The sequence below is a fragment of the Halotalea alkalilenta genome (assembly GCF_001648175.1).
GTDB classification, from domain to species: domain Bacteria; phylum Pseudomonadota; class Gammaproteobacteria; order Pseudomonadales; family Halomonadaceae; genus Halotalea; species Halotalea alkalilenta_A.
Window position 1 is genome coordinate 3,012,688 of record NZ_CP015243.1, and the last position, 115,343, is coordinate 3,128,030.

The window sequence follows — 115,343 nt, forward strand, 5'->3', positions numbered from 1 at the left end:
CGAGGACCCTTCGACTCGCGGTACTCGCTCAGGGCGCTCGGAGACATCCCGTCTCGAATCACCACCGCAAAGCCACGAGTTGAACCCGCCATCGCCCTCTGTTCGGGCCATCGCTCCCGGCAGCAGGTTCTACCATGGTTGCGGTGTATGCCTGCTACTTCGATCCTCTTCCGGCCTGTCCGGACCGCCTGAGAAACGTTTCATGTCCGATCCCACAGCCGCCAAGCCGGCACCCAACTCCAGCAAAAAATGGCTGGTCATCGGCTTGGTGCTGATGCTTGCACTGCTCGGAGCCGGTGCAGCCGGTTGGTTCTTCCTCTCATCCCAGGCACCCAACGAAGCGCCCAGCGCGGCCCCCGCTCAGCCGCCGACCTTCTATGCGCTTCAGCCGTTCACGGTCAATTTCAACGACGACAGCGGCAGGATGCTCCATCTCGGTCTCAGCCTCGAGCTCGAAGACCCGTCCAGCGCCCAGCATCTGGCCAACTACATGCCAGAGATCCGCAACCGCATCCTGCTGCTGCTTGCCGAGCAGCCCGCGGATCGGCTCGAAACCGCTAACGACAAGCGTCGGCTCGCCGAGGAACTGCGCGCGCTGTTCTCCCAGCCCTTCGATGGTGTCAACGGGTTTCCAGTACGCCAGGTACTGTTCACCGATTTCATCGTGCAGTGATCCATGGCCAACGACCAGCTTTCCCAGGAAGAGATCGATGCGCTGCTCAACGCCGGTGACGACGACGGCGACGAACGTCCGAAAGAGCAGTTCCACAACGGCAAGCGAATCCTGCCCTTCGACCCCGCATCGGCGAAGCGCAGTATCAGAATCAGCCGGCTGCCAGGGCTCGAGCTGATCAACGAGCGTTTCGCTCGCCGCTTTCGCAACTCTCTGTTCGATCTGATCAGGCGCGGATCCGACATCACCGTGATGTCCCAGCGGCTCGAGAAGCACGTCGACTTCGCCCGCAACCTGCCGGTGCCGGCGAACCTCAACGTGATCAGCCTGTCTCCTCTGCACGGCCAGGCGCTGGTGGTCTTTCCACCCGAGTTCGTGCTGCTGGTGGTCGATAGCCTGTTCGGCGGCGACGGTCGCTTTGCGCTGAAGACCGAGGGCCGCGATTTCACCCGCACCGAACAAAGGATCATCAGCCGGCTACTGGGCATCGCGCTGCAGTGCTATGGCGAAGCGTGGGAAGAGATCTACGTGGTCGCGCCGCTCCACCAGCGCTCAGAGACCCAGGCCAAGTTCGCCAGCATCGTCAATATGCCGAGCGAGCTGGTGGTACATACCACCTTCCGCCTCGAAGTCGGCGCTTTCGGCAGCGATTTCCACATCTGCATGCCCTATTCGATGATCGAACCGATCCGGGAACTGCTCAGCGGACCGATGCAGCGCGGAGCACCCGAGCAGGAGCGTGTACGTATCGAGCGCCTCAGCCGCGAGGTCGAGAACTCGAGCGTGGATCTGGTCGCCGAGTTCACCAAGCTCGAACTCTCACTCAGCGAAGTCGCAAGCCTCGAATGCGGCCAGATACTACCTATCGACCTGCCCCAGACCTTGACCGCCAACATCGATGGCGTGGCCGTGATGGAGTGCGAATTCGGTCGCTTGAACGACCGCAAGGCGCTGCGCGTCACCCGCTTGATCGACCATCCGGCACCGACGCTGGATCGCCTCGCGCGCAGCCAGGCCGCGCGCGACGGCGATGCGAAACAGGACCGGACGACGACTGATAAGGAAGCTTGACCATGAGTGATGAGAAGAAGACCTCAGAGCAGGAAGAACTCGATGATATCTGGGGCGAGGCGATGGCCGAGCAGCAGGCTGAGCCGACGGATGACGCCTCCCCGCCGAGTGAGGAGGTTTTCAAACCGCTGCAGGAGAGTACCGCCGAAGGCGATCCACGCGATCTGAGCATGGTGATGGACATCCCAGTGACCCTGTCGGTCGAGCTTGGCCGCACGCGACTGACGATCCGGGAGCTGCTCGATCTCGCCAAGGGCTCGGTGGTCGAGCTCGAAGGCCTCGCCGGCGAGCCGATGGATATCATGATCAACGGTTATCTGGTCGCACAAGGCGAAGTGGTGGTGATCGAGGAGCGCTACGGTATCCGTATCACCGACATCGTCACTCCCTCTGAACGGCTGCAGCGGTTGAAACGCCGCGGATGAGCGAGACCATTTCCATCGCGGCGAACGACAATGGCGCCGCCCATGTCGAACAGCCCGCCGCCGACTATGGGCAGATCGGTGCCGGTGTCGCCGACCCGCTGGTAGGCGCGGGCAAGACCGCTCTCGCACTCGTGGTGGTGATCGCGCTGATCCTCATCGTATGCGCGGCGCTGAAGCGCTTCTCGCCGCAGCGGCCCCGCGGCGGCGGCGCGCTCAAGGTGGTCGCCAGCCAGCCGGTCGGCCAGCGCGAGCGGGTGGTGCTGGTCGAGGTCGATGACACCTGGCTGGTACTGGGGGTCGGTGCCGGCCGGGTGGAAAAGCTCCACAGCCTTCCGGCCAGGCGCGACCCGCAAGACGCTCCCTCCACACCGGGCAGCTTCGCTCGAGTGCTTGCCCATGCTCGTGGCCACAAGGGTGGGCAGGATGGTTGATCGTCATCGCGCGATCGGGGTGTTCGCCACTGCGCTATTCGTCGTGCTGCCGGATATCGCCGCCGCCCAGGCCCTGCCAGGGATAGTCAGCCAGCCCACCGCCGATGGCGGACAAAGCTGGTCGCTGCCGATCCAGACGCTGGTACTGCTCACTTCGCTGACCTTTCTGCCAGCGGCGCTGCTGATGATGACCGCCTTCACCCGGATCGTGATCGTGCTGGGCCTGCTGCGTACCGCACTCGGCACACCGACCACGCCTCCCAACCAGGTGCTGATCGGACTGGCGTTGTTTCTGACCTTCTTCGTCATGTCACCGGTCTTCGAGCAGATCTACGATCGCGCCTACCTGCCGCTGGCCAGCGAAGAGATCACCTTCCAGCAGGCGATCGAGGAAGGCGTGGAGCCGCTCAAGACCTTCATGCTCCACCAGACCCGCGAAACCGATCTGGCAATGTTCGCGCGGATCAGCAACGCGCCGGAACTGGAAAGTCCAGAAAGCGTGCCGCTGCGACTGCTGATGCCCGCCTTTCTCACCAGCGAGCTGAAAAGCGCATTCCAGATCGGCTTCATGATCTTCATTCCATTTTTGATCATCGACCTGGTGGTGGCGAGCGTGCTGATGGCGCTGGGGATGATGATGGTGCCGCCAGTGACCATCTCGCTTCCTTTCAAGCTGATGCTGTTCGTGCTGGTCGACGGCTGGGGCCTGCTGATCGGCTCGCTGGCCCAGAGCTTCTACATATGAGCGCACCAGTGAGCAACCCCCGCGGGCGCCTGGAGGAGAATCGCCAATGACCCCGGAAATGGTGATGAGCCTGGGATTCCAGAGCATGAAAATGACCCTGCTGGTAGCCGCGCCGATGCTGCTCGCGGCGCTCTCCGTCGGCCTCCTGGTCAGCCTGTTTCAGGCCGCGACGCAGATCAATGAGATGACCCTGTCGTTCATTCCCAAGATCCTGGCGGTGATCGGGACGATGATCCTCGCCGGTCCCTGGATACTCGGCCTGCTGGCGGACTATACCCGCGAGCTGTTCCAGCGTATCCCGCTGCTGGTCAGCTGAGCGGCCCGTGGTAGAGGTCACCTCCGCGCAGCTCTATGGCTGGCTGGCGCTCTACTTCTGGCCATTCGTGCGCATCCTCGGGCTGCTTTCCGTAGCACCGGTGTTCGGTGAAAACCAGGTACCGGCGCGCACCAAGGTGGTGCTGGCAGGACTGATCGCACTGCTGCTCGCCCCGATGCTCCCGCCGCCGCCGGCAATACCGCCGGTATCCTGGCCAGGGCTGTGGCTGATCGCCCGCGAGCTGGTCATCGGCATCGCAATGGGGCTTACCATGCGCCTCGCCCTGGCCGCGGTCCAGGCCGCGGGTGAGTACATTGGCCTGCAGATGGGACTTTCCTACGCCTCGTTCTTCTCCCCAGACGCCGGCGGCACCACCACCGTGCTGTCGCGGCTGCTGCATCTGTTCGCCATGCTGCTGCTGCTCGCCTTCGACATCCACCTGATGATGATCCAGGTCCTGGTCGACAGCTTCCAACTGGTACCCATCGGCCCAGGAGGATTGGCCGCCGAGGGCAGCTGGCGACTAGCGAGCTTCGGCACCACCATCTTCGCTACCGGGCTATTGCTCTCGCTGCCCCTGGTGGCAGCGCTTTTGATCATCAACCTGGCAATGGGCATCCTCAACCGCGCATCGCCCCAGTTCTCGGTCTTTTCGGTGGGTTTTCCGATCACGCTACTGGCGGGATTGCTGCTACTGATGGTGATGCTCCCCGAGCTCGGCGGATACTTCTCTCGCCTGTTCAGCGACGCACTGCGCACCATGCAGAGCATCGCCGCGGGATTCGCCGGCGGTTGAGACTTGCCCAGAGGAACCCGGCGTCAGAGACGAAACCGTGGTTCGACTCGAGATATTTCCGAGCGCCCTGAGCGAGTACCGCGAGTCGAAGGGTCCTCGCCGGCTATCCGAGTATCCCGAGTAAGCGAAGCGCATCGAGGGGCACGAACGTACAGATAAGCCCGTTCGTCCCGAGCGGCGTTCCTACACGCCAACACATCGGTTCGACGCAACGAATGGGAACGCCAGTCGAGGGACCCGAAGCTAGCGCCGGGCCCGTGGCTCCACTCAGCCGTTGAGCAGATCGAACATCGACAGCTGCTGACTCTGGGCGATGCTCCTCATCGCGACCTCGAGCGCGAGACTGGTCATGGCCGCCTCGGAGAGCGCCTGGGCGTAGTCGACGTCGCGTAGCCCGCTGATCTCGTCCTGCCGGGAAACGTCGCGGTCGCTGCTGAGTTCGTCGAGCCGTTCGAGCTGGTTGAGGCGGCTGCCGCCCAGTGCGCGGATACCTAGCACGTTGTCGAGTCCCGCATCCAAATCAGCCAGGGCGGTATCCGAGATGACATCGACATCGCCGGCCAGGAGACCATCGGCGACCTCGCGCAGCCACTCGACCAGGTCGGGTCCGTCCTCGCCCGCCGGGGACATCAGCTGATCGCGATTGACCGGACCATCGATGGTCAGGCCATCGTCGATGCGATAGCTGCGCGGCTCGGCGTTGGCGCCGTCGCCCAATGGGTCCGCCGTGCCCTGCTGGCCGGAAAAGAGATAATTACCATCTGCGTCGCGGGTACGCAGCGTGTCCTCGATCCGATCCACCAGCACGGAGAGCTGCTCGCCAAGCCCTGCCACCGTCGCGCTGTCGAGCGTGCCGCTACCGGCCTGGACCAGCAGCGAGCGGGCGGAATGGAGCGTATCGGTGAGATCGGCGAGCGCGCTCTCCTGCAGCATCAGGGCACTGGTAGCAGCCGTGCGGCTAGAGGCGTACTGCTCGCTGCGCACCTGCGCCTGGGTCAGTTCGATCACTCGCGCGGCGCCCTGCGGATCGTCGGACGGACGGTTGATCCGTTGGTTGGTGGCAAGACGCTCCAGCGCGGCGTTATCGCGGGACTGCTGGCTTTGGAGCAGCTCGATGTTGCGCTGGAACATCCCGGCGGTGCTGACTCGCATGTCATATCTCCTAACGAATCGCGAGAATCGTATCGAGCAGGTTGGTGGCGGTCTGAATCACCTGCGCATTGGCCTGGTAGAAGCGCTGGTACTGGGCCAGCCGCACCGCCTCCTCGTTGAGGTCCACGCCGCTGATCGACTGCATCGCACCGCTCAGCTCACTGGTCAGGCTCTGCTGGGTCGAGAGGCGTGCCTCCACGTTGGCCGCCGAGGTGCCGACCCTGGAGACCATGGCGGCATACTGATCACCGAAACGCTCGCTATCCTGCAGATCGGCGATCGCGCGCATCCGGCTGCCATCGAGCACACCGCCCTCTCCGGTGATCAGATCGTCGGCATCGGTGACCTCGAGCGTCAGCCGCCCGACGTCACCTTCCTGCTGCGGGGCCTGATAGCCAAAAAGCGGCGCCGAATAGGCTTCCTCGACGCTGTCGGCGAAGTCCCTCATCAGCCCATCCAATCCGCTGCGCGCTTCAGCCAAAGCGCCCTGGTTGAACTCGTTCAACCCGCCCAGGGTACCTCCCTGGACCCGCTGCCATGCATCTTCAGGAACCGCGACCGTACGCTCGCCGAGCACCAGCGCGGTGCCATCGGCGAGCGAGAGATTGTAGAGGCCGTCCTGCTCGAACACCCGCACCTCTGCAAGCTCGCTGAGGTCGCTGACCAGCTGATCACGCTGGTCGAGCAGTTCGTTGGGTTCGCTGCCGGTCTGGGCACGAACGCGGACGATCTGCTTGTTGAGTTCGGCAAGCCGCGCCGCACCATCCTCAATCTGCCCCTGGGTGGACGCGAGCTGCTTATCGACAGTGGTGGAAATCTCGTCGAGCTGGCTGGCATAGGCGTTGAAACGACTGACCAGCGCCTCGGCGTCGCCGATCAGCGCCTGGCGCGAGGAGCTCGAACTCGGCGCGTCGGCGAGCGAGGCGCTCGCGGAGAAGAAGTCGTTGAGGCTCTGATCGAGCCCGCCGCTGCCATAGAGCGACTCAAGCGTAGCGAGCGAGCTGCTCTGAGCCTGCAGCGAGGCCTGGCGCGACAGCGCCGCGTTCAACTGCTCGCCGATCGCCCGCGAATAGTCACGCCCGATACCGCTGATCGATACTCCCGAACCGCCCCCGAAACCGCTGGAGAGCAGGGCGTTCTGGCGGCTGTAGCCAGGGGCATCGACATTGGCGATGTTGTTGCTCGACGCGTTCAGCTGGGCCTGCGCTGCACGCAGCCCGCTGCTGCCAATGGAGTAGAGGTTGCTCATCGTATCCGGGTCTTCGTCGGTCGCGGCGGTGCACCGCGGGAATGATTGCCTGTTCAAGCTATCGGCCACGCGAGGAGAAGCTTGAGCATCCAATCCCGCATTGGCCTTGGAGATCGGACCAGGTCAGAACAGCGCCGTAGGGTTGCGCGCGAGATCGCCCAGTGCATCGAGCGGTGTCGCTCGGCCGGTCGCGCTGCCGCTCGCCCAGCCGTGCTCGAGCGAAGCCGGCAGCTGACGGAGGATACTGATCAGCTTGTCGGCGTAGTCCGGATCGGTGGCATAGCCGCCGGCCTGCAACTGGCGGGCGCCCTCTTCGCTGCTGGCTCCTTTGATCCCGGCATAGCGCGGGCTCTCGGTTAGAAGCCGCGCGTAATCCTCGAGCGACTGCTCGATCGAGGCGTAGCTGCGAAAACGCTCTTCGCGCTTCACCATGGCGCCGCCTTCGAATTCGTGGGTAGTCGCCAGCGTACTGTCGCCCTGCCAGCCACCCGTGGCTTTGATCCCAAACAGGTTATGGCTGCTCTCGCCGTTTCCGTTGTCGGCCACCGACCGCCCCCAGCCGGTTTCGAGTGCGGCCTGGGCAAGAATCAGCCGCGCCGGAATACCGCTACTCTCGGCCACGCGCAGCGCCGGACCCGCAAGGCGGTCGAGAAACGCCTGGACGTGGGGCGCCACCTCGCCGAGCAATCGATCGAGCCGGTCCTGGATGCCGGCGTCGGTCGCTTGCATCTGCGCGCCCTGCCTGGTGCTGGCGAGCTCGGGAGGAATCCGCCAAGGCACACCGCTCTCGCCCAGCGCGGCCTGGTCGTCGCGGGTAGCGACTGCTTCGCCGCGACGGGCGGAGAGCTGCTCGACCAGCAGATCGGCAAGCCCAATGCCCTTTCCCGCCAGCGCCTGGGCGAACTGCTGATCGCGCATGGAACCAAGCGTATCCAATGCGGGACTCTGGACCAGATCGCCCTTGGGAATCGCCTCGCGCATGCTCTTCAGCATCATGTTGAGAAACAGCGCCTCGAACTGCTGCGCCACCGGACGCAGGCCGGCGCCCTGCTCCGCGCTCTCGGCGCGGCGAATCCTGCTCAAGCCGTTGACGTCGAGGGCGAAGCCCGTGGTCGAATCCAGGCTCATCAGATCACCTCCAGCTCGGCTTGCAGCGACCCCGAGGCCTTGAGCGCCTCGAGAATCGAGATCAGGTCACCAGGTGTGGCACCGAGCAGGTTCAGCGCGTTGACCACATCGAGCAGGTCGGGGCTCGCATTGAGCATCTGCAGCGCACCGCCCTGCTGCTGCATGGTGATGTTGGCATTCGGCACCACCGCGGTCTGGCCGCCGCCGAACGGATTGGGCTGGCTGACGATGGGCTGCGCATCGATCACGATCGAGAGGCTGCCGTGCGCCACCGCGGCGCGGCGCAGCCTGACGTCGGAGTTCATCACCACCGAGCCGGTGCGAGCGTTGATCGTCACTTTGGGCGACGGTGCCGCGGATTCCATCCGGATGTTCTGCACCTGCGAGATGAAGGCGACCCGCGCGGAAGGGTCGGTCGGGGCCTGCAGCATCAGCGTGCGCCCATCGATCGCCGAGGCCACGTTGCGACCGAAATAGCCGTTGATCGCATTCATCGCGGTGGTGGCGGTAGTGAAGTCGGCACGTTTGAGGTCGAGCCCGAGCAGCCCGTCGCTGCCGAGATCCAGCGGCACCCCTCGTTCGATCGTGGCACCGTTCGGGATACGTCCGGCCGAGAGCTGGTTGACGGTGATGCTCGAGCCCGCGGCCTGGGCGCCGGCGCCGCCGATCACCAGATTGCCCTGGGCCAGCGCATAGACCTGGCCGTCCGCGCCCTTGAGCGGGGTCATCAGCAGCGTGCCGCCGCGCAGGCTGCGCGCGGTGCCCACCGATGAGACGGTGACGTCGATCTGCTGGCCGGGGCTCGCGAACGCCGGCAGCTGGGCGGTGACCATCGCCGCGGCGACGTTGCGCAACTGCATGTTGACCCCGGACGGCACGGTGATGCCGAGCTCGGACATCATGTTGTTGAGGGTCTGGGCGGTGAACGGTGTCTGGGTGGTCTGGTCACCGGTGTTGTCGAGACCGACCACCAGCCCATAACCGATGATGGCGTTGTCGCGCACCCCTTGGATGGTGGCGATGTCGCCGATCCGCTCGGCCGCCGCGCTGCCGGGAAGCGCGCTCGCAAGTACTGCGGACAGCGCCAGCACGAAAGGGAAAAACGAGCGAACGAATCGTACGGGCTGTGGCATGGGTCTGCTCAGAACGGTGAGATATTGAGGAAAAAGCGCTGCAGCCAACCCATGCGCTGCGCTTCGTCGATGTAGCCATCGCCGTAGTACTCCAGGCGCGCATCGGCGACCTGGCTCGACTGCACGGTGTTGGCTGAGGTGATGAAGCGCGGGTTGATCACCCCGGAGAAGCGGATGTACTCGGTGCCCTGGTTGATCCCTATCTGCTTTTCGCCACTGACCCTGAAGTTGCCGTTGGGCAGCAGTTCGAGCACCGTGGTGGTGATCGTGCCGGTGAACACGTTGTTAGCGCTCGCCCCGCCGCCGCCGGAGAAGGTGTTGGTCCCGGTGATGTCGGTATCCTGCCCGTTGAGCAGCCCGCCGGTGAGCCGCGGCACGGCGGTGAGCTCGAGCCCCACTGAGCCGGTGCGATTGGCATTGGCCGCCGAGTTCCTGGTCGCGCTGACGTTTTCGTTCAGCACGATGGTGAGAATGTCGCCGACCCCACGCGGGCGGCGGTCCTCGAACAGCGGCCGGGTGTAGTTGGCCTGGTAGATCGAGCCATTGGCGATCGGCATCGGCGCCGGCTGCGGTGGCGAGCTGGTCGGGCCTTGGACCACGTTCTGTCGCGGCACGTAGGCACAGGCCCCGAGCGCGAGCGCCAGCAGCGCGATCGCCAGTCGCCGATGCATCATCCTCACAGCTGGGTCAGCCTCGCGAGCATCTGATCAGACGTGCTCACCGCTCTGGAGTTGATCTCATAGGCGCGCTGGGTCTCGATCATCGCGACCATCTCCTCGACCACGTTGACGTTCGAGGTCTCGACGTAGCTCTGGTAGAGCACGCCCGCGCCGTTGAGCCCCGGCTCGCTGTCGTTGGCCGCGCCCGAGGCTTCGGTCTCGAGATAGAGGTTGTCGCCGATGCTCTGCAATCCGGTCGGGTTGACGAACATCGACAGCTGCAGCTGGCCGACCTGGACGTTGGCGGTGGTTCCCGGCTGGGTCACCGTGACCGCGCCGTCCCTCGCCACGCTGACCGACAGCGCGTTGGGTGGGATCACGATCGCGGGCTGGAGCGGATAGCCGCTGGCGGTCACCATCTGCCCGTTCTGGTCGACCTGAAACGAGCCGTCGCGGGTGTAGCCAAGCGTACCGTCGGGCATCTGCACGGCGAAGAAGCCCTGGCCGTTGATCGCCAGGTCCTTCGAGTTACCGGTCTCCTCGAGGTTGCCCTGGGTATGGATGCGCTCGGTGGCGACGGTGCGCACCCCGGTTCCGAGCTGCAACCCCGATGGCAGGTTGGTCTGGTTGGAGGAGAGCGCGCCGGGCTGGCGCATGTTCTGGTAGAGCAGATCCTGGAACACCGCGCGCGAGCGCTTGAAACCGTTGGTGCCGACGTTGGCCAGGTTGTTGGCGGTCACGTCGAGCTGGGTCTGCTGGGCCTCGAGCCCGGTCTTTGCGATCCACAGGGAGCGAATCATCGAATCAATCCTCGGTCGAGAGCCTGCCCGGCTCAGCCATTGCTGGGCCCGAGCAGGGCGTTGGCACGGTTGGCATTGTCATCAGCGGTGGAGATCGCCTTCATGTTCAGCTCGAAGCGGCGAGCATTGGTGATCATCGCCATCATCGCGTCGACCGCGGAGACGTTGCTCGCCTCGAGCGCGCCGCTGACCAGCCGTACCGTTTCTGAAAGCGGTGCCGCCTGGGGCTCTCCCTGGGCGTTGGCGGCCAGAGCGAAGAGCCCATCCTCACCGCGTGCGAGACTGGCGGGGTCAGGGTCGACCAGCTTGATCCTGCCGACTTCGGCGATGGTCGCGGGCGGATCACCCAGCCCAAGCGCGGAGACGGTGCCGTCGGCTGCGATCTCGACCCTTGAACCAGGAGGGATGACCAGCGGATTGCCGTCCTCGCCATGAACCGGGCGCCCACTGCCCGTGACCAGCATGCCGAAATCGTCGAGCTGCAAGCCGCCGTCGCGGGTGTAGGCCTCGCTGCCATCCTCGCGCCCCACCGCCAGCCAGCCGGCGCCATCGATGGCAATATCGAGGCCGCGCCCAGTGGTCCTGAGTTCGCCTGCCTCGAGCTTCATGCCCGGTGTGGTCATCACCGTCGCCACTCGGGTCGACACGCCCTCCCCGGCTTCATCGCGCACCGGCAAGGCGCGAAACGCCGACAGCTGGGCACGAAAACCGGTGGTCGATACGTTGGCCATGTTGTTGCTGGCCACCGACTGCTGGGCGAGGGACTGCTTGGCGCCCGAAAGCGCGGTGTAGATCATCCGGTCCATCGAAGAGCTCCGTTAACCGCGGGATCAGCGCATGCTGATCAGGGTCTGCATGATCTGGTCCTGGGTTTGGATCGTCTGCGAGTTGGCCTGATAGTTGCGCTGCGCGATGATCATCGACACCAGCTGCTCCGACAGATCGACATTGGAACTCTCCAGGGCGCCGGCCAGGAGGCTGCCGAGCTGGCCACTGCCCACGGCACCGACCAGAGCCTGCCCCGACTCGACGGTTTCGCGCCATGCGTTGTCGCCGGTCGATTCCAGCCCCTGGGGGTTGCGGAAATCAGCCAGTGCGATACGACCGAGGGTCTCGGTCTGGTTGTTCGAATAGCGCCCGATCAGCAGGCCGTCTTCACTGACACTGACCCCGATCAAGTCTCCCGCGGCGTAGCCGTCCTGCTCGATGGAGGTATTGGCGAAGTCACGGGCGTACTGGGTGGTCCCGGTGAGATCGAGGGCGACCGTCATGTCGTTGGCGCCGGTGCCGGGAGCACCGATGTTCAGGGAGAGCGGCATTTCGCTGGTCAGGGCACCCGCGCCGTCGAAGGTCATTTGCTGAGCAAACAAGGCCTCGCCGTCTGCGCTCTCACCCAGCTGGATCTGCTCGCCATTGAGCGAGGCGCTGAGCTGCCAGGCGTTGGCAGGCACGGCGGGGACGGCATCAGCGTCTTCGGCCAGTTTGGTGAAGGTCAGCTGTACGGCATGGGCGTTGCCCAGCGAATCGTAGACCGTCATGCTGCTGGTACTGCTGCTGCCGGCAGCCGTGCTGGCATCGAGGTTGTAGACCGCGCCCGCGGTGGTGGTCGCCTGGGCCGCGCTCGAGGCGTTGTCGACCTGCAGCGCGATCGGGTCGCCGCCGGCGCTATCGCCAGCGTAGCCAGTCAACCGCCCGCCGGTGGCATTGACCAGATAGCCCTGGTTGTCGACGTTGAACTGGCCGTTGCGCGAATAGACGACTTCATTGCCCTGTTCGAGGCGGAAGAAGCCATTGCCGTTGATCGCCAGATCCAGGGTACGGTCGGTCTGCTCGATCGCACCCGAGCCGAAGCTCTGGGTGACGCCGGCGACGCGCGTGCCCATGCCCGCCATCGCTCCGGCGTACATGTCGGCGAACTCTGCGCGCGAGGATTTGAAACCCACCGTCTGCGAGTTGGCGATGTTGTTGCCGATCACATCGAGGCTGACGGATGCGGACTTGAGGCCACTGACGCCTTGTGAAAATGCCATGTGCGGACCGCCTCCCTGGCGGGTTGAGGAAATTGAGACACCGGGACGCCCTCTTTCGGACGAGCCTCCCGGGCGAAGCAAATCAATCAGAGAATCTGGTAGATCTCGTCGAGCGCGGCGTCGCCCGCAGTGCCGAGATCGAGCCTCGATGCACCACTACCGGCGGTGATCACACCGCTGACGTAGGCATAGTTGAGCGCGGTGACGGTCACCGCCTGCCCATCGCTCGACGCGCTGATCACCACCCGATAGCTGCCAGCCTCGGCCACGCCGCCGCTCGCGGTGCTGCCATCCCAGCTGAGCGAATGCACGCCGGTCGGCTGGGCACCCAGGTCGTAGGCCTGCACCTCCTGGCCGGCGGCATCGAGAATCGAGACCCGAACATCGCTCGCGGCGCTGTCGAGGCTGAACCCGAACGGCGTGGTGACCGCTTCGCCGTCCGCCTCGCCGACCACGATCCTGTCGCCCTCGACCAACACTCCACGGCCGATCAGCGAGCTGGCCTGCAGCCGCTGGCTGGCGTCGATCTGACTGGTCACCGAGCTGAGCGTTTGATTGAGTTCCTGGATCCCGCTGACGGTGTTGATCTGCGCCAGCTGCGAGGTGAGATCGGCATTGCTGGTGGGATTCAGCGGGTCCTGGTTCTGCATCTGTGCGATCAGCAGGGTGAGAAACTGCGTAGAGAGCTCCGCCGCAGAGTCGGTGCCGGTCTGGCTACTGCCCGCACTGGCGTTGATGTTGGCGAGGGTGGCGTCACCGATGACCATTCAAGCAGCGCTCCTGAGACGAAGTGAAAGGGTTCGCATTGCCGCTCATCCCTGGCCGAGCGACAGAGTCATGCTGACCAGGCTTCTTTGGGTATTGAGCACCTCGAGATTGGCCTGGTAGGAGCGCGAAGCGGAGATCATGTTGACCATCTCGTCGCTCGGGTCGACGTTGGGCATCTCGATGTAGCCCTCCTCGTCGGCGAGCGGGCTGGAGGGGTCGAACTCACGGCGCAGAGGGCTCTGGTCCTCGATCACCCGTGCCACCCGCACGCCACCGACCGCCGCGCCGGGAGCCGCGTCGAGCTCGAACACCACCTGACGAGCACGATAGGGCCGGCCATCGGGACCAGCGACGCTATCGGCGTTGGCCAGATTGCTGGCGATCGCGTTCATCCGCTGAGACTGGGCGGTCAAGGCGGATCCGGCGATGGAGAAGATCGAAGAAAACGACATCGGAAAGCTCCTGGCGGTCACTCCGCCTGCATGACGGTGTTGAGGCCTCTGATCTTGCTGTTGAGCAGCCCGAGGGTGGACTCTATGTGCTGGCTGTTATCGGCGAAATTGAGCCGTTCGAGATCCATATCGACGGTGTTGCCGTCGAGACTGGGCTGGGCCGGGATCCGATAGGCGAGATCCAGCTCGGCACCGACGCTGGAAGAGGCCGGAATGTGCGCGGACGAGGTGAGTTGGAGCGAAAGGCTCCGCGCTCCCGCCTGGCTCATCGCGCTGTCCAGCGCCTGCTTGAAGTCGAAGTCCCGTGCCTTGTAGTGAGGGGTATCGGCATTGGCGATGTTCGCCGACAGCACTTCCTGGCGACGACTGCGCAAGTCGAGCGCGCCCTGCAGGAAAGAGAAGGATTCATTGAGCCGATCGATCACGTGGTGTTCTCCCCAGCGGATTCGAAACGCAGGGCGCGCAGGTGTCGCAGCGCCCATGGCGACATAGGAGCAGGATAGAGCGCCGCTCGCATCGGCGGTCGACGGAAAAGCCGTTCGTTTCGCGGCTATTTCCTCGTTTGGGGAAACGATCGAGCGCTTAGAATGCTACTCGAAGTGCGCAGCCCCCCGAGCCCAGTTCCAAGAGCCAGCCATGTCGCCACCGCGCTTCATCACTCCTCTTCTTCTTTGCGCCGCGCTAATGCTTTGTCCCGCCATCGCACAGGCGGCGCAGACTCGCGCCGAGTTGGCCGCGGCGCGAACCCTGCTGGAGCAGCGGCTGGCAGCAGTGCCTGGGCGCGTCGAGATCGAGCTCCGCGCCCCGCAGGCGACGCTGCCCGAGTGCCTCGAGCCGGAGGCTTTCATTCCCGGCAACCCCAATCTCATCGGCCAGCTCACCGTCGGCGTACGCTGCGTGTCGCCTAGCGGCGCGACCACCACCCGCTACCTGCGGGCAATGCTGCGACGCTTCGCCCCCTACTGGGTGGCCGACCGCGACATCGACGCCGGAGCTCTGCTGAGCCTGAGTGATCTGGAGCGGCGCGAAGGGGATCTCAGCCAGCTGCCGGGCCGGCTGGTCACCGACCCCGCCCAGCTGATCGGCCAGCAGACGGTACGCCGGATCAATCGTGGTACCGCCTTGTTGGAGGGCATGACCCGCGCGCCCAGCGTGATCCAGCGCAATGACCGGGTCGAGGTGCGCGCCGAGGGAAACGGCTTCACCATCCTCACCGAGGGCGTCGCCCTCGAGGACGCGGCGCTCGAGCAGCGCTTGCGTGTTCGCTTGGCCTCGGGCAGCGTAGTGGGTGTCACCGCAAGCGGTGCCAACAGCGCCACGCTGTCGCGATGACGGGTGGCGCCGGGAACGCTCTTTCGTCCGCGATACTGTCAGGCGAAGCTAAAGTTAACTCCCCAATGGCCGATGAAGCTGTTCGTGTTATGGGGACGAGGCGACGGGCAGCATGTACCGGCACGCCCATTCCAAGACAGCATTCTCAGGAGTAAAGCGCGTGAAAATCGACCCGCGTCAAGGGCTGCGGCCTTCGACGGCACCCACCGAGATCGGTGTGCATCGCCCGCCCACGTCAGCCTCGGATGCCGAGCGCGCCGAAGGCGTCACCGCCCTGCACCATGCGGGCACGGTGCAGGACACAACCCAGGACGTCGACGTCCAGCGGGTCAACGAGCTACGCCAGCTGATCAGCGAGGGGCAGTTCGAGATCGATACCGATCGCATCGCCGACGGCCTGATCACCGACGTGCGCAGCTTCGTTCAAGAGTGACCGCTGAGATGGACAACGACATCGACGCGCTCTCGGCGCTGCTCACTGCGCAGGAGACGGACCTGCGGGCGCTCAATGCACTGCTGGAGGAGGAGCGCGCCGGACTTCCCTCCCTCTCGGCCACCCCGCTCGAGCACTTCGAACGACTACGAGAAGCCAAGGTGCACCAACTGGCCAAGCTCGAACGAAACGAGCAGGCACGACGGGCGCTGCTACGCAGCCAGGGCTATCCGCACGGTGATCGCACCGATACCGACGCCTGCGTGGCACTCTTCGGCCTCGAGCCCCAGTGGCGGCGCCTGCTCGCCGAACTCGAACGCGCGCGCCGCCTTAACGCCCAGCTCGCGGGGCTGGTCGAGGAGCTATCCGACTTCAACGCCCACCGCCTGGCCTGGGCGCAACGCCAGCACGGCGAATCGCTCTACGATGCCCACGGCCGCCGCTCGACGATGCCGCCGCCGAATAGCGGGGAGCCGAATAGATAATCCCGGCCGGCCCGCGCTTGGCTCGAGGCGCCTTCGCGCTCCCGGGCTCGCCGAAGATAGGCGCGGGCTGCGCAGCTAGGAATCGGGGTGATACTCCACCGTCAGCGACAGCTCACCGCTCGCCGCCATGCTCGCCCTCCTCCCTCCCGCCTTTGCGGCCTGCCTCTGCAGCTCGAAGTAAAAACCCGCGCCGGCCGGCAGGCCGGCGAAAGCGACGCTGGCGCCGCTCGACGAGGGTAGCGTGACGCAGCGGCTTCGCTGGCACAGCCTGGCGAGCACTGGAACTTCCCCGTAGTCCACCCGCCAGCGCATGCGAGTGACGCGCCCCTTCGCCCCTTCGCCCAATACCGGGCTGCGCGCGGTGGCGCCAGGTGCTCCGAGCATGGGAGCTGCGAGCTGGGTCGACCAGCTCGCGCCCGCCGCGAACGAGCCCGGAGACAGCGCCATCGACACCGTCGCCAGGAAGATGGCGCCCAGCCACCCGCCGCCCCTACTGGCCACCAACGAATACCTCGACCTTGAGCGTGCGGTCATCGGGAATCTCTGCCTGGGACATCACCACCAGCCGCTCGAGACGTCGCCGCAGGAAACGCGATAGCAGCGGCCGAAGCGGGTGCGCCACCACCATCACCGGCGCCAACCCGCGTCCCTCTTGATGGTCGATCGCCGCCTGGGCCTGCGCGAGCAACACATCGGCAAGCCCCGGCTCGAGGCCACCTCCGTTGTTGAGTGCCTGCCCCAGCAGTTTCTCGAGCCCGAACTCGAGACCTATGACCTCGAGAGTGCTGGAAGCGCCGAACCACTGCTGGGTAATGGCGCGGCCCAGTGCGATTCGCACCAGGGCGTTGAGTTCGAACGGATCGGTGGTAGTGGATGCATGCTCGGCCAGGGTCGCAAGGATGGTGCGCATGTCGCGGATCGGCACCTCCTCGGCGAGCAGCAGTTGGAGGACCCGGTTGATCACGCCGACGCCGAGCGGCTGCGGTACCACTTCATCGACCAGCGGTTTCGCCGACTCTCCCACCCTGTCGAGCAGCTGCTGGGTCTCCTGACGACCCAGCAGTTCGCTGGCATGTCGACCGAGCAGATGGTTGAGATGGGTGGCGATCACCGTGCTGGCATCCACCACGGTGTAGCCAAGCACCTGCGCGCGATCGCGCAGCTCGGCGGAGATCCACACCGCCTCGAGGCCGAAGGCCGGCTCTCGCGTCGGCCGCCCTTCGAGCGAACCGCTGACACCGCCGGGATCGATGGCCAGGAAGCTGCCAGGCCAGGCCTCGCCCGTGCCGATCTCGACCCCGTTCAGCGTGATCCGATAGCCCTGCGGCGCGAGGCCAAGGTCGTCGCGAATATGGACGACCGGGGGAAGAAAGCCCAAGTCCTGGGCGAACTTCTTACGCACACCCTTGATCCGCCCGAGGAGTTCACCGCCCTGGCTCCGATCGACCAGCGGAATCAATCTATAGCCTACCTCGAGACCCAAGGGATCGATCAGCGCGACGTCCTCCCAGCTGGCATCGAGCGTCTGGTCGTCTTCAGGCCGCGCCACGGGCTCTGCCTGCTCAGGCGCCTCGGGGCGGCGCATCAGGTACCAGCCGAGACCACCTAGCATCGCGGTGAAGAAAAGGAACACCAGGTTGGGCATGCCCGGCACCATGCCCAGCAGCCCGAGCACGCCGGCGGAGAGCAGCAGCACCCGCGGATTGGTGAACAGTTGCCCGATCAGCTGGCTGCCGACGTCCTGCTCGGTACGCACACGGGATACCGTCACCCCGGCGGCGGTGGAGATCACCAGCGCGGGGATCTGGGCGACCAGACCGTCGCCGATGGTCAAAAGCGTGTAGGCGTGGGCTGCGTCGGAGACCGACATGCCGTGCTGGCCAACGCCGACGATCAGCCCACCGACGATGTTGACCACCATGATCAGGATGCCGGCGATCGCATCGCCGCGAACGAACTTGCTCGCACCGTCCATCGAACCGAAGAAATCAGCTTCCTGGGTGACCTCCGCGCGCCGAGCGCGAGCGGTCTTTTCATCGATCAAGCCGGCATTGAGGTCAGCGTCGATCGCCATCTGCTTGCCCGGCATCGCATCGAGGATGAAACGCGCGCCGACTTCGGCGATACGTCCCGCCCCCTTGGTGATGACCATGAAGTTGATCAGCACCAGGATGACGAAGACCACCAGGCCGACGGCGAAGTTGCCACCGACGAGAAAGTCGGCGAATGCCTCGATCACCCGCCCCGCGGCATCGCTACCCTCATGGCCGTGCATCAGGATCACCCGGGTGGAAGCGACGTTGAGCGACAGCCTGAGCAAGGTGGTGAACAGCAGTACCGCCGGGAAGGCGGCGAAATCGAGCGGCCGAGTGGTGAACATGGCGACCAGCAGCACCATGATCGACAGCGCGATGTTGAAGGTGAACAGCAAATCCAGCGCGACGGGAGGCAGCGGCAGCACCATCATCGCCAGGATGAGGATGATCAGCACCGGGCCGGCGAGAATCTTGAGCGAAGCGCCGGAGGCGAAGCCGCGTTCTCTGGATAGGGTAGCGAGGGGCTTCATCGGTCAGCGCTTCCTGGCATGGAGGGGTCGGGGTCGACGCTGAGCGCCGGGGGAATGGGCAGGTCGACGGGGGCCGTGGGAGGCGCCTCGCCCTCGCGCGCGGCGAGCGCCAGCCGGTGGACCCAGGCCAGCACCTCGGCCACCGCGGCATAGAGCCCAGCGGGAATTTCACGCTCCAGGTCGCAATGACGATAGAGCGCACGCGCCAGCGGCGGCGCCTCGAGCAGCGGCACTCGATGCTCCCCCGCCACCGCCCGGATCCTGGCCGCGATCTCGTCGGCCCCCTTGGCCACCAGCCGGGGAGCCGCCATGCCCGCTTCGTAGCGCAGCGCCACCGCATAGTGGCTGGGGTTGGTGATCACCACGCTGGCCTTGGGTACCTCGCTCATCATCCGCCGCCCCGCGACCGCCTGCTGCTGCTGGCGAATCCGCGCCTTTAGATGGGGATCGCCCTCGCTTTCCTTATGTTCGCGGCGTATCTCATCGCGGCTCATGCGCAGCTTGCGATGATGGCTGAAGAGCTGATACGGAACGTCGATCAGCACGACGATGATGAACGCGAGCAGGATCAGCACCGAACACATCGCGACCAGCCCCAACGCATCCGCGATCGCCGAGCCGATCGACTGCTGCGCCAACCCGAGCAGCGCCTGGCGTTGATAGCCGATGAACAACCAAGCGACACAGGCGATAAGAACCGTCTTCGCCACCGCCTTGGCGAGCTCGGCGAGCGCCTGGTGGGAGAAGATGCGCTTGAACCCCTTGAGCGGGTTGAGCCGCTTGGGATCGGGAGAGAGCGACTTGGCCGACATCAACCAGCCGCCCAGAGCCAGCGGCGCGATGAGCGCCGCGATCGCCAACGCCCCCAAGACCGGCGCCAGCGCCAATCCGGCCTGGATCAGCAGCCCCCCGACGTGCCGCATGGCAAGGGAAGGGTCGAAGACCAACGCATGGTCGAAGCGCAATCCCTCAGTGACCGCCACCCCCATACGATCGAACATCCACGGGGCGAGAAACCACATCGAAGCGACGCCAGTGACCAGCACCATGAAAGTGGAGAGCTCGCGGGAACGGGCAATCTGGCCATCCTCGCGCGCCTTGTCGAGCCGCCTTGGAGTGGCCTGTTCGGTCTTTTCCTGATCGTTCTCTTCCGCCATCGAATGCTGCCGCTTCGCGCAGCGCCGCGCGCGCCGCCTCTTTTCGATCCTGCGATCATAGAAGCAGCGAGAACGCACGCATTGGCCGAACAAAACACCCAACGATGGGCTATTCGAGCGATAGGGCCTCACACCCACCCGAGCGAGAACGGATAATTCCCACCCCTTCGCCCCGAGGGTGGGCAACGAGCATCGAGGGATCGGACGGCGGCGCCGAGGCCGTGGTTCGAGACGCTCGTTCCTCGCTCCTTTCCATGAACCCCCTCCGAGTTCTCCTCGACAGGGGGATGATCAGGGGGGAGATTGGGCGGTCGTCATATCGTTCTTCCTCAACTTTCAGGCAGAAGCATTTTGAGCTTCAGTCTGGATAGGCGTCACGGAGAACCCGAGCTGCTTGGCGAGTCGACGCATGGAACGTTGTTTGGTTTCCAGCGCCTGTGCCTCGTAGTACTGGAGTCCGTGTTCGACATAGTCCAATCCTTTGACCATGACGCGCCAGAACAGCGCCGCGAGTTTGCGCGCCAGGGCGATATTGGCGATCAATCCACCTCGGCGACCCGCCATCCGACGGTAAAAACCGCCCAGCGCAATGTGTTTGCTGCGGGCGAGGCTGCGGGCCATGACGCAAAACAGGCGCCCAGCACGATTACGCCTGCGCTTGGCCGAGCGTTGGCGCTTACCGCTCTGATGACTCCCGGGGGCCAGCCCGGCCCAAGCGGTGAAGTGTTTCTCGGTCGGCCACTGGGTCAGGTCGGTTCCCACTTCACCTATGAGTTGCAGGACGCTGTAGTCCGTATGGGCGGGAAGCACGGTGAGATCATTGCCTCCACACAGAGCCACCAGCATCGGATGCAGGTCATCGATCTGGGGTGCATTGGCACCGCCTCGCTTGTGCGCCTTGGACGGCGGCGACGTCGGAGGATCGACGTCGATCGAACGGAGCACCGCTTCGATCTGTTGGTCGCAAGCCCTGATCAAACGCTGGTAGTGCTCCCAGCTTTCCAGCGCCTGGCGCAACGCGAACAGATGCTCCTCGGCCCAGGTCCCTTGCAGAGAGGCTTTGATCCGTTCGGCCTTCTGCTGGCGGATCTGCACGTCGCACAAAGCCAGCAGTCGCTCAGGATCGCGTTCACCCTCGAGCATCGACCGGATCACCGCCATGCCGCTGCGGCCCACCAGGTTGCTGATGACATCGTGCAATTTGATGTTCATCCGCTCCAAGGCCTTCTGCAGATGCTGCACATGCCCTGCGGCCAGCGTGATGTGGTCCTGACGCAATCGCAGGTAATCCTGCAAGCGCCGGATCTCGGCTGGGGGCACGAAGCCTGCCCGCAAGAGTCCGTGCGCGTGCAACGTCGCTCCCCACTGGCAATCCTTCATATCCGTCTTGCGACCCGGCAGATTGCGGGTGTGCTTACCGTTGACCATCAGCACCTGTAGCTTCGCGGCTTCCAGCACGCTGTACAGAGGCAGCCAGTAGATCCCCGTGGCCTCCATGGCCACCGACTTCACCTTCTGCGACAACAGCCAGTCACGTAGCTCATGCAGCTGTGCCGTGAACGTGCCGAAGACCTTCGGCTCCCCCCCGGCAATCGACACATACATCTGCTCGCTGCCGACATCCACGAAGGCTGCCAATGGATCCAATACCGGTAAGTGGGCCATCTCATAGCTCCTGGGAACGGGTCGATGGAGAAAGGGTTACCGCAAGCCCGGTCGTGTTCTGGGAAGACAAATCTTTCCAACGGGAAGCCAGGCTCACCATAATGCGCAGCAGCCCACGACCAGAGCCATTCTCACCACCGGGCACCCGGCACCAAAAGACATGCGGCCACGCTGCTTGCGGCAACACAGCCATGCTACTCGGGTTCAAGGTCCATGCGCAGTGCCATCGCGATGGCACAGGAGGCTCACCACGAACGGACTGGGAGGCTCGTTCCTCGCCGGCTATCCGACCATCCCGAGTAAGCGAAGCGAGTCGAAGGACACGAACGGATCAATAAACCCGTTCGTCCCGAGCGGCGTTCCTACACGCCAAGACATCGGTTCAATGCGACAGTTGGGAACGCCAGTCGAGGGATCGAGCAGCGGCGACGAGGCCGTGGTTCGAGACGCTCGTTCCTCGCTCCTCACCACGAACGGACTGGGAGACTCGTTCCTCGCCGGCTATCCGAGCATCCTGAGCGAGCGAAGCGAGTCGAAGGACACGAACGGACTGAGTGGCTCGTCCCTCGCCGGCTATCCGAGCATCCTGAGCGAGCGAAGCGAGTCGAAGGACACGAACGGGCTGGGTGGCTCGTCCCTCGCCGGCTATCCGAGCATCTCCAACAAGAAGCACGACGAGAGACACGAACGATCAGGGTTTCAGAAGCCGAGGCTGTCCAGCAGGTCGTCGACCTGGCTCTGGTTGCTGGCGACGTCGTCCCTACGCGTGGGATTGAGCTGCGGGCCCTCGAGATCTTCTTCCTTCGGGCTCGGCTTGGTGTCACCACTGCGTTCGGGCATGTAGTCGAGCAGCACCTGGATCAGCTCGCTCTCAAGCGTTCGCATGCTCTCCACCATCCGCATGACCATCTGGCCACTGAGATCCTGGAACTCCTGGGCCATGACCACTTCGAGCAGCCGCTGGCTGGTCGCGTCGGTATCCGCTGGCACATTGCCTAGATAGCGGCGGGTGTCGTTGACCAGGTGTTTGGCCTGCTCGCTGTCCAGCGGCGCGTCGAACCACTGCTGCCAGCGCTCGTCGAGCAACTTGGCCTGCCGGCCGAGACGATCCTGCAGCGGCTGGGCGGCTTCGATCGCGTTGAGCGAGCGGTTGGCGGCGTTCTCCATGGCGCTCGAGATGTAGTGGAGCCGATCGCAAACGTCGGGAATCGCTTCGGCGGCATGCTCGACGTGCTGATCAAGCCCGAGCCCCTTGAGACTCTCATGCAGTGAACGCGCAAGCCGCCCGATCCGATCGAGAAGCTCCTCTTCGTCTACGTCACTCTGTTGTTGCGCGCCACGACGCTTGGCGCCCTTGTCAGCCCTAGTGCTCATCGCTTCCTCCTGCACGTATCCCTTCCAGCCGGCTCTACCACACCCGCGTCATTTTTCGAGCTTGGCGAATATCTTGTTGAGCTTTTCCTCGAGCGTGCCCGCGGTGAAAGGCTTCACCACATAGCCGTTGGCTCCCGCCTGCGCCGCGGCGATGATGTTCTCTTTGCGCGCCTCGGCGGTGACCATCAGCACCGGCAGGGAAGCGAGCGCAGGGTCGGCGCGGATCTGCTTGAGCATCTCCAGGCCATCGAGGTTGGGCATGTTCCAGTCCGAAACGACGAAGTCGAAGCCTCCCGCGCGCAGCCGCTCGAGCGCCTGCTGCCCATCTTCGGCCTCTTCGACGTTCTGGTAGCCGAGCTCCTTGAGTAGATTGCGCACGATGCGCCGCATAGTGGGAAAATCATCCACTACCAGGAAGTTGATTTGCTTGTCGGCCATGGGTATCTCCTTACCGCAGCCAGATGGAGGTCGAACCGGTCATCAATGTCGCCGTACCGCCCGCCGGTTCGGGCGCTGGCCTAACCAATCAGTCGAGCACGCCGCGCTCGGGCGGCTCGAGCAAAGCGCCGGCGATCGATCCTATCGGCAGTACGCGGGCGATCGCGCCGCATGCCGCGGCTTCCCGCGGCATGCCGTAGACCACCGAGCTCGCCTCGTCCTGGCCGATCGTCATCGCCCCCTTTCGGCGCAGCGCGAGCATCTCGCGCGCGCCATCGCGCCCCATACCGGTCAAGATCACCGCGCACAGGCTCGGGCCGGCGAAACGCTTGAGCGACTCGAACATCGAGTCGACAGAGGGCCGATGCCGATTCACCGGCTCGCCGTCGTCGAGCGCCAAGTGCCAATGATCTGCGGTGCCGAGCACGCGCAGATGATGGCTGCCCGGCGCGATGTAGACGGTTCCAGCCCGCAGCGGCTCCCCATGCTCCGCTTCCTTGACGTGGAGTCGACATAGCCGGTCGAGCCGCTCGGCGAACGAGTGGGTGAATCCAGCGGGCATGTGCTGGGTGATCACGATCGGCGGCATATCGGCCGGCAGCGGTTCTAGCACTTGCCGGATCGCTTCGGTACCGCCTGTGGAGGCACCAATCGCGATCAGCCGGAAGCCGGCGCCCGCACGTCGCGTCAGCATCGGGCTCGCCTGCCCGCCCACATGCAGACGGCGCGGTTTGGACTGCGCCGCTGCGCGCAGTTTGTCCGCCACCCGTTGGGCGTAGTGCTCCATGCCCTCGCCGCGCGAGCTGCCGGGCTTGGCGACGAAGTCGACCGCGCCCAGCTCGAGTGCCCGAAGCGTGATCTCCGACCCCCGCTGGGTCAGCGTCGAGACCATCACGACCGGCATCGGCCGCAGCCGCATCAAACGCTCGAGGAAGTCGAGCCCGTCCATGTGCGGCATCTCGACGTCGAGCGTGATCACATCCGGCGTATGACGCTTGATCAGGTCCCGCGCGACCAGTGGATCAGGCGCTGTCGCGACCATCTCCATATCCGGTTCGGCATTGACCATATCGGTCAGCAGGCGCCGCATCAGCGCCGAGTCATCCACCGCCAGCACGCGGATTTTCCGCCCGTCTTCCTGCTTCACCCCTTCGCCATTCATGGCGCCTCCCTTCTTGCACCTGGCTCGATTAAACCGGTGACGGTGACCTGATCGATCTTTCCTTCACGTACGCCCAAACGCCGCACCCTCACCCGCCCAGACTCGGTATCGAACAGCACCCTGCGTGCTTGCCGGCCTTCCAGATCGCTCGCGACCAGCCGAAGGCCGTGGGCCGCGACGAATGCCTCCCCGCAGCGGGCGTTCAGCTCGCCCACCCTCAATACCGACTGAGCGACGCCGGTCAATCCTGAAGCGCCTCCGAACAGCTTGGCTTCGAGCCGTTCGGGCCGGGCCCCGGCGCGTACCATCGTCGCGATCAGCACCGCGCAGGAGGTATTGCCATAGCGCATGCCATGCGCACGCTTCACCGCCATCGGTGCATCGCCCGGGAGCAGGAAATGGTTCATCGCCGCCACCTTGGTCACCGGGTCGAACAGGCACAGCGCAACGCATGAGCCCAGTACGGTGCACAACGCCTCGCCAGCGACGCTGACGTAATACTCACCGGGCAGCAGCTTGACCGCGGCCGCGTTGACCAGCGGCTCGTAGTAGCGATGCGTGGCCCGCCATCCCTCGAGCTCGACGCCCTCGATCGCCCCGGAGAGCCGTCTCAAGACGCCACTCGCTGGTAGATCGTGTTGCGGGTCAGGCGCAGCGCCTGGGTCTGGCGGCTGAAATTCTCCGAATGACCGGCGAAGAACAGCCCCCCCGGCACCAGCCGCTGGGCGAACCGCTCGAGCAGCCGGGTCTGCGCTTCGCGATCGAAATAGATCATGATGTTGCGGCAGAAGATCGCATCGAACCCTTCATCGATCCCCCACTGCGGCTCCATCAGATTGAGCCTTCGGTACTCGATCATGCCCAGCAGCTCGGGGCGCGCCTTGGCCCAGCCGGATCGCTCGCCGGTGCCACGCAGGAAGAAGCGCCGCAGCCGCGCCTCGCCCATCGCCTGCGCTGCGGCAAGCGGGTAGACCCCGGCCCTGGCACGCTCCAGCGCCTGGGTATCGATGTCGGTTGCCAGCAGGCGCGAGCGGGAGGCCGATTCGCCGAGCGTCTCGCACAGCGTCATCGCGATCGACAGCGGCTCCTCTCCGGTCGAGCTGGCGCAGCACCAGATCCGCGGCGGGCGACCCAAGCCGCGCACATGGTCGGCCAGCAAGGGAAAGTGGGCCGGCTCGCGAAAGAAGGCGGTCAGATTGGTGGTCAGCGCATTGACGAAGTACTCCCACTCCTCGGCGTCGGCACGCTCGAGCAGCGCCAAGTAACTGTCGAAGCGCGCCAGCCCCAGCGCCCTCAACCGCTTGGCGAGCCGCGAGTAGGCCATCTCGCGCTTGTGCGGGGCCAGGGAGATGCCCGCCCGACGCCTGATGTAGTCACGGATGCGCTCGAAGTCCTCATCGCTCATCACCAGATCCCGGGTCACGGACTCCGTCGCACCCACTCCCCGCGACTGCATGCTCAATGGACCATGTCGGTGGCTGCGACCGCGCCTGTACCCGCGCCAAGGCCGCGGGTAAGACGACGCCCTTTCTGCCTGGCGCCGGCGCGGAAACCGGCGATCGTGGCATCGAGCGCATCGGCCTCGGACTTGAGCTCGCGCCCGGAGATGCCTAGCCTCTCCACCAATGCGACGTTCTGCTGCACCGCACTGTCGACGCTTCGCATCGCATCGCCGACCTGAGTGATACCTTCGCTCTGCTCTTTCGAAACGGAGGAGATCTCGGCAATGATCCGGTTGACCCGCTGGGTCGAATCGACGATCGCGCGCATGGTCTCTCCCGCGGCTGCAGCCTCCTGGCTGCCACCATCGATCTTGGTGCGGGTGTCCTCGACCAGCGAAGCGACACGGCGCGCGGCATCGGCGCTTTTGTTCGCCAGCGCCCGAACCTCGCCGGCCACCACCGCGAAGCCTCGCCCTTGCTCGCCGGCGCGCGCAGCCTCGACCGATGCATTGAGCGCAAGCAGGTTGGTCTGGAAAGCGATCGAGTCGATCATCCCGACGATCTCGCTGATCTGGCGAGAAGACGCACGCACTTCATCCATCGTCGTCACCATCCGCTCGATGTCCCGGCCGCCGCGTTCCACCGTGGTGCTCGCCTGCTCGACCAGGTCATGCGCCTGGCGGGCACGCTCGGCATTCAGCTCTACCGCCTCGGTGAGACGATCGAGACTGGCGCTGGTCTGGCGCATCGATACCAACTCCTCCTGGGTCCGATGCTCCAGCTCGCGACTCCCTGTACTGACAGTCTCGCAGCGCCCGTGCAGGGTCGCCGAGGCGCTATGAACCCCTTCCAACAGGTTGAGCTGGCTCTTGGCCTGGAGCGCCTGGGCGGCGAACAGCCGCCCGAGCTCGTCATCGCCGCGGCTGCCGAACTCGACCAGCAGATCCCCCGCGGCAAGGCGGATGGACATCTCGCGCAGTTGGCGCAACCCGGACAATACCCGCCGCTCCACTCGCCAAATGGCGCAAGCGACCAGCGCGATCGCCGCGCACAGGGCCGCGAAGACGATCCCTGAGGGATGCTCCTGCTGGAAAGCAACGCCCAGCAGCGCCAGCAACAGGAGCATGGCGCCAGCCAAAGGCAGCGTCAGCGATTTGCTCAGGCTGGGCCTGCGCCAGCGCATCAGCCAGCCGAGCACGCCCGGGCGAGCGAAGCCACCATCGCGCACTTTGATGCGCGCGCCGCGCTGGATCGCCGCATAGCCGCGCGCGGCCTGGGATATCTCCTCGATGCTCGGTTTGACGCGAATAGAGGCATAGCCAATGCATCGACCGGCCTCGAACACCGGACTCACATAGGCGCGAACCCAGTAGAAACCGCCGTTCTTGCGCCGATTCTTGACCAGCCCCACCCAGGTACGCCCGGCGCGCAGCGTACGCCAGAAATCGGCGAAAGCGATTCCCGGCATGTCCGGATGGCGAACGATGTTGTGCGGTGCACCGTAGAGCTCATCGATCGAGTAGCCGCTGGCCTCGACGAACGCTTTGTTGGCGTAGACGATGGTGCCGTCCAGGTCGGTTCTGGAGTAGAGGTACTGGCTTTCACCAAGCACGTACTCGCGGCCGTCGGTAGCCTGATGCAGCGCCATGGTCACTCTCCATGATCCTCGGCGCCGCCCCGCTCCATGGCATCGACCAATGCCATTTCGCGGCTGTTCATCAGCCTCTCGATGTCGAGCAGGATCAGCATGCGATCGTCCAGGTCGACCAGGCCTTCGAGATACTCCACCGACATCGCACCGCCGAATTCGGGCGCGGGACGCAGCTGGTCGGGAGAGAGCGAGAGGACGTCCTTGACGTCGTCCACCACCGCGCCGACCACCCGATCGCCGATATTGAGCACGATCACCACCGTGCGGTGATCGTATTCGACGCTCTCGAGCTCGAACTTGATGCGCAAATCGACGATCGGCACGATCACTCCACGCAGGTTGGTAACGCCCTTGATGAAAGGAGGCGTTCCCGCGATCCGGGTGATGTTGTCGTAGCCGCGGATCTCCTGCACGCGAAGGATATCGATCGCGTACTCCTCATCACCGAGCCGGAAGCTCAAGTACTCCTTGCGAGCGGCAGCGGCATCCCTAGCACTGGGCTTGAGCGTCGAGGCGATGTTCATCAGATCTCTACTCCTGAGACGATGGATGGCTGAGAGGAAATGGCTTGGACAGGGGCTGGCGGCGTATCGCCCGGCAACCCTTCATGCTGCAGGGCGGCGAGCATCGGCAGGTCGAGAATCAGCGCGACCGTACCGTCACCGAGAATGGTTGCCGCGGCGACACCGGGTACCCGGCGATAGTGGGTCTCCAGGCTCTTCACCACGACCTGCCGCTGGCCGATCAGACGATCGACCAGCAGCACGTAGCGGGCCCGGTCGGCTTCGACCACCACGCCGATCGCCTTGCCGAGATCGCGCTCGGCCCCGGGGACATGGAACAGTCCGCCGAGTTCGATCAGCGGCAGGTAGTCTCCTCGAATCGGTACTACCCGCCCGCCGCCTGGCAGCCGCTTGAGTGAGTTCGGGTCGAGCTGTATCGACTCGGCGATCGCACTCAGCGGCAGGATGAAGGTCTCATTGCCGACCTCGGTCAACATTCCATCGAGGATCGCAAGCGTCAGCGGCAGTACTATCCGGGTGGTGGTGCCCTGCCCCGGCGTCGAGAAGAGAGATACGCTCCCTCCCATGCCGACGATGTTGCGGCGCACGACATCCATGCCGACTCCGCGGCCGGAGAGATCGGTCACCTCGACGGCGGTGGAGAAACCCGGTGCGAAGATCAGATCCCATACCGCCTCGTCACTCATCGCGGGATTGATCTCGAGCCCGTTCGAGCGCGCCTTGGCGAGGATTCTCTCCCGGTTCAACCCGGCGCCGTCGTCGGCGACCTCAATCACGATGTTGCCAGCCTGATGAGCCGCCGACAGGAGTAGCCTCCCACACTCGGGCTTGCCGTCGGCGAGCCGCTGCTCGGGCAGTTCGACGCCATGATCGAGGCTGTTGCGTACCAGGTGCGTGAGCGGGTCGACGATGCCCTCGATCAAGCCCTTGTCGAGCTCGACATCGTGACCCCGGGTCTCGAGTTCGACCTGCTTGCCCAGCTTGCCGGCCATGTCATGGACCAGACGCGGGAAGCGGTTGAACACTGAATCGATCGGCAGCATGCGCACCGACATCACCGCTTCCTGCAGGTCGCGGACATTGCGCTGCAGCAGACTGGTGCCGCGCATCAAATCCTCGTGGGCCCTGGAGTCGAGCGAGGCCGCGGCCTGCTCGAGCGTCGCCTGGGTAATCACCAGCTCGCCGACTAGGTTGAGGATCTGGTCGATCTTCTCGGTGGAGACCCGCAGGGTAGAACTTTGCTCGCTGCGCCGGGCGGGAGCGGCGGCACGCTCTCGCGGCATCTCCTTGGCAGCGGCGGAGGGGGCGGATGCCTGCGGCGCCTTCTTGATGGACTCGACGGGCTCGACCGGCTCGACGGGCGTAAGGGATATCTGCTCGGGTTCGAGCACGAAGCAGAGCACGCTGGAGATATCGTCGATGCTCGATTGGGTCGCAAGCGTAGCGCTCATCACCCCGTTCTCGACGCTGACCTCGCCAAGCTCGCCGAACAGGCCAAGCTCCTCGCAGATCCCCTCCGCGCTTTCGTCATCCACTCCTTGCAGGCGTACCGCGAGCCGCATCGTGTCGCCGGCATGCTGGGCGGTATCGGTCGGCTGGGCGGAATCTTCCCGTACGGTCTCGGCCGAGCTTCCCTTGGCGGGCATCGTGGCGGCGAGATCGGTGAGCAGGCCAGTGGCGCGTGCCATCGCGCCCTCGTCGGGCGCTTCTCCCCGGCGATGGAAGGCGAGCATTCCAAGCAGCGAATCCCGCACCTCGAGCATCAGGTCGATGCTCGCGGGGCTTAGCGCCAGGCTCCCCTGGCGGACGCCATCGAGCAGATTCTCGAGACCGTGGGTCGTACGCTGCAGGGCGGTGAAGTCGAACGTCGACGCGCCTCCTTTGATCGAGTGCGCCGCGCGAAAGATCGCCGCCACCGTCTCGGGGTCCGGCCGTTCGACGTCAAGGCCGAGAAGCAGCGCCTCCATGTCGTCGAGAAGCTCCTGCGCTTCGTCGAAGAAGGTGTCGTGAAAGGAAGAAAACTCCATGCTGATCACCTGTACAGGATGGTGGACCCCGGATCGATACACGAACCGGGGACGGGATACGCGGGAAACCCCGCCCGGGTCAGCGCAATGGGCGAGGCTGCGCGACCATATCGGAAGCCAATGAAAGAGGTTGCTGCTGATCGAGCTGCAGTTGCTCCGGGGTGAGGCCCTCTCCCCGCTCGATGGTGCGCCGCTCGCCATCGATCGAGGCACGGGCCTGCTCGCTGAGGAGCACGATGCTGATCCGACGATTGATCGGATCGTGGGAGATGGACGAAAGATTCATCGTCGCCGCCATACCGGTCACTCTCAGCAGCTGCGGCTCCGGCAGCCCAACGCGCATCAGCTCCCGCCGCGACGCATTGGCGCGCTCGGTGGACAGCTCCCAGTTACCGTATCCGGCCGGCCCCGACGCATAGGGCAGGTCATCGGTATGCCCGGTCAGCGTGATACCGTGCGGTGCCTCGGCCAGCAGCGGCGCCAGTCCATCGAGCACCCGCCTCATCCGCGGCGTGATCTCCGCGCTGCCGAGCTGGAACATCGGCGACTGCGTACCATCGATGATCTGGATGCGAATGCCCTGGTCGATCACCTCGACCAGCAGCTGCTCACCCAGCGCGGACAGCGCCGGGTCCTGCTGTATCACCGTGGTCAATCGCGCCAAGGCCCGCCGAGTGGCCGGGTCGAGCCGACGAGCGTCGTCGCCGTCCGTCTTCACTCGGCTGACCAGCGCCACCTCCCCGCTGAGATGGATCGGGTCGTCTCCGCCGCCCGGGATGACGCTGGGACTCATCGCACTGCGCTCGCCCCCTGCCAGGGAGGTCGTCAGCGGCGTACGGAAGTACTCGTTGATACCCTCCAGCTGGGCGGCGCTGACGCCGGAGAGCAGCCACATCACCAGAAAGAACGCCATCATCGCGGTCATGAAGTCGGCATAGGCGATCTTCCAGCTGCCATGGCTGCCGTGAGCCTGCTTGCCACGACGAATGATCTTTCGTCGAGGCGCGCTCACAGCCGCTCCTGGCGCGCTGCGCCGCGAACGTCACGCACCTGGCGGTCGAGCTCCTCGAACGAGGGGCGCTCGGAGGAGAAAAGCGCCTTACGGCCGAACTCCACCGAAATCTGCGGCGCGTAACCGCTCAGGTGCGCCAGCATCGTCACCTTGACGCACTGCAGCAGCTTGATCGCCTCGGAGACCTGATGACGCGCACGCGTGGCCAGCGGCGCGACGAAGCCATAGGCGACCAGGATGCCGAGGAAGGTACCGACCATGGCATGGGCAATCAGCGGGCCAAGCTGGTCGGGTTCGAGCCCTTCGGTACCCAGCGCATGGACCACGCCCATCACCGCGGCAACGATACCGAAGGCGGGCATGCCATCGGCCACCATGGCGAGGCTGTTGGCGGGAATCTCGGCCTCGTGTTCGAAAGTCTCGATCTCATGGTCCATCAACGCCTCGATCTCGGCGACATCCATGTTGCCGCTGAGCATCAGGCGCAGGTAGTCGAGGATGAAGTCGAGCACCAGGGGGTCGTCTCTCAATTGGGGGTAGCGCGCGAACAGCTCGCTCTCGCCTGGAGATTCGATATCGGCCTCAAGCGCCATGATCCCCTCCTGCCGAGCCTTGGAGAGAATCTCGTAGAGCAGCGCCATCAACGCCATGCAGGTGGGCTTGTCGTAGCGGGTGCTGCGGCGAAGCTTCGGCAGGGTCGCGAGGGTGGCCTTGATGCCTTTGCCATTGTTGCTGGCGATGAAGGCACCGAAGCCCGCACCGAAGATGATGATGAACTCGACCGGTTGGAACAGGACGCTCAGATGGCCTCCCGCGAGCATGAAGCCGCCGAAGACCGAAACCAGGATGGCGATGAAGCCAAGCAATATGAGCACGAAGGGGTCCACCGCTTACTGATGAGTTCAACCCCCTCTATCGGCAGGTGCGGTGTGATCTTTAGCGTTGCTTTCAAAACCCGCTGGAGTCCTTCGACCCGCTGCGAGCGCCCAGGATGCTCGGATAGCCGGCGAGTCGAACCACGGCCCCGGCGCCGCTGCACGATCCCTCGATGCTCGTTCCTCGCCCTCGGGACGAACGGGCTTATTTGATTCGTTCGTGGTGAGCCTCCTGTGCCATCGCGATGGCACTGCGCATGGACCTTGAACCCGAGTAGCATGGCTGTGTTGCCGCAAGCAGCGTGGCCGCATGTCTTTTGGTGCCGGGTGCCCGGTGGTGAGAATGGCTCTGGTCGTGGGCTGCTGCGCATTATGGTGAGCCTGGCTTCCCGTTGGAAAGATTTGTCTTCCCAGAACACGACCGGGCTTGCGGTAACCCTTTCTCCATCGACCCGTTCCCAGGAGCTATGAGATGGCCCACTTACCGGTATTGGATCCATTGGCAGCCTTCGTGGATGTCGGCAGCGAGCAGATGTATGTGTCGATTGCCGGGGGGGAGCCGAAGGTCTTCGGCACGTTCACGGCACAGCTGCATGAGCTACGTGACTGGCTGTTGTCGCAGAAGGTGAAGTCGGTGGCCATGGAGGCCACGGGGATCTACTGGCTGCCTCTGTACAGCGTGCTGGAAGCCGCGAAGCTACAGGTGCTGATGGTCAACGGTAAGCACACCCGCAATCTGCCGGGTCGCAAGACGGATATGAAGGATTGCCAGTGGGGAGCGACGTTGCACGCGCACGGACTCTTGCGGGCAGGCTTCGTGCCCCCAGCCGAGATCCGGCGCTTGCAGGATTACCTGCGATTGCGTCAGGACCACATCACGCTGGCCGCAGGGCATGTGCAGCATCTGCAGAAGGCCTTGGAGCGGATGAACATCAAATTGCACGATGTCATCAGCAACCTGGTGGGCCGCAGCGGCATGGCGGTGATCCGGTCGATGCTCGAGGGTGAACGCGATCCTGAGCGACTGCTGGCTTTGTGCGACGTGCAGATCCGCCAGCAGAAGGCCGAACGGATCAAAGCCTCTCTGCAAGGGACCTGGGCCGAGGAGCATCTGTTCGCGTTGCGCCAGGCGCTGGAAAGCTGGGAGCACTACCAGCGTTTGATCAGGGCTTGCGACCAACAGATCGAAGCGGTGCTCCGTTCGATCGACGTCGATCCTCCGACGTCGCCGCCGTCCAAGGCGCACAAGCGAGGCGGTGCCAATGCACCCCAGATCGATGACCTGCATCCGATGCTGGTGGCTCTGTGTGGAGGCAATGATCTCACCGTGCTTCCCGCCCATACGGACTACAGCGTCCTGCAACTCATAGGTGAAGTGGGAACCGACCTGACCCAGTGGCCGACCGAGAAACACTTCACCGCTTGGGCCGGGCTGGCCCCCGGGAGTCATCAGAGCGGTAAGCGCCAACGCTCGGCCAAGCGCAGGCGTAATCGTGCTGGGCGCCTGTTTTGCGTCATGGCCCGCAGCCTCGCCCGCAGCAAACACATTGCGCTGGGCGGTTTTTACCGTCGGATGGCGGGTCGCCGAGGTGGATTGATCGCCAATATCGCCCTGGCGCGCAAACTCGCGGCGCTGTTCTGGCGCGTCATGGTCAAAGGATTGGACTATGTCGAACACGGACTCCAGTACTACGAGGCACAGGCGCTGGAAACCAAACAACGTTCCATGCGTCGACTCGCCAAGCAGCTCGGGTTCTCCGTGACGCCTATCCAGACTGAAGCTCAAAATGCTTCTGCCTGAAAGTTGAGGAAGAACGATATGACGACCGCCCAATCTCCCCCCTGATCATCCCCCTGTCGAGGAGAACTCGGAGGGGGTTCATGGAAAGGAGCGAGGGACTAGCGTCTCGAACCAGAACCACGGCCCCGGCGCCAACCTCCAATCCCCCCAATGCTTGCTCCAGCCTGTAATTCGACGAGCGCCCATACGTCTCGGAGCCCGTAGAGGGGCAAGAATGGCGTTTACAAGGATCACGTAAGCTGAGTGAAGAACCGATTCACCTATGTGAGCCGTCTCTCGGTAGAACAAGGGGAAGGAAGAAACGGGTGCAAAGCGGCGTGGCTAGGGCAAGAAGGGACTTTTCGAGGGTGAATGCGAGCTCGGAAAGCTACCTTTTTTAAACTAAAAACACCACTTTTGCTGCTGTTCAACCAATTTGCAAATAAATGTAATGAAAAGTACCATCCAAACGTTCCAAAAAAGCGGCCCATCGTTTCATTCAGGTCACGATCGAGAGTCACAGCGCCGACACGGAGCAGAGCCCCCTCTCGTACTCATGCACACGCCCAGACGCAGGACGACCGATGGATGCTCCTTCGATATGCAATGTGCCGGACAACAACAGCCTTGGTAATAAGCACGATGATCGATGAATCACTGCTGGACGATATACGACAGCTCAATCTCTCGTACCTGATGCTGGTGCAGAGGATGATTCGGGACGACCGGACCCTCGCCATTTTTCGCCTGAAGCTCACCCCGGCGATGGCTGACGCGCTCGTGGCCGCCCCCCTCAGCCAGCTGGCCAAGCTGGCCAACTCCAACCAGCTGCTGTGCCAACTGACGATACAGGACACGGCAAGTTTCAATCGCCTGGTCGAAGAAACTCCCCACGAAGACGTTCAGCGCACGCACACGGCACTGCTCCTGGCAGGCAAGCAGCACGTCGCAGCCCAGCCAGCGCAAGCAGAGATTCACCATGGCTGACCGCAGCCTGCTTGGTGAGATGCGCCAGATCCAGCTCGCGATAGAGCTGATAGAACTAGGCGCCAGACTCCAGGTACTCGAAACGGAGACCAGCTTGAGCCGTGGGCGGTTGATCAAGCTCTACAAGGAAATACATGGGGTCTCCCCGCCCAAAGGCATGCTGCCATTCTCGACCGACTGGTTCGTGACCTGGCTGCCCAACATACATTCGTCGCTGTTCTACAACATCTATGAGTCACTATCGCTGCTCGGCACAGAGACGCGAATGGCCACCATGGTCAAGGCTTACCGGCTCTATCTGGAGCAGGTATCGATGCTCGAAGACAGGGAGCCGGTTCTAGGCTTGACGCGCGCCTGGACGCTCGTGCGCTTCTTCCAGAGCGGGATGATGCAGCTTTCGGTTTGCCGCCGCTGCGGCGGCCGCTTCGTCGCCCATGCCCACAGCATCGATCACGACTACGTATGCGGAATCTGCCAGCCTCCATCGCGCGCGGGAAAGACGCGCAAAGCGGCACAGCGAGCGAAGCGTACCTGACGCCTCGTCACTTCCCACCCGAGCTACTTGCCTCATCCACCATGCCATCCACCATGTAGAGCCAGGCGAGCAATTCGGCGACTGCCCGATACAGCTCCGCCGGAATTCGCTGGTCGACATCCAAGCGCATCAACAGCCCCACCAGTTCCGGAGAACGATGGACGTGGACATCGTGACGCATCGCGAACTCAATGATCTGCTCGGCGACCGATCCATAGCCTTTCGCAACGACATGCGGCACTTCGCCATCGTCATGGCGTAACGCCACCGCGCGCTCGACACGCTCGCTCATAGCCCCGCCTCTCTCGCTTTTACATTGAGCGCTTCCACACTCAGGGCGGACAGCGCGAGCCCTTGGCCGTCTAGTCCAGCCTCGAGCGTCTTCCCACCGTCGGTGAGCGCGACGCACGCCGCTTCGCTCGCGCCGTGCAATTCGATACGCAGCCCGTCCGAATACCTGCCAATGCTAGCCTCCACCCTGCCCAGCGCGGGCAGGTCGACAGTTATCCTGGTCTGCCAGCGCAGGCTCTCCGACGGCTGGCCATCCCCCTCTACATCCTCACCGCTTTCCGGCCCGCTCTCGCCTTCTTCCTCACTGAGGAATATCTCAAGGCTGGCGACGACTCCCGCATGGAGCGGAAACTGCAGCCTGAGCGGCTCCCCTCCAAGCAGCTCCAACTGATGACGAACGATCGGGGCGAGATCATCCTCCACGGCCGAGCCGGACTCAGCGGCCCTCCTCGCCTGGGGCTCATGCGCAAGCCTCGTAAGCGGCCATTTGTCCATGAGCGCCAAGGCCAGATGGCGCTCATAGAAGAGCCCGCTGTCGATCACACCCTCTCGCAACGAGCTGGCTATGGTGCCGGCATCCAACCGCATCGCTGGGAGCGAGCGGGAGCCCTCCAAGCCATCGACCAGTTCAGCTTCAGCCGAAAGTTGAGCAGAAGCGGCGACCGATGCGTGCGTCCGGAAAAACCCAGGCAGCGGCATGACCGATGCTGGCTGCGGAAACTTCCCCAGCACCTGGGCGATGGCGCGCGCCTCTCGACTGAGATTCTCCCTTTCGCCTCTCGATGATTGGTTCCTGTCAGCCGCATCACCGCCGGTATCAGCGCGCGATTCACCCGGCCCAACACCACGGCTCACGCTTTGCGAAGGAGCATTCGATGACGCCAGACTGCCCCCTCCCGGTTCTCCGCGGAGCTGCCCTTGCACCTCGCTCGCCCCACTTACCACCATCGGCCCACGAGGCGGCAACGCGTGCCGCTCCAACTCGCCACGCCGCCCGAGCACGTGATGCAGCAAAGTGTCGATCAGCGGCGAGATGGTGGACATGGCTCACTCCTGAAAGCGCTGGTAGGCGATCCCCGCGCGCTTGGAGGCATCGGTATGTCGCATCAATCCACGCAGTTCTTCCCTGCGCAGTCGCAAGTAATTTCTGATTTCAGCATCGTTGGCGATGATCTTCGCGACCAGCTCCCGGCGCTCGAGACGCACGGCGAACGCTTCCTCGATCGCTATGTCCGCCTCCATCACCGCTTCCAGTTGGATCAGGTACCCCACTCCCTCATCGATCAACTCATCCCAGCATTGCTCCCTCGCCAGACCTAGCATCACATCGGTCCGAGCCAGAAGAGAACGGTATCGCTCGTTGAGATCGAGGCTCACGAGTTGGCGGCTATCGGGCGGCATGGCATTAGGCGCCTGGGGCAATTGCACGCCAAGCTCCGCCTATATCACCGGCAAGCTGCTCGACGTGGCCAAGTAGATCGAGATCGTTACTTGCATTGACCTTGACCAAGCTATGCGACATGTAGGCGTAGAGTCGCTCCAGATCCTCCCCGATCACTCCCTTCTCGACGTCCAAGGCCGCCCTCAGGCCTTCGTCGATGATAGCGATCGCCTTGGACAGCATTGCCCCTTTCATCGCGATGTCACCCTGCTCAATGGCCCAGCGAGCTTGAAGAATGGCCTTGTCCAGGCCATCGAACAGCAAGACGATCAACTGGTGAGGAGACGCGCTCATTACTGCCGTTTCGAGCCCTACCCGGGCATAGGCCTGAGCACCTCTGCGAATTTGCATCATATTCACCCTGTAGGCACTTTCGATCAGAATAGCCGAGCGGGGAAACCGCTCATGCGGCAAGCAACGCGTCCACAAGCCCGCTTCTCGATGATTAATCCTGCGGTTTGTCTGAAAAGCACCTGCGCTCGAAAATACAGAACCAAAAGAGCCTCAATATAGGGTGAGCTCGCCGAACCGCCCTCAGGTGCGAACGGTAAAGAGTTCGTGGAAAGCACCCATGGCACGCAAATGGTCGATCAACCCGCCCGTAGCGAGCACCCGAGGAACCAGAGCAGCCAACAAGCCCGTTCGCGTCCTTCGACTCGCTTCGCTTGCTCAGGATGCTCGGATAGCCGACGAGGAAAGAGCCACCCAGCCCGTTCGTAGTGAGCGCCCGAGGAACGAGGGCAGCCAACAAGCCCGGTCGTGTCCTTCGACTCGCTTCGCTTGCTCAGGATGCTCGGATAGCCAGCGAGGAAGGAGCCACCCAGCCCGTTCGTGGTGAGCGCCCGAGGAACGAGGGCAGTCGAACCACGACTCGTCGCCAACCTCGAACCCCTCCCCCATACCTCTCGACAATCACCCTGCTGCAATTGTCAGTTATTGCTATTGAGTGCATCGAACTGCTGGGTCAGCTGGCTGGAAAGGTTGGTCATCCTCGACATCATCTGGTCGAGCGCGACGAACTGCCTGCGATAGCGCTCCATGGTGGCATCGATGCGCGTAGACATGGTGTCGTATTGCTGCCCCAACCTATCGAGCTGGGCCTCGAGGCCAGTGGTGGCAGTATTGATCAGTCCGCTGCTGCCATCCAGCATGCCCTCGAGCGTACTCGAAAGCCGCCCAATCAGGCCCCCGCTGTCACCGCTGCCCATCAACGTCTGAGACACCGCGTCGATGTCCGCCGATAACGCAGCGCTCAAGACGGCGTCATCGATCTCCAGGCTGCCATCGAGCTTGGTGGTGATTCCCAGGGTCTCCAACGAGCCGAGCTGGGCATCCGCCCCCAGCGCCGAACGTAGCTGCCCCTGGATGGAGCGCAGCGCTGAATTGCCCACCAGCGCGCCGCTGTTGGAGGGGTCTTCCGGATTGGTCCTGCCCAGTGACGCGGCGAGCGACAGATAGTCGTTGTAGGCACCGACGAACTCTTCGACCGCGGCCTTGATCGCGGAAGTATCGCTGGCAATCGTGAAGACTTGGGGCTGCCCATCAGTCACCGATTTAAGGGTAATGTCCACCCCATCGATCACCCCTTGGATCTGGTTGCTACCCTGAATGATCTGGATACCATTCAAAGTGAACTCCGCGTCTTTCGCCGCTACCTCAGCGGTACGATTCTCCACCGCGAACAGCTGGGTAAGATCCTCCGTGGACCCAGCGGCCGGCGTAAAGGCGACGGTGCCTATGGCATTCGCACTGCCGGTCTCCCGCGAGGTCAGTACCAGGCTGTAGCTCTCCTCCCCGCCGACACCGCTACGGCTGTTGACGATCGCCGCCGTAAGGCCCAGGGGGTTACCATCCTCGTCCCGCTGGGCATTGATCGCATCGCGAATCGACTCGAGCGTGGCGTCCTGGAGTTCGATCGACACCAACTGGTCTCCGACCCCCAGGGTGAGACTGCCGCTACCGAGCGTTTCAGTCTTGCTGGACACCGTGGCGGTAGCGATGGAATGAGCTGACGCCAGCTGGGAGACCTGCACTTCATAACGTCCAGCCTGAGCGTCCGAACCGGTAGATATATCGAAGGCCGAATGCTCACCGCTGCTTGCCGTTGCGCTGTAAAGAGAAGCATCGCTCAGCCCGGCCGCCGCCTCCTGGAGCCTTTCCAGCGAGGTGGCCAGGGTGCCGAAAGCCGATATCTTCGTCTGGGTACTGCTTTGCCGAGTGGCAATAGGGGTGAGCTTGCTCTCCTCCGCGGTGCGCAGCTGTGCCAGCAAGCTAGTGAGGTCAAGCCCCGAACCCACGCCCAGTGAGGTTATCGTCGATGCCATGTCGATGTCCCAAGCAAGTCATTGGTGGAATTTTCATTCCCATGACATGGCTATCGGCATGGTGCGATAAAGGTTTAACCCTTTATCACGGATGAATTCGAATCAGGAAATATGGATCAAGCGGAGGCGGGAGCGGTGTCGGCTGGTGGAGCAGAGAAAGCGCACGGCGGCCACTGCTGCGGCCGCCTAGGCACACTATCGGGTGGGTAACGATGCATCTCGGGGGCGGGACTTGGTCTCTGGCGTTTCGGCAACAGCACTTTCCCCATTCTCGGCCAGCTGAGCCGCAAGCAGGTCGTACTCAGCGTCGTTGTCTACCAGCTTGACGCCAGACAAAGGCACGCGACAGGCCAGGGCAGTACGAGCAACATCGGCACGGTGCTCCTCGACGGCTACGGCCTGCAGGCGCTTGCGACTGGGCGAAAAGAGACTCAGGACAACCCAAAGCACCACCGCGCCGAGCAGCCAGTAGAGCAGGTCGAAAGGCAAGCGGGAAAGATAGTCTCCACCGGAAAAGATCAGGGTTGCCACCAACCCCGAGCCCGAAGCGAGCAGGCACCACGTCCAGTTGGGTATACCCAACCAACGATTGGCGCGCACCAACGCTCGCCGATAGTAACGCAGGGAAAAAGCGATGGGGACCGGCCGGGACATCTGAAATCCTTGTTGCATGAAGCGCCAGATACTCGTTGAAGCAGCAATGTGAAAGCGCCCACGACCACGGACCACATTCCACTCACGCTTGTTACTCATACGATAGCTATTTTACCCACTTTCACAACAAGACTTGAACCAAATCATGCAAATCCAAAAAAAATGTCACAAAAACAAATAGTTACACCGCACCAAAATCAATCCGCCCGCCTGTCCCGCGACCACAGGACCCCGACCTCATCCCGCCTCCGCCCCTGAACTGTCTGGCCTTTCACTTCCCATCGGCGCCAAAGGCGCTAGTACAAGAGGATCACCCGCGCTCATTGCCAGGTCTCATTTGAGCAAATCCACCAATGGAAGGAGGGCCAGACCGGGTAGACCAAGCAAAAGAAGTGCGCAGCGGAGGTTACAAGAAGTGAATGAATACCTCGGGAATTTTTCAACGTAGCATGTAATTATCGAGCCACCGATTTCTCTTCACATCGATTTTTTCCCCGGAGATTTCTTTCATAGCGGTTTCTTTTACGGCGTTTTCTTTCACGTTAATGGAGACTGGCTCAACAGCCTTTCCTCTCCGAGCCTTATCGATGGATCTGCACGAAGCCGGATATTTCGGCCATTCTGAACGAGTTGAAGAACCTCTGAGCCCCCCCGCGCGGGCTAAAGCGGCGAACATCGAATTCGACGATTAATCAAAAATTTCTTTGGCAATAAGCATTTAGCCAAAAAAATCAACACCATGCGCCTGCCTGGCGATGGCGCCTGTTTTGTTAGCAACCTGCTTTTCTGGCCAAAACATCACCTCCTGTTTCAAAAACATCTCATAACGTATCATTTCCATATCTTTGCGTGCCATGCTCGATCGCTTTTAGTTACATTTTAATCCTTATGTAAAACACGGAAAACATGTTTAATGACAGTGAAAGATTTATCACACTAATCTCGTCACTGCGGCGATCGCAATCCCCTATCTTTCAGCAAAGTGGGCGGTGACTGACATTTTTTTCATCTAGCATGACGCTCTGCAGCAAGACATCAGCGGTGTATTTAACCCAACAAACGGGGTGGTCGATACCGGGTTACCGGATAAGACGGCACGCACGCCATCCTGACGGAGTAACGATGGCACATTCGGACAACAGAATGACGCAGAACAATACGAAAACCCTGAAGGATAGAAGCCAACGCTATTCATTGCCGGTACAGCGTTTCGAGAAGCTGCAAACCATTCTCAGATGTTCGGCGTTGTCGCCCCAGCTGCGCGATAACATGCCACCGGAAGCCCTTGAGTGGTCGGCTTATGCGCACTATTTCGGCAAGCTGATCACCGGGATGATGGCGCTCAGCCCGATGAGGCTGAACCGTAGCCTGGAGCAGCGATTCAGTGCACCCGATCACGCACTCATCATTATCGTCGTTTCCGGCATGGTGGTGTGTCGCTGCTATGGCAACACGACCAGTCTATTACCCGGCGATGTACTCATCCAAGATCTCTCACAACCCATCGACCTCGATATCATCTTACCTCCTGATAGAGAACAAGCCGAATTCCAGTTCATTTTCATTCCTCGGTCATCGTTGGATTTCAACATAGACATCGGCAGCCTCCACGGCCACTCACTGACGGCCGCGAGTCCGCTCAATCGGCTTCTGCGGCAAAACTTCTCCAGTATGCTGGAGCTGTTCGATGCAATGAATGATGAAGAAATAATGACGATCGGCAAAAGCGGCCTATCCGTTCTTCTCAACATCTTAGGCCTGGTAAGCGGGAAAGAAGTGCTCAACCTGATAGAGAAGGGTTCGACATTGGAGAAGATATGCCTCTACATCGAAGCAAATCTCGCCACCCCGATCAGCATTGATGAACTATGCCGCAAATTTGCCCTCTCCCGCACCAGCCTCTACCGCCTCTTCGAGCCATTAGGCGGCGTCGCGACCCATATCCGCAACAGGCGCCTGGCCATGGCCGCACGTATGTTCAGAACGCCCTCCATGGCGCATTTGACCATTGCCGCGATAGCCCGGCGATGCGGGCTGGAAGTGCATGTACTGCGCCACCATTTCACCACACTGTATGGCACCTCACTGCGCGGGCTGCGCAAGAAGATGCTCGACGGCACCGCCTCCGGCGGCAATGACCAGAGCGAGCTGATGAACTGGATGAGCAGACTATGAAGCTCCCCGACCCGACCTTGCCGACACCCTGATTGGCCAGAGCACCACGGCAGATAGGGCGAGGACCGGCAAGACACCCTCGTTCCTCGCCGTCCCTTGCGAATCATCATCTCGAACGAGCCATCCTTTCATTCCAGACTCAAGCGCGATTGGATGGTGCCACAGAAACGCCACATGATCGAATGACCAGGATCACGCTCAGCACCGCCAGAAACGACGACGCCTCGTCCACTCAAAGAATGGACGAGGCGTCGTTGGATATAGACCTGTGCGAATTAACTCAGAAACAGCCATACCGAGTACACAGCAATATGAACATACAGGCATATCAAAATCGATATTACTTATCCGCGGGATCTCAATAGAGAGCAGACTGCAGCCTTGCATAAGCGCAATGCCGCGAATCGCCATTCCGCAAGCCACTTACTTAGCACGATAACTGTTGAAATAAATATTCATGCCCCTATTAGAATCAACTTAAAAACCTGGTCTTTAGTCATCTATAGTAAATTCATACATCTAATAAAATGAATAGCGTCCCTATGCCCATATCGAATAGGTCAGCCAATGCATTTTTTCTAAATGCTCCAAACGTCCCAGTTAATCCCAAGAGAACAACTTAGATACAAAGAAACTCCCACGTCACGGCGTGCCTAGCACGAATATGATGCCCCTAGCTCAGCGAGCCTAGCGGTAGCGACGTTGATCACGGACTTTGCCGACATACAATTTGTACATTCCGGAGCCGGGGAGACCGACTCATAAAATGAACGAGTAACATACCCCAAAGGAATACTTTACTTCCTGTGGGAGTCCGAAGGCAACATTTCGTGGGCATGCACTATAACCATTTAGTAAATCCTACTCGGTACACAGGACCGTTATCCAAGGAGCGGGCCGATGCCCTAGCCTCCCCTCTACGGCAACGGAGGCACTATACGCTTTCTTGGTAACTTGCTCTGATCGCGTGCGCATTCCTCGGCGACCTTTATCCGTCCCAAACAGATTTTTTCTGCAATAAATGCAGAACAGAGAGATAAAAATATAAGGAAAAATAACTAATTAATCTACTTCTTAGCTACTTAAGTCGATTTGAAATTTCTAAAATCCATTTTTTATTGATAATAAATATAGTGGGGCGACTTTTTCTGCCCCTCTAACAGAGAGGTGGCTAGAATCAAAAAAATTGGCTCCATATTTATCTGCTCTCACGCATTCATCTTCGCAGAAAATATTATAGCCTTCCACAATAGATATCTTATTTTGCCCTTCAAATGTTCTAAGAAAAGAAATTGCAGAATAATTCTGTTGCTCAAATGATGACTTCGAAATTGTACTCGTATCTTTATTTCTAAGCATAATAGACCTAACCATATCCTGAGGAGCTCCAACAATTGCGGATGGATATGGCATTCCAATCACAACATTTTTCCCAGCCGCCGTTAATCGAGAAACAGTCAAGCGAAAATCTTGCTCTAACTCTTCAAAATTATCCTTATAGAAATCAGCGCTCCAGTATGCTTGAAGTATTACATATCTTACAGCAGTATCTGCGATAATAGATTCCAAAATCGTATCGTTGTACACTCCACAATTTGGACGCCGAATATGGCTAAAACCTGCAACCGGAGGGCACGCCGATGATGTCACTTGTTTAAGGGATCGCCCTTCTTGTTTAAGTGCCTCACCCAGCGCGTAGGCTAACTCAACGCCATGGCTATCTCCCCATAGCACCGTATCAGGGCTCACGTTCGCACCAATTACGCATGCGTCATAATAAGAAATTGCCCTGGATCCAGACGAGTGGCATTTTGATCGTAAAGGGCTAAAATCATCAACATTGTTTTCCGCTGCTACGGCCTCAGGAGCAAGTCGGAATGAGGCACCATCAGAATAAACAATTGAGAAACTCACTAATGTCACGAGCACCATAGCCGCTCCTGTCATTGTGAATACTCTTTTAGAATTTTTTCGCCAAATTCTTCCCCTTGTTGTTTTCTCAATATACATCCAGCTTAATATTGCAACCCAAAAAGCAATAGCAACAAGAAATAGTTTTTCCCCGATTGTCCTATCAAACCCAAACGCTAAGCCCGCATATACAAAAATTGGCCAATGCCACATGTAGAGAGAATATGATATTTGGCCGATGAAAACAAATGGCTTTGTTGACAATAACATATAAACCGGACCATTTCTTTGCTCTCCGGATAAAATGATAAGAACTGCTCCCAACACAGGCCAAATTGCATTAAATCCAGGAAAAAGACTACTCTTATCTATTAACAACATTGCTAGAATTATCATCATAAGCCCAGATAATCCTAAAAGCCCACTAATAGTCCGACTTTGAATTTTGGGAACCATTCCCAAAGCGAGCATTGAGCCCGCCATTAATTCCCACGCTCTGAACGGAATCAAATAGAATGAGGCTGATTGAAAGTTATCTGTCAATACTAGCGCAAAAGTAAATGACACGACAAACAAGGATATAACAATTATTTTCGATGCATTTTTTTTGATTGGAAAAATAATGATAACGATAGAGCCAAGGGGAAAAAAATATAAAATTGTTCTTCAACACCTAGAGACCATGTATGCAACAGAGGAATTGTAAATGATGATGCTGAAAAATAATCCTCCGTCCAAAAGAAAAATATGTTTGAAATAAAAAATACTGCTGAAAAAATACTTTTTGCTAGGTCAGAATACTCATCTGGGGTATTCACAACCCAACCAATGATAGTGCAAAATAAAAGGACACTGATCAAGACAGGCAGCAATCTATCAATGCGCTTACGATAAAATTCAGAAATGCTGAATTCTCCTTCTGTGATTTTTCCATATATTATCTTTGTGATCAAATAACCGGATATAACAAAAAAAACATCAACTCCAATAAAGCCACCAGGAAAAAGCATTATCCCAACGTGAAAAAGAACTACCGGAACTACTGCAATAGTTCTAAGCCCATCAATATCAGCGCGATATTTCATGAAGCAAGCCTCTGATAATATTTTTAATAAACACTAGATATATATTTAAACCATAATGGGTTTTATCAGGCGCTTTAGTCTCTAATCAACTAATAGGGCGTTTTCAAAAAACTTATGAAAGTATATTTATCTTATCAACATAGCACCTTCATAAAATTGAAATGATCAAATAAGAATACCAAAAGTTATTAATCAGTAACAGCCTTATGATTGATTTTCATGAATTGAATATAGCTTTTATTTTCAATGAATACAGTTCCCGAATTAACACTATAGTCTCAATTCAAAAATCTTCCAGGTGGACTCTGTTAAGGATGTGGCCATTAAGCCCAATCTATCACGCATGACCTACCTCCTGGCCGACCTGGAGGAAAAGCACAGTGCTCGAGCCCAATCAGGGAGCATTACCGTCGCCCGATGACAGTCTATTCGCCTTAGATTACTTCCCCTTTTTCCCAGGCGAATCTCTTCCGGCAATATAAAGGTCGTGAGATTAGGCTACAATCGAAAGACTAGAATAACCAGTTCAAGCCGAAATGCTTCAAACCTTATTCAAACAGTTACCTGAAAACCGAGGTGAATAATACGCACAAGGGCGAAGGCAAAGCTTATCTGTCTATCCGCCGCTGTCACCCAAACTTCAAAGCTCGTCCTCGCTAAGCTACCAGGCGAACCAGGATAGCGGCCCTTTTGCAGGAAAGCACTTGACCCAACCACTGCGTCACGTCCTCACGGCATCGACTGAAAGCGATGTGCAACTCGACAAACAGATAGCACTGATTATGCAATCCTTAACGCGCTAAGTTATTTATCCTCGGCATCGCATCAAGCTTCAGCTGCCCTAGTCTACGATTCATGAACTGCCAGTTAGAGCAGTGAATGAATCAGACATTATGGGAAAGTATAATAAAGTCCTCCCAAAGATGCCAACCAAAGTAAGCTACCAACCATCTCAAAGTTCTCTAAGGCTACAATAGCAGCGACTCCTTAGAAGTATTGAGAGACAAAAATAGAGTAAGGTGATCTGAAAATTAAATGTTTCACTCAGAAGCTGATACTTGTATCGGGAACAATGTCGTGCAGTGCATCACGAAATAGTGCCTGGACGCGCGCCAACGCTTGCGCGTTCTTGCCCTCGAAGCGCAACACCAGCATTGGTGTGGTATTGGAGGCGCGGCATAGCCCCCAGCCATCAGGATAGTCGACGCGAATCCCATCGATAGCAGTCTTGGTCGCTTCGGCACCGAAATCGACTTCCCGCGCCAAGCGTTCGACGATGGCGAACTTGTTCTCGTCGGTCACTTCGACGTTGATCTCCGCGGTGCCGAGATCCTGTGGGTAGCGAGCAAAGAAGGCATCGGCATCCTGCTGCTGGCCGCTGAGGATCTCGAGCAGCCGTGCGGCGCAGTAAAGACCATCATCGAAGCCGTACCAACGTTCCTTGAAGAAGATATGCCCGCTCATCTCACCGGCAAGCAACGCCCCAGTCTGTTTCATTTTCGCCTTGATCAACGAGTGGCCGGTCGGCGACATTTCTGGTACTCCTCCCGCCCGCTCGATCAGTGCAGGCAGATTGCCGGTGCATTTGACGTCGAAGATGATCCGCGCGCCGGGTTCACGCTCGAGCAGGTCTTCGGAGAAGGCCATCATCAGGCGATCGGGAAAGATCACCTCCCCCTTTGGCGTCACCACGCCAAGGCGATCACCATCGCCATCGAAGGCCAGGCCGATGTCGGCGCCAGTCTCGCGCACCTTGATAATCAGATCCTGCAGGTTCTCGAGCTTGCCGGGATCGGGATGGTGATTGGGGAAGTGACCATCGATCTCATCGAACAGCGGGATGGTCTCCATGCCAAGGCGCGCCACCAACTGCGGGCCAAGCTCCCCGGTCACGCCATTGCCACAATCGACCACAGCCTTGAGCGGACGTCCAATCTCAATACCAGAGAGGATGCGTTCGAGATAGGCCGGACGGACATCGTGCTGGCGGAGCGGGCCGTCGCCGGTGGTGAAATCCTCCGCCTCGATACGCAGATGCAGATCGGTGATCGCCTGATTGGCCAGGGTCTCACCAGCGAGTACGATCTTGAAACCGTTGTAATCGGCAGGGTTGTGGCTACCAGTCACCGCCACGCCTGAGCGGGTACCCTCGAGCGTAGCGGCAGCAAAATACACCACAGGTGTCGGTACCATGCCAACGTCGATCGCCTCAACGCCCGCCGCGCGAATGCCCTCGATCAAGGCGCCAGCCAGCTCAGGCCCGGAGAGCCGACCGTCACGCCCCACCACGATCGACTGCTCACCACGCCGTCGAGCCTCACTGCCGATGGCCTGCCCGAGCAGACGCACACCGTAGGTGGAAAGGTCTCGTCCTACGACACCGCGGATATCGTAGGCGCGAAAGGCGGAAAGCGGGATGGTGGTTCGGGTCATCAATGAAGATCCTGATTACATGGAAAAAACGTACGTGCCTCAAGCTACGGGCTGCAGCGAATCGGCGCGACCGAGCGCATGATAGAGCACTCTCGCCGCCTTGACCGTCGCCAGATCGTCGAGATTGCGACCATTGATCAATACAGGCGAATGGAGCCGCTGTCTGAACTAGCCAAAGCGGGCCGCACAGACTGCTTTCAGTTCGGTGCAGGTCAATAAAAGTATTTACCCCATCAGCACCACAAGGTCGAAGGGCCTGGGGAGCCTGGTAAACAAGACCTGACTGCAGCACTAATTTACACAGTCGGCAGCAGCCCGGCTGACATAGCCGATCTGTCTAGCCGAATGCGCCAGCGCATGCTTGGAGAAGCAGGAGCCGCTACTTATCCCTCTTTAATTTAGCCAAAAAGCAAGAAAATTTCTTTCGTCAAAAAAAACGCTGAACATAGTTACCCATCCAATGGATGATTTTTCAACAGACGGCCAACAAACAATGATGCTCCTTCTAAACTCCAATGATCTCCATCACTCCAATAAAACTCACTGCAGTTTATAAAATCATTATTCATATCCAATTTTATTACATCAACTTGAGATATGTACTCTACGTTCGAGCGCGTAGACATTGAAGCAATTTCCCTATCCAAACGATAGAAGACTTCCTCCAATCCGTTTCTTAAAGAATAATGAAAATTGCAGCCTCGCCTCATGACATAATTAAATCCAATATGTGGTTCTATTCTCGGCCCAATCCAAATAGCACGCGTATAGTTAGAGAGTTCATCCAAATAATCAATAACCTTATTTATATTATCTTGCTCTATGACAAAATTAGAAGCATCTACACTACCAAATTCCGGAATATCAGAAATAATTTGTCTACCTTGACGTCCATCATTGGTTTCTAAAAGATGAAATCCTGCTTGAGTATAAAGAACCTTATCAAAAACACCGGGATTTGTCTTAACAAATTCTAAGAAAGCCCCATACTGGCATTCTTCGCTCGGATCGTGTGCACGACAGCCACCAGAGGTGATACCGACGATAAAGTTTCCTTTATATTCTGAGTACATCCCGTTGAACAAATCAATGCTATGGCTATCTCCAATAATAGCTATACCTGATCCATATTGACGATAGCAATTTAAAATTTTTTCACTACGAGTCTGGTTCAGCACCTTAGCATTAAATTTACATGCTTGATCGTCAATAAAACCACGCTTCAACTTTTCTTCACGAGCTCCTTCGACCAGGTTATAAGTTGCTGCAATATCAGGATTTGCCTCTTGCCATGCACTCAATCTGCCATCAGAAAAATGTCCGTAGGCTCCAGCAGCGACAAAGGCACAAGTGAACAAACCTGTCGCTCTGAATACTGCAGCTCTAGAAGCAAAAATCTTTATTTGCTTTTTACGGAAAGGTTGTTCTATATAACGCCAGCTAAAGTAAGCCAGCGCAATGACCATTGCCGTCAGCGCCAACATGATAAGTTCAGAAGGATGAGTCAAGCTTCGAATACGCGAAAAAGCAAATATGGGTTGATGCCAGAGATAGGCACTGTAGCTAATAAGGCCAACTCCCACCAATACGCGAGTAGAAAGTAATCTACCTACCCATGTGGTAGGTGACGCATAAAGTATAATCAAACAGGCGCCGCTGACGGGCAGCAAAGCATATAAAGAAGGAAATGGTGTCGTCGCATCATAAAGGAAGATAGAAATTAAAATAAAAACAAAACCTAAAGAGGATAAAATGTTATTATTACGCAAAGAGCGGCCATGGCTTAGAAAGGCACAAATAGCTCCTGCTCCAAGCTCCCATGCCCTAGTAGGAAGCAAATAAAAATTTGCATCAGAATGGTTCCTCCACCCCCACTCAGAAAGCATTAAACTCAAACCAGAGAGTATCACAATCACATAAAAAATGGACCTTCGATCAAAACGCCACAACATTATCAATAGCAAAGGAAAGAAAATATAAAATTGTTCTTCGACCGCCAAACTCCATGTATGGAGCAATGGATTTTCTTCTGCATCTGGAGCGAAGTAATCTGCCTTTTGCCAAAAAAGAATGTTAGAGACAAAAAAGCTGACTGCAATAATTGCTTGAGAAAAGTCCTTGAACTGAGAAGGTACCATCCACATCCAAGCAAACGGTATACAACAAATCAGCACGAAAAAAAGTACAGGCAAAATTCTACGAGCACGTCGTTCATAAAATGTTTTTATTGAAAATTTCCCTTGATCCAAATCACTTAAAATAATTGTCGTGATTAAGAATCCGCTGATGACAAAGAACACGTCAACTCCAACATACCCTCCAGAAAAGATATTGAAGCCCGCATGGAAAAATATCACTGGAAGAACAGCAATAGCTCGTAATCCATCAATCTCTCTTCTGTACTTCATAACGTGTTCCTTTCATCCATTGTGAGTCAACAAATTATTTCAATCTAAAGAGGATGATTTATATGTTCTTGGATAAAGCGAAAGGTATAAAATTATTGTGAGCCTTAGTCACAAAGCAGGACATATACGGCAAGTATATAACCAACCATTAACTCCTTGCATCGAATAGAAAATTACTTTTGACTGTTAAGGTGATTAAGATCAACTTAATCATCAATGTATTCAATATGCATTTTTTCCAACAAAACCTTTGAAAAAGGTCAAGAATATAATTTTTATATCCAAGGCAAGAGACCAATTTTCGATATACCAAAGGTCGAACTTGACCCGCATTTGCATTTTCTCCAATGTGTCCGTTTCACCACGAAAGCCGCTGACCTGCGCCCAACCGGTGATGCCTGGCTTAACCTTGTGGCGTTTCATATAGGACTCGACCAACGCCTTGTAATGCTCGTTATGGGCCAAAGCGTGTGGTCTAGGGCCGACGATCGACATTCGCCCCTGGAGCACATTGAAGAACTGAGGCAGTTCATCCAGCGAGGTCTTACGCAGGAAAGCCCCGATCGGAGTGATGCGAGCATCCCCCTTCATCGCCTGAGTCACCTGTCCATCGTGCTCCTCATGCACCCTCATCGACCTGAACTTGTAGACTTTGAAGCGCTTGCCATTAATACCGGTCCGATATTGCTTAAAGATCACAGGCCCAGGAGAGGTAAGCTTGATCGCCAAAGCGATTAGCAAGCAGACCGGGGCAATCAAGATGCAAATGGCCAGGCCGATCCAAAAGTCCTCCAGCCGTTTAGCGATTCGCGCCTTGCCCAGCATCGGACTGGTACTCAGATCAATCGAGTAGAGACCGACAACCTCGCTCACACGATGGTTCAACAGCGGAAGGTCGCTCAGCTCAGGGAAGAAACGTATATCGGCGGTGAGATGTCGCAAGGTGAAGGTGATCTCTTTGATCGTGTCTCCCATATTCAGCGGCATGCAGATCCATACCTCATCCGCCTTGGTCGCTTCGACCCGGCGAGCAAGGTGATCCAACTCACGCTGCATCGGCTCACCTTTCATCCGCTGGTAGCCTGCGATCGAGTAGCCGGCGACCTGCTCACGACGCATATGGCGAGCGGTTGCAAGCAAAACAGGGCCCGGCCCTACAAGAAAGATCTTCCGGCGTACCGAACCGCTGAGCCGATACCTGGCCAGCCACACGCGAGCCACAATCCGCCCAGCCACGGCGAGGAAGAAAGAGATCCAAAGAGTAGAGACGATCCATAGGCGAGAGTATTCGCTGGAGAAATCCAGGAAATACAGCATCGAGGAAATAATTAGGGTTGCCGCTGTCCAGACCAGAAAAAGATTGAAGATCAAATGGCCTAGCCGCTTGGACTGCCAGCGGGCATAGTTTTCACCATAGCTATTGAGGATCAATATCAGCAGGATCATCACCGAGATGGCCAGCGTATAGCGATCACGAACCTCCATCTGCCCGAATCGCAAAGCCCAGGCCAGCCAACCCGCAAAGACCATCACGATGATGTCGTACACCGGTGCTACGACATGCAAGGGGATCCTTTCTATCCATCCGTTGATCAGTCTTGCTCTCATCGCATCCCTCCGAAGCCCTTTCGATCCCCAATTACCCATCTATAGGCGAACAGGGTTATATATTTACTTACCGATATTGCAATTAAATTAGACATTTAATTTATTCAAAATCAAGCGAGGACTTCCGAGTAGACCTTTTCAAGCTCCGACGTCATATGCTCCACGCCCCACGGCTCCAGATCCAATGCCTGGACATTCGCTCTCATCCGCGCATTGAGCTCTTCATCATTCAACAAATCGAGAATCGGCCTTTCCATTTGGGGAATATCATCGATGGGTACGGTAAAACCGGTCAGGCCATTCTTGACGATTACCTCAACACCAGGCAGTGCGGTAACCACAGCTGGAGACCCGCCCAGCGCATATTGGACAACCACTCGGGGCAACCCCTCCCGCTCGGAAGAAAGCACGCACACCCGGGCCGACTTTATCCAACGTTCGACATCATCCCGAAAACCAAGCAGCGCCACCCTACCTTGCAGCCCTAGCTCGACAAGCCGCTGCTCAACTCGCTGCCGATCAATACCTTCCCCAAGTACGGCGAAGCACGCCGATGGTCGCCCCTCGACAATGCGCTTGAAGACATCCAGAAACTCATAGACGCGCTTTCTGGGTTCTAACGCAGCCACCATCAGAACCAGATCGATGTTCTGGTCCGGGACATCAAAATGCTGGAGGACCTCAGCTGCCGACAAAGGCGCTGCGGTACGAAACTTATCGATATCCATACCGCTGGGAATCACCAGGTGCTTTTCTGGTTTGCCCACGTTGGACTCTATTCCCGCGGTCATCATCCCCTGGCTGACGTTGACATATTTGTCGGTAAAGGGCACCAGAGCCCGTTCCGCAACCAGATAGGTGATCTTTTCGACTCGCCCCACGTTGAGGAATGGCAAGATATGCACGCCATGTACGATACCTTTTACCCCGGCGACGCGGGCAGCAACCCTGCCGAGAATTCCGGCCTTGCTGGTATGGGTATGGACGATATCTGGGCGGATTCTACGCAGTAGCCGAACCATTTCCACCGTAGCCTTGATTTCATGAACCGGCGAAATCGCACGGCGCAGGGAGCCCACGCAGAGCTTGTGAATCCGAGGGTCGAGTCTCGCCAGCATTTCTTGGCGTACTTCATCACCATAGATGAGATAAACCTCATGACCATGTTCTGCTTGGGCATTGCAAGAGAGCAAGGTGTTCTCATCCGCACCACCACGAATCAATCGAGTGATGATATGCGCGATTCTCATGTATTTAATTCCTAATATTACAGTGGGTAAGCGAAAAATGTTTCGATCATCTACGATAAAAAGGCTGTCCTGTTATCCAAGTTGCCAGTTCTCTTAACCATCGAACAGTTGGTACATGAGTAATATTTAGAGCGATGATTACTACAAAAATACCTAGTATATAAAAATATACTGATAGATGAAATTTTTCACATACAATTGAATTAAAGACTTTTATCGCAGCCATACTCAGAACCCCTCCTAGGCCTAAGCCAGCCAAAAGTTCCAAGAGTGTGTGAAAAGAAAAATAATACCGCAGCGAACTAATTAACAATGAAATTATTATTGCAATAACAACTGAGACATATTGCCATTTTTTTGATTTTCCTTTCACGCAGATCCAAGCCAATAACGGAAACAGGAAGGCACTGCGAAAAGCATGTCCACTAATTCCCGTAAAATCATATTTAGCACCCATTCCATAAGCATAAAAAAGCAATTTAGAAATAAATACTAAAAATACTCCCATGCCGAAAAAGAATCCCAGCAAGCAGAATTTCAACTCTTTTTCTTTACAACAAAGATATACAACCAAATAGAACAACACCGCGAAGCAAAAAACACTACCTCCCAACTTAGTTAATAGTGTAAATATAATATCCAATTTGACTCCCTTAAAATCAAGCAATGAAAGCAAATCGAAAGTCGCAGTAAATATAAGGTCATGTTTGAATAATCACGCGATTTGAAAACCCCAGCTCACTTTAAGGATTTTCCTAAAAACATAAAACTCAAAACCTTAGATTTACTTATTACAAATATATTCAAAAGTATTGGTACAAATATCCCTAGTAAGAGCCCTACAAGTACATATATCCATAAGGCGTCAACATTAGCGTAAGATACGATTAATCGGCTGAATCCGGTAAAAAAAGTATGGAAAAGATAGATTGTAAATGAATACATCCCTATCCAACACAAAACCATATTCTTAAATCCTATACTTAACAAAAAAGTGCATGATAATATACCCACGAAAAGACTCAATGGACTCTTGCGTGACATGTCTAAATCAAGCAGATCATTCATAGCCAATTGGTTCAATAAGATTGAAATAAAAAATAATATTATAACATAATAGAATCCCTTTCCCCGTATAAATTGCATACATATAGGATATCTTTTAAATCCCATCCCCAATAAAAAAAACGGGAGGAGATAACCTGCACCATATAGTGAGAAAAAAGAATAACTCGCCACACCAGTTAAAAAAATAACAAACGATATGGCCAAGATGAAAGCAAATTTTTTAATATTTTCGAAAAAATTCAATAACTCAAAAATTGTGATCAACAAAAATATTACAATCAGCGATTGTAAAAACCAAAAATGATTTTGAGATCTATAAAGAACCGCAAAAGCTCCCCACCAATCATCCTGAGGATTATTTGCGCCAGGGGCAAAATATTGTATTATCCCGAAAGGGATTCCAACAAAAATGATTGGAAGATATAATCTTCTGAACTTTCCTTTCAAAAAGCTTTTTATTTTTGACGGATCAACTGGTCTCAAAGCATAGACATAACCAGACAGGAAAGTAAAAAGAGGCATCCTGATATAAACTAGTGTATTGTTTATATAACGATAAATAGAATCATCCGGGACCTTTAACCCTCCTCCCGATGGCCCTATTACATGATAAAGTACTAAAAACAAACATGCTAATCCTCGTAATGTTTCTATCGACAGATCTTTTTCATTCCCCCTCACTTTACAACCTCCTCTCGGCATACATATGCCTGGGTAAAACAACTCTATCCATTCTAAGTGTCTGTCTTCTAAAGACTACGATAGATCCAACCAAAATAATAACTGGAGCAAATTTTGATTTGTGCCTAGCCGCAGAGCCCCAGTTAGCGGTACCTAGTGAAAAAATCACCGTCAATAACAATGCAGCTATAGTTATATATTTAAGCCTATCATCGTTCAAAATTATTTTTCTATACTTGAATACCGAAATGAAAAATAGACAGTAAAAAACAACCAACACAAAACCAATAATATCAGCAGGGGTTCTTATATCCCACGGAAAAGGTTTCAATGAAAAATACAACAACCGCTTAGGCAACTGAGTGACAAAAGCACCCATACTAGTAACTTCTACCTGATCACGAGGCATGTACCCTGTTCTTGAATCGCCATCCCTCTTGGCTCCAATACTTTCAAGAGTTTCGACATTTGAGAGGTTTGATAGATCCCCGCCAATTTTCCCTAATCCCCATCCGGAAATCAATAATAGTGGAAGTATCGTTAATACTCCAACTACCGAGATTATAAAAACCGGAGCATTTTTCCCATTTTTTAGGAAAAATTCTTTACTCGATCTAATTGCAACCAAAAGAAGTAGAGCCAGCATAATCATTGCAAATGCGCTATGTATACTGAGCGCAATCAGCAACCCAACAAATGTAATTGCGAGGTGACTCCCTTTTTTATTGTCTAACCATTTTATAAAGTAGTATGTCGATAATGCAAATCCAAAAGCAACATATGGTTCACGCGATGGACCGATAGAATAAACAATATAAGTCGGAAAAAATGCAACAATGCAAACAACATAATTAGCTATTTTTTTATTAAAAATGAGCAAAGCTGATTTATATGCAAATATGGCAACGCATGTATTAAGAAATGCATTTATTAAAAAAACGAATAATAATGCTTCACCCACTAATCGATAATGGACTGATAATATCCATGAGAAAAAAGTTCGTCCTCTAGCTTCTTGTAAATTCTCCCATATGCTATTACTGTTTTCAGCCCAATTCTTTGCAGCATCATTCAACGTTGACCAATCAGCATCAAATGGGAAAAAATTATATACCATTACATTTATTATTATTAGAAAATACTTCAGCCACGCGGAAGAAACTATCGCGTAGAAAGGAACTTTGTCCTTCGGAGCAATTAAAGCAATCGCTATTAAAATGAACGGAATCAGTCCAAGCGCAATATAATTAGCCGGATGATATGGGATCATATTAACTTAACCCACCTGATCAAATGAATTATTGCGTTTAGAAATTAAATTCATTAGTGAATTTAACTTCAGCTAATTGGTACTGATATCACTAAGGTTTCATCTATAGTATAGCGATATTTAAATCAATATTCGTTACAGACTTACTTAGCGTAAACACATTTTACCTTTTTCAGGAGCTGATTTGAAGCAATAATAAAATATATTTCAATGAATAATTCAGAGAACAATTTAGCCTTTTCCTATCCATATAATTCTAAAAATTATAAACTAGCCACGATTGAAACAAACACTATCAAACAACTGACATTTTTTAATGCCTATCCAAATGATTGACTGACTAGTTTTCGATTAGTACTTTTTCCCACTGAGACAAAATAATGTCAGGTGAGAATTTTTGTTCAACACTCTTTCTCGCTTCAACTCCAACTTCTATTAACTTATCTTCTGGCAAATTAATTACATGATACATTTTTTCAGCAATGGCATTTGCAGATGTATTGTCTGTTAAAAATCCATTGAGTCCATCTTGGATTATTTCAGAGTTAACACCTACTGGTGTTGCAATAACAGGAATGGCGGCATCCATAGCCTCAATTAATGCATTTGGCATCCCTTCCCATAAGGATGGAAGTATAAATGCATTTGAGATTTTTAAATATTTTAAAGTATCTCTTGTGAAACCTTCAAAAAAAACACTTTTCTCTAAATTCAATTGGCTGACCAAAGAATCTAACTCCGCTTTATCGCTACCCTCTCCCAATATAAAAAGACGATTTTTTTTCCCTGATTTTTCATTTACCATTTTTAATGCACGAATTAGGTTAGGCAAGTTTTTTTGTTTCTCTAAACGTCCAATGAAACACCAATTAAACGTTTTTGTGTCGTTATCCAAAATAATCTGTTCATTACTTTTATCGATATTCCTAATATACATATTAGGTATGTATATTAATTTGGGCGCTCCCCAAGCAGGATGCATCTTTTTCTCAGACGCTTTAACATTAGTGAGTGTTTTGTTATCCAAGTAGGCAGTATGCCTGAATATGAAGTTTCTGGAATAAGAGCCTAAAGATGAATTTCGATGAGATGTTATTGTTTTTATTTTATTGTACTTACCTAACAGTCTTCCTATGATCGATGCATGATATAAAAAGTTAATTACAACATCTGGATTATTTTTTTTGAAAAAGGTGTTGGTTTTTTTTACTGCATCAAAAAAATTCTTTACCTCTAAACAATAAACATCAACTCGGCTATCCAGTAAATCTAAATATTCATTTCCCGATTTTAATGTGAGCAGAATAACATCATGCCCTTTATTTACTAATCCTGATGCAACATATACCAATTGACGTTCTGCTCCTCCTCTACTCATAGCCCCAATAAAAAAACAGATTTTCATTTTATGCCCCATAATATAATAGCGATAAAAATCAAGTGCGCTTTGATAAATAAGTGATTTTAATCAAAACCTGAAAGATGCATAATACTTCCTTAGGCTTTCTTTCTAGTACCAAAATTACCATTTGTTTTATACAAGAAAATGCACTCCTTTGCACACCGCTTTTTCAACGCGAGTGAATCAAATCACTACACACTCAGTGCTATAGGGATCCTGATGAAAGTTCCTGTTCTGGACTGTAATGAAACCATATCATAAAATAAGCAACTATAGCCTCGTCCACTATAACAAGGAATCCTTGTATCTGCCCTCTCCCATTTCTTTATTATCTCAACAATCTTACAAAACTCTAAATCCACACCCAATAGCAATAGAATTTGCTGATAATGTTTTCGTAACAGTCGTTCCAGCGCCCACTTTGCTACCAGCGCCTAAGATAATATTTCCAATCAAATTTACATTTGCACCTAGTTCGACATTATCACAGATAATGGGGGATTTTTTATTTTTCCCATTATTTCCAATAGTGGTAAACTGCCTCACTTTTACATTTTCTCCAATAACACTGGCTTTATTGATTACTATTCCATGAGGATGATTCATGACAAAACCAGGACCAATTTTTGTACTATGCGGTATCTCTATGCTAAATATAAATTCATTGATTACTTTATTTGCCACAATAAAAATAAATAGCACTGGCTTCAATAAGCTGGATTTTTCATAGCCATTAGCCAGCCTAAATATAAAAATTGCAATTTTTGATTTTAACCCCGGCGCTTTTTTGAATTCCTTCAAGAAATGTTTTTTAAAATTGTACTCGTAATTACAATTATTTAATTTTTCCATTTCCGGATTGCCAGTATCGAGTAGGAAGCATTTTATTTAGTAAAACTAGCAATAACTTTGAAATTGACAAGCTGCTAATTTTCTCATGAGCATCAAAATAAATTGAAAAAGATTCTCTTTTTTTATGCTTTATAGCAGATAATGCAAGCATGAAAATTTCCCTTTCTAGTTTTTTATCCTTAGACAGCATATAGATTGAAAAATATCCATACTGCTTTAATGGATCTGATTTCCCTTTCAATCTCATGTCATGACAAAAACTAGCTAAATTAGAAAGTAGCTTTTGTCGAATCCGTTTTTCAGGAGAGCCACTTACACTATTTTTAGCGTTGGATACACGTTCATATAATATATCATCTATCACCCTAAATTCGCAAAAGTGACTCATTCTACACCACAAGTCTCTATCTTGAGCAAATTCAAAAAATGATCTATACCCACCTGCTTTTAAATAAATATCTTTCCTGAAGCATACGGCTCCATGATTTATTATATTTTGTTTCAACAAAATTTTTTCTGCGTTTCCCGAAAAAGCGCTTCCAGTAATAGTCTTAGCATTGTCATAGCTGTTAATGTTATTTACTCTAGAGGAAACTACCCCTAACTTTTTATCGAAATCTAACAACACTATTTGTTTTGAAAAACGTCCTTCGTATGAAATATCTCCAGCACCATGAATGGCTATATATTCACAGTCTATATTATTTATATGATAGATGAGACTATTTACAAATCCCATGTTTTTTTGATGAATGACTGTAACATTTTTACCGTCTCTATTTTCCCACTGATCCAATGCTTCAGAAGTACCATCAGTAGAACCATCGTCAACTACGACAAAATGCATTTCCGGAGTTAATTGAGAAACAACACTATCGACTGAGTTCTCTACCTCAGCCACTCTATTGTGGAAACAACTTATTATTAACAGCTTAGTTTTCAATAAATATTTCATTGATTATCTTCTCTAAGAATGTTTTTGCCAGGAACACCAACTGCTACAGCCTTAGAGGGAACATCTTTTATAATTACGGCATTAGCTCCAATAATAACATTATCACCGATTTTAATACTACCTAACACCTTAGCACCAGCATAAATAGTAACGTTATCGCCTATCACAGGATAGTTTCCACTGGATTGATCACCAACCTTTCCCCCACCTAAGGTGACTTGCTGGTATATAGTACAGTTTTTTCCAATAATAACTTTTTCACCTATAACAACCCCATTGGGATGGGGTAAAATCAAGCCAGCTCCAATATCAGCTTTGGAGCTAATATAAACACCATATGTTCGTTGTAATTTTTTCAAAATATAAGTTGTCAAAAATTTTGCTCGACTAGAAAAATAACATGCAAGTCTATAGCGAAGAACCACTTTTCTAGATGAACTTCCAATAAAGAAATTTTTAGTGGCCTTTATTATTGCAAAACGTCCAACATTACGACAACCCTCATGTTCCATAAAATACTTCAGTTTATTGAGTTTCATTTTATCACCTTAAAACACAAATATGAAACATATAAATAATGGGCAGTAAGAATGTAAGAATATAGAAATATCATCTGTTCTGAGGATAGTGAATATACATATGAGACTCCAAACACGAACAAAATGAGTAAAACTCGAACTATATTTATACGTAAAAATAGAGCTTGTTTTTCAAAAACATTGAATACATTCACTAACGGGGCCGAAATAAACTGAGCCAACAGATATATAGATAAAATACTTGCAAATACCCCAGCCTGATTCCAGGAATCACCAAATACCCACGAAAATAGTAACGGGCCGAAGAAAAATAATGCGACAAAGGGGGGTATGCTAATCAAAAACATTTTAATAGCAACATCTTTAGCTATTTTTCTTATCATAACGGGCTGTCCTTTACCTAACTTTGCAATCTCTCCATAAAATGCTTGCCCTGTAGTAGTACCAAGCAAGGACATTGGTATTGATAATGTTGAAAGAGCTAGCCCCAGCTGACCCGTAACCGATTCATTAAATATAATACCACTAAACAAAACGGGAGCTTGTACAGAAAATACCAATAAAAATTGCGAGGGTAATCTATATAGCGGAAAATCTATATACCGCCTAAAAACATATTTTATCCGAACAAAGCTAACTCTTTTGATGTTCTTTTTTATATCGCTGCGAAATGCTCTATAGAGGGTAAAGACCCCTCCTGCTTGAGAGAAGAAATGCCCGATCAATAGGCCAGCATTTAAAAATCCTAAAACACCTAGCCCAATCTTTATCAGCGAAGATAATATGGCCTGCCAAATTTGTGTTTGGGCATATACTTTAAAACGCCGGCTTCGATTACAAAAACCTGTTAAGATTTCATACATACCCGCAGCTATAACGGTAATAAGTAACAGCCAAATAAAATCATTTAGACTGCTTAATGAAAGCGCATCTAAAATAATTTTGCCACATAAAAAAAACAAAATGCCTAAAAAAAATACAACTGAAAATAATATTATTATCGAAAGAGCTGCCATATTAACAGCAACATTTTCATTTTTTGGAAGTGGCAAAGCATTCGGAAAACGCATTGTTGCCACAGGGATAACGAGCATTGAGACCGCTACAAATAGCGACAAAACCCCGAACTGGCCAGGAGAATAAATCCTAGTTAGAACCGGCGTCGCGGCAAATACAATTATTTTAGCACTACCAGCGCCAGCAAAAAGTATGAGAATATTTTTAAATAGACGGTTTTTGCTCATTAGCGATATCACTTTACAAGTTTAATTCAGTATGAGCAATTCATCTCTCATTTTCCATTTCCAACTCCATGCAACGCTCATCGTGGGCTGGAATTAATTCACCCTTTGGGGACATATATTTTGCTTCTGCAATCAAATGATATCCTGTTTTATTAAAAACATTTAGACGCACTTCTCGGATGATTTCTAATACATCAATAGCTTTTCCATTTCCAGTATTTACTATGAAATTAGCGTGAAGCGGAGAAACTTGTACATTATTTTTCCTAAAACCCTTATAGCCAATTCCTTCTATGATTTTTCCAGGGGGACCATACTCTTTATACATGGATGGATTACTTACGAAGACAGATCCGCAGTTAGGAAGCCTATGAGGGAACTTTGACTTCCTTTCAGCGAATATTTTCAGCATTTCTTGCCTAATACTACTTCTATCTTTTTTTATCAATTTCAATTTGGCTTTTAATATTATTTCTTCATTACCTTGATAAGAAGACATACGATACGTAAAATTGCACTCAGCATTGCTTCTCTCAATAACAGTACCGTCTCGATCAATCGATTCTACTGTAATTATATGCTCGCCGATACCTTTTCGTTGACTCCCTCCATTCATACAAATAAGTCCACCCAATGTCCCGGGTATGCCGCAAATATGCTCTACTCCAGAAAGTCCTTCATTTGCTAGACGTCTGGCTAAGCTAGGTATCCAGTGACCGCTATCTATCTCTACAGTGTCATCCTGAACACTCAAATTAGAAAATTTACCACTTATCTTGAGAATAGCTGTAGTTATTTTTTTATCCGTAAACAATATATTAGTAGTACCGCCAATAATTACATAATCAATATCGTGTTTTTTTAATATGTTAACTGCGGATACAATTTGTTCTTTGTTATCGGGGGTTATTATAAGCTCAGCAATCCCCCCTATTTTCCATCTACTTATAAAATTTAATCTTACATTTTGTTGGATGGGACAATTTTTTTTTAATTCATCCAAGAACGCTTGGGGGAAGTTCGTCATTATGGAATAACTCAATTAGTGTAGGTTCTATTTAAGAGTGCGATGCTCATTGCCACTCCGCATAACCACCTAACTGGGTAATTTTTTCCACAAAATTGTCGTAGCCTCTAGCCACTTGCCAGGCATCATGAATCACCGTAGTGCCTTCTGCACAGAAACCTGCAAGTGCCGCAGCTACACCAGCTCGTAAATCCAATGCAGTGACATCAGTTCCAACAAGCTTATTTCCTCCACGAATGGTCAGGAGATTATCACTAACATCACAGTCCAACCCCATTTTTTTCAACTCAAAAGCATATCCATATCGACCGGGAAAGCGCAAATCAATGAACTTGGATTCACCTTTCGCAAATGCCGCAAAAGTCGCTAGCAGCGGCTGCATATCAGAGTTTATTCCTGGATAAGGCCCTGTGCTAATTTCAAGCGGATAGCATCGACTATTGCGCACAACCAATGAACTCCTTCCTTTAAACATTTCTACCCCACTTTCGCGTAGAAAAATCAAAGGGACTTCAAGGTGTTCAAAAGGAAAATCCTGAATTTCGATTTCACCTCCGGTGATGGAAGCTCCGATCAACCAAGTAAGAGCTTCCACGTTGTCTGGCATTACTTCATAATTAATGCCACGAAGCTCGCTAACCCCTTTTATTTCTATATGCTCCTGACCAAATACCTTGATTTTTGCTCCCATTAGATTGAGAAAATTAATTAAGTCAATTATTTCAGGTCGAATGTGAGGATTCCAAATCCTAGTAATACCTTTCGCCAAAGTCCCACACAGTATTGCATTCTCTGTGGCGCCCGTAGACCTAATTGGCAGATATATATCATTACCAATAAGACCATTAACCGCTTCTGTGTGAATTACTCCGTCAGAAACTGTTACCGTTGCTCCCAGTTTCTGGAGTAGATCTACATGAAGCTCAAACCCCCTAGTTCCAGTGGAGCCAATTTCACACCCTCCCGGAGCAGGGACGGAACCACGGCCAAATCTGGCAGTAAGAGCTCCAAGAATCAGCAGCGTATTCCTGATCGAACGCCGATTCCAAACCAAATCAGTTTCTAACGTCTTAGATTCCTCAATCGTAATTTCATTATTAGCCGGATCTACATTAACTGTCTTACCCAGCTGAACAAGCATATCCACATGAACTTGCGCATCAAGCAAGGTATATGGATAATTTTTCAGATTAATTTTTTTACTACTCAATAAACTAGCTGCTAATAAACGCAAAACTGAGTTCTTTGCACCACTAACCTTCACTTCTCCAGATAGAACACTTTTTTTCACAATCAGTTTCTGGTGATCAACACTCTTCTTTACTTCTTCCATGATATCCTCATAATTAATTATATTATCGCAATTCATGCGATAGTAAATTTTACATTCAGCTTAGACTTGACAAATGAACGGCGTTACTTCAAATATCAAAAAACCAAACCATCAGATTTTGTTCATGATTGTAAGCAAATTTTCAATTAAACATGATAAAAATCTCTGTACCACTTCACAAACCGGGTAACTCCTTCTTGAACAGGAGTACTAGGTTTATATGCAACAGCTTTTTCGAGAGCAGAGCTATCCGCATAAGTATCTGGAACATCACCCGGTTGTAGCGGCAGAAGCTCTTTATTAGCCTTTTTATCTAGCGCTAATTCGATTGCTTCAATATATTTTATTAATTCAACGGGATTGTTATTGCCTATATTGAAAATGCGAAATGGCGCATTACTACTGTCAGGAGATGGCTGAGCACTATCCCATTTCGTATTGGATGCGGCAATATCATCACTTGCACGAATCACGCCCTCAACGATATCGTCGATATAAGTGAAATCCCGTGTATGTTTACCATGGTTAAATACCGGAATTGAATTTCCATCAATTATATTTTTTGTGAATTTAAATAAAGCCATATCAGGGCGTCCCCATGGACCATAAACTGTAAAAAATCTCAGTCCAGTGGTGGGAAGCTGATAAAGATGGCTATAACTATGCGCCATCAGCTCATTTGCTCTCTTAGTAGCGGCATAAAACTGAAGCGGATGATCCACACCATGCTTTTCGCTAAATGGCATTGTCGTATTTGCACCATATACGCTACTTGTGCTCGCATAGGTCAAATGCGGAACCTGTGCGTGGCGACAACCTTCAAGAATATGGGTAAATCCAATCAAATTGCTTGCTACATATGAATGCGGATTGACTAACGAATAGCGCACACCGGCTTGCGCAGCAAGGTGGATAACTCGATCAAAATGATGCTCTTTAAAGCAGTTTTCTACCGCTTCACGGTCGGCAAGATCGGCACGGATAAACTGATATTCGCTACCAGTCTCTTTTGCGGTTTGCTCGAGAATTTTTAACCTTGCTTCTTTCAATTCCGTATCGTAATAATCGTTTACATTATCAAAACCAATAACACTGTCTCCACGCATTAACAATTTCTTAGCTACGTGAAAGCCGATAAACCCAGCATTCCCGGTCACTAGAATCTTCATTTAAGTCACCTTGAAGTCGGAAATTTGCACAGCGAGTATTGAACAAAGATTAGTTACAGTGACATTGCAGGTTTACGACCCACTGAATAGTACACGAATCCCTTGCTTGTCATCCGATTAGGATCGAACATATTCCGCCCATCGAAGATAATTGATTCGCGGAGCTGTGCTTTAATCAAATCAAAATCAGGTGCGCGGAAACTCTGCCACTCAGTCACGATGATCAAGGCATCGGCACCTTTCAAAGCCGACTCCTTGGTTCCACAGAGCGTGAGGTCATTACGATTACCGTAAATGCGTTGGGTTTCTTCCATTGCTTCTGGATCGTAAGCCTGTACGCTTGCGCCTGCCTGCCAAAGTGCTTCCATCAACACCCGGCTTGGTGCTTCACGCATATCATCGGTGTTAGGCTTGAACGACAATCCCCAAAGAGCAAAAGTCTTACCTTTTAGAGCACCATTGAAATGCTGTTCAACCTTCTTGAACAAGGTAGTTTTCTGAGCATTATTGCGCTCCTCTACCGCCTTCAACAATTTAGCTTCGAAATCAATGCTATCGGCGGTACGAATCAACGCCTGAACATCCTTGGGAAAACAGGAACCACCATAACCTACTCCAGGATAGATAAACTGATAGCCAATACGAGGATCACTGCCGATTCCCTGGCGTACCATCTCGATATCGGCACCCATTAGCTCAGCAAGGTTGGCTATCTCATTCATGAAACTGATCTTGGTCGCCAGCATGCAGTTGGCTGCATACTTAGTAAGTTCAGCACTACGCACATCCATAACAATGATCTTGTCATGGTTACGGTTAAATGGCGCATACAACTCGCGCATCACCTCTTCAGCATCTTTGCTCTGAGTCCCGATAATGATGCGATCTGGTCTCATACAGTCCGCGACCGCATTTCCTTCCTTTAGAAACTCAGGATTCGAAACGACCTCATGCGGGATATCGCTCCTTCCCCGCTGTTCGAGCACCTCTGAAATTTTGGCATAAACCTTGTCGGCGGTACCAACTGGGACAGTAGACTTGTCGACTATAACTTTTTTATCGTCCATATGCTCAGCAATCGTTGCGGCGACAGCAAGCACGTATTTTAAATCTGCAGAACCATCTTCGTCAGGTGGAGTGCCTACAGCAATGAACTGCACCTGCCCATGTTTGACCCCGAGTGCGGCATCTGTTGAAAAGTCAAGCCGTCCAGCATCATAGTTTTCTTTTACAAGAGAATCTAATCCAGGCTCGTAAATTGGCACATGCCCTTGTTTGAGCTTTGATACTTTACTTTCATCAACATCGATACAAAGCACATCATGACCTACTTCAGCCAAAATAGTGCCTTGAACTAAACCAACATAGCCGGTTCCAAAGACAGTTACCTTCATGTCAAACCTCTCTTGTTAACAATTTTAAGCTGGAATAGTAAGTGCATAGCACCGGCGTCGGTGCTATGCAAAGATTTTCAATAGGAGGGATCTGAAATAGTCTATATTTAAAGCATATATAGACTCTATGGACATAGAGTTTTTATTATTTATAGCTGTAATTGTAATAGCCATATCCATAGGAGGTTGCCGCCTTCCTTTCTACTGCGTTCAATATGGCACCCTTGAGGTTCACCCCTCCATTTTCAAGTTTACGACGCATCTGTTCGAGTTCGCGAATCGGATTATAAGCAAATCTCACTACAGTCATTGTAGTTCCCACCTGGCGTCCAACGATAAGCGCATCGGTCACTGCAAGCACAGGGGGCGTATCTATAATGACAAGATCATACTGCTCTTTCACCTCTTTCAGGAATGCAGTGAAACGCGATCCCATTAGCAGCTCTGCCGGGTTAGGCGGAGCGCTGCCTCGAGTGATGACATCCAATTTTTCGTTAGCAGTTTTCTTGATGACTTCGGTTAGCATACTTTGCCCAGAGAGATAATCTGACAGTCCCCCGTGGGCTTTCAACTGCAATGCGTCGTGGATATGTCCTTTACGCATATCAGCATCAATTAATAGGACTTTTTGCTCACCTTGTGCACATATCTCCGCAAGATTGGCAGCAATGAAACTTTTGCCGATCCCTGGACTAGGCCCAGTGATCATCAGCACATTGTCGTCCGATTCGAGCATAGCGAAATGCAGACTGGTGCGTAGTCCTCGAATTGCCTCAATGGAGAGGTCAGAAGGATTATGCAGTGCCAGCAAGCCAGAAAAGGCCGACGGCCCTTTACTGCTACTTTTAACCCTGCGAGTAAGCTTCAGCTGTTCTTCGGAAAGGGGCACTGTTGCATAAACTGGCAAATTGATTGCCTCAATTTGATCGGGGGACTCTATACCACGATTAAAGAAGCTTCGTACTAACACATAGCAAAGCGCAAGCAGAAGGCCAACTATCGTGGAAATAGCGACGATCAAACCTTTTTGCGGTGATATCGGACCAGGCTGACTCACAGCATTATCGATAATGCGAACGTTGCCCACCGTGCTGGCCCGGATGATGTTGGTTTCCTGCACCCGATTGAGCATCTGCACATAGACTTGCTGGTTGACCTCGACATCCCGCTGCAGACGCAGGATCTGCTGCTGGGTCTCAGGCAGCGCGTTGATTTCCCTATTCAGGTTGCCACGCTCCTGCTGCAGCTGTTGCTTCTTTTGCAACAACGCAGCGTAGGTGGGATGGCTCGGCGTAAACCGACGAGAGATATCCGCCTCGGCAAATTCCAGCTGATTAATCTGGGAATCGATATTTACCAGCCGAGTCAGTACGGACTGAGTTTCCATCGGCAAGTCAACGCTATCCTGCTGGATACGGTAGGTATTGAGTTTTTCTTCCGCTGCAGTCAGCTCTTCCCTAACCTGTGGGAGCTGTTCCTGAAGAAACTGAAGACTTTGTTCCGCTTCTGCGCTAGATCGCTGGATATTCTGTTGCAGATAAACCTGGGTAATGGCCTCTAGCGTTCTGCGCCCTCGCTCCCTATCAGGATCCGTGTAAGTCAACGAGAGCACATTTACACTCCTGCCAGCAGGAGCGACGGTAAGGGATGATCTGACACTATTGATTGCCGATAGCTCGGATCTCTTCACCAAATCAAACTCAGCACCCGGAGGAGCTGAATTTTCACTGATCCGCAGGGTGACGGCTCCATCGAGAAATTGTGCGTTTTCTCCAACGATTCCCTCACCCAGGTCTTCTCCGTCGAGGCTGAGGCGGAAACGGCCTTCATCTTCAACGGTGAGGGTAAAGTTTCGCCCTTGATACTGGCTATCGACCTGAAACATAGCGATAGCGACACGCTCGCTCGCCCAAACACTGGAACCACCTTCGGCGAAGAAAGGACGTTCTACATTCATCCGGGCGAGAAAATCTCCTATCACTGGCCAGCGATGGGGGGTGACGACAACATCCAACGCTTCGGCATTGACTGCCTGTCCGAGCACCAAGCGAGACTGGATGATCTGCATCTCGGCATCAGAAGACGGCGTTTGCCCCAGATAGCCGGTCAAATCCTGCAGCGGATTGCTGATCGGGCTTTTGTCCTCGATCTGCACCATCGCATCAGAACTATAAATTGGTGTCGCCAACAACGCATGGGCGACACCGGCGGCGGCGAATACACCAGTGATTCCGGCAATCGTCCACTTGTGATCGACCAATAGGCCAACAAGACGCCCGAGATCGATATCATCGCTCGACGCAGACGGCTGCGGTGATACTACTTGACCTTTAGAATCTTCTGGCATAGTTGTCTCGGTTTTTTTGAATTCAAACGGGGTTACTCAGACCCTTAGCTAAGCGAGGGAGCATCTCCAATATCAGCCAGCCATGGCCTCGACTGAAACTGTCCCTCGCCATTTATCTCGCCTTCATGACCACACTACGTTCTACGACTCAGCGGTTGCGTAGATCGTCCACCTCGTTACCCGTGCGGGTGACTTGGTAGATGGAGGTAACCGAAGGCAGCAACAGACTAATAGTGCGGTTCCAACGACCCAGCGCCGTCGTGGTGACATAGATGATATCGGTGGGCTGCAGCATGAATTGCGCGCCCAGCATCAGCGCTGCGGAGTTTTTGGCGTTCAATTGATACACGGTAGCCAGCTTGTCGCTGCCTTCCGGCGCCTGGCGAATCACGAAAATGCCGGTGGCATTGGCACTTGCTTCATTCATCCCACCACTCTGGGCCAGCGCATCGGTCAGTGAGTATCGGGTTCCACCCATGGGAATTGCTCTTGCACTCCCCACCTCTCCCATAACGTAAACCTTCTGATTGCCCACATCAGGCACGTGGAGTACGTCACCGTTCTGCAGCACTCGGTTCTGGGAAAGATCGCCATTGGCCAGCATATCGTAGAGCGACAAGCGAATATCCTGTCCATCGTGGGTCAGGGTGACTTCGTGCCAATCAGCGTCATCACCTAAGCCGCCCGCTGATGCGATAGCGTCGAGCACGGTCATCGGCACGTTAGTAATCGCTTGGACACCCGATTGATTCACTTGTCCGGTCACGTAGAACTTCTGTGAATTGAAGCCGACGACCCGCACATCGATCTGGGGGGTAGAAATAAAGCTGGCAAGCCGGCCGGATATCTCGGAGCGAATCTCCTGAATCGTGCGCCCCTCCGCCTGGATGGTACCGATATAGGGGTAATAGATGGTGCCATCCGCATGAACGACAGTACCGCGCTCCGCCGCGGACTGGTCCCCTCCGGCGGGGTTGGTCAACTCAGGATGGTCGTAAACCACGACGGAGAGTATATCGCCAGCGCCAATCCTGTATTCATATACCGGCAGCTGTTCGCGCGAGGTCCTGATGCTGCGATCGAAGGCGTCACGGGTAAGCCTAGCCTCCGTCGCCTGTGCTCTCACCAGCCCGAGGGTGATGGGCTCGACGTCGACCAGGTCATCGATCGGGGCACTATCGGTGCTGTAGTCGATATTACCGCCCGGGGCGAAAGCGCAACCGGCGATAGGCGCAATAAAAGCCAGGCAGAAGCACCAGCGAGTGAGCGTTCCAGTCATCAAGTGAAATCCATTCAATGATCCACGTGCGTGATATTCCCTCCCCCGCTCGCGCGCAGAGGGAACCTTTTTGTGCGTGAAAGGGACTATACAAGCGTAGAAGGGACAAAGGTAGGCGAAATCAGGACGCTAGGCCGCCAAAAGCCAGGCACGCTACCGCCCGGGGATTGAGGCGGCATATCCCAAGCCGAGCGAGAAGCAACCCATCACTTTCGCCCATTCTGGCCGGGCAGATGAAGGAAACGAGTGACGGGTGCAGCCCTGAATCGGACCCAGCCATGCTGGCAGCGGACTGGGCCATTGGTCGAGATCGAGTGTACAAGCTCGGTTCAGGGACGCCTAGCGTTGACATGGGGATCTTCTGTTGCGTTCTTGCAACCGAATCAATCCGCTATGGGACGCTTTGCCGACTGCCTTAAGGAAATATTGAACCATTGAAAAAGCGCTAACTACTGTCGATTTGACGCTAACCCCCTCCTCTATAAAGCGCCCCCGGCCCGCTTCTTTAAGGCTTATATTTTGCTTTTTGGCCATGACTTAAGTCGTATCGACTTAATAAAAGTTACAAACTGAGAGATGAGATTGCACATCAATGAGACAGTAGATGAGCTCGCCGGCGCTTGAGTAACAAATGCTCACCAAGTTCCGTCGACAATCTGCATGGTAAGGATTGCGTTCTTGCGCGGGACGAATTTAATATCGGGCCACGAGGGATTTACCTATACTGGCCCAGTGCGTGACCGAAACGTCCCAAGGGTTGGGCCGGTTTGCGTCGCGCATTTAGGTTCCTCCATCACACTCAAGGAGAACGTTGATGATGAAGAAAACCCTCGCCACCTTGGCGATCGCCGGTATGGGCGTCTCCGCAGCTGCGGTGGCCCAGGATCTGCCCCCCGGGGCCGAAGCCGGCACTGCCGCGCCGACCTACTCCACCGCACAGATCATTGGCGGCGCCACGCTCGCCGCGGTCGCGGTCGGCATCGTCGCTGATTCTTCCGGCGGCAGCGGCACTTCTGGCACCACCGGTACCACCGGCACTACTGGCACTACTGGTACCTTTTGATGCCGAAGGATTCGACTTCCTCAATGTCGATGACGGGCCGCCTTCGGGCGGCCTTGTTCTGCGCAGCGGCCACTTGGCTCAGCGGCTGCAGCACCGGCGACACTTCTCCGCTCGGCGCTTCCTTGAGTGCGATCGTCAGCGGCGGCGGCGATGTCGCAACGGATGCCGAACGCATCCCCTATGCTTCGCTTGAGGTCTCCACCGGTGGCAACCAGTCGCTGATGGTGATGGCTTACCGCCGCGGCAGCGATACCTACTGGCAGGCGCGCGACCGGGCCACCGTGGTGCTCCGAGAAGGCCGGCTCGACGCGACCTCAGGCTTCGAGCAGGATCTGCTCGGCGTCAAGGTCGAGGACCAAGAGGCGAGTGCCGAGCTGCCGTGGCAAAACGCCGCCACGACTCCGCAGCGCTACCGCTTGACCGCCCACTGGCAGCAGCAGGACAGCGTGCGCCACTCAGCCGTCGGCGCCGCCACGCTGCAGTGTGACAACGCCACTCAGACCGTGGCGCTCAGCCTCACCACACGTATGCTGCAGCGCTGCATCGAGACGGTGGATTGGGGGCGCGATGGCCGCACTCGCAACGTGTTCTGGCGCGACCCCGGAGACATGCGGATCTGGGCTGCCACCGAGACCCCACGTCCGGGTGGCGAGCGATTCGAATGGCGTATCGCCCGCCCTTGGTGGCCGGCCCAAGTGCCGCCCGTACCCGATCAGGGCAGCTGATCCTCGCTGGATGACTCGACGAGCCTTCAAGACGATGCCACCGACTGCGCCGAGATACTCTCCAACAATGACACGTCTACGCTCATTGCTTTGCACTGCCACCCTGCCGCTGCTGCTCGCCGCAGCGATTGCCCCTTGGCATCAAGCTGTCGCCCAACCAGGCGACGCTACCCCGGCCCCGACGCTGAGGGATGCCTGGCTCGCCGCTGCGCAGCAGCAGGATATCGACTGGGGTTATGCCTTCATCCTGCGCAGCCGCGATAGCGAAAGGATTTCCGCCTCAGCCAACCGCCTGCCCGAAGAGTTGCAGGTGATCGCGACCCAGCGCCTGATACAGGGCAGCCCTGCCGAGAGCCGGGCGATGCTGGCGTGGCGCGAAGCACTGCTCGAAAGCGTTGCCGAGCCTCGGCGCACCCCAGGGCGTGCTGATTTGCCATTGCTGCTCAACCGGCCTCGGCTCAATGTACCGCTCGAAGAAATCGCCCAGTTCGGCTACTGCACCGCACCTGATTGGGTGGAGGTGTGGAGTCTCAAAGGCGTCACTCGCGTTGCCTGGCACCCGGGGATGACGGTAATGAGCGCGCTGAAAGCGCTGGGGAGCGAAGCCTATGCCAGCAGCGATACGGCAAGCCTGGTATCCCCCAGCGGCGACACCGTGCGCCTCGGTATCGCCTCGTGGAATGCACAGAATGCCCCGCTTGCACCTGGCGCGCGCCTGGTGATGGAGATTCAAGCCAACAGCGCATCCGGAGACTGGGTCAATGCCGTACTCCCCTGGTTTCTCGCCAGCCGCCTGCCAGGTGATCAGTGCACTCAATTCGCCCCCAGCGCCCAAATACAGGGAGTGAGCCAGCCGTGAACACCTCTCACTCCGTCCGCGCCACTATGATGTCGCTCCCGCGCCCGGTACGTACGCGCCTGGCCTGGGCGGTGCGTGCCATCCTTGCAAGGCCGCGGCCGCTACTGCCCCCAACAATTGCTGGGGTGATGCTGGCGATGAGCTGTGCCGCCCAAGCCCAGCAGAATCTCCCCAAACAGGATAATCTCGGCAGCTCACAGAGCGACTTCGGCGGCGTCGGCCTGATGCAGACCCCAACCGCCCGCTTCGCCCCGCTGGGTAATGCAGCCTTCACCTATAGCCGCGCCAGCCCCTATCGCCGCTATAACTTCAGCTTTCAACCGTTGAGCTGGATGGAAGCGGGCTTCCGCTATACCGAGTTCGAAAATCGCTCCTACGGCTCTGTCGCCAGAGACCGCAACTATCTCGACCGCGGGTTCGACATCAAGCTCAAGCTGAGCGACGAAAGCCGCTACTGGCCGGCGCTCGCCGTCGGTTCGCGGGATATCGGCGGTACCGGGCTGTTCTCGGCCGAGTATGTGGTCGCGAGCAAGCGCTGGTACGACCTTGATTTCACCCTCGGCATGGGCTGGGGGTATTTAGGCAACAGCGGGGATTTCTCCAGCCCGTTCGGCTGGGCCAGCGACCGCTTTAATAATCGCCCGGGCCGCGAGAGCACCAGCGCGGGCGATTTCAATCTCGACCAGCTGTTCCGCGGCGACGTGGCACTGTTCGGCGGGATCGAGTACCAGACCCCCTGGGACCCATTGGTGCTGCAGCTCGAGTACGAGGGCAACGACTATCAGAACGAGCCCAACCCCAACTCCTCCTTGCCAAACAACAATCAGCCGCGCGATTCGCGGGTGAATATCGGCGCGCGCTATCACGTCAATGAAAATCTGGCGCTGAACGTCGGCTACCAGCGCGGCAATACGCTAATGGCCGGGGTCACACTGAGTGCAAACCTCGGCGGGCTGGCACAGATCAAGTTCGACCCGGAACCGGTCCCGCTCGAGGCTGAGCCACCGGTGACGCACACCGAGGATTGGAGCGAAGTTCGTCGCCAGCTTGCCGCCAATGCGGGGATCAAGGTCTACAGGGTGGTCGAACAGGGCAACACCCTGCTGGTCGAAGGCGAACCGACCACCTACCGCTCGATGCCGGAGGCCGAGGGGCGGGCCAACCGCATCCTGCACAATGCGGCCGGCCGCGATATCACTACTTTTCGCTATCGTTGGTACTCCCAAGGCGTGGCGATTCGCGAGGATGTCCAGCCGCGCCAGGCGTTCGTCGATGCCTTGGCGAGCGAAGACGCCAACATCGGCTATCGCCACTCGATCTACTCGCTGGCGGCAACCAACCGGCCGGCCAAGGGCGAGGTGCTCGACGAGCCGAGCTACCCTCGCTTCAACTACGATATCGGCCCGGGGCTTCAGCAGAACGTCGGCGGCCCGGATGGCTATCTTTACCAGGTCACCGCCAACCTGGCCGCCAGCTACCGTACCGATCGCAACGGCTGGTTCTCCGGCCTGGTCGCCTACAATCTGTTCGATAACTATGACCGTGCAGAGTACACCACCAGAAGCCGCCTGCCGCGGGTGCGCACCTATATCGACCGCTACGTGCAGGGGTCGGACTTCTCGGTGCGCAACCTGCAGTACACCCGCACCGCACAGCTCGGCGACGACTGGTACGCGATGGCCTACGGCGGGCTGCTCGAGACCATGTACTCCGGCGCCGGCGGCGAGCTGATGTATCGGCCGTTCAATACACCGCTGGCCTTCGGCATGGATATCAACTGGGTCAAGCAGCGCGATTTCGACGGTGGCTTCGGTACGCGCGACTACGATGTATGGACGGGCCATATCACCGGCTACTGGGAGACCGGGTTCGAAGACGTGCTGGCCAAGCTCAGCGTCGGCCGCTACCTCGCCGGCGACGTCGGGGCGACGCTTGATCTGTCCCGCCAGTTCGCCTCCGGCGTGCGCCTGGGCGCCTGGGCGACCAGGACCGACGCAGGAGACGACTATGGCGAAGGCAGCTTCGACAAGGGCATCTACGTGACGATTCCGCTCGACGCCTTCTTCGTCAAGTCGAGCCGCAATCAGGTCGGCCTCGCCTGGCAGCCGCTGATCCGCGACGGCGGCGCACGGCTGGGCCGGGCCTACAGTCTTTATGACCTAACCTCGGAGCGTTGGATGGGCAACTACTGGAACCAGACCCCGGACGCACTGAAGCCCTGAACGGCGCCTCTAGGCGCAAGCTCGAAAGACCACCGGTGGCGCGCTTGCGGCGCCGGTGGGCAGTGAATTCTCCAGATCGAGACCAAAGAGAGAGAACGCCGATGATTCGCAAAGCAGTCCTTCCCGTTGCAGGTTTCGGCACCCGCTGCCTGCCCGCCTCCAAGGCGATCCCCAAAGAGATGATCACCATCGTCGACAAGCCGGTGATCCAGTACGTCGTCGAGGAGGCCGTCGCCGCCGGTATCAAGGAGATCGTGCTGGTCACCCACTCCGCCAAGGCCGCGATCGAAAACCACTTCGACAAGCACTTCGAGCTCGAGACCCAGCTCGAGGCCAAGGGCAAGACCGAGCTGCTCGAGGAGCTGCGCAACATCATCCCCGATGACGTCACCATCATCAGCGTCCGTCAGCCCGAACCCCTCGGCCTCGGCCACGCCGTGCTCTGCGCCAAGCCCGTGGTCGGCGACGAGCCCTTCGTGGTGATGCTGCCCGACGTGCTGGTCGACGCCGATGGCTGCACCTTCGCCCACCAGGTGCCCAACGACCTCGGCGGGATGATCGACGCCTTCGATCGCACCCGGCACGCCCAGATCATGGTCGAGAACGTGCCCAGGGAAGTCGCCTACAAGTACGGCATCGTCGCACTCGAAGGCGATGCCCCCGCCCCCGGCGAGAGCGCGATGATCACTGGCATGGTCGAGAAGCCGAAACCCGGCGAGGAGCCCTCGACGCTCGCGGTGATCGGCCGCTACCTGCTGCCCGGCGAGATCTTCGCCCTGCTCGAGCGGACCGCCCCAGGGGCCGGCGGCGAGATCCAGCTGACCGACGCGATCGACCAGCTGCGTGCCCAGGGCGGCGTCGATGCCTACCGGATGGTCGGCGATACCTACGACTGCGGCTTCCAGCTCGGCTATCTCGAGGCGACGCTGTCGTTCGCCAAGCGTCATCCGAAATTCGGCGAAGGCTTCAAGGAGCTCTTGGCCAAGTACGCCGACTGAGCGCTTTGGTACGATGCAAAAAAGCCACTCTTCGGAGTGGCTTTTCATTGCCTGCTGTCTATCGTTCGGTCACTTCCAGCACGTGGGTAATATCTTGCACTTTGCCATCCCAGACATAGCGCAGATGCGGCCCCTGGATGGGAATGCTCAGCGCGGGGGGCCGGAAGAGCGCGGCACACTCCTCTCCGGGCTCGCGCACGCTGGCATAGAGAATTCCCCAAGCACCTTCTGCCCTGAGTCGCGCGGCGAAAGCTTGAGAATGGGCATAGCGGGTGGGATCCGGGTCGTGCAGGTCGGGGTGATTCGCGCGCACATCGTGCAGCGGCTCGATGATGCTGTTGATGTAGCTCCGCTGGGTGACCTCGACGGAGCCTTCATTGGTCGCAGCGAGAAACCGGCCCAGATGGTAGCGTGTCTCCGCAATCGCCGCGTCCAGGCTGCTGGCACAGTAGTAGACGCCATAAGAGCCATCGCTGAACCGCGAGGGGCGTCCGATATGGGTGAAGGCCGCCATGATCGGGCTGGAGCCTGGGCCAGAGATGCGATCTTCCACCGGCACCCGCCCAAGCTCGCCGGCTTGCTCGAGCAGCCGGTCATTGGTCATCGCCTCGATCGCAAAGGCATGCTCGAGCTCCTGCGGATCCAACGTGTCTTCGAAGACGTCGATCGGGGGAAAGGCGCTGCTGACAATGCGATAGGCGTGCTGCCACTCAGGCGTCTTTTTCGCCAGCCTCATCCCCGAACGCCATCAAGGTAGCGGCGGGTATCCGCCAGATCCATGACTCTGCCATTGAGCATGTAGTCAAGCGCTGAGCGACCGTTGAAAGGGGGCGCCGCATTAGCGCTGTGCACCCAGCCATAGGCTCTTTCGGGACTATTGCTGAAGATGATCCGCAGCGCCTTGTGGATACCCATGAGATAGGAGATTCGCTCGAGGGTGTCACGGGGCAGGCGAACCAGCGGCAGCTTCTTGTACTTGTGATAGGTGGTATTGCCGATGCCGCCCAGGAGGACACGCTGCTGCGCTGGCGTGCAGCCCCACTTCTCCATCGTATTGAAGAAGAACTTCAGCGCCACACGCCCTGCCTCGGGGCTGGCGGTATCGGGACGTTCAAGGCGTTCCACGGTTTCCATGCTGGGCCTCTCGCTGCAGCCTGACTACATATGCGAACTATATCATAAAATCCATTCGCATGCGGTCAACGGCATCGAGCATGTAACGAGCGGGCCAAACAGCGGCAACCACAAGGGACTATGGCATCTGCTCACCGGGGAAACAGTCCGCGAACTCCACGGCGAAGAAATTGACCCAGACCAGCATGATCAGCGCGCTGAACAATGAGAGGCCAAGATAGCAGAGCAGGAAGGTCAGCATGGCAGGCACCCGCGCGCGGTCGATCATGGAGATGCCAGCATGCCTGGGGGACGGGATTGTCCCGTCCCCTACTGCACTCAGTGCGTCTTGCCGGAATGAAATGCCCCGATCCTGAAGCGGCATGCGTGATGACATTCGTCAGTCGAAGAGCATATGAGCCCGATCGTCCCGAGCGGCGCCTGTAAGCGTCAAGGTCGAGTACCAGCTCGGCAACGGGGGCGCCAGTCGAGGGATCGAGCGGCGGCGGTGGGGCCGTGGTTCGACTCGGGCCTCCATTACCTTGCGCGAACTAACCCCGGTCAACGAAGGCCCGGCTCACCACGAACGGCTGTAAACGCCGAACCTCGGCGCCCCCACCCGTTCGTCCCGAGCGGCGCCATACGCGCCAAGGTCGAGTATCAGCTCGACAACGGGGGGCGCCAGTCGAGGGATCGAGCGACGGCGTTAAGAAATACAGGGAGAATATCGAGGATTCAATAGTTCCGTTGGCCCTTCGCGTTCTATCAGTAGAGTGGATTCATCTTGCCAATCGAGGAGCGGCATCAGAAGCGCTTTCCGACGATTTCATTCTTGAAGAAAGCAAGAGGGACTACGACACCTATGTTTTTTCCGAGCACGGATTTGAGGTCGTAGATGCGCAAACTCTCCGGTGGAATGGAGATGGGAGCCGTTTCATGTACGTCAACGCACCAAATCCTAATTTTCAGCCAGGCCCGGCGATTCCGTGCATAACATCCATTCTCGCCAGACGAATCGGCTCATAAAACGCTGCACTACGATCTGTGGTTCATCGAGGCCGAACTAGCGGCCTCGATTTCATTAGGCCACGACGGTGATGCCGTGCGCCTGCGCCGGCTGTGCGGGACGCACCACGATTTCGACATGCTGATCGAACGACACCAGCGCCTGCATCAACCGCTCCAACGAAATGTTCTGGAGCTTGTAGCGGCGGACTTGCGACACCTTCGGCTGCGTCATGCCAGTGATCGCCGCCGCTTCGGTCTGGCTGAGGCGGCGTTGGTCGATCAGCTCGTTGAGCTTGAGTGCGAGCGCAGCCTTCGCTGACAGTTCTTCGGCGTCGTCAAAACCGAGGTCGAGCAGCACATTGTCGGTGCCCTGGGGATGGTCGATACGGGTCATCAGGTTCTCCCGCTCGCCCCGTAGCGGGCGAGCACTGCTTTCAGCCGCTTCTCGATCAATTCCACGTCCGGCTGCGGCGTGGCGATGCCGGACTTGGATTTCTTCTGAAACGCATGCAGCACATGCACCGCGTCGCCGAGCCGCACGGTGTAGACCGCGCGGAAGGTGTCGCCCCGGTAGTCTTCAACCAGTTCGTACACGCCGGAACCTAACCCCTTCCAAGGCTTGGCCGAATCCGGCGTGTCGCCCAACTGGACGACGAAGAGCGCCACGCCCATGTCCTTCTGTACGTAGATAGGGAACTCCTTGAAGTCCTTTTTCGACGAGCCTTCCCAATAGAGGAGCTTGCGTTCCTGTACCATGAAATTATATCCGTTCGGGCATAGATGGCAAGCACCCGAATTGTAGATCCAGAACATCGCGCCTGCCCTCTGTCTTGGTATCTTTAGATTTCGGCAGGCGGCCGGTGTGGTTTACTCGGCAAGCTGGAGCGGATGGCCAAAAACGCCCGCGCCCTCGGTAGCGAGGGCGCGGGCGGACGTCATGGCGCGTGAATCATTTGCCGTGGGAGGCGAGGTACTCCTCATGGGCGGCATCGAAACGCTCGATCATCTCCTCGCTCGGCCCTTTGCCGATTTTGCTGAAGATCACGATCGCAGCCGTGCTCGCGATGAAGCCGGGCACCATCTCATAGAGCCCCAGCCAGCCATAGTGGCCCCAAACCGCGACCACAGCCGCACCGGTGAGCATCCCCGCCAGCGCGCCGTTGCGGGTAACTCCCCGCCACATCAGCGAGAGGATGATCAGCGGCCCGAAGGCCCGGCTCACCACGAACGAACGGCTGGGAACGCCGGATCTCGGCGCCAACCCCCACCCGTTCGTCCCGAGCGGCGCCATAACCGTCAAGGTCGAGTATCAGCTCAGCAACGGGGGCGCCAGTCGAGGGATCGTGCGGCGGTGGTGGGGCCGTGGTTCGAGACGCTCGTTCCTCGCTCCTCACCACTCGCGGTGGCTGGGCTCGTTCCTCTCCGGCTATCCGAGCATCCCGAGTAAGCGAAGCGAGTCGAAGGACTGGACGAGTGTCGCCAGGAGCCCAAAGGTGCAACCCACCTGAAGCATTACCCACCAAAGGCCGACTGGCATATTCCGGGTGAACAGGGTAAAAAAGCGCAACCCTCCAATCCAAAAGAGCTACCACCAACCAAAAAGGTAGCACCACCGACCAATAACGGCTCTGGAAGGCCTCGAGCGCCAGCAACAACTCAACAAGGGACGCACATGACTGCAAGCACCCCCATGGTGACGACCTTCGTCATCTACATCCTCGGCATGCTGGCGATCGGCTTCATCGCCTATCGCGCAACGGCCAACTTCTCCGACTACATCCTCGGCGGTCGCAGCATCGGCAGCTTCGTGACCGCGCTCTCCGCCGGTGCCTCCGACATGAGCGGCTGGCTGCTGATGGGTCTGCCGGGTGCGATCTTCATCTCGGGCCTGTCAGAGAGCTGGATCGCGGTCGGCCTGACCCTGGGTGCGTACCTCAATTGGCTGCTGATCGCTGGGCGCCTGCGGGTACATACCGAACACCAGAACAACGCGCTCACGCTACCGGTGTTCTTCTCCCATCGCTTCGACGACCACTCGCGCATCCTGCGTGTGGTTTCTTCGCTGGTCATCCTGGCCTTCTTCACCATTTACTGCGCCTCCGGCGTCGTCGCCGGTGCGAGGCTGTTCGAAAGCTCGTTCGGCTTCTCCTACCCCACCGCGATGCTGCTCGGCGCTGCGGCGACGATCATCTACGTATTCGTCGGTGGCTATCTGGCGGTGAGCTGGACCGATACCATCCAGGCCAGCCTGATGATCTTCGCGCTGATCCTGGTGCCTGTGTTCGTGATCCTTTCGATCGGCGATATCGGCACTGCGATCGATGAAATCCGGGTGAACACTCCCGAGAAGCTCAACTTCTTCACCGGCGTCAGCGCGATCGGTGTGATCTCGGCGCTGGCCTGGGGCCTCGGCTATTTTGGCCAGCCCCATATCCTGGTGCGCTTCATGGCGGCCAGCTCCGCCAAAGTGATCCCCAGCGCTCGGCGCACCTGCATGGTGTGGATGATCCTTTGCCTGGCCGGCGCGGTCGCGGTGGGTTTCTTCGGCATCTCCTACTTCGCCGACAATCCGCAGCAGGCAGGCGGCGTCAACGCCAACAGCGAGCGCGTGTTCATCGAGCTCACCCAGCTGCTGTTCAACCCGTGGGTCGCGGGCATCATCCTCTCGGCGATCCTCGCTGCGGTGATGAGCACCTTGAGCGCGCAGCTGCTGGTCTGCTCGAGCTCGATCACCGAGGATCTCTATCGCCCCTTCCTGCGCCCAGGCGCATCGGAGAAGGAGCTGATGTGGGTGGGCCGGATGATGGTCCTTTTGATCTCGGTAATCGCCATCCTCATCGCTTCGGACCCCAACAGCTTGGTGCTGGGCCTGGTCAGCTACGCCTGGGCCGGATTCGGCGCCGCCTTCGGGCCGCTGATCATCCTCTCGCTGATGTGGCGGGGAGTAACCCGCAACGGCGCGCTGGCGGGGATGCTCACCGGTGCGGCGGTGGTCGCGGTTTGGGGCCACTATGGCTGGCTGGGGCTCTATGAGATGGTGCCCGGCTTCATCACGAGCACGGCTGCGATCCTGATCTTCAGCAAAATCGGCAAAGGGCCGAGCAAGGAGATGATCGAGCGCTTCGATGCCGCCCATGAGGAGTACCTCGCCTCCCACGGCAAATGATTCACGCAGCGTGACGCACGCCAGCGCCCTCGATACCGAGGGCGCTGGCGTTTTTGGACATCCGCTCCAGCTCGCCGAGTAAACCACACCGGCCGCCTGCCGAAATCTAAAGATACCAAGACAGAGGGCAGGCGCGATGTTCTGGATCTACATCCTCAAGTGCCGTGACGGCAGTTACTACATCGGCCATACCGATGACATCGAAACACGTATCGCACAGCATCGACGCGGTGAGATTCCCTCCTGCTACACCGCCTCTCGTTTACCCGTAGAGCTGATCCATCTCGAGGAAATCGACCAGCGCCGGGATGCGCTCGAGCGGGAACGGCAGTTGAAACGCTGGAGCCGAGCCAAGAAGCTGGCGCTTGCCGAGGGTAAATGGGCCAGCCTCAGGGCGCTCGCTCGGCACAAGCGACGAAGCTGAGCGTCTCGAACCACGGCCTTGGCGACGCCGCTCGATCCCTCGACTGGCGCCCCCGATTGTCGAGCCGGTATTCGACCTTGACGGGTATGGCGCCGCTCGGGACGAACGGGAGGGGGTATGGCGCCGAGGATGGGTTCCCCTCCGTTCGTGGTGAGGAGCGAGGACCCTTCGACTCGCGGTACTCGTTCAGGATGCTAGGATGCGTCTCGAACCACAGCCCTGGCGCCGAGGATCGATCCCTCGACTGGCGCCCCGATTGTCGAGCCGGTATTCAACCTTGACGGGTATGGCGCCGCTCGGGACGAACGGGAGGGGGGATGGCGCCGAAGAAGGGTTCCCCTCCGTTCGTGGTGAGGAGCGAGGACCCTTCGACTCGCGGTACTCGCTCAGGATGCTCGGATGCGTCTCGAACCACGGCCTTGGCGACGCCGCTCGATCCCTCGACTGGCGCCCCGATTGTCGAGCCGGTATTCAACCTTGACGGGTATGGCGCCGCTCAGGACGAACGAGTCGGGGTAGCGCCAAGGCCAGGCATCAGCGGGCTTTCACTGCCATTTCACTAAAACCTCGTCGCCACGCTCAGCGTAGGCCTGCTCGAGCCCTTGGGCCAGGGCGCGGCGGGCTTGGTGCTCGCCGTGCACCAGGCGGACGTGGCTGGGTGTGGACTGCATGCCGGTGGCGAATTCGATCAGTCCGTCACGATCGGCGTGGGCGGAGTAGCCTTCGATGGTTTCGACCCTGGCGCGGATGTCGATCCGCTCGCCGTCGAGCAGCACATAGCCACCGCGCGGTCCGAAGCGCTGGATATCTTTGCCTGGCGTACCCTCGGCCTGGAAGCCGACGAACAGGACGTCGTGGCGTGGGTCGCTGAGCATCTGGCGCAGGTAGTTGACGATCCGGCCGCCGCTGCACATGCCACTGCCGGCAATCACGACCGCTGGACGGCGGGTGCGGGCGAGATGATGAACCAGCCGCAGGTGGGCGTCGTGGTCTTCCACGGCGAGCAGATTGTCGAAGGCCAGTGGGTTGCGCCCGGAAGCGAGCAGCGCTCTGGCTTCGTCGTTCCAGCGCTCGTGCATCCGCCGGTAGACCTGGGTGAAGCGTGCGGCCAGCGGGGAGTCGAGGATGATCGGTAATGCCGGCCAGTCGATGCCACCTATGACGGAGGCGAGCGCTTCGGCCTCTGCGTCGCTCGGTGGGATCGCCGTCGCGCCGCGCTGGTGGAGGATCGCTTCCAGATCGAAGATCAGCTCCTGGGTGCGGCCAAGGCTGAAGGCGGGTACCAGTACCGTTCCTCCATTCGACAGCGCGTGCTCGAGCGCCTCGGCAAGTCTTTTTCGGCGCTCGGATGAATGGCGCTGGCGGCGATCGCCATAGGTCGATTCCAGCACCAGCAGATCCGCCCGTTCGGGTGGGTGAGGCGCGGTGAGGAAGGGGGAGCCGGCAGTGCCCAGGTCACCCGAGAAGACCGCGCGCCGGGTCGGTGCCTCGGGCGGGGTGACGTCGATTTCCAACCAGGCCGAGCCAAGCACATGCCCCGCGCGCTGAAGCCGCAGCGCCCAGCGTGTGCCCTCGGTTTGAAGGCCGAGCGTGGCGTCGTCGTACCATTGCTCGAAGGCGAGCGGTACCAGCCGCTGGCGAATCTGGTCGAGATAGGCGTCGATCAGTGCGCGGTCAGAAGAGAGATCCAGGCGCATGGTGTCCTCGAGCACGATCGGCAGCAGCTGCGCTGAAGCTTCGCTGCAGATGATCGGCCCCTGGTAGCCGGCGGCCAGAAGCCACGGGATCCTCCCAACGTGGTCTATGTGCACGTGGGTGACGATCAGCGCGATCACGCCATCGAGGGGAAAATCGATACTGCGGATGCCTGCGTCCTTACCTTGGAACGAGCCGCAGTCGATCAATAGACTGGCACCACCGCCAAGCGAGAGCCGATGGCACGATCCGGTCACCGTGTCTGCACCACCATGGTGCTCAAGAGCTGAAAAATCCATGCCTCCACCCCATAGCAAACAAAGTCATCGTCGTAACTATCGGCCGCGATGACGACTTACTTTCGGGCGGCGCTTTCTCGCTGGCTCCACGACCCCAGATGCGAACAGCTCGACCCGAGGCGGCCATGGCCCGGGCCCTCAGGCGCGGGCGGTCGAGTCAGGCTCCGTCCGCGAAGTGCCGGTGCCCCGGTCTGCCACGGACGAAGCCTGAACGACCAGGCGAGATGCCTTTCAGGAGCGCGTACTTCAGTGGACCTTGCTGAGCGCCCAGCGCAGCAGTAGGCCAATCACGAATGCGATGACCGCGACCAGCACCAGGGTGATGATCATCGACAGCGGATTGAGCACCAGGGTGGCCACCAGGATGCCCGCGGCTATCGACCAGACATAGCGGTCGATGAATTCGGAGTCCTCATCGGGCGCCACCACTTCGGGGGCATAACGCTTCACCGCACTCCCGAATGCACCGTCCCATGTCTTGAGGGCGAAGAACGTGACCAGGGCGAAGATCACGATCCAGATCAGCGTGGCTAACATCAGTACGTCTCCTTCATCTTAAGCGTTGTCGTGCCATCCTTGCCGCCCTCATGGCACCCAGCTCCCTTACTTGACGAAAGGGTTGTGCAGGCGCTCTTCACCGAGGGTCGAAATCTCCCCGTGACCGGGGATGAACCGCATGTCGTCGCCCAAGGGCCAAAGCTTGTGGCGAATCGAGCCCAGCAGCTGGCGCATGTCGCCGCCGGGCAGATCGGTGCGACCGACCGAGCCCTTGAACAGCACATCGCCCATCTGGATCAACCGCGCCTCTCGATCGACGAAGATCACGTGGCCCGGGGAGTGTCCTGGACAGTGCAGCACCTCCAGCACGTGACGGCCGACCTCGATACGGTCACCCTCCTCCAGCCAGCGCTCGGGCACGAACGACTCGGGTTCGGGAAGATTATAGGCCTTGGCGATCTCTCCCACCGCCTCGATTAGGAACTGATCAAGGATGTGCGGCCCGAAGACGGGCACGTTCAAGCGATGGCTCATTTCAGCCACCGCACCAATATGATCGAAGTGGCCGTGAGTGATCAGGATCTTCTCGACGACGGCATCCGAGCGCTCGATCTCCGCCTCGATCCGATCAGGCTCACCACCGGGGTCGACCAGCACCGCCCGACGCGTCTGTGGACAGATCAGCAGAGTACAGTTCTGCACGAACGGCGTCACGGTAATGAGCTTGTACTCCATTGTTTCTCCTAGGGTTACATGGCCACGGGACAGTGATTGGAATTAGCCGGCCGATGGCCAAGCATCGGTTATTTTCTCACATCGCACTTGCCCTAAGTAAGGCAGCAGATGTGTAGCTTGCCGACGTATCGTCCCTGATCGAAGTGGAAGCCCGAAAATGAAAAAAACCGTGCTTCATGCTTGAAAAGCCACTTTGCCGCGGCCACTGTAATCGATTCGAACATCCCGTTCGACGACGCGCCAGGTTGCGTCAGCGCGTTCATCGGGGTTGGCGACCCGTCGGCTCGATGATTCATGCACATATACAGCCACAAAGGTCAAACCCATGCAGATCGCCCAGAACTCAGTCGTCGCATTTCACTACACGCTCACCAATGAGGCGGGCGAGGTGCTCGACAGCTCTGAAGGCCGCGAGCCGCTCACCTACCTACAGGGCGCAGGCAACATCATCCCCGGCCTCGAGCGCCAGCTGCTCGGGCGCCAGACGGGTGACAAGCTGACCGTCAAGGTCGAGCCCGCCGAAGGCTATGGCGAGATCCAGCCGCAGCTGGTCCAGGAGGTGCCACGCGCTTCCTTCCAAGGCGTGGACGACATCGCGGCTGGGATGCAGTTCCAGGCCCAGACGCAGGGTGGCCCGCTGCTGGTCACGGTCACCAAGGTCGAGGGTGATACCGTCACCGTCGATGGCAACCACCCGCTGGCGGGGGAAGTGCTCAACTTCGAAGTCTCGATCGAGAACGTGCGCGAGGCGAGCGGTGAAGAAGTGGAACATGGCCATGTCCACGGCGAAGGTGGCCACCACCACTGAGCCCATCCATGCATGGCCATTGAAGCGATCATTCAATGCAAACAAACGGGGCGCATCGGCCGATGCGCCCCGTTCGCTTTCTCGATGTTAAGCCTTGATGCCCCCACCAACGCGGCTGAATCCTGGCCGCGTTTACCCCACAGCAGCGCACCTATCCCCTCTCCAAATCGATGCATGGTTTCCATTTCGGAAACATAGAGCTTCCATAAGAAACCTACTAATAATTAGCGCTCTCACTATAATCACTCCATCGCACAAGGCAGCAGCCAAGAAGGCTCAACGCCACTGCGCCCATACGCAAATGGAGCAAGAAATCATGAAAGCACTCAAACTCATCGTTGCCGCTTCGGCCATCGCTCTCGGCGCCACCAGCCTCCAGGCCAGTGCTTCGACCTACCCGAGCATCGACACCCAACCGGGTGGCAACCATGCCCAGACCCCGAGCATCGATAGCCGTCCCGGTGGCAACTACGTGAACGTCGACTACGCCGCCCCCTCCTCTGCCCTGGGCAGTGATGAACGCGGCCTCGACACCAAACCGGGCTCTCACTGATCGATTGTCCGACCCAGCACCCGAATCGAAGCGGGGTGGCTCCAAGGAGCCACCCCGTTTTTCCATATCTCGCAGCTACCGCCAACCGTTCGGAGCTCAGTACTCCGCCGAGGCGAGGAAGCCTTGGTTCGCGTTCGAGGACGCCGAGCCTGCGCGCATCGCCAGCTGGGCGTTATCCAGCGGACGCCGGGCCTGAAGGTAGTGACGCGACCAGAAGACGTTGTCGAGCCGCGAGAGCTTGACGCCTTGGGAGGTCGATGCGTGGAGGAAGTAGCCTTCGCCAACATAGACACCGACGTGGCGCAGGCGGCGAGACGGCTGGAAGAACACCAGGTCACCCGGGCGCAGCGCGTCTTTTTCGATACGCTGCCCTTCGAGAATCTGCTCGTTGGTGGTGCGAGGTAGCTCGAAATCGAAGCTCGAGCGGAACACCTGCTGCATCAGGGCCGAGCAGTCGATGCCGCGGCGCCCTTCCCCCCCCAGCCGATACGGTGTGCCTGCCCACTGATCGTACTCGTCCATCAGTACCTCACGGACGCGACCAGGGGCAATCAGCTTCACCGGCTCGAAGTCGAGCACTAGGTCACGGGCATTGCCGTCGATACCGGCCGAGCGCTTCATCTTGGCTTTAGGTGCTTTCGAGCTCGAAAGCGAAGATGAAGCGAGCGGTGCGTTGAGTGCTTGGTTTTCCGATCCCACTTGCTGGCCTGCGCAACCTGCCAGCAGGAGCATCAAACAGCAACAACCCGATAGTCGGCGCATGAAAAGTGTATTCCCGAGCGTTGTTATCGACCCGCGAGACGCGCGTCTTCGACTTGCGGTGTAGTCCGGCGGCGGGCGCTCCCGAGCAGAACCAGCCCAGATACTAAGCCAGCCCAATTGCTCCCGAAAACGAAAAAACGTGCACGCTGTCGGATTTTCTCAATTCATCCATATTTCCGTCCAACCGGCTCAACCATGCGGGATATGGAGAAGCGATCATGCTCGAATGCCATCATCGCTCAGTGCAGCGTATGGACATCGCCCGGCAGCGTATCTATATGCATCGGCGGCCAGCGCCCGCCTCCGCGACCAGGAAAGTCGAGACTCGCCCAAGGGCCGGCGAGCGGCGGCGCGCCGCTCAGCCAGCCGACCAGAGCCTGGCGGAACTCGCGCAGATAATCCTCGCGCTCGGGCACACCGGTCATGAAGAACGCATAGCCGGCGTAAAGCCCCTCGGCATAGTCACGCCAGCCCGCGTAGTGCTCCTGGGCGAGCGCGGAGGCCTTGTGCAGGTAGTGATCGAGCAGCGCATCGTCTAGCCAGCCGAGCTGGCGGCCCGCCACGCAGAGATCGACCAGCTGGGCGACGTCCCAGGCGGTCATGTCCCGCTCGTTACAGCGCGCCTCGTTATCGCGTACTCGCCTGAGCCGTTCGAGGTGGACCTGTTCATCCTCGCTGCGCACTCCGCTTTCGAGAATCTCGATCTCGTCGACCAGCCGGCGGGTGTTGAGCGTGTAGGGGGCGTAGTTGATCTGGTACTCCTGGCGATCGCCGGCCTCCAGAAGAAAATCGAGAAAGGCGATCAGCCCCTCGCGCCCGTGCAGCGCATAGTGGCTGTCCAGCCAATCGAGCACCTCTTCGGCCAGGCGTCCGTGCAGGGTGGTCGGCGGCGACCAGATCGGCGCGCTCAGCGGTCCGGTCAGCGCCAGCGAGCAGAACTGGCTCAACGACGGTCGCGGGCCGGGCTCGCGCCAGTCGGCGGCGTGCCAATCGAGCCAGAAGAACAGGCTGCCCGGGTCATCGAGGTGCCAGCGCACCTCGAATACCAGGGACTCCTCCTCCTGCTCGGGCAGCGCTGCCTCCCATACCGCCCAGGCTTCGAGTAGCCGTGCGGGCGAAGCGTAGAAGCGGCACAGGGTGTTGCGCAGCGCGCCCACCAGCTGGTCGAGCGCTTCACCGTCACAGCTTCCGGCATCTCGCGCCATCAACAGATGGAATGCGAACTTCTCGGCCATATGGATGGTCGCGGCGAAGGGGGCGCAGTTTCCCAGCCCGTCGCGCACCTTGAGCGCCACCGGGTCCGCGTCGCCGAACGGGGTCTTCGCGCTCGGCAGTACACCGCGCTGGGCGTCGGCGGCAAGCTGGTTGAGATGATGGGACTGGGCCGGCAGCCAGAAGCGCGAAAGTCCTTCAGCGCCCTCCTCCTCGCTCCAATCGAGCGTGTCGAGAAGATACTGCCGAGCCTCTTCGCGACGCTCGTGATCGAGCGCATCGCTGTCGAGCTGGCGATGGAGCAGGTCTGGCTCGCGCAGTGAGGCCAGCGCCAGCAGCCAGCTGTCGTTGGTACCACGCAGCCGGCGGAGCAGCTCACGGGAGCGGTCGCGCAGCGTCTCACCGAGCAGCTCATCGAGCGGCCACTGCCAGGGGCTCTCGGCGGCATCGAGCAACAAACGCCAATCGTCGTGCCAGCGCTTCATCAGGTCACGCCCCTCGAACAGGCTGCGCCCGCGCTGGTAGGCCTCGGCGAGCCCGGCCCAGTCAGCGTAGCGGCGCTGGATCAGATCCACCGCATGAGCGGCGAAGAGCGTCGCTTCTTCTTCGCCGAGCCAGCCCAAAAGCCTGCCGGCGAAGGCCAGATCGACCAGCCGCAGCCAGTCCCACGCGGCCCACTCGAGCGGTTCACTGCGCTGCACGAACTCGACCACCAGGCTTGCATAGCGCCGCTCCGCCTCGATCGCCTCGCGGTCTTCACCGCTGCGGCCCGCGGCCTCGCCGCCGATCTTCGCCCACCAAGCGCGCTGGCCATCTTGATCCAGTTCGCTCAAACGCCGGGCGTCGATGTCCCAGCCATAGCGCTGCCCCTGGGCAGAAAGCCACAGCAAGGTACTGATCAAAGCCTCGCGATCGCGGATATCCCATACCTCGGTGAGGAAGCGATGGGCATCGGGCCAGTCGGTGGCGAGCTCGAGCGGACCAGCGAGCACCGGAGCGAAAGCTGCGCGCACGCGCCAAACGCCGACCTCCGCATCGCCCCAGAGACGATCGGTGGGAATCACCTCTTCGCGCAGCACGCGAAGCCAGGCGTCGACGCGCATTTCGTCCAGCCATCCAGCGCAGGCACCGAGCGCAACCCATTCGAGGCCGTCCTGACGCAGCCCCTCGGCGAGATGGCGCGGTGCATCCCGCAACTGCTGGCCAAGCTCCAGCATCCGCCAAGCGAACTCGCTGCGATCGGGAATATCCAACCGCGCCAGGCGTGTACGAGCGCGCTCGCGCGACAGCGAGCGCTCCGGCGCACTACCGCGCCAGCCGGACATCACCAGGTTTCGCCGCCACCAGGCCTTGAGCGCCTCGTCCAATCTCACCCACTCCCATCCACGGCCCGACGTCGAGACGGCCATGCTCCCGCCGCTATGGGGGCATGGCCAGAAAAGGGCGCCTATTGTATCTGTAACCAAACCGTCGTGCTCGCGCTCAAGCGCAGCCGAATCCCGATTCTCGCTCTCCCGGGCCAGAACAGCGAGCCGGGGGTCGAGCGGTGGCGGTGAGGCCGTGGTTCGACTCGGCTCGTTCCTCGCCGGCTCACCACGAACGGATATCGAAGAGTCCTCGCTCCCCACCACGAACGGATCGATAAGCCCGTTCGTCCCGAGCGGCGCCATACGCGCCAAGATCGAGTACCGGCTCGGCAATGGGGGCGCCAGTCGAGGGATCTGTCCTCGGCGCCGGGGCCGTGGTTCGACTCGGCTCGTTCCTCGCCGGCTCACCACGAACGGATCGATAAGCCCGTTCGTCCCGAGCGGCGCCATACGCGCCAAGATCAAGTACCAACTCGGCAATGGGGGCGCCAGTCGAGGGATCCGTCCTCGGCGCCGGGGCCGTGGTTCGACTCGGCTCGTTCCTCGCCGGCTCACCACGAACGGATCGATAAGCCCGTTCGTCCCGAGCGGCGCCATACGCGCCAAGATCGAGTACCGGCTCGGCAATGGGGGCGCCAGTCGAGGGATCCGTCCTCGGCGCCGGGGCCGTGGTTCGACTCGGCTCGTTCCTCGCCGGCTCACCACGAACGGATCGATAAGCCCGTTCGTCCCGAGCGGCGCCATACGCGCCAAGATCAAGTACCAACTCGGCAATGGGGGCGCCAGTCGAGGGATCGTGCAGACGAGGCAAGCCTGAAAATTTAATCCAAACTTAACACCACGCCACCACAATGCCCATGCTCTGGTGGCTGATCGATTCCACGTATCGCCACCAAGACAATTTCTATTGCCGCGATGAAAACTCAATCACTAAGGTGGACCCGACCGTGCGTAACCAGACCGCGCTCGACGCGGCGATCACAATATCAATCACAACACGTCGGAATAGCTGATGAACCTCAGGCAAACTGCTCTGCGTACCACTCTGCTCGCCAGTCTGTTTGGCGCTGCGCTTTCAACCGTTGCGTTCCAGGCCAATGCCGCGACCTTGCGTATCGCCTACGACGCCGATCCCGAGACCCTGGATATCCAGCAGCAGCTGTCAGGCGGGGTGCTGCGCCTCTCGCACCTGGTATTCGATCCGCTGGTGCGCTGGAACAAGGAGTTGGAGATCGAGCCGCGGCTGGCCACCAGCTGGGATCAGGTCGACGACACCACCCTGCGGATGACCTTGCGCTCCGGCGTCAAGTTCCATTCCGGTAACGACTTCACCGCCGAAGACGTGGTCTGGACCGTCGAACGCCTCAAGCGCAGCCCTGACTTCCGTGCGATCTTCGAACCGATCGTCAGCGCTACCGCGATCGATGAGCACACCGTCGAGTTCAAGACCGCTTCGCCCTACCCGCTGCTACTCAACATCGCCACCTATATTTTCCCGATGGACAGCGCCTACTATTCAGGCGAGGACGACCAAGGCAACGACAAGAGCGCGATCGTGCCGTTCGGCCAGTCGAGCTTCGCTACCCAGAATGCTTCCGGGACCGGTCCGTTCCAGATCACCGCGCGCCAGCAGGGCGTCAGGGTCGATTTCGAACGCTTCCAGGACTATTGGGATACCGACTCCCCCGGCAACGTCGACGAGATCGTCCTCACCCCGATCAGCGAGAATGCCACCCGGGTCGCGGCGCTGCTCTCCGGCAGTGTCGATTTCATCGATGCGGTACCGCCGAACGACATCGAGCGGGTGCGCAATGCATCCGGCGTGAGTCTGGTCGAGATCCCCGGCACCCGGATCATCGGTTTCCAGCTCAATGAGGAAACCCAGGAGGCGTTCAAGGACGCGCGGGTACGCCAGGCGGTCGACTATGCGATCAACCAGGTCGGTATCGACCAGCGCTTGATGCGCGGCTTCGCCACCCCCGCGGGGCAGCTCTCGCCGGAAGGCTATGCGGGTCACAACCCGGCGCTCGAGCCGCGCTACGATGTCGAGCGCGCCCGTGCGCTGATGCAGGAGGCGGGCTACGGTGACGGCTTCTCGATCAGCATGATCTCGCCGAACAACCGCTACACCTTCGATGCCCAGATCGCCCAGGCGGTCGCGACGATGCTGTCGCAGATCGGTATCCGGGTCGACCTGCGGACCATGCCGATCACCCAGTACTGGCCGGAGTACGACACCCGCCAGGCCGACATGGCGCTGATCGGCTGGCACGCCGACACCGAGGACACCGCCAACTTCTTCCAGTACCTGACCATGTGCCGTGACGACGCCACCGGCGCCGGCCAGTACAACTTCGGCAGCTACTGCAACGAAGAGATCGATGCGATGATCAGGGCGGCCGACGTCGAGCTCGACACCGACCAGCGTTCTTCGATGCTCCAGGAAGCGGAAGCGAAGCTTCGCGACGATGCGGGCTTCATCCCGATCCACTGGCAGAACCTGGCCTACGGCGCACGTGAAAACGTCGAGCTCGAGCCGGTGGTCAACGTGCTCGACTTCCCCTATCTCGGCGACCTGGTGGTCCGCGAGTGACTCTCTAGCCAGTGACTCGAAGCGCGCACGGGTAAGCCGTGCGCGCATTCCCCTCGATTTCCATCATGGAGCGGCCCCTCAGGGGGCGGCTTCCATTCATTCGCTTTCGAAGGTAACCAGCCCATGGCGGCCTTTCTGATCAAGCGGCTCGGTCACGCCATCCTGGTGATGCTGGTGATCAGCCTGGTGGCGTTCGCGATCCAGAACAATCTTGGCGACCCTATCGCCAGCATGGTCGGCCAGTCGGTCCCTGAGTCCGAGCGTGCGGCGCTGCGCGAACAGCTCGGGCTCAACGATCCGTTCATTACCCAGTACCTGCGCTTCGCCGCGGGCGCGCTGCAGGGCGACCTCGGCAACTCCTATTTCTACCGCGAGCCGGCGCTCGATGTGATCCTGCGCCATCTGCCGGCGACCTTGGAACTGGTCTTCGCCGCGAGCCTGCTGATCCTGGTGCTCTCGGTGCCGATCGGTGTGTTCGCCGCGATCAAGCCCAGGTCGCTGATCTCGCGGGCGTTCATGAGCGTCTCGATCCTCGGCATCTCGGTGCCGGTATTCCTCACCGCGATCGTGCTGATCCAGCTCTATTCGATCGGCATGCAGTTCACCCTGTTTCCCGGCGACACCGGCTGGGGCGCGTGGCTCAACGGCCTGCTCTCCACCCAGGGTGGGCTGCCGGCGTTCGGGCGCGGCAACCAGCTGACCCATATCGTCGGCTCGTGGTGGACCAACTTCGCAAGCCTCGACGGCCTGCGCCACCTGATCCTGCCGGCGATCTCGCTCGCCTCGATCATGCTGCCGCTGTTCATCCGCCTGATTCGCGCCGAGATGCTCGAAGTGCTGCAGTCCGAGTACGTCCGCTTCGCCCGCGCCAAAGGGCTGCACCTGCGGCGGATCTACTTCCTCCATGCGCTGAAGAACACCATGCTGCCGGTGATCACCGTCGGCGGGGTGCAGATCGGCACCATGGTCGCCTACACCATCCTCACCGAGACGGTGTTCCAGTGGCCGGGCATGGGACTGATGTTCCTCGAGGCGATCAACCGCAGCGACATCCCGCTGATCACCGCCTACCTGATGATCGTCGGGGTGATCTTCGTGGTCACCAACACCCTCGTCGACTTGGTCTACGGCCTGGTCAACCCGACCGTCAAGCTGACCGGGAGCGCCGCATGAGCGAATCCAATCCGCCGCCCTCCGCAACCCCGGACAAGGCGCTCGAGCAGGTCGCGGCCGGCGAGCGCGTTTCACGCCTCAAGCTGCTGCGCGAAAGCTACCTTTACTACAGCTTCAAGCGTGACATCGGGGTTCAGCTCTGCCTGCTGATCTTCGCGCTGATGGTGCTCGCCGCGCTGATCGCGCCGTGGATCGCGCCCAGCGATCCCTACGACCTGACCCAGATCGACATCATGAGCTCGGAGCTGCCTCCGTTCTGGGTCGATGGCAGCGACCCGCGCTTCCCCCTCGGCACCGACGCCCAGGGCCGGGACATGCTCTCGACCATCCTCTATGGCGCACGGGTATCGCTGATCATCGGCTTCGGCGCGGTGGCGCTGCAGGCACTGATCGGGGTGGTGTTCGGGCTTTTGGCCGGCTACCTCGGCGGGCGGGTCGATGCCCTGCTGATGCGCCTGGCCGACGTCCAGCTATCGTTCTCCACCCTGATGGTGGCAATCATCGTCGGCGCGATCGTCCAGGCGAGCTTCGGTCGCGCGACCTACTCGAGCTACGCGGTGGCGCTGCTGGTGGTGATCATCGGCCTTGCCGAGTGGCCGCAGTACGCACGCACGGTGCGTGCCACGGTGCTCGCGGAGAAGGGCAAGGAATACGTCGATGCAGCCAGGGTGATCGGGCTGCCGAGCCGGCGGATCATGTTCCGCCACATCCTGCCCAACGCGATGTCGCCGATCTTCGTCATCTCCACGGTGCAGATCGCCAACGCGATCATCTCCGAGGCCGCGCTCTCCTTCCTCGGCCTCGGCATGCCCGAGACCCAGCCCTCGCTCGGCTCGCTGATCCGCTCCGGCTTCGACTACATCCAGTCGGGCTCGTGGTGGATCACCCTGCTGCCTGGTGCGGTGCTGGTGGTGCTGGTGCTGGTGATCAACCTGCTCGGCGACTGGCTGCGCGACGTGATGAACCCGCGTCTGTACAAGAATTGAGGAGCCCACCCATGCCTTTACTCGAAGTCGAAGGGCTGGACGTGCGCTTCGCGCTGCGCCAGGGCGAGGTGCAGGCACTGCGCGACGTCTCCTTCTCCCTGGAGCGCGGTGAGCGCCTCGGCATCGTCGGCGAATCCGGCGCCGGCAAGTCGGTGGCCGCCTTCGCACTGCTCAACCTGATCTCGCGTCCCGGCTACATCCACGCCGGCAGTATCCGCTTCGACAATGAAGAGCTCACCCGCTACAGCGAGCGCCAGTGGCGTCGCGCCAGGGGCAATCGGATCTCGATGATCTTCCAGGACCCGATGATGACGCTCAATCCGGTGCTGACCATCGGCGCGCAGATGATCGAATGCCTGCGCGCCCACCGCAGGATCTCCACCTCCGAGGCACGCAAGCTTTCGCTCGCGCGGCTGCGCCAGGTGCAGATCCCCTCCCCCGAGCAGCGATTGGACCAGTATCCCCATGAGCTCTCCGGCGGGATGCGCCAGCGGATCGTGATCGCCATCGCCCTGCTGCTCGACCCCGACCTGATCGTCGCCGATGAGCCAACGACCGCGCTCGACGTGACCATCCAGGCTGAGATCATGGCGCTGTTGCTCGAGCTCTGCGAACGCCACAACGTCGGCCTGATCTTGATCACCCACGATCTCGGTGTGGTCAGCCAGGTGACCCAGCGGATGCTGGTGATGTACGCCGGTCGCGTGATCGAGTCGGGCCCGACCCGCGAGATCATCAACGATCCACAGCATCCCTACACCCAGGGGCTGATCAACGCGCTGCCGCAGATGACCCCACCGGGGCAGCGGCTCAACCAGATTCGCGGCTCGATGCCATCGCTCGCCCATATCCCGAGCGGCTGTGCCTTCCATCCCCGCTGCGATTTCGCCCAGCTGCCCGACGGCTCGCCCCGACCGGGCTGCCAGGCCCAGGTGCCGCCGTTCGTCGACTCCGGCAACTGCCGGGTCGCCTGCCACATGGTGCGTCAGATGCAACAGCTCGATCTCGAGGAGGCCACTCCATGAGCGCCAACCACGCCATCGCTACCGATGAAGCCGCGCCGCTGCTCGAGATCAAGGGACTGCGCAAGCGCTTTTCGCTCAGCGCAGGGCTGCTCGACCAGCTGCGCTTTCGCGGCGGGCGCCTGGTGAGAAACCACAAGTACGTGCACGCCATCAATGGCGTCGACCTCGAGGTCCGGCGCGGCGAAGCGCTGTGCGTGGTCGGTGAGTCGGGCTGCGGCAAGTCGACCGTGGCGCGCACGGTGATGGGGCTGATCAGCCCCAGCGAAGGCGAGATCCGCTATCGCGGAGAGCGCATCGACGGGCTGGCGCCGCGCGCCCTGCTGCCCTATCGGCGGCGGATGCAGATGATCTTCCAGAACCCCTACGCCTCGCTCAACCCGCGGATGACGATCAGCCAGACCCTGCAGGAGCCGATCCGTTTCCACCACCCCGACTGGGAGCGCCGGCGGGTCGAGGAGAAGGTAGTGGAGGTGATGGAGGCAGTCGGCATTGCCCCGGACTGGGGCAAGCGCTTCGGCCACGAGTTCTCCGGCGGCCAGCGCCAGCGTATCGCGATCGCGCGCGCGCTGGCGGTCGACCCCGAATTCATCGTTGCCGACGAGCCGATCTCGGCACTCGACGTCTCGATCCAGGCCCAGGTGCTCAACCTGATGATGGATGCCCAGCGTGAGCGCGACCTCACCTACCTGTTCATCACCCATGACCTCGCCGTGGTCGAGCATTTCGGCACCCGGGTGGTGGTGATGTACCTCGGCACGGTCTGCGAGGTGGCGCCCACCGCCGCGCTGTTCGCCACCCCGCGCCACCCCTACACCAGGGCGCTGCTCTCGGCGATTCCGCGGCTCAGCGACCATGGCATCGAGCGGGTACGGCTTTCCGGCGAGGTACCGACCCCGGTGGAGCTGCCCCCGGGCTGCGTGTTCCACGGTCGCTGCCCGATCGCCAACGAGCGCTGTCGCCGTGAGATTCCGCAACTGGCGCGCCATGGTGATACGCTGATCGCCTGTCACGCCGTCGAGGAGGGTCGCGATTGAGTTCCAGCACTCGAGCGACGGAGCGCTGAGCGATGGAGACCCGGTGGCTTGAGGACTTCGTCGTGCTCGCGCGAACCCGCCATTTCTCCCGCGCCGCGGAGCTTTCAAACGTCTCGCAGCCGACCTTCTCCCGCCGGATCAAGCTGCTCGAGGAGGAGATCGGCGCGCCGCTGATCAACCGCCAGAGCCTGCCGCTGTCATTGACCCCGGCCGGGGAGGAGTTCCTGGTGCTGTGCGAGCAGATCCAGGAGCGCCTGCGCCTGACCCGCGAGAGAATCCGCGCGATCGATGCCGGTGCGGAGCGCCGGGTACTGCTCGCCGCGCCCCATAGCCTGCTGGTCCACTTCGTCGACGAGTGGAGCCGCCGGCACCGGGTGCACGACCGGTTGACCCCTTATCTGCGTGCCACCGGCTGGCTGATCCGCGACTACTTCGACGCGCTGGAGCGCGGCGAATGCGAGCTGGCGCTGTGCTACTGGCCAACCCGGCGGATCGAGCCACCGCTGGATCTCGATGCGTTCGATTCGGTGGTGGTCGGCAGCGAGCGGCTGCTGCCGCTCAGTGCCCCTGACCCACAGGGCGCACCACGCTTCCGGCTGCCCGGCGAGCGCCGCCGGCCGCTGCCGCACATCGCCTTCCACCCTCGAGGACTGCTCGACGCCACGCTGCGCGCGCACCTCGGCGAGCAGCCGCAGCCCCCCTTCCTCACCACGCTCAGCGAGAGCATCCAGGCGGTCAACATCCTCGATCTGGTCAAGGGCGGCTACGGACTCGGCTGGCTGCCCGCCCGCACCGCCCGTGCGGCGCTGGCCAGCGGCGAGCTGGTCGCCGCTGGCCAGCGCGACTGGGAAGTGCCGCTCGAGCTGCGGCTGTTTCGCGCCAGACGCCCCCGAACCGACGCGCTAGAGGCGCTCTGGGCCGAGATAAGCACGCGCTGAGCCCAAGGCTCAGGCCTGCTTGGGCAGCAGGTGGGCGACCAGCCATTGACGCACCCGCACCACGAACTGCTCCTGGAACACCACGCAGAACAGCACCGTGAGCAGCAGGTAGAGCGGATACCAGGCGAGCGAGGTCTCGCCAGCGGCATCGAAACAGGCGCGCCACTCGCCCACCGCACACAGCGAGGGCTCTCCGGCCAGTACCATTTCGACCCGGGAGAAGATCAGGTAGAGCGGTACGTGTAGCGCGAACATCGGCAGCGAGGCACCGCCGAGCCGGGAAGCGATCCGCTGCCAGCGCGCCGATCCGGTCGAGGGTAGCTGCACGCAGAGAAACAGCAGGGCGAGCTGGGCCGGCAGCATCAGGCCGTTGTGCAGCAGGTAATAGGCCGCGCTGCCCTTGCCCCCGGTGAGCAGCCAGGAGGCGACCACGATCTCGACCACGATCAGCACCATCAGCGCCCCCACCATCGCCGACGAGAGCCCGAGCCCCGCCTCGCGACGGCGATGATAGAGCGCGCACAGCACGATACCGGCGAGGAACTCCGGCAGCCGAATCAGCGGATTGCGGTGCAGGATGCCGGTCTCCGGCACGCCGTAGCTGGTGGTCAGTATCACCACCACCGGCGGCACCAGGTAGATCAGGTTGAGCAGGGAGAGCGCCGGGAGCGGACGACGCAGCCCGCGCAGCCAGGGCCCCAGCAGCGGGAAGGTCAGATAGAAGAAGAACAGCGCCGAGATCGACCAGGACGGTGCGTTGAAGGTCAGGTAGTAAGGGTTCCAGGCATGGGTCATGGTCAGGTTCATGACCGCCGCCAGCAGCAGTTCGCGATTGTCGAGCCAGTGGAACAGCGATTCCGCCGGCGTATCGTTATTGGTGTCGTAGATCACGAAGCGAAACGAGGTATTGTCGACGTCCTCGGGGGTGAGCGCGAGCAGCGGCAGCACCACGAGGACCATCACGGTCAGCAGGATCGCACCAATATGGATCGGATAAAGATTGGAGATCCTCTTGGTCAGGAAGCTGCGGCTCGACTCGCGCATTTCGAAGCCCCCTCCCGAGCGGGCTTCGAGATAGACATGGGCAAGCAGAAAGCCCGAGAGCAGGAAGAAGGTACTGGTCGAGAAGAAGCCGATATTGGTGATGTAGGGCGCCCAGGGCAGCACATCCCCATAGTGGTGCAGGGTATGGAATATGACGATGTAGAAACCCAGCCAGAAACGCAGCCACTCGAGCGGAATGAATCGCTCCTTACCGGTCGAGGTCGTGACGGCGCTCTTCTTTCGCTCTTGCATGCCGATGGCGTCTTTTTCAATCACCATGAACGGTGGCTCTCCTTGCGGTACATGCTCTTCCCTGGCATCGGACCTGGGTAATCTAGGTATGGTACTTGCATCAAGAGGCTGCGCATGCCCCCGCCGGGGTCCATTGTCGCGGAACTCTGCGTCGCTTCAGTTGCCTTAAGGTGTCATTACGTGACGTCGCGTAGGCGCTTGCCGTCCGCTCTCGCTGCCCGCTCTCCAACGGCCGGCTGCGTCCGGCGCTCCATTACTCCATATCGCCTTGCCCAGAGCATCCCTTGGGCCAGCGCGAGACGAAGACGAACAACGGCTCAGGACCATTTCAGCTCGATACGATCGAGCGTGGATGGCTTTCGGACAGCGCCCAATGGGCCCGATACGCGTGGTAGCCCCATGGATAGAACCCAAGAAGCCTCTCGCCTTCCCGCCCTGACCAGGCGTGCGGCCACCGCGCTCGCGCTGCTACTGCTGACCCTTGCCCTGCTGCTTTCCGGTCCCTTGTCGATGCTCGCCCTGCAGCGCATCGACGCGGTGGCCGATACATCGATCGGCGTCGAGCGCACCAGCGCCGGGCTTGCGCCGTCTCCCGCCGACACGCCTGAGGCCGTGGTGCAAGTCTATGCGATCCGCCTCTACGACTGGCGCGGCGCCTTCGCCGTGCATACCTGGATTGCCGCCAAGCCGGCCAACGCCTCTGCCTACACCACCTATCAAGTCTATCAGTGGCGCACGCCCCACGTGAGCGTTTCCCAGCAGATTCCCGACCGCATGCGCCGAGGCACGGCCCCCATGCTGCTTGGCGAGACCCGCGGCCCCGCCGCCGAGCGCGCGATCGAGGAGATTCGCCGCGCCGTCGCCGACTATCCAGCGGCGAACCACTATCGCGCATGGCCAGGGCCGAACAGCAACACCTTCATCGCCTGGGTGCTACGTCGCACGCCGGATCTATCGGTGGTGCTACCGGCCACCGCAATCGGCAAGGACTACCCGATCGACGGCTTCCTCGCGCCTACCCCCTCGGGCACCGGCTACCAGCTCTCCCTCGCGGGCATGCTCGGCATGAGCTTCGGTCTGCACGAAGGCATCGAGTTCAACCTGCTCGGGCTCAACTTCGGCACCGACTTCCTCAACCCCGCGATCAAGCTTCCCGGCATCGGCCGCCTCGGCATGCCCGCCTACGCCGCCCTCGACGCAGTCCCGGCCAACGACACCGAGACCGGCGCCAATCCTTGAGTGCCGCCGCCCGATCCCTCGACTGGCGCCCCCATTGCCGTGTCGATACTCGACCTTGGCGCGTATGGCGCCGCTCGGGACGAACGGGCTTATCGATCCAAAAAAAAAACGACCCCGGCGAGCCGGGGTCGAGGGGCCTGCGCGCCAGGGCTCAGGCGGGAATGGCATCGGCCTTGGCTTGGCGGGACCAGACCCGGTGCTCGGCGAGCGCGCGCTCGAAGGCATCGAAGGCGGCGTCGACATCACCAGTGCTGATGCCATCTTCGCTGGTCGGTAAGCCCGCGGCGGTGAGCAGGCCGTCGGCATCATCGATCGCGGCGATCGGCTTGAGGTGCTTGTAGGCCTCGAGCAGGTAGTAACGCCCCTGCCCCGACGCCGCCAGCGCCTCGACGCTCTTCGCGCCGCCAATCACGATCACTCCATCCTGGGTCACCGACGGCAGCCCGTTGAGCATCGCATCAGGGGCAAGCTGCTTGCCGTCGTCGCCGGTGACCGGTGCCATCGAGGGTGCGATCAGGGTCGCCGCCGCGCCTTTCGCCTCGAGTTTTTGCACCACTGTGGCGAGCTGCTGGGCATCGAAGCCATCGCTGACCAGTACCGCCACCTTGCGGAACTTGATCCCATCGGGTTTGCGCGCCAGCAGACTCAACGCCGGGGAGGCATCGAGCGACGACTTGCCGAGCTCCTCTTTCGACGCGGTAGCGGCGGTCGGCGCCGGCATGCCGTGTACCTGCGCCACTCGCTTGGCCAGATCGAGGGAGATGTTCGGCAGGATCTCGTTGACCACCCGCTCGCGGATGAACGGACGGGTCACCTTGGAGAGCTCGAAGGCGTAGGCCTCGACGATATGCTGCTGCTCGGCGTCGCTCTGTGAATTCCAGAACAGGGTCGCCTGGGAGTAGTGATCATTGAACGAGGGGCTGCGCGCGCGCACCTTGTGTGCGTCGACCCGTTCGTAGACGCTCTCGAAGCCGCCGTTCTCGGCCGCGGCCGGGGTTTCGCGCGGCCAACCGTCATCGATCGAGTTCGGCTCGTAGGAGGCCTGGCCCTGGTTGATCGTCTGGCGATGGAAGCTGTCGCGCTGGTTGTTGTGCACCGGGCAGACCGGCCGGTTGATCGGGATCTCAGCGAAGTTAGGCCCGCCGAGCCGCAGCATCTGGGTATCGAGGTAGGAGAACAGCCGCCCCTGGAGCAGCGGGTCATTGGAGAAGTCGATGCCCGGTACCACGCTGCCCGGGTTGAAGGCGACCTGCTCGACCTCAGCGAAGTAGTTGTCCGGGTTGCGATTGAGCACCATCTTGCCGATCGGCGTGACCGGTACCAGCTCTTCCGGGATGATCTTGGTCGGATCGAGCAGGTCGAAATCGAATTTGTGCTCGTCCTCCTCCTCGACCACCTGGACGCCGAACTCCCACTCGAGGAAGTCGCCATTCTCGATGTCGTCGTGCAAAGCACGGCGGTGGAAATCCGGGTCACGCCCCCAAAGCTTCTGCGCCTCGTCCCAGACCAGTGAATAGGTGCCGGCGAGCGGTTTCCAGTGGAACTTGACGAAGCGTGACACACCCTGCTTGTCGATCAGTCGGAAGGTGTGGATACCGAAACCTTCCATCGAGCGATAGTGGCGCGGGATGGCGCGGTCGGACATGGTCCAGAGCACCATGTGGGCGCTCTCCGGCACTAGCGAGACGAAGTCCCAGAAGGTGTCGTGAGCCGATTGGCCCTGGGGGATCTCGTTGTGCGGCTCGGGCTTCACCGCATGGACGAAATCGGGAAACTTGATCGCATCCTGGATGAAGAATACCGGCATGTTGTTGCCGACCAGATCCCAGATGCCCTCGTCGGTGTAGAACTTGGTCGCGAAGCCGCGCACATCGCGCACGGTGTCGTTGGAGCCGCGCGCGCCCTGCACGGTCGAGAAACGCACGAATACCGGGGTGCGCTTGCCGGGATCCTTGAAAAGCCCCGCCTTGGAGAGCTTGGCCGCCGCTTCATAAGGCTCGAAGTAGCCATGCGCCGCCGCCCCCCTGGCATGGACGATGCGCTCGGGGATCCGCTCGTGGTCGAAGTGGTTGATCTTCTCCCGCATGATGAAGTCTTCGAGCAGCGTCGGCCCGCGATCACCCGCCTTGAGCGAGTTCTGGTTGTCGCTGATCCGCACGCCCTGGTTGGTGCGCAAGTCATGCCCCTTGGCATTGCTGCGCCAGCGCTCCAGCGCATCGTGCTTGCTATCCTCTGAAGTGGTGAAATCGGTATCGTGCGGGCCGTCACTATTGCGTGCAGTGATCGGCCCCGGTTGGGATGGCCTAGTCATCGGTCGACTCTCCTTGTTGGAACCTCGTCTATCGCCAGCGCCGCCCATCCCCTCCCTTCCCAGAGGGTCCATCGAGAAGGTGTCAGGTTCTCGACGGCGAACGGCTACGCCACCACTCAGCGTAGACAGCGCCTGCTAACGCCGCAAAAGACCTGCATGATTCTCGCGACGATTGGCCGTCATCCCCCGTTCGTCCCGAGCGGTGCCGATACGCGCGAAGGCCGAGTACCAGCATGGCAATGGGGGCGGCAGTCGAGGGATCCACCCTCGGCGCCGGGGCTGTGGTTCGAGACGCTCGTTCCTCGCTCCTCACCACGAACGGATGTCGAAGGGGCCTCGCTCCTCACCACGAACGGATGTCGAAGCGGCCTCGCTCCTCACCGCGAACGGATGTCGAAGGGGCCTCGCTCCTCACCGCGAACGGATGTCGAAGGGGCCTCGCTCCTCACCGCGAACGGATGTCGAAGGGGCCTCGCTCCTTTCCATGAACCCCCTCCGAGTTCTCCTCGACAGGGGGATGATCAGGGGGGAGATTGGGCGGTCGTCATATCGTTCTTCCTCAACTTTCAGGCAGAAGCATTTTGAGCTTCAGTCTGGATAGGCGTCACGGAGAACCCGAGCTGCTTGGCGAGTCGACGCATGGAACGTTGCTTGGTTTCCAGCGCCTGTGCCTCGTAGTACTGGAGTCCGTGTTCGACATAGTCCAATCCTTTGACCATGACGCGCCAGAACAGCGCCGCGAGTTTGCGCGCCAGGGCGATATTGGCGATCAATCCACCTCGGCGACCCGCCATCCGACGGTAAAAACCGCCCAGCGCAATGTGTTTGCTGCGAGCGAGGCTGCGGGCCATGACGCAAAACAGGCGCCCAGCACGATTACGCCTGCGCTTGGCCGAGCGTTGGCGCTTACCGCTCTGATGACTCCCGGGGGCCAGCCCGGCCCAAGCGGTGAAGTGTTTCTCGGTCGGCCACTGGGTCAGGTCGGTTCCCACTTCACCTATGAGTTGCAGGACGCTGTAGTCCGTATGGGCGGGAAGCACGGTGAGATCATTGCCTCCACACAGAGCCACCAGCATCGGATGCAGGTCATCGATCTGGGGTGCATTGGCACCGCCTCGCTTGTGCGCCTTGGACGGCGGCGACGTCGGAGGATCGACGTCGATCGAACGGAGCACCGCTTCGATCTGTTGGTCGCAAGCCCTGATCAAACGCTGGTAGTGCTCCCAGCTTTCCAGCGCCTGGCGCAACGCGAACAGATGCTCCTCGGCCCAGGTCCCTTGCAGAGAGGCTTTGATCCGTTCGGCCTTCTGCTGGCGGATCTGCACGTCGCACAAAGCCAGCAGTCGCTCAGGATCGCGTTCACCCTCGAGCATCGACCGGATCACCGCCATGCCGCTGCGGCCCACCAGGTTGCTGATGACATCGTGCAATTTGATGTTCATCCGCTCCAAGGCCTTCTGCAGATGCTGCACATGCCCTGCGGCCAGCGTGATGTGGTCCTGGCGCAGTCGCAGGTAATCCTGCAAGCGCCGGATCTCGGCTGGGGGCACGAAGCCTGCCCGCAAGAGTCCGTGCGCGTGCAACGTCGCTCCCCACTGGCAATCCTTCATATCCGTCTTGCGACCCGGCAGATTGCGGGTGTGCTTACCGTTGACCATCAGCACCTGTAGTTTCGCGGCTTCCAGCACGCTGTACAGGGGCAGCCAGTAGATCCCCGTGGCCTCCATGGCCACCGACTTCACCTTCTGCGACAACAGCCAGTCGCGTAGCTCATGCAGCTGTGCCGTGAACGTGCCGAATACCTTCGGCTCCCCCCCGGCAATCGACACATGCATCTGCTCGCTGCCGACATCCACGAAGGCTGCCAATGGATCCAATACCGGTAAGTGGGCCATCTTATAGCTCCTGGGAACGGGTCGATGGAGAAGGGGTTACCGCAAGCCCGGTCGTGTTCTGGGAAGACAAATCTTTCCAACGGGAAGCCAGGCTCACCATAATGCGCAGCAGCCCACGACCAGAGCCATTCTCACCACCGGGCACCCGGCACCAAAAGACATGCGGCCACGCTGCTTGCGGCAACACAGCCATGCTACTCGGGTTCAAGGTCCATGCGCAGTGCCATCGCGATGGCACAGGAGGCTCACCACGAACGAATGTCGAAGGGGCCTCGCTCCTCACCGCGAACGGATCAAAAGACCCGTTCGTCCCGAGCGGTGCCCGTACGCGCCACGGTCGAGCACCGGCGCGGCAATGGGGGGCGCCAGTCGAGGGACCCGTTCTCGGCGCCGGGCCGTGATGCTGGCCTACGAACACAACGAAAACGGGCCACCCAGTGGGTGACCCGTCGATCGTTCGGATTAAGGTTCAGACGAAATCGGCGATGCGCTTGTCGGCGTGCTGGCGATAGAGCGTCTCGACCCGGCGGCCGTAATCCTCGTCGGCGGCGTAGCACTGCTGGATCACTCGCTCGACGATCTCCACGGTGACACCTTGCAGGGTCGAGGCGAACACCGTGGCGATGCGATCCTTCTGCCCGTCATCGAACAGCCGGTAGAGATCGCCCGCCTGGGAGAAGTTATCCTCGTCCATGTTTTCGTGATAGCCGACCCACGCCTGCTCCTCGAGCGGCAATGGCGGCTCCTGGAAGCGCTTGTCGTAGACCGGTGCTCCCGCCTCGCCGCGCGCGTTGGGGTAGAAGTTGGTCGTGGAGTACTGCCCGCCCTCCTTCGACTCCCCTTCGCGGCGCTCGCCAAGCCCTGCCATAAAACCGTCGCGCTGGTAGTTGTTCACCGGCGCGAGCGGGCGGTTGACCGGGATCTGCTGGTAGTTGACCGTCAGCCGGTAGCGATGCGCGTCGGCGTAAGCCCAGAGCCGCGACTGCAACACCCTGTCCGGCGAGGCGCCGATGCCGGGCACGAAGTTCGATGGGCTGAAGGCGACCTGCTCGATCTCGGCGAAGTAGTTGTCCGGATTGCGGTTGAGCTCGAGCTGGCCGATTTCGATCAGCGGGAACTCGCCCTGCGGCCACACCTTGGTGAGGTCGAACGGATTGATCCGGTAGTGCTTGGCTTCTTCTTCGCTCATCAGCTGGATCTTCACCGTCCAGCTGGGGAACTCGCCCTTCTCTATATGGGTGAACAGATCATGCTGGTGATGGGCAGGATCGAGGGAGAGCGCCTCTTCGTCGGTGACGTTCTTGATGCCCTGGTTGGTCTTGAAGTGGAATTTGACCCAAACCCGCTCACCGCTGTCGTTCCAAAGACTCAGCGTGTGGGAGCTGAATCCGTGCATGTGGCGGTAGCTATAGGGGATGCCTCGGTCGGAAAGCAGGATCGTGACCTGGTGGAAGGACTGCGGATGCAGCGCCCAGAACTCCCAGCGGTTCTGCCAGTTGACCAGATTCGAGCGAGGATCCTTCTTCTGGGTGTGGATGAAGTCGGGGAATTTGCTCGGCTCGCGGATGAAGAATACCGGGGTGTTGTTGCCGACCATGTCCCAGTTGCCTTGCTCGGTGTAGAACTTGACCGAGAAGCCGCGCACGTCGCGCAGGTTGTCGGCGCTGTCCTGCCCGCCAGCAACGGTGGAGAAACGCGCCACCACCGGCGTCTCCTTGCCGATGCCCTGGAGAAAATCGGCGATGGTCAGATCCGACAAATCCCGGGTCAGGCGGAAAGTACCGAAGGCGCCGCTGCCGCGGGCGTGCACTACTCGCTCGGGAATCTGCTCGCGGTTGAAGTGGGCGAGCTTTTCGAACAGCCGCCAGTTGTCGAAAGTCAGTGGGCCACGCGGGCCGGCGGTGAAACTGGCGTCGTCGTTGGGCACCGGGGCGCCATTCCCGGTGGTGTAGCGTGTGCGCTCGGACATCCTCGTCTCCTCGTTCTTCTCATCAAGTGGGCCAAGTGAAACGCTACCCCAAGAACGGAGGGAGACTAAATTGATCCATTCGATACGCCCGATTCATATGATCAATCGATCGAAACAAAAAAGAAGATAGCTATAAACGATAAAGGACCGCCCCCAAAAGGGGACGGTCCTCATCAGGCCTATCGATCTGGCCTTCGCGCCTACCTCTGTCGGGAAGGCGAGGTCAGATCTTGCCCTTGCCTCCTCGCACCAGCGAGACGATCCAGAGCAGGATCACCGCGCCGATCACCGCGGTGACCAGCGACCCGATCAGCCCACCGTTGCCGGAAAGCCCGAGCAGCCCCAGGGCCGCACCGCCGATCACTGCACCGACGATGCCGACGATGATGTTACCGATCACGCCGAAACCACCGCCGCGCATGATGTTGCCAGCGATCCAGCCGGCGACGCCGCCGATGATCAACCAAAGAATTATGCCCATGCCGTTCCCTCCTTGAGTGCGAAGCCGCATACGTCCCTAACGCGCCGGTCGAACTGCGAATCTGCGCGATTCGAACTACTCGGCTGCGCCCCGATCCCCACGACCGGTTCTTAGACTCTAGAACATCTCAGTGATTTTGCCCGTCTTCCTGGCAAAACAACGCCCACCGTCCATGCGAGCGGCGACGCTTTGGTATATCGTCGGCGTAGCCGACGCGCCGTCACGCGCCGTGCGATTTCGTTCACCAGTGGGGAGAAGTATGGCGCTGACGCTGCCTAGGGACATGGGCGACATGATCGAGCGCGGCTTCGACCGCCGCTTGCGGCTCGCGGTGACCGGTCTTTCCCGCGCCGGCAAGACCGCGTTTCTGACCTCGCTGGTCAACCAGCTGCGCCACGCCGGTCTCGACGCGCGGCTGGACCTGATGAAGACGGCCCGCGAAGGGCGCCTGCTCGGCGCCCAGCGCATCGAGCAGTCCGATCTTTCGATTCCCAGCTTTCCGTATGACGAGGCGATCGAAGCGCTCTCGCTCTCTCCGCCCGAGTGGCCAAGGCCGACTCGGGGAATCAGCGAACTGTGCCTTTCGATCCGCTACCGTACCGCGCTGCCTGGTCGCGCGCTGTTCAAGGCCCAGCGCACCCTGACCCTCGACCTGGTCGACTACCCCGGCGAATGGCTGCTCGACCTGCCGCTGCTGGAGCTCGACTATCCCCAGTGGTGCGAACGAATGACGCGCCTGCAAGGCCCGGCCCGCCGCGCCTATGCGGCGGATTGGCTCTCAGCGGTACAAAGGCTCGCGGTCGACCAGAGCGTCGATGACCGAGAGCTCGCCGAACTGGCGGCGAGCTATGCCGAGTCGCTCAAACGGGCGCGCGCGGAGGGCGGGTTCAGCTATGTCCAACCCGGGCGCTTTCTGCTCCCGGGCGATCTCGAGGGCGCACCGGTTCTGCAGTTCTTCCCACTGCCCGGGATCAAGGCCGAAGACCGTGCCCGCCTCGCCAGGCTGCCCGCGGGCAGCCTGTACAAGATTCTCGAGCGCCGCTTCGAGCACTACAAGCGCCACGTGGTGATGCCCTTTTACCGTGATCACTTCCGCCGCTTCGATCGCCAGGTGGTGCTGGTCGATGTGCTATCGGCCCTGAATGCCGGTGCCGAAGTGTTCAACGACATGCGCATGACGCTGGGCGATTTGATGAAGAGCTTTCGCTTCGGCGGCAACGGCACGCTGAGGCGACTGTTCAGCCCGCGCATCGACCGTCTATTGATCTGCGCGACCAAAGCCGACCACGTCACCCCAGAGCAGCATCCGAAGCTGCTCGCACTGCTCGAACAGCTGCTCGACGAGCCGATCAAGGACCTGCGCTATCTCGACGTGCCGGTCAAGGCGCTATCGCTGGCCTCGATCCGCGCCACCGAAACGCGCACCATCGAACGAAACGGTCAGCGCCAGCCCGTGCTGTACGGCACCCTGCTCGACGAGCCTGGTGACCAGCCCGCGCTGATCTTCCCAGGCGAAGTGCCCGACCGGCTGCCGGAGGAGGCGTTCTGGCATCGCCAGGGGTTCTCGTTCAGCGCCTTCCGGCCGCTCCCCCATCGTGATGCGCTGCCGCACATCCGCATGGATGCCGCGCTGGACTGGCTGCTCGGAGACAAACTGCGATGAACGACCGCCGATCAGCCTCATCCGACACCCGCCTGCGCCCGCCCGAGCGTTTCGATGCCACGGACGAGATGCCGCAGCACGATCCTCGGCCGATGCTGCGTTTCGATGCCGATACCGACAGCCAACCGCTGGACGAGACCTTGCCCGATGGCGTCGAGAGCGCCCTCGACCGGGCGCTTGCGCGGCCGCGCAAGCGCCGCTGGGGGCTGCTGGTGCTGGTCGGTGGCGCACTTGCGGTAGGCGTGGCGCAGAGTGCGATGCAACTGGTCGACGCCTGGCGACTCGGCGAGTGGCTCGCCGGCGCCTGGGGCGCGCTCGGCGTGCTCGGCGGCTGGCTGCTGGCTGGCGCACTCGGCCGCGAGCTGGGCAAGCTCAGGCGGCTGCGTCGACACAGCCAGCTACGCCAGGCCCTGATCGATGAGAGCCCCGAGCCCTTCGCACTTTGCGACCGGCTGCGCCGCCAGATGGGGCTCGCCGACGACGACCCGCACTGGCGCGCTTTCACCCTCGCCCACCAGCAGCATCATAGCGACGCCGAGACCCGCACCCTGTTCGCCCACCATGTGCTCGCTCCTCGCGACCGCAAGGCCCGCGGGTTGATCACCCGGATGGCGAGCGAATCGGCGCTGATGGTCGCGGTGAGCCCCTCTACGCTGCTCGACATGGGGCTGATCGCCTGGCGCAACCTCTACATGATCGACCGCCTGGCGCGGCTCTACGGTCTCGAGCTCGGCTATGCCTCGCGGCTGAAGCTCTTTCGCACCGTACTCGCCAACATGGCCTTCGCCGGCACCAGCGAATTCATCGCCGACGCCGGCATGGATATGCTCTCGATGAACCTGCTCGAACGGCTCTCGGCGCGCGCCGCCCAAGGCATGGGCAGCGGCCTGCTCACCGCACGGCTCGGCCTGCGCACCATTCGCTTGCTGCGCCCGCTGCCGTTCGAGGAGAATCAGGCCCCGCGGCTGGCCGACCTGCGTCGAGAGCTGTGGACGCAGCTCAAGCGGCTCGATCGCGACGGACGAGCGACGCGCGACGGCAATGACGGCTAGCCCAAGGCGCTTTCGCTGTCGCCTAGACCTTGGACGTACTTCCCAAGCGCGAAACTTTCTGCCACGGTGAGCGGCCATCGCTGCCGACCGAGCGGGCCCGCCAAGATTGCCGTCCCGCGCACAGGCTCGCGTATGAAAAGCGCGGTCTCCGCGAGGAGGCGTGTCAACCGTGACCGAGGCGACCACACGGCCCATGCAAGATCATCCTACGAACAGCCCCTACATGCGCTTCTCCCGCGAGCAGTGGGCGCAGTTGCGCAACTCCGTGCCGATGACGCTGAGCTTCGACGAGATCAAGGCGCTCAAGGGGATCAACGAGGAACTTTCGATCGAGGAAGTGGCGGAGATCTATCTGCCGCTCGCCCGCCTGCTGAACTTCTACATCAGCTCGAATCTTCACCGCACCGCTGCTCTGGATCAGTTCCTCGGCACCCGTGAACGCCGCCCACCCTATGTGATCGGCATCGCCGGAAGCGTCGCGGTAGGAAAGAGCACCACCGCCCGCGTACTCCAAGCGCTGCTGAGCCGCTGGCCCGAGCACCGCCGCGTCGAGCTGGTCACTACCGACGGTTTCCTGCACCCCAACCGCGAGCTCGAGGCCCGCGGGCTGATGAAGAAGAAGGGCTTCCCGCCCTCCTATGACATGCACCGGCTGGTGCGCTTCGTTTCCGAGCTGAAGGCCGGTACGCCTCACCTCGAGGTGCCGGTCTACTCGCACCTGGTCTACGACATCGTCTCCGACGATCTGAAAGCGATCGAGCACCCCGATATCCTGATCCTCGAAGGGCTCAACGTGCTGCAAAGCGGCATGGACTACCCCGAGGATCCGCACCATGTGTTCGTCTCCGACTTCGTCGACTTCTCGATCTACGTCGATGCCTCGATCGATCAATTGCGCAGCTGGTATGTGAAACGCTTCATGAAACTGCGCCAGAGCGTGTTCTCCAATCCCGGCTCCTACTTCCACACCTATGCACAGCTCAGCGACGACGAAGCCATCGCCACCGCTGAACGGATCTGGAGCGAGATCAACGAACGCAACCTGGTCGAGAACATCCTCCCCACCCGCGAGCGCGCCAGCCTGATCCTGACCAAGGGTGACGCCCACGCGGTCGAGCAGGTGATGCTGCGCAAGTAGCCCCGCTCATAACTGACCGGCGCCAGTCGAGGGACCATGTGGCGGCGCCAAGGCCGTGGTTCGAGACGCATCCGAGCACCCTGAGCGAGCGCAGTGAGCCGAAGGACACGAACAGGCCAACAAACCCGTTCGTCCCGAGCGGCGCTATACGCGCCAAGGTCGAGCCCCGGCTCGGCAACGGGGGCGCCAGTCGAGGGATCGTGCGGCGGCAGTGAGGCCGTGGTTCGAGACGCTCGTTCTTTCCATGAACCCCCTCCGAGTTCTCCTCGACAGGGGGATGATCAGGGGGGAGATTGGGCGGTCGTCATATCGTTCTTCCTCAACTTTCAGGCAGAAGCATTTTGAGCTTCAGTCTGGATAGGCGTCACGGAGAACCCGAGCTGCTTGGCGAGTCGACGCATGGAACGTTGTTTGGTTTCCAGCGCCTGTGCCTCGTAGTACTGGAGTCCGTGTTCGACATAGTCCAATCCTTTGACCATGACGCGCCAGAACAGCGCCGCGAGTTTGCGCGCCAGGGCGATATTGGCGATCAATCCACCTCGGCGACCCGCCATCCGACGGTAAAAACCGCCCAGCGCAATGTGTTTGCTGCGGGCGAGGCTGCGGGCCATGACGCAAAACAGGCGCCCAGCACGATTACGCCTGCGCTTGGCCGAGCGTTGGCGCTTACCGCTCTGATGACTCCCGGGGGCCAGCCCGGCCCAAGCGGTGAAGTGTTTCTCGGTCGGCCACTGGGTCAGGTCGGTTCCCACTTCACCTATGAGTTGCAGGACGCTGTAGTCCGTATGGGCGGGAAGCACGGTGAGATCATTGCCTCCACACAGAGCCACCAGCATCGGATGCAGGTCATCGATCTGGGGTGCATTGGCACCGCCTCGCTTGTGCGCCTTGGACGGCGGCGACGTCGGAGGATCGACGTCGATCGAACGGAGCACCGCTTCGATCTGTTGGTCGCAAGCCCTGATCAAACGCTGGTAGTGCTCCCAGCTTTCCAGCGCCTGGCGCAACGCGAACAGATGCTCCTCGGCCCAGGTCCCTTGCAGAGAGGCTTTGATCCGTTCGGCCTTCTGCTGGCGGATCTGCACGTCGCACAAAGCCAGCAGTCGCTCAGGATCGCGTTCACCCTCGAGCATCGACCGGATCACCGCCATGCCGCTGCGGCCCACCAGGTTGCTGATGACATCGTGCAATTTGATGTTCATCCGCTCCAAGGCCTTCTGCAGATGCTGCACATGCCCTGCGGCCAGCGTGATGTGGTCCTGACGCAATCGCAGGTAATCCTGCAAGCGCCGGATCTCGGCTGGGGGCACGAAGCCTGCCCGCAAGAGTCCGTGCGCGTGCAACGTCGCTCCCCACTGGCAATCCTTCATATCCGTCTTGCGACCCGGCAGATTGCGGGTGTGCTTACCGTTGACCATCAGCACCTGTAGCTTCGCGGCTTCCAGCACGCTGTACAGAGGCAGCCAGTAGATCCCCGTGGCCTCCATGGCCACCGACTTCACCTTCTGCGACAACAGCCAGTCACGTAGCTCATGCAGCTGTGCCGTGAACGTGCCGAAGACCTTCGGCTCCCCCCCGGCAATCGACACATACATCTGCTCGCTGCCGACATCCACGAAGGCTGCCAATGGATCCAATACCGGTAAGTGGGCCATCTCATAGCTCCTGGGAACGGGTCGATGGAGAAAGGGTTACCGCAAGCCCGGTCGTGTTCTGGGAAGACAAATCTTTCCAACGGGAAGCCAGGCTCACCATAATGCGCAGCAGCCCACGACCAGAGCCATTCTCACCACCGGGCACCCGGCACCAAAAGACATGCGGCCACGCTGCTTGCGGCAACACAGCCATGCTACTCGGGTTCAAGGTCCATGCGCAGTGCCATCGCGATGGCACAGGAGGCTTTCCATGAACCCCCTCCGAGTTCTCCTCGACAGGGGGATGATCAGGGGGGAGATTGGGCGGTCGTCATATCGTTCTTCCTCAACTTTCAGGCAGAAGCATTTTGAGCTTCAGTCTGGATAGGCGTCACGGAGAACCCGAGCTGCTTGGCGAGTCGACGCATGGAACGTTGTTTGGTTTCCAGCGCCTGTGCCTCGTAGTACTGGAGTCCGTGTTCGACATAGTCCAATCCTTTGACCATGACGCGCCAGAACAGCGCCGCGAGTTTGCGCGCCAGGGCGATATTGGCGATCAATCCACCTCGGCGACCCGCCATCCGACGGTAAAAACCGCCCAGCGCAATGTGTTTGCTGCGAGCGAGGCTGCGGGCCATGACGCAAAACAGGCGCCCAGCACGATTACGCCTGCGCTTGGCCGAGCGTTGGCGCTTACCGCTCTGATGACTCCCGGGGGCCAGCCCGGCCCAAGCGGTGAAGTGTTTCTCGGTCGGCCACTGGGTCAGGTCGGTTCCCACTTCACCTATGAGTTGCAGGACGCTGTAGTCCGTATGGGCGGGAAGCACGGTGAGATCATTGCCTCCACACAGAGCCACCAGCATCGGATGCAGGTCATCGATCTGGGGTGCATTGGCACCGCCTCGCTTGTGCGCCTTGGACGGCGGCGACGTCGGAGGATCGACGTCGATCGAACGGAGCACCGCTTCGATCTGTTGGTCGCAAGCCCTGATCAAACGCTGGTAGTGCTCCCAGCTTTCCAGCGCCTGGCGCAACGCGAACAGATGCTCCTCGGCCCAGGTCCCTTGCAGAGAGGCTTTGATCCGTTCGGCCTTCTGCTGGCGGATCTGCACGTCGCACAAAGCCAGCAGTCGCTCAGGATCGCGTTCACCCTCGAGCATCGACCGGATCACCGCCATGCCGCTGCGGCCCACCAGGTTGCTGATGACATCGTGCAATTTGATGTTCATCCGCTCCAAGGCCTTCTGCAGATGCTGCACATGCCCTGCGGCCAGCGTGATGTGGTCCTGACGCAATCGCAGGTAATCCTGCAAGCGCCGGATCTCGGCTGGGGGCACGAAGCCTGCCCGCAAGAGTCCGTGCGCGTGCAACGTCGCTCCCCACTGGCAATCCTTCATATCCGTCTTGCGACCCGGCAGATTGCGGGTGTGCTTACCGTTGACCATCAGCACCTGTAGCTTCGCGGCTTCCAGCACGCTGTACAGAGGCAGCCAGTAGATCCCCGTGGCCTCCATGGCCACCGACTTCACCTTCTGCGACAACAGCCAGTCACGTAGCTCATGCAGCTGTGCCGTGAACGTGCCGAAGACCTTCGGCTCCCCCCCGGCAATCGACACATACATCTGCTCGCTGCCGACATCCACGAAGGCTGCCAATGGATCCAATACCGGTAAGTGGGCCATCTCATAGCTCCTGGGAACGGGTCGATGGAGAAAGGGTTACCGCAAGCCCGGTCGTGTTCTGGGAAGACAAATCTTTCCAACGGGAAGCCAGGCTCACCATAATGCGCAGCAGCCCACGACCAGAGCCATTCTCACCACCGGGCACCCGGCACCAAAAGACATGCGGCCACGCTGCTTGCGGCAACACAGCCATGCTACTCGGGTTCAAGGTCCATGCGCAGTGCCATCGCGATGGCACAGGAGGCTCACCATGAACGGAAGTGGGCGTGCCTTCAATCCAGCGCGAAGCGGCTGCGCAGCTCCCTGGCCACGCCGGCCTGGTCGTGGTGGCCGATCACTTTGGCGTGGGGCAAGGCTTCGAACAGCAGCGGGTTGGCGTTTTCCATCACGCAGGCTCCTTCGGCGAGTTCGAGCATCTCGACATCGTTCAGGTTGTCGCCGAAGGCGACGCACTGCGCGGGGGTCATGCCGAGAATCTCGAGCAGCACCCCGAGCGCGCGCCCTTTGTTGACGTCGCGGGCCATCACTTCGAGCGAATCCGGCAGTGAATAGGTGACGTGAGCCTGCCCGCCGAAGCGTTCGCGCACTTCGCGTTCGATCGGTGCCAGCTCGCTGGGATCGCCAATGAACAGCACCTTACCGACGTCGTCGCGGGCTTTGCCGCGCAGCGCGGGGTCGACTTCGTAGACGAAGCCGGTGCTGTGGTGGAAAGCCAGCAGCCGCTGATCGGGAGCGTCGATCAGCCAGCCACTGCCGGTGTAGACGTTGAGCCGTACGCTGTCGGGTTTGTCGAGCAAGGTCAGGTCGTGGACCAGCGTGGCGGGCAACAGCCGCTCGGATACCAGCCGGTCCCGTCGATCGTAGAGATGCGCGCCGTTGGTGCTGATGATGTAGGCGTCGACGCCGAGCTGCTCGCGTACCGCTCTGATGTCTCGGTAATGGCGACCCGATGCGATCGCAAGCACCGCCCCGCGGCGCTCCATCTCCTGGAAGGTCTCGATGGTGAGCGGATCGAGGCGATGGTCGGTGTTGAGCAGGGTGTTGTCGAGGTCACTGACGATCAGGGCATCGATGTTCATGGATACTCGCAGTCGGACGATGGAAAGAACCAGCGTCCCAGGATAGCAACTGCGGCGCCATGATACTCGGCTAATGCCCAGCTGCGGTGAGTGCCGAGGCCAAACGCAGCGCACCTGCCACCGCGCTCTCCTGCGGGCTCGAGAAGCGCGCCCGCAGTTCGGCCGTGAGATGCTTTCCGAGCGCTTCGGCGAAGCCGCCGCAGAGCGCTACCGGCAGCGTGGGCTCTGAACCGCACAGTGCATCGAGCATGCGCCAGAGCTCCTGCTCTGCCTCGATGATCAGCGCTTTCACCATTGGATGCTCGGGATGGGCGAGCACCACCGGTGCCAACCCCGCGTAGGCGGTCTGGTCGGCCTTGGTCAGCCATTCGATCAGCGCCTGGCGCCGATCGACGCCGAGGCGTTCGGCGAGCGCGTGGGAGAAGTCGTCACTCACCGCGCGCCGATCGAGCACTCGCTGCAGGTGCAGCGTCGCGCGCAGCCCGAACCAGGCGCCGCTGGCATCGTCGCCGGAAGGAAAGCCGTAGCCACCCACCTCTATGCGCCGGCCATCGCTCAAAAGCGCTTCACCGACGCTGCCGGTGCCGAGCGCGACGATCGCTCCGGGCCTTCCGCGGTGAGCGCCGATCAGGGTGGTATAGGCGTCGCTTTCAAGTTGCACTCGAGCCCCCTCGGGCATGAGCGCCAAGAGCTGGGCACGCCAGTGCGGCTGGTTCACCCCGGCGAGCCCGAGGCAAAGCGACACTCGCTTGGGATCGAGCTCGATACCGAGCGCTCGGTGCGCCTGCTCGATCAGCCCTTCGAGCGTCGCCCAGGCGCGCTCGACGCCGAGCGAGAGTCCGCTGGGGCCACCCTCCAGCGCCACCGTACGGCCACTACCGTCGCGTGCCAGCAGCCGTGTGCCGCTGCCGCCGCCGTCAATGCCGATCACCACTCTCATGGTGCTTCTCCTGGTGTCGCCTGATGCAGTTCGCGCTGGTGCGCAGCGGCGAACTCGTAGTAGTCGCGAAGCTCGAGCCGCCCGGCGGCGGTCTGATCGACGATCACCGTGACCTTGGGGTGTAGCTGCAGCGCGGAGGCCGGGACCAGCGCGCTGAGCGGCCCCTCGACGCAGCGCGCCACCGCCTCGGCCTTGGCCTCGCCGGTGGCGATCAAGAGGATCGAGCGGGCCTCGAGGATGGTCGCGATCCCCATCGTCAGCGCCAGGCTCGGCTGGAACTCCTGCGGGGCAAAGA

106 protein-coding genes (1 of these 106 running past the window's edge) are annotated in these 115,343 nt (G+C 58.6%); 33 read left to right on the top strand and 73 right to left on the bottom strand.

Features of this window, described 5'->3' with window-relative positions:
* The first annotated feature begins 202 nt into the window (after positions 1-202).
* From A5892_RS13520 to fliR, 7 genes are read left to right on the top strand one after another with little or no spacing between them, the layout of a single operon-like run.
* Positions 203-673 carry a flagellar basal body-associated FliL family protein gene (locus A5892_RS13520; RefSeq protein ID WP_064123248.1) on the top strand — a complete coding sequence of 157 codons (471 nt, stop codon included), beginning with the start codon at positions 203-205 and terminating at the stop codon, positions 671-673.
* A 3-nt stretch (positions 674-676) separates the two neighbouring features.
* Positions 677-1,744 (top strand): flagellar motor switch protein FliM, encoded by a 1,068-nt coding sequence (gene fliM / locus A5892_RS13525; protein WP_064123249.1) that lies wholly within the window; start codon positions 677-679, stop codon positions 1,742-1,744.
* 2 nt (positions 1,745-1,746) lie between these two features.
* The gene (fliN, locus tag A5892_RS13530; RefSeq protein WP_064123250.1) at positions 1,747-2,169 is read left to right on the top strand and encodes a flagellar motor switch protein FliN; all 423 of its coding nucleotides are present in this window, start codon (positions 1,747-1,749) and stop codon (positions 2,167-2,169) included.
* Positions 2,166-2,600, top strand: coding sequence for a flagellar biosynthetic protein FliO (gene fliO / locus A5892_RS13535; RefSeq protein WP_082890462.1), 435 nt, complete (start codon positions 2,166-2,168; stop codon positions 2,598-2,600). Before fliN ends, fliO begins: the two co-directional genes overlap by 4 nt.
* Positions 2,593-3,345 (top strand): flagellar type III secretion system pore protein FliP, encoded by a 753-nt coding sequence (fliP, locus tag A5892_RS13540; protein WP_064124509.1) that lies wholly within the window; start codon positions 2,593-2,595, stop codon positions 3,343-3,345. Before fliO ends, fliP begins: the two co-directional genes overlap by 8 nt.
* 46 nt (positions 3,346-3,391) lie before the next feature.
* Positions 3,392-3,661 carry a flagellar biosynthesis protein FliQ gene (fliQ, locus tag A5892_RS13545; RefSeq protein ID WP_027350593.1) on the top strand — a complete coding sequence of 90 codons (270 nt, stop codon included), beginning with the start codon at positions 3,392-3,394 and terminating at the stop codon, positions 3,659-3,661.
* 7 nt (positions 3,662-3,668) lie between these two features.
* Positions 3,669-4,457: a flagellar biosynthetic protein FliR gene (fliR, locus tag A5892_RS13550; protein WP_064123251.1), complete on the top strand. Its 789-nt coding sequence runs from the start codon at positions 3,669-3,671 to the stop codon at positions 4,455-4,457.
* Positions 4,458-4,724: 267 nt separating this feature from the next.
* Here fliR and A5892_RS13555 read toward each other — a convergent pair whose 3' ends face one another.
* The 11 genes from A5892_RS13555 to flgB all read right to left on the bottom strand — a co-directional run bounded on the left by A5892_RS13555 (position 4,725) and on the right by flgB (position 14,253).
* Positions 4,725-5,609, bottom strand: coding sequence for a flagellin N-terminal helical domain-containing protein (locus A5892_RS13555; protein WP_064123252.1), 885 nt, complete (start codon positions 5,607-5,609; stop codon positions 4,725-4,727).
* 10 nt (positions 5,610-5,619) lie between these two features.
* Positions 5,620-6,858 carry a flagellar hook-associated protein FlgK gene (gene flgK / locus A5892_RS13560; protein ID WP_064123253.1) on the bottom strand — a complete coding sequence of 413 codons (1,239 nt, stop codon included), beginning with the start codon at positions 6,856-6,858 and terminating at the stop codon, positions 5,620-5,622.
* Between the two features lie 123 nt (positions 6,859-6,981).
* Positions 6,982-7,986 carry a flagellar assembly peptidoglycan hydrolase FlgJ gene (gene flgJ, locus A5892_RS13565; protein ID WP_064123254.1) on the bottom strand — a complete coding sequence of 335 codons (1,005 nt, stop codon included), beginning with the start codon at positions 7,984-7,986 and terminating at the stop codon, positions 6,982-6,984.
* Positions 7,986-9,119, bottom strand: coding sequence for a flagellar basal body P-ring protein FlgI (locus tag A5892_RS13570; RefSeq protein ID WP_064123255.1), 1,134 nt, complete (start codon positions 9,117-9,119; stop codon positions 7,986-7,988). Before A5892_RS13570 ends, flgJ begins: the two co-directional genes overlap by 1 nt.
* Before the next feature lie 8 nt (positions 9,120-9,127).
* Positions 9,128-9,790, bottom strand: a complete 663-nt coding sequence (locus tag A5892_RS13575; RefSeq protein WP_082890627.1) for a flagellar basal body L-ring protein FlgH — start codon at positions 9,788-9,790, stop codon at positions 9,128-9,130.
* A 5-nt stretch (positions 9,791-9,795) separates the two neighbouring features.
* Entirely contained in the window at positions 9,796-10,578 is a 783-nt protein-coding gene (gene flgG, locus A5892_RS13580) for a flagellar basal-body rod protein FlgG (protein WP_064123257.1), read from the bottom strand.
* Positions 10,579-10,610: 32 nt separating this feature from the next.
* Entirely contained in the window at positions 10,611-11,384 is a 774-nt protein-coding gene (flgF, locus tag A5892_RS13585; protein WP_064123258.1) for a flagellar basal-body rod protein FlgF, read from the bottom strand.
* Between the two features lie 24 nt (positions 11,385-11,408).
* Positions 11,409-12,608 (bottom strand): flagellar hook protein FlgE, encoded by a 1,200-nt coding sequence (gene flgE / locus A5892_RS13590; RefSeq protein ID WP_064123259.1) that lies wholly within the window; start codon positions 12,606-12,608, stop codon positions 11,409-11,411.
* A gap of 86 nt (positions 12,609-12,694) precedes the next feature.
* Positions 12,695-13,375 carry a flagellar hook assembly protein FlgD gene (locus A5892_RS13595; protein ID WP_064123260.1) on the bottom strand — a complete coding sequence of 227 codons (681 nt, stop codon included), beginning with the start codon at positions 13,373-13,375 and terminating at the stop codon, positions 12,695-12,697.
* Between the two features lie 45 nt (positions 13,376-13,420).
* Positions 13,421-13,828: a flagellar basal body rod protein FlgC gene (flgC, locus tag A5892_RS13600; RefSeq protein ID WP_064123261.1), complete on the bottom strand. Its 408-nt coding sequence runs from the start codon at positions 13,826-13,828 to the stop codon at positions 13,421-13,423.
* 17 nt (positions 13,829-13,845) lie between these two features.
* Positions 13,846-14,253 (bottom strand): flagellar basal body rod protein FlgB, encoded by a 408-nt coding sequence (gene flgB / locus A5892_RS13605; protein ID WP_064123262.1) that lies wholly within the window; start codon positions 14,251-14,253, stop codon positions 13,846-13,848.
* A 211-nt stretch (positions 14,254-14,464) separates the two neighbouring features.
* On the opposite strand from flgB, the gene flgA reads away from it, so the two are divergent.
* The 3 genes from flgA to A5892_RS13620 all read left to right on the top strand — a co-directional run bounded on the left by flgA (position 14,465) and on the right by A5892_RS13620 (position 16,078).
* Complete coding sequence (flgA, locus tag A5892_RS13610; protein WP_064123263.1) at positions 14,465-15,160, top strand: flagellar basal body P-ring formation chaperone FlgA; 696 nt, start codon at positions 14,465-14,467, stop codon at positions 15,158-15,160.
* Positions 15,161-15,320: 160 nt separating this feature from the next.
* Positions 15,321-15,593 (top strand): flagellar biosynthesis anti-sigma factor FlgM, encoded by a 273-nt coding sequence (gene flgM, locus A5892_RS13615; protein WP_064123264.1) that lies wholly within the window; start codon positions 15,321-15,323, stop codon positions 15,591-15,593.
* 8 nt (positions 15,594-15,601) lie between these two features.
* The gene (locus A5892_RS13620) at positions 15,602-16,078 is read left to right on the top strand and encodes a flagella synthesis protein FlgN (RefSeq protein ID WP_064123265.1); all 477 of its coding nucleotides are present in this window, start codon (positions 15,602-15,604) and stop codon (positions 16,076-16,078) included.
* 75 nt (positions 16,079-16,153) lie between these two features.
* Here the strand turns inward: A5892_RS13620 and A5892_RS13625 are convergent, their stop codons facing one another.
* From A5892_RS13625 to motA, 14 genes are all read right to left on the bottom strand, one after another.
* Positions 16,154-16,579 (bottom strand): flagellar protein FlhE, encoded by a 426-nt coding sequence (locus tag A5892_RS13625; protein ID WP_190295610.1) that lies wholly within the window; start codon positions 16,577-16,579, stop codon positions 16,154-16,156.
* Positions 16,569-18,644, bottom strand: coding sequence for a flagellar biosynthesis protein FlhA (flhA, locus tag A5892_RS13630; RefSeq protein WP_064123267.1), 2,076 nt, complete (start codon positions 18,642-18,644; stop codon positions 16,569-16,571). The genes A5892_RS13625 and flhA overlap by 11 nt, the downstream gene beginning before the upstream one ends.
* Positions 18,641-19,801, bottom strand: a complete 1,161-nt coding sequence (gene flhB, locus A5892_RS13635) for a flagellar biosynthesis protein FlhB (RefSeq protein WP_064124510.1) — start codon at positions 19,799-19,801, stop codon at positions 18,641-18,643. Before flhB ends, flhA begins: the two co-directional genes overlap by 4 nt.
* 336 nt (positions 19,802-20,137) lie before the next feature.
* Positions 20,138-21,466, bottom strand: coding sequence for an IS110 family transposase (locus tag A5892_RS13640; protein WP_064121411.1), 1,329 nt, complete (start codon positions 21,464-21,466; stop codon positions 20,138-20,140).
* 699 nt (positions 21,467-22,165) lie between these two features.
* On the bottom strand, positions 22,166-22,840 hold the full coding sequence (gene cheZ / locus A5892_RS13645) for a protein phosphatase CheZ (RefSeq protein ID WP_064123268.1): 675 nt from the start codon (positions 22,838-22,840) through the stop codon (positions 22,166-22,168).
* Between the two features lie 48 nt (positions 22,841-22,888).
* Positions 22,889-23,278, bottom strand: coding sequence for a chemotaxis response regulator CheY (gene cheY, locus A5892_RS13650; protein WP_064123269.1), 390 nt, complete (start codon positions 23,276-23,278; stop codon positions 22,889-22,891).
* Positions 23,279-23,366: 88 nt separating this feature from the next.
* Positions 23,367-24,440 carry a protein-glutamate methylesterase/protein-glutamine glutaminase gene (locus A5892_RS13655; protein ID WP_064123270.1) on the bottom strand — a complete coding sequence of 358 codons (1,074 nt, stop codon included), beginning with the start codon at positions 24,438-24,440 and terminating at the stop codon, positions 23,367-23,369.
* On the bottom strand, positions 24,437-25,054 hold the full coding sequence (locus A5892_RS13660; protein ID WP_064123271.1) for a chemotaxis protein CheD: 618 nt from the start codon (positions 25,052-25,054) through the stop codon (positions 24,437-24,439). The genes A5892_RS13655 and A5892_RS13660 overlap by 4 nt, the downstream gene beginning before the upstream one ends.
* Complete coding sequence (locus A5892_RS13665) at positions 25,051-25,845, bottom strand: CheR family methyltransferase (RefSeq protein ID WP_317627697.1); 795 nt, start codon at positions 25,843-25,845, stop codon at positions 25,051-25,053. The genes A5892_RS13660 and A5892_RS13665 overlap by 4 nt, the downstream gene beginning before the upstream one ends.
* 53 nt (positions 25,846-25,898) lie before the next feature.
* Positions 25,899-27,530, bottom strand: coding sequence for a methyl-accepting chemotaxis protein (locus A5892_RS13670; RefSeq protein ID WP_064123273.1), 1,632 nt, complete (start codon positions 27,528-27,530; stop codon positions 25,899-25,901).
* A 2-nt stretch (positions 27,531-27,532) separates the two neighbouring features.
* On the bottom strand, positions 27,533-28,057 hold the full coding sequence (locus tag A5892_RS13675) for a chemotaxis protein CheW (protein WP_043447712.1): 525 nt from the start codon (positions 28,055-28,057) through the stop codon (positions 27,533-27,535).
* Positions 28,057-30,084, bottom strand: a complete 2,028-nt coding sequence (locus tag A5892_RS13680; RefSeq protein WP_064123274.1) for a chemotaxis protein CheW — start codon at positions 30,082-30,084, stop codon at positions 28,057-28,059. Before A5892_RS13680 ends, A5892_RS13675 begins: the two co-directional genes overlap by 1 nt.
* Positions 30,085-30,163: 79 nt before the next feature.
* Positions 30,164-31,096: a flagellar motor protein MotB gene (motB, locus tag A5892_RS13685; RefSeq protein WP_064123275.1), complete on the bottom strand. Its 933-nt coding sequence runs from the start codon at positions 31,094-31,096 to the stop codon at positions 30,164-30,166.
* Positions 31,093-31,971, bottom strand: coding sequence for a flagellar motor stator protein MotA (gene motA / locus A5892_RS13690; protein ID WP_064124511.1), 879 nt, complete (start codon positions 31,969-31,971; stop codon positions 31,093-31,095). The genes motB and motA overlap by 4 nt, the downstream gene beginning before the upstream one ends.
* Positions 31,972-32,443: 472 nt before the next feature.
* Between motA and A5892_RS13695 the strand changes: the two genes are divergently transcribed.
* The 3 genes from A5892_RS13695 (at position 32,444) to flhC (ending at position 35,273) form a co-directional block, all read left to right on the top strand.
* Positions 32,444-33,772, top strand: a complete 1,329-nt coding sequence (locus A5892_RS13695) for an IS110 family transposase (protein ID WP_064121411.1) — start codon at positions 32,444-32,446, stop codon at positions 33,770-33,772.
* 621 nt (positions 33,773-34,393) lie between these two features.
* Positions 34,394-34,738, top strand: coding sequence for a flagellar transcriptional regulator FlhD (gene flhD, locus A5892_RS20515; protein WP_190295611.1), 345 nt, complete (start codon positions 34,394-34,396; stop codon positions 34,736-34,738).
* Complete coding sequence (gene flhC, locus A5892_RS13705; protein ID WP_027350616.1) at positions 34,731-35,273, top strand: flagellar transcriptional regulator FlhC; 543 nt, start codon at positions 34,731-34,733, stop codon at positions 35,271-35,273. The genes flhD and flhC overlap by 8 nt, the downstream gene beginning before the upstream one ends.
* A gap of 7 nt (positions 35,274-35,280) precedes the next feature.
* Here flhC and A5892_RS13710 read toward each other — a convergent pair whose 3' ends face one another.
* The 7 genes from A5892_RS13710 to A5892_RS20520 all read right to left on the bottom strand — a co-directional run bounded on the left by A5892_RS13710 (position 35,281) and on the right by A5892_RS20520 (position 40,839).
* Complete coding sequence (locus tag A5892_RS13710; protein ID WP_064123276.1) at positions 35,281-35,565, bottom strand: EscU/YscU/HrcU family type III secretion system export apparatus switch protein; 285 nt, start codon at positions 35,563-35,565, stop codon at positions 35,281-35,283.
* Positions 35,562-36,608 (bottom strand): flagellar hook-length control protein FliK, encoded by a 1,047-nt coding sequence (fliK, locus tag A5892_RS13715; RefSeq protein ID WP_064123277.1) that lies wholly within the window; start codon positions 36,606-36,608, stop codon positions 35,562-35,564. Before fliK ends, A5892_RS13710 begins: the two co-directional genes overlap by 4 nt.
* 3 nt (positions 36,609-36,611) lie before the next feature.
* Positions 36,612-36,887, bottom strand: coding sequence for a flagellar protein FliT (fliT, locus tag A5892_RS13720; protein WP_190295612.1), 276 nt, complete (start codon positions 36,885-36,887; stop codon positions 36,612-36,614).
* 82 nt (positions 36,888-36,969) lie between these two features.
* Positions 36,970-37,356, bottom strand: a complete 387-nt coding sequence (gene fliS, locus A5892_RS13725) for a flagellar export chaperone FliS (RefSeq protein ID WP_064124513.1) — start codon at positions 37,354-37,356, stop codon at positions 36,970-36,972.
* A gap of 578 nt (positions 37,357-37,934) precedes the next feature.
* Positions 37,935-39,329, bottom strand: a complete 1,395-nt coding sequence (gene fliD / locus A5892_RS13730; protein WP_064123279.1) for a flagellar filament capping protein FliD — start codon at positions 39,327-39,329, stop codon at positions 37,935-37,937.
* Positions 39,330-39,524: 195 nt separating this feature from the next.
* A complete protein-coding gene (locus tag A5892_RS13735) occupies positions 39,525-40,082 on the bottom strand; it encodes a hypothetical protein (protein WP_150123555.1) in 558 nt (185 codons plus the stop codon).
* 619 nt (positions 40,083-40,701) lie between these two features.
* On the bottom strand, positions 40,702-40,839 hold the full coding sequence (locus tag A5892_RS20520; RefSeq protein ID WP_190295613.1) for a hypothetical protein: 138 nt from the start codon (positions 40,837-40,839) through the stop codon (positions 40,702-40,704).
* Between the two features lie 266 nt (positions 40,840-41,105).
* Between A5892_RS20520 and A5892_RS13740 the strand changes: the two genes are divergently transcribed.
* On the top strand, positions 41,106-42,158 hold the full coding sequence (locus A5892_RS13740; protein ID WP_064123281.1) for an AraC family transcriptional regulator: 1,053 nt from the start codon (positions 41,106-41,108) through the stop codon (positions 42,156-42,158).
* A 1,101-nt stretch (positions 42,159-43,259) separates the two neighbouring features.
* Here the strand turns inward: A5892_RS13740 and A5892_RS20295 are convergent.
* The 20 genes from A5892_RS20295 to A5892_RS13795 form a co-directional block, all read right to left on the bottom strand.
* Positions 43,260-44,540, bottom strand: coding sequence for an acyltransferase family protein (locus A5892_RS20295; RefSeq protein ID WP_150123557.1), 1,281 nt, complete (start codon positions 44,538-44,540; stop codon positions 43,260-43,262).
* Between the two features lie 116 nt (positions 44,541-44,656).
* Positions 44,657-45,154 carry an acyltransferase family protein gene (locus A5892_RS19905; protein WP_082890466.1) on the bottom strand — a complete coding sequence of 166 codons (498 nt, stop codon included), beginning with the start codon at positions 45,152-45,154 and terminating at the stop codon, positions 44,657-44,659.
* 1,044 nt (positions 45,155-46,198) lie between these two features.
* On the bottom strand, positions 46,199-47,587 hold the full coding sequence (locus A5892_RS13745; protein WP_064123282.1) for a phosphomannomutase/phosphoglucomutase: 1,389 nt from the start codon (positions 47,585-47,587) through the stop codon (positions 46,199-46,201).
* A gap of 449 nt (positions 47,588-48,036) precedes the next feature.
* A complete protein-coding gene (locus tag A5892_RS19910; protein WP_082890467.1) occupies positions 48,037-49,995 on the bottom strand; it encodes an acyltransferase family protein in 1,959 nt (652 codons plus the stop codon).
* 222 nt (positions 49,996-50,217) lie between these two features.
* Positions 50,218-51,603: an undecaprenyl-phosphate glucose phosphotransferase gene (locus A5892_RS13750; protein ID WP_064123283.1), complete on the bottom strand. Its 1,386-nt coding sequence runs from the start codon at positions 51,601-51,603 to the stop codon at positions 50,218-50,220.
* 110 nt (positions 51,604-51,713) lie between these two features.
* Entirely contained in the window at positions 51,714-52,853 is a 1,140-nt protein-coding gene (locus A5892_RS13755) for a glycosyltransferase family 4 protein (protein WP_064123284.1), read from the bottom strand.
* A 46-nt stretch (positions 52,854-52,899) separates the two neighbouring features.
* Positions 52,900-53,394 (bottom strand): phosphatase PAP2 family protein, encoded by a 495-nt coding sequence (locus A5892_RS20300; protein WP_150123558.1) that lies wholly within the window; start codon positions 53,392-53,394, stop codon positions 52,900-52,902.
* 197 nt (positions 53,395-53,591) lie between these two features.
* Entirely contained in the window at positions 53,592-54,602 is a 1,011-nt protein-coding gene (locus A5892_RS19915; protein ID WP_190295614.1) for an acyltransferase family protein, read from the bottom strand.
* Position 54,603: 1 nt separating this feature from the next.
* Positions 54,604-55,872 carry a glucosyltransferase domain-containing protein gene (locus A5892_RS19920; RefSeq protein WP_082890469.1) on the bottom strand — a complete coding sequence of 423 codons (1,269 nt, stop codon included), beginning with the start codon at positions 55,870-55,872 and terminating at the stop codon, positions 54,604-54,606.
* A 340-nt stretch (positions 55,873-56,212) separates the two neighbouring features.
* The gene (locus tag A5892_RS19925) at positions 56,213-57,277 is read right to left on the bottom strand and encodes a glycosyltransferase (protein ID WP_190295615.1); all 1,065 of its coding nucleotides are present in this window, start codon (positions 57,275-57,277) and stop codon (positions 56,213-56,215) included.
* A 339-nt stretch (positions 57,278-57,616) separates the two neighbouring features.
* A complete protein-coding gene (locus tag A5892_RS13760; protein ID WP_064123285.1) occupies positions 57,617-58,126 on the bottom strand; it encodes a serine acetyltransferase in 510 nt (169 codons plus the stop codon).
* A complete protein-coding gene (locus tag A5892_RS19930) occupies positions 58,110-59,081 on the bottom strand; it encodes a glycosyltransferase family A protein (RefSeq protein ID WP_082890471.1) in 972 nt (323 codons plus the stop codon). The genes A5892_RS13760 and A5892_RS19930 overlap by 17 nt, the downstream gene beginning before the upstream one ends.
* A complete protein-coding gene (locus tag A5892_RS19935; RefSeq protein WP_082890472.1) occupies positions 59,078-59,620 on the bottom strand; it encodes a serine O-acetyltransferase in 543 nt (180 codons plus the stop codon). The genes A5892_RS19930 and A5892_RS19935 overlap by 4 nt, the downstream gene beginning before the upstream one ends.
* The gene (locus A5892_RS19940; RefSeq protein WP_082890473.1) at positions 59,617-60,864 is read right to left on the bottom strand and encodes a lipopolysaccharide biosynthesis protein; all 1,248 of its coding nucleotides are present in this window, start codon (positions 60,862-60,864) and stop codon (positions 59,617-59,619) included. Before A5892_RS19940 ends, A5892_RS19935 begins: the two co-directional genes overlap by 4 nt.
* A 40-nt stretch (positions 60,865-60,904) precedes the next feature.
* On the bottom strand, positions 60,905-61,891 hold the full coding sequence (gene murB / locus A5892_RS13770; protein WP_064123287.1) for a UDP-N-acetylmuramate dehydrogenase: 987 nt from the start codon (positions 61,889-61,891) through the stop codon (positions 60,905-60,907).
* 46 nt (positions 61,892-61,937) lie between these two features.
* Complete coding sequence (locus tag A5892_RS13775; RefSeq protein ID WP_064123288.1) at positions 61,938-63,224, bottom strand: UDP-N-acetylglucosamine 1-carboxyvinyltransferase; 1,287 nt, start codon at positions 63,222-63,224, stop codon at positions 61,938-61,940.
* Between the two features lie 146 nt (positions 63,225-63,370).
* A complete protein-coding gene (locus A5892_RS13780; protein WP_064123289.1) occupies positions 63,371-64,393 on the bottom strand; it encodes an NAD-dependent epimerase in 1,023 nt (340 codons plus the stop codon).
* Between the two features lie 53 nt (positions 64,394-64,446).
* On the bottom strand, positions 64,447-65,787 hold the full coding sequence (locus A5892_RS13785; RefSeq protein WP_064123290.1) for a UDP-glucose dehydrogenase family protein: 1,341 nt from the start codon (positions 65,785-65,787) through the stop codon (positions 64,447-64,449).
* A gap of 145 nt (positions 65,788-65,932) precedes the next feature.
* Positions 65,933-68,134, bottom strand: coding sequence for a polysaccharide biosynthesis tyrosine autokinase (locus A5892_RS13790; protein ID WP_064123291.1), 2,202 nt, complete (start codon positions 68,132-68,134; stop codon positions 65,933-65,935).
* 148 nt (positions 68,135-68,282) lie between these two features.
* The gene (locus tag A5892_RS13795) at positions 68,283-69,413 is read right to left on the bottom strand and encodes a polysaccharide export protein (protein WP_064123292.1); all 1,131 of its coding nucleotides are present in this window, start codon (positions 69,411-69,413) and stop codon (positions 68,283-68,285) included.
* Positions 69,414-70,227: 814 nt separating this feature from the next.
* Between A5892_RS13795 and A5892_RS13800 the strand changes: the two genes are divergently transcribed.
* From A5892_RS13800 to galU, 5 genes are all read left to right on the top strand, one after another.
* Complete coding sequence (locus A5892_RS13800) at positions 70,228-70,476, top strand: hypothetical protein (RefSeq protein WP_223302671.1); 249 nt, start codon at positions 70,228-70,230, stop codon at positions 70,474-70,476.
* 23 nt (positions 70,477-70,499) lie between these two features.
* Positions 70,500-71,201 (top strand): YjbF family lipoprotein, encoded by a 702-nt coding sequence (locus A5892_RS13805; RefSeq protein ID WP_190295616.1) that lies wholly within the window; start codon positions 70,500-70,502, stop codon positions 71,199-71,201.
* A gap of 67 nt (positions 71,202-71,268) precedes the next feature.
* Entirely contained in the window at positions 71,269-72,060 is a 792-nt protein-coding gene (locus tag A5892_RS13810) for a capsule biosynthesis GfcC family protein (protein WP_190295617.1), read from the top strand.
* Positions 72,057-74,282 carry a YjbH domain-containing protein gene (locus tag A5892_RS13815; RefSeq protein WP_223302672.1) on the top strand — a complete coding sequence of 742 codons (2,226 nt, stop codon included), beginning with the start codon at positions 72,057-72,059 and terminating at the stop codon, positions 74,280-74,282. Before A5892_RS13810 ends, A5892_RS13815 begins: the two co-directional genes overlap by 4 nt.
* Before the next feature lie 101 nt (positions 74,283-74,383).
* Positions 74,384-75,280: a UTP--glucose-1-phosphate uridylyltransferase GalU gene (gene galU, locus A5892_RS13820; RefSeq protein WP_064123294.1), complete on the top strand. Its 897-nt coding sequence runs from the start codon at positions 74,384-74,386 to the stop codon at positions 75,278-75,280.
* A 58-nt stretch (positions 75,281-75,338) separates the two neighbouring features.
* On the opposite strand, the gene A5892_RS13825 is transcribed toward galU, so the two are convergent.
* From A5892_RS13825 to A5892_RS13845, 6 genes are all read right to left on the bottom strand, one after another.
* A complete protein-coding gene (locus tag A5892_RS13825; protein WP_190295618.1) occupies positions 75,339-76,016 on the bottom strand; it encodes an RES family NAD+ phosphorylase in 678 nt (225 codons plus the stop codon).
* Positions 76,013-76,414 carry an MbcA/ParS/Xre antitoxin family protein gene (locus A5892_RS13830; RefSeq protein ID WP_064123295.1) on the bottom strand — a complete coding sequence of 134 codons (402 nt, stop codon included), beginning with the start codon at positions 76,412-76,414 and terminating at the stop codon, positions 76,013-76,015. The genes A5892_RS13825 and A5892_RS13830 overlap by 4 nt, the downstream gene beginning before the upstream one ends.
* A 118-nt stretch (positions 76,415-76,532) precedes the next feature.
* Positions 76,533-76,682 carry a hypothetical protein gene (locus tag A5892_RS20525; protein WP_190295619.1) on the bottom strand — a complete coding sequence of 50 codons (150 nt, stop codon included), beginning with the start codon at positions 76,680-76,682 and terminating at the stop codon, positions 76,533-76,535.
* 792 nt (positions 76,683-77,474) lie between these two features.
* A complete protein-coding gene (locus A5892_RS13835) occupies positions 77,475-77,795 on the bottom strand; it encodes a helix-turn-helix domain-containing protein (protein WP_027351913.1) in 321 nt (106 codons plus the stop codon).
* On the bottom strand, positions 77,795-78,157 hold the full coding sequence (locus tag A5892_RS13840; protein ID WP_064123296.1) for a type II toxin-antitoxin system RelE/ParE family toxin: 363 nt from the start codon (positions 78,155-78,157) through the stop codon (positions 77,795-77,797). The genes A5892_RS13835 and A5892_RS13840 overlap by 1 nt, the downstream gene beginning before the upstream one ends.
* Positions 78,158-78,350: 193 nt before the next feature.
* The gene (locus tag A5892_RS13845; protein WP_064123297.1) at positions 78,351-78,662 is read right to left on the bottom strand and encodes a hypothetical protein; all 312 of its coding nucleotides are present in this window, start codon (positions 78,660-78,662) and stop codon (positions 78,351-78,353) included.
* A 411-nt stretch (positions 78,663-79,073) separates the two neighbouring features.
* On the opposite strand from A5892_RS13845, the gene putP reads away from it, so the two are divergent.
* Together putP and A5892_RS13855 are read left to right on the top strand one after the other, a co-directional pair.
* Entirely contained in the window at positions 79,074-80,567 is a 1,494-nt protein-coding gene (putP, locus tag A5892_RS13850; protein ID WP_082890476.1) for a sodium/proline symporter PutP, read from the top strand.
* A 136-nt stretch (positions 80,568-80,703) separates the two neighbouring features.
* A complete protein-coding gene (locus A5892_RS13855) occupies positions 80,704-80,991 on the top strand; it encodes a GIY-YIG nuclease family protein (RefSeq protein ID WP_064123298.1) in 288 nt (95 codons plus the stop codon).
* 545 nt (positions 80,992-81,536) lie between these two features.
* On the opposite strand, the gene A5892_RS13860 is transcribed toward A5892_RS13855, so the two are convergent.
* The 3 genes from A5892_RS13860 to A5892_RS13870 all read right to left on the bottom strand — a co-directional run bounded on the left by A5892_RS13860 (position 81,537) and on the right by A5892_RS13870 (position 84,218).
* Positions 81,537-82,943 carry an MBL fold metallo-hydrolase RNA specificity domain-containing protein gene (locus A5892_RS13860; protein WP_223302673.1) on the bottom strand — a complete coding sequence of 469 codons (1,407 nt, stop codon included), beginning with the start codon at positions 82,941-82,943 and terminating at the stop codon, positions 81,537-81,539.
* Positions 82,944-83,231: 288 nt separating this feature from the next.
* The gene (locus A5892_RS13865) at positions 83,232-83,522 is read right to left on the bottom strand and encodes a hypothetical protein (RefSeq protein ID WP_064123300.1); all 291 of its coding nucleotides are present in this window, start codon (positions 83,520-83,522) and stop codon (positions 83,232-83,234) included.
* A gap of 66 nt (positions 83,523-83,588) precedes the next feature.
* Positions 83,589-84,218, bottom strand: coding sequence for an MBL fold metallo-hydrolase (locus A5892_RS13870; RefSeq protein WP_064123301.1), 630 nt, complete (start codon positions 84,216-84,218; stop codon positions 83,589-83,591).
* A gap of 325 nt (positions 84,219-84,543) precedes the next feature.
* Between A5892_RS13870 and A5892_RS13875 the strand changes: the two genes are divergently transcribed.
* Positions 84,544-85,026, top strand: a complete 483-nt coding sequence (locus A5892_RS13875) for an FKBP-type peptidyl-prolyl cis-trans isomerase (RefSeq protein ID WP_027351920.1) — start codon at positions 84,544-84,546, stop codon at positions 85,024-85,026.
* 316 nt (positions 85,027-85,342) lie between these two features.
* Entirely contained in the window at positions 85,343-85,579 is a 237-nt protein-coding gene (locus A5892_RS13880; protein WP_064123302.1) for a hypothetical protein, read from the top strand.
* A 96-nt stretch (positions 85,580-85,675) separates the two neighbouring features.
* Here the strand turns inward: A5892_RS13880 and A5892_RS20815 are convergent, their stop codons facing one another.
* On the bottom strand, positions 85,676-86,200 hold the full coding sequence (locus A5892_RS20815) for an NlpC/P60 family protein (protein ID WP_317627698.1): 525 nt from the start codon (positions 86,198-86,200) through the stop codon (positions 85,676-85,678).
* A 380-nt stretch (positions 86,201-86,580) separates the two neighbouring features.
* Complete coding sequence (locus A5892_RS13890) at positions 86,581-88,926, bottom strand: DUF1266 domain-containing protein (RefSeq protein WP_317627699.1); 2,346 nt, start codon at positions 88,924-88,926, stop codon at positions 86,581-86,583.
* Positions 88,927-89,932: 1,006 nt separating this feature from the next.
* Between A5892_RS13890 and A5892_RS13895 the strand changes: the two genes are divergently transcribed.
* The 6 genes from A5892_RS13895 to A5892_RS13920 all read left to right on the top strand — a co-directional run bounded on the left by A5892_RS13895 (position 89,933) and on the right by A5892_RS13920 (position 96,669).
* Positions 89,933-91,513, top strand: coding sequence for an ABC transporter substrate-binding protein (locus A5892_RS13895; RefSeq protein ID WP_064123305.1), 1,581 nt, complete (start codon positions 89,933-89,935; stop codon positions 91,511-91,513).
* Between the two features lie 123 nt (positions 91,514-91,636).
* Complete coding sequence (locus tag A5892_RS13900; protein WP_064123306.1) at positions 91,637-92,686, top strand: ABC transporter permease; 1,050 nt, start codon at positions 91,637-91,639, stop codon at positions 92,684-92,686.
* Positions 92,683-93,672, top strand: coding sequence for an ABC transporter permease (locus A5892_RS13905; RefSeq protein ID WP_082890477.1), 990 nt, complete (start codon positions 92,683-92,685; stop codon positions 93,670-93,672). Before A5892_RS13900 ends, A5892_RS13905 begins: the two co-directional genes overlap by 4 nt.
* A gap of 11 nt (positions 93,673-93,683) precedes the next feature.
* Positions 93,684-94,697 (top strand): ABC transporter ATP-binding protein, encoded by a 1,014-nt coding sequence (locus tag A5892_RS13910; RefSeq protein WP_064123307.1) that lies wholly within the window; start codon positions 93,684-93,686, stop codon positions 94,695-94,697.
* Complete coding sequence (locus A5892_RS13915) at positions 94,694-95,731, top strand: ABC transporter ATP-binding protein (protein ID WP_064123308.1); 1,038 nt, start codon at positions 94,694-94,696, stop codon at positions 95,729-95,731. Before A5892_RS13910 ends, A5892_RS13915 begins: the two co-directional genes overlap by 4 nt.
* A 32-nt stretch (positions 95,732-95,763) precedes the next feature.
* Complete coding sequence (locus A5892_RS13920) at positions 95,764-96,669, top strand: LysR family transcriptional regulator (RefSeq protein ID WP_064123309.1); 906 nt, start codon at positions 95,764-95,766, stop codon at positions 96,667-96,669.
* A 9-nt stretch (positions 96,670-96,678) separates the two neighbouring features.
* Here A5892_RS13920 and A5892_RS13925 read toward each other — a convergent pair whose 3' ends face one another.
* Entirely contained in the window at positions 96,679-97,992 is a 1,314-nt protein-coding gene (locus tag A5892_RS13925) for an acyltransferase family protein (protein ID WP_223302674.1), read from the bottom strand.
* A gap of 372 nt (positions 97,993-98,364) precedes the next feature.
* Between A5892_RS13925 and A5892_RS13930 the strand changes: the two genes are divergently transcribed.
* On the top strand, positions 98,365-99,204 hold the full coding sequence (locus tag A5892_RS13930; RefSeq protein WP_064123310.1) for a DUF3750 domain-containing protein: 840 nt from the start codon (positions 98,365-98,367) through the stop codon (positions 99,202-99,204).
* Between the two features lie 151 nt (positions 99,205-99,355).
* Here the strand turns inward: A5892_RS13930 and katE are convergent, their stop codons facing one another.
* The 4 genes from katE to A5892_RS13950 all read right to left on the bottom strand — a co-directional run bounded on the left by katE (position 99,356) and on the right by A5892_RS13950 (position 105,860).
* Positions 99,356-101,587 (bottom strand): catalase HPII, encoded by a 2,232-nt coding sequence (katE, locus tag A5892_RS13935; RefSeq protein WP_317627700.1) that lies wholly within the window; start codon positions 101,585-101,587, stop codon positions 99,356-99,358.
* Between the two features lie 494 nt (positions 101,588-102,081).
* Entirely contained in the window at positions 102,082-103,410 is a 1,329-nt protein-coding gene (locus A5892_RS13940) for an IS110 family transposase (RefSeq protein ID WP_064122123.1), read from the bottom strand.
* Between the two features lie 469 nt (positions 103,411-103,879).
* Positions 103,880-105,379: a catalase gene (locus A5892_RS13945; protein WP_064123311.1), complete on the bottom strand. Its 1,500-nt coding sequence runs from the start codon at positions 105,377-105,379 to the stop codon at positions 103,880-103,882.
* Positions 105,380-105,602: 223 nt separating this feature from the next.
* Entirely contained in the window at positions 105,603-105,860 is a 258-nt protein-coding gene (locus tag A5892_RS13950; protein WP_027351791.1) for a GlsB/YeaQ/YmgE family stress response membrane protein, read from the bottom strand.
* A 259-nt stretch (positions 105,861-106,119) separates the two neighbouring features.
* On the opposite strand from A5892_RS13950, the gene A5892_RS13955 reads away from it, so the two are divergent.
* From A5892_RS13955 to coaA, 3 genes are all read left to right on the top strand, one after another.
* Positions 106,120-107,523, top strand: coding sequence for a YcjX family protein (locus A5892_RS13955; RefSeq protein WP_064123312.1), 1,404 nt, complete (start codon positions 106,120-106,122; stop codon positions 107,521-107,523).
* Positions 107,520-108,575: a YcjF family protein gene (locus tag A5892_RS13960; protein ID WP_064123313.1), complete on the top strand. Its 1,056-nt coding sequence runs from the start codon at positions 107,520-107,522 to the stop codon at positions 108,573-108,575. Before A5892_RS13955 ends, A5892_RS13960 begins: the two co-directional genes overlap by 4 nt.
* Before the next feature lie 193 nt (positions 108,576-108,768).
* Positions 108,769-109,713: a type I pantothenate kinase gene (gene coaA, locus A5892_RS13965; RefSeq protein ID WP_064124522.1), complete on the top strand. Its 945-nt coding sequence runs from the start codon at positions 108,769-108,771 to the stop codon at positions 109,711-109,713.
* Between the two features lie 326 nt (positions 109,714-110,039).
* Here the strand turns inward: coaA and A5892_RS13970 are convergent, their stop codons facing one another.
* From A5892_RS13970 to nagB, 5 genes are all read right to left on the bottom strand, one after another.
* On the bottom strand, positions 110,040-111,368 hold the full coding sequence (locus A5892_RS13970) for an IS110 family transposase (RefSeq protein ID WP_064121411.1): 1,329 nt from the start codon (positions 111,366-111,368) through the stop codon (positions 110,040-110,042).
* 332 nt (positions 111,369-111,700) lie between these two features.
* Entirely contained in the window at positions 111,701-113,029 is a 1,329-nt protein-coding gene (locus A5892_RS13975) for an IS110 family transposase (protein WP_064121411.1), read from the bottom strand.
* A 272-nt stretch (positions 113,030-113,301) separates the two neighbouring features.
* Positions 113,302-114,108: a Cof-type HAD-IIB family hydrolase gene (locus A5892_RS13980; protein WP_064123314.1), complete on the bottom strand. Its 807-nt coding sequence runs from the start codon at positions 114,106-114,108 to the stop codon at positions 113,302-113,304.
* A gap of 70 nt (positions 114,109-114,178) precedes the next feature.
* Positions 114,179-115,048 carry a BadF/BadG/BcrA/BcrD ATPase family protein gene (locus tag A5892_RS13985; RefSeq protein WP_064123315.1) on the bottom strand — a complete coding sequence of 290 codons (870 nt, stop codon included), beginning with the start codon at positions 115,046-115,048 and terminating at the stop codon, positions 114,179-114,181.
* On the bottom strand, positions 115,045-115,343 hold the final stretch of the coding sequence (gene nagB / locus A5892_RS13990; protein ID WP_064123316.1) for a glucosamine-6-phosphate deaminase. Its footprint extends 499 nt past the window's final position; the window shows 299 of its 798 coding nt (coding positions 500-798); its start codon lies beyond the right edge, outside the window — the gene reads right to left on this strand; the stop codon is at positions 115,045-115,047. Before nagB ends, A5892_RS13985 begins: the two co-directional genes overlap by 4 nt.

Bases quoted from the DNA above. Each gene is read 5' to 3' on its own strand.
- A5892_RS13905 (WP_082890477.1), top strand. From the start codon at position 92,683: ATGAGCGAATCCAATCCGCCGCCCTCCGCAACCCCGGACAAGGCGCTC.
- fliP (WP_064124509.1), top strand. From the start codon at position 2,593: ATGGTTGATCGTCATCGCGCGATCGGGGTGTTCGCCACTGCGCTATTC.
- A5892_RS13960 (WP_064123313.1), top strand. From the start codon at position 107,520: ATGAACGACCGCCGATCAGCCTCATCCGACACCCGCCTGCGCCCGCCC.
- A5892_RS13950 (WP_027351791.1), bottom strand. From the start codon at position 105,860: ATGGGCATAATTCTTTGGTTGATCATCGGCGGCGTCGCCGGCTGGATC.
- A5892_RS13595 (WP_064123260.1), bottom strand. From the start codon at position 13,375: ATGGTCATCGGTGACGCCACCCTCGCCAACATCAACGCCAGTGCGGGC.
- A5892_RS19940 (WP_082890473.1), bottom strand. From the start codon at position 60,864: ATGAGCAAAAACCGTCTATTTAAAAATATTCTCATACTTTTTGCTGGC.
- A5892_RS19930 (WP_082890471.1), bottom strand. From the start codon at position 59,081: ATGAAATATTTATTGAAAACTAAGCTGTTAATAATAAGTTGTTTCCAC.
- A5892_RS13760 (WP_064123285.1), bottom strand. From the start codon at position 58,126: ATGGAAAAATTAAATAATTGTAATTACGAGTACAATTTTAAAAAACAT.
- flgF (WP_064123258.1), bottom strand. From the start codon at position 11,384: ATGGACCGGATGATCTACACCGCGCTTTCGGGCGCCAAGCAGTCCCTC.
- A5892_RS13875 (WP_027351920.1), top strand. From the start codon at position 84,544: ATGCAGATCGCCCAGAACTCAGTCGTCGCATTTCACTACACGCTCACC.
- A5892_RS19905 (WP_082890466.1), bottom strand. From the start codon at position 45,154: ATGAAATATCGCGCTGATATTGATGGGCTTAGAACTATTGCAGTAGTT.
- fliO (WP_082890462.1), top strand. From the start codon at position 2,166: ATGAGCGAGACCATTTCCATCGCGGCGAACGACAATGGCGCCGCCCAT.
- A5892_RS13780 (WP_064123289.1), bottom strand. From the start codon at position 64,393: ATGAAGATTCTAGTGACCGGGAATGCTGGGTTTATCGGCTTTCACGTA.
- A5892_RS13835 (WP_027351913.1), bottom strand. From the start codon at position 77,795: ATGACCCGTATCGACCATCCCCAGGGCACCGACAATGTGCTGCTCGAC.
- fliN (WP_064123250.1), top strand. From the start codon at position 1,747: ATGAGTGATGAGAAGAAGACCTCAGAGCAGGAAGAACTCGATGATATC.
- flgJ (WP_064123254.1), bottom strand. From the start codon at position 7,986: ATGAGCCTGGATTCGACCACGGGCTTCGCCCTCGACGTCAACGGCTTG.
- A5892_RS13910 (WP_064123307.1), top strand. From the start codon at position 93,684: ATGCCTTTACTCGAAGTCGAAGGGCTGGACGTGCGCTTCGCGCTGCGC.
- A5892_RS13895 (WP_064123305.1), top strand. From the start codon at position 89,933: ATGAACCTCAGGCAAACTGCTCTGCGTACCACTCTGCTCGCCAGTCTG.
- A5892_RS13970 (WP_064121411.1), bottom strand. From the start codon at position 111,368: ATGGCCCACTTACCGGTATTGGATCCATTGGCAGCCTTCGTGGATGTC.
- A5892_RS13745 (WP_064123282.1), bottom strand. From the start codon at position 47,587: ATGACCCGAACCACCATCCCGCTTTCCGCCTTTCGCGCCTACGATATC.
- A5892_RS13945 (WP_064123311.1), bottom strand. From the start codon at position 105,379: ATGTCCGAGCGCACACGCTACACCACCGGGAATGGCGCCCCGGTGCCC.
- galU (WP_064123294.1), top strand. From the start codon at position 74,384: ATGATTCGCAAAGCAGTCCTTCCCGTTGCAGGTTTCGGCACCCGCTGC.
- A5892_RS13920 (WP_064123309.1), top strand. From the start codon at position 95,764: ATGGAGACCCGGTGGCTTGAGGACTTCGTCGTGCTCGCGCGAACCCGC.
- A5892_RS13750 (WP_064123283.1), bottom strand. From the start codon at position 51,603: ATGAGAGCAAGACTGATCAACGGATGGATAGAAAGGATCCCCTTGCAT.
- A5892_RS19925 (WP_190295615.1), bottom strand. From the start codon at position 57,277: ATGAAAATCTGTTTTTTTATTGGGGCTATGAGTAGAGGAGGAGCAGAA.
- A5892_RS13790 (WP_064123291.1), bottom strand. From the start codon at position 68,134: ATGCCAGAAGATTCTAAAGGTCAAGTAGTATCACCGCAGCCGTCTGCG.
- A5892_RS20815 (WP_317627698.1), bottom strand. From the start codon at position 86,200: ATGAAGCGCTCGGCCGGTATCGACGGCAATGCCCGTGACCTAGTGCTC.
- cheZ (WP_064123268.1), bottom strand. From the start codon at position 22,840: ATGAGCACTAGGGCTGACAAGGGCGCCAAGCGTCGTGGCGCGCAACAA.
- A5892_RS13665 (WP_317627697.1), bottom strand. From the start codon at position 25,845: ATGAGCGATGAGGACTTCGAGCGCATCCGTGACTACATCAGGCGTCGG.
- A5892_RS13870 (WP_064123301.1), bottom strand. From the start codon at position 84,218: ATGGAGTACAAGCTCATTACCGTGACGCCGTTCGTGCAGAACTGTACT.
- flhD (WP_190295611.1), top strand. From the start codon at position 34,394: ATGATCGATGAATCACTGCTGGACGATATACGACAGCTCAATCTCTCG.
- A5892_RS13575 (WP_082890627.1), bottom strand. From the start codon at position 9,790: ATGCATCGGCGACTGGCGATCGCGCTGCTGGCGCTCGCGCTCGGGGCC.
- A5892_RS13865 (WP_064123300.1), bottom strand. From the start codon at position 83,522: ATGTTAGCCACGCTGATCTGGATCGTGATCTTCGCCCTGGTCACGTTC.
- A5892_RS13880 (WP_064123302.1), top strand. From the start codon at position 85,343: ATGAAAGCACTCAAACTCATCGTTGCCGCTTCGGCCATCGCTCTCGGC.
- A5892_RS13710 (WP_064123276.1), bottom strand. From the start codon at position 35,565: ATGAGCGAGCGTGTCGAGCGCGCGGTGGCGTTACGCCATGACGATGGC.
- A5892_RS13980 (WP_064123314.1), bottom strand. From the start codon at position 114,108: ATGAACATCGATGCCCTGATCGTCAGTGACCTCGACAACACCCTGCTC.
- A5892_RS13975 (WP_064121411.1), bottom strand. From the start codon at position 113,029: ATGGCCCACTTACCGGTATTGGATCCATTGGCAGCCTTCGTGGATGTC.
- A5892_RS13555 (WP_064123252.1), bottom strand. From the start codon at position 5,609: ATGCGAGTCAGCACCGCCGGGATGTTCCAGCGCAACATCGAGCTGCTC.
- A5892_RS13925 (WP_223302674.1), bottom strand. From the start codon at position 97,992: ATGGTGATTGAAAAAGACGCCATCGGCATGCAAGAGCGAAAGAAGAGC.
- fliK (WP_064123277.1), bottom strand. From the start codon at position 36,608: ATGTCCACCATCTCGCCGCTGATCGACACTTTGCTGCATCACGTGCTC.
- A5892_RS13955 (WP_064123312.1), top strand. From the start codon at position 106,120: ATGGCGCTGACGCTGCCTAGGGACATGGGCGACATGATCGAGCGCGGC.
- A5892_RS13695 (WP_064121411.1), top strand. From the start codon at position 32,444: ATGGCCCACTTACCGGTATTGGATCCATTGGCAGCCTTCGTGGATGTC.
- A5892_RS13675 (WP_043447712.1), bottom strand. From the start codon at position 28,057: ATGAACATCGCCTCGACGCTCAAGCCCAGTGCTAGGGATGCCGCTGCC.
- flgA (WP_064123263.1), top strand. From the start codon at position 14,465: ATGTCGCCACCGCGCTTCATCACTCCTCTTCTTCTTTGCGCCGCGCTA.
- flhB (WP_064124510.1), bottom strand. From the start codon at position 19,801: ATGGCGGAAGAGAACGATCAGGAAAAGACCGAACAGGCCACTCCAAGG.
- A5892_RS13680 (WP_064123274.1), bottom strand. From the start codon at position 30,084: ATGGAGTTTTCTTCCTTTCACGACACCTTCTTCGACGAAGCGCAGGAG.
- A5892_RS20525 (WP_190295619.1), bottom strand. From the start codon at position 76,682: ATGATCGACCGCGCGCGGGTGCCTGCCATGCTGACCTTCCTGCTCTGC.
- A5892_RS13740 (WP_064123281.1), top strand. From the start codon at position 41,106: ATGGCACATTCGGACAACAGAATGACGCAGAACAATACGAAAACCCTG.
- flgG (WP_064123257.1), bottom strand. From the start codon at position 10,578: ATGATTCGCTCCCTGTGGATCGCAAAGACCGGGCTCGAGGCCCAGCAG.
- fliQ (WP_027350593.1), top strand. From the start codon at position 3,392: ATGACCCCGGAAATGGTGATGAGCCTGGGATTCCAGAGCATGAAAATG.
- A5892_RS13570 (WP_064123255.1), bottom strand. From the start codon at position 9,119: ATGCCACAGCCCGTACGATTCGTTCGCTCGTTTTTCCCTTTCGTGCTG.
- A5892_RS13915 (WP_064123308.1), top strand. From the start codon at position 94,694: ATGAGCGCCAACCACGCCATCGCTACCGATGAAGCCGCGCCGCTGCTC.
- flgC (WP_064123261.1), bottom strand. From the start codon at position 13,828: ATGTCGTTTTCTTCGATCTTCTCCATCGCCGGATCCGCCTTGACCGCC.
- A5892_RS13800 (WP_223302671.1), top strand. From the start codon at position 70,228: ATGATGAAGAAAACCCTCGCCACCTTGGCGATCGCCGGTATGGGCGTC.
- fliS (WP_064124513.1), bottom strand. From the start codon at position 37,356: ATGCAAATTCGCAGAGGTGCTCAGGCCTATGCCCGGGTAGGGCTCGAA.
- A5892_RS13775 (WP_064123288.1), bottom strand. From the start codon at position 63,224: ATGGAAGAAGTAAAGAAGAGTGTTGATCACCAGAAACTGATTGTGAAA.
- A5892_RS13785 (WP_064123290.1), bottom strand. From the start codon at position 65,787: ATGAAGGTAACTGTCTTTGGAACCGGCTATGTTGGTTTAGTTCAAGGC.
- A5892_RS20295 (WP_150123557.1), bottom strand. From the start codon at position 44,540: ATGCTCGCTTTGGGAATGGTTCCCAAAATTCAAAGTCGGACTATTAGT.
- A5892_RS13940 (WP_064122123.1), bottom strand. From the start codon at position 103,410: ATGGCCCACTTACCGGTATTGGATCCATTGGCAGCCTTCGTGGATGTC.
- A5892_RS13620 (WP_064123265.1), top strand. From the start codon at position 15,602: ATGGACAACGACATCGACGCGCTCTCGGCGCTGCTCACTGCGCAGGAG.
- A5892_RS13985 (WP_064123315.1), bottom strand. From the start codon at position 115,048: ATGAGAGTGGTGATCGGCATTGACGGCGGCGGCAGCGGCACACGGCTG.
- flgK (WP_064123253.1), bottom strand. From the start codon at position 6,858: ATGAGCAACCTCTACTCCATTGGCAGCAGCGGGCTGCGTGCAGCGCAG.
- A5892_RS13930 (WP_064123310.1), top strand. From the start codon at position 98,365: ATGGATAGAACCCAAGAAGCCTCTCGCCTTCCCGCCCTGACCAGGCGT.
- A5892_RS13655 (WP_064123270.1), bottom strand. From the start codon at position 24,440: ATGAATGGCGAAGGGGTGAAGCAGGAAGACGGGCGGAAAATCCGCGTG.
- A5892_RS13900 (WP_064123306.1), top strand. From the start codon at position 91,637: ATGGCGGCCTTTCTGATCAAGCGGCTCGGTCACGCCATCCTGGTGATG.
- flgE (WP_064123259.1), bottom strand. From the start codon at position 12,608: ATGGCATTTTCACAAGGCGTCAGTGGCCTCAAGTCCGCATCCGTCAGC.
- flhA (WP_064123267.1), bottom strand. From the start codon at position 18,644: ATGAAGCCCCTCGCTACCCTATCCAGAGAACGCGGCTTCGCCTCCGGC.
- A5892_RS13755 (WP_064123284.1), bottom strand. From the start codon at position 52,853: ATGAGAATCGCGCATATCATCACTCGATTGATTCGTGGTGGTGCGGAT.
- putP (WP_082890476.1), top strand. From the start codon at position 79,074: ATGACTGCAAGCACCCCCATGGTGACGACCTTCGTCATCTACATCCTC.
- A5892_RS13735 (WP_150123555.1), bottom strand. From the start codon at position 40,082: ATGAGTAACAAGCGTGAGTGGAATGTGGTCCGTGGTCGTGGGCGCTTT.
- A5892_RS19910 (WP_082890467.1), bottom strand. From the start codon at position 49,995: ATGAAGTACAGAAGAGAGATTGATGGATTACGAGCTATTGCTGTTCTT.
- A5892_RS13855 (WP_064123298.1), top strand. From the start codon at position 80,704: ATGTTCTGGATCTACATCCTCAAGTGCCGTGACGGCAGTTACTACATC.
- A5892_RS13520 (WP_064123248.1), top strand. From the start codon at position 203: ATGTCCGATCCCACAGCCGCCAAGCCGGCACCCAACTCCAGCAAAAAA.
- A5892_RS13825 (WP_190295618.1), bottom strand. From the start codon at position 76,016: ATGAGGCTGGCGAAAAAGACGCCTGAGTGGCAGCACGCCTATCGCATT.
- fliM (WP_064123249.1), top strand. From the start codon at position 677: ATGGCCAACGACCAGCTTTCCCAGGAAGAGATCGATGCGCTGCTCAAC.
- A5892_RS20520 (WP_190295613.1), bottom strand. From the start codon at position 40,839: ATGGCACGCAAAGATATGGAAATGATACGTTATGAGATGTTTTTGAAA.
- fliD (WP_064123279.1), bottom strand. From the start codon at position 39,329: ATGGCATCGACGATAACCTCACTGGGCGTGGGTTCGGGGCTTGACCTC.
- A5892_RS13810 (WP_190295617.1), top strand. From the start codon at position 71,269: ATGACACGTCTACGCTCATTGCTTTGCACTGCCACCCTGCCGCTGCTG.
- katE (WP_317627700.1), bottom strand. From the start codon at position 101,587: ATGGACCCTCTGGGAAGGGAGGGGATGGGCGGCGCTGGCGATAGACGA.
- A5892_RS13805 (WP_190295616.1), top strand. From the start codon at position 70,500: ATGTCGATGACGGGCCGCCTTCGGGCGGCCTTGTTCTGCGCAGCGGCC.
- cheY (WP_064123269.1), bottom strand. From the start codon at position 23,278: ATGGCCGACAAGCAAATCAACTTCCTGGTAGTGGATGATTTTCCCACT.
- coaA (WP_064124522.1), top strand. From the start codon at position 108,769: ATGCAAGATCATCCTACGAACAGCCCCTACATGCGCTTCTCCCGCGAG.
- A5892_RS13795 (WP_064123292.1), bottom strand. From the start codon at position 69,413: ATGACTGGAACGCTCACTCGCTGGTGCTTCTGCCTGGCTTTTATTGCG.
- A5892_RS19935 (WP_082890472.1), bottom strand. From the start codon at position 59,620: ATGAAACTCAATAAACTGAAGTATTTTATGGAACATGAGGGTTGTCGT.
- A5892_RS13830 (WP_064123295.1), bottom strand. From the start codon at position 76,414: ATGGAAACCGTGGAACGCCTTGAACGTCCCGATACCGCCAGCCCCGAG.
- A5892_RS13640 (WP_064121411.1), bottom strand. From the start codon at position 21,466: ATGGCCCACTTACCGGTATTGGATCCATTGGCAGCCTTCGTGGATGTC.
- murB (WP_064123287.1), bottom strand. From the start codon at position 61,891: ATGACGAACTTCCCCCAAGCGTTCTTGGATGAATTAAAAAAAAATTGT.
- A5892_RS19920 (WP_082890469.1), bottom strand. From the start codon at position 55,872: ATGATCCCATATCATCCGGCTAATTATATTGCGCTTGGACTGATTCCG.
- A5892_RS13840 (WP_064123296.1), bottom strand. From the start codon at position 78,157: ATGGTACAGGAACGCAAGCTCCTCTATTGGGAAGGCTCGTCGAAAAAG.
- flhC (WP_027350616.1), top strand. From the start codon at position 34,731: ATGGCTGACCGCAGCCTGCTTGGTGAGATGCGCCAGATCCAGCTCGCG.
- fliT (WP_190295612.1), bottom strand. From the start codon at position 36,887: ATGCTAGGTCTGGCGAGGGAGCAATGCTGGGATGAGTTGATCGATGAG.
- A5892_RS13670 (WP_064123273.1), bottom strand. From the start codon at position 27,530: ATGGCGCTGCATCAGGCTACCGACGGCCGCGAGTACGTGCTTGGTGAA.